Below are 114,232 nucleotides of genomic sequence, written 5' to 3'. Positions count from 1 at the left end.
GCGACCGTCACCCGCCGCCCCGCCAGCGCCGTGGCCTCGGCGAGGTCGCGCAGGACCTCCTGCGTCGCAAGCGTTTGCCCGTGCCCGCCGGACACCGGCCGGACCGCCACGCCGATCAGCTGCCGGCGTTCCAGCGGCACCCCCAGCGCCGCCGCCCGCGCGCCCAGGTCGGGTGCGGCGGGGGACTGGCCCAGCAGCTGCGCCAGCAACGTCCGGTGCGTCTGGCGTTCCAGCGACTCCCGGTCGCGTGCCACCAGGCGGTGCACGGCCAGCGCGGACGCCGCCCGCTCGGCCACCACGACGTGCCGGTGCGGCGGCGGTTCCGGTGACACCAGCACCAGCCGGCCCCAGTCCGCGCCGCGCGCGCCGACGATCGTCACGAGCCAGCCGGAGGCCGCGTGGTAGGCCGTCCGCTCGGCCACCGCCACCGCGCGCGAGCGCGCAGCCCAGTCGTCCAGCAGCAGCACCGGGTCGTGCCCGGCCGCGTCGTAGGCCAGCACGTCGTGGCCGAGCGTCTCCAGCACGACCGCGAGCCCCGACGTGCGCGCCACCTCGCGCAGCACCTCGGACGGCTCGGCACCCGCGACCGTCAGCGCCGTGAACGTCTCGTGCACCTGCTCCGCGGCCCGCAGCTCGGCCAGCTGGGCGTCCACGATCAACGCCACCACCGCCTCCGTCACGGCCACGTACCGCGTCTCGGCGGCGAGGGTGACCAGCGGCAACCCGTGCTGCTCCGCCGCGGTGACCAGGGCGGCGGGCACGTCGTCGCGCCACCGCCGCCCCAGCTCCACGACCAGGCCCGCGCACCCCACCGCGGCCAGCTCCCCGACGTAGCGGGCGAGGCCCGAGTCGGGCAGCATCACGCCGGTCGTCAGCACCAGCTCACCGCCGCGCAGCAACGGCGCGATGTCCGCGATCTCCGCCACGTGCACCCAGCGGACCCGCCGCGACAACCCCGCCGACCCGGCCACCAGGCGCGGCTTTCCCTGCCGGATCACCGGGAGGGCGACGACTTCGGCGACCGTCGGGTACATGGACACAACGTAATGCCAACCAGCCGATCCGGGTACAGGTTGTGCATGGCGGCGGACCCGTCACCCCAGCAGACTCGCGAGCAGGTGGAGACCCCTGGAGGACGTGATGGCCCACAAGGAGCTGCTGGCACGACACCGCGCGGTGATGCCGAAGTGGCTGGCCCTCTACTACGACGAGCCCATCGAGATCGCGAGCGCCGACGGGCGGCGGGTGACCGACAGCGAGGGCACGACCTACCTCGACTTCTTCGCGGGCATCCTGACCAACGCCATCGGCTACGACGTGGCCGAGATCAGCGACGCGATCCGCTCACAGCTCGACACCGGCGTGCTGCACAGCTCCACGCTCTACCTGATCAGGTCGCAGGTCGAGCTGGCGGAGAAGGTCGCGGAGCTGAGCGGCATCCCGGACGCCAAGGTGTTCTTCACGAACTCCGGCACCGAGGCCAACGAGACGGCGCTCATGCTCGCCACGCAGGCCCGCCGCAGCGAGCAGGTCCTGGCGCTGCGCAACAGCTACCACGGCCGCGCGTTCGCCACGACCGCGATCACCGGCAACCGCGGCTGGTCGGCCTCCGCGCTGTCGCCGATCAAGGTCAGCTGGGTGCACGGCGGCTACCGCTACCGCAGCCCGTTCAGGTCGCTGTCCGACGCCGACTACGTCAAGGCCTGCGTCGACGACCTGCGCGAGGTCATCGAGACCACCACGTCCGGTGACGTCGCGTGCATGATCGCCGAGCCGATCCAGGGCGTCGGCGGGTTCACCTCCCCGCCCGACGGCCTGTTCCGCGCGTTCAAGGACGTGCTGGACGAGTACGGGATCCTCTTCGTCTCCGACGAGGTGCAGACCGGCTGGGGCCGCACCGGCGAGCACTTCTGGGGCATCCAGGCGCACGACGTCGTGCCGGACGCGATGACGTTCGCCAAGGGTCTCGGCAACGGCCTCGCGATCGGCGGCGTGGTCGCCCGCGGCGACCTGATGGACACCATCACCGCCAACTCGATCTCCACCTTCGGCGGCAACCCGGTCTCCACCGCCGGCGCGCTGGCGACGCTGAACTACCTGCTCGACCACGACCTGCAGGCCAACGCGGCCAAGCTCGGCTCCCGGCTGATCGGCGGCCTGCGCGAGCTCGCGGAGCGGCACCCGGTGATCGGCGACGTGCGCGGCAAGGGCCTGATGGTCGGCGTCGAGCTGGTCGGTCCCGAGGGCGAGCCCAACCCCGGTGCGGCCACGACCGTGCTGAACGAGACCAGGGCGCTGGGCCTGCTCGTCGGCAAGGGCGGCCTCTACGGCAACGTCATCCGCCTCGCCCCGCCGATGACCCTCACCGAGGACGAGCTGGACGAGGCGCTGGGCATCCTCGCGCAGGCGGTGGCGCGCGCATGACCGGGCCCGGGATGATCAGGCACTGGATCGGCGGCAAGAGCTGGGCCGAGACGCCGGAGCGCACCGGCGACGTCTACGACCCGGCCACCGGCAAGGTGGCGAACCAGGTCGCGTTCGCGTCGGTGTCCGAAGTGGACACAGCGGCCGACACCGCCGCGAAAGCGTTTGCGCAGTGGCGCAACGCGTCGCTGGCGCAGCGTTCGACGGTGATGTTCAAGTTCCGCGAGCTGCTCAACGCGCGCAAGGGCGAACTGGCCGTGCTCGTCAGCTCCGAGCACGGCAAGGTGGTGTCCGACGCGGGCGGCGAGGTCCAGCGCGCCCTGGAGTCCGTCGAGTACGCGTGCGGCATCCCCACGTTGCTGCGGGGCGGTTTCAGCGAGAACGCCTCCACGAAGGTCGACGTCTACTCGATCCAGCAGCCGGTGGGCGTGGTCGGCGTGATCTCGCCGTTCAACTTCCCCGCGATGGTGCCGCTGTGGTTCGTGCCCACCGCAATCGCTTGCGGCAACACGGTGGTGCTCAAACCGTCCGAAAAGGACCCGAGTGCCTCGGTGTTCATCGCCGAGCTGTTCGCCGAGGCGGGGTTGCCCGACGGCGTGCTGAACGTCGTGCACGGCGACAAGGTGGCCGTTGATCGGCTGCTGGAACACCCGGTGGTCAGGGCGATCTCGTTCGTCGGCTCCACGCCGATCGCGAAGTACGTCTACGAGACCGGCACCGCGCACGGCAAGCGGGTGCAGGCGCTGGGCGGGGCCAAGAACCACATGGTGGTGCTGCCCGACGCCGACCTCGACCTGGCCGCCGACGCCGCGGTCTCGGCGGGCTTCGGCTCGGCGGGGGAGCGCTGCATGGCCGTCTCGGTGGTCGTGGCGGTCGGCCCGGTCGGCGACGAGCTGGTCGAGAAGATCAAGTCCAGGATCGCCGACGTCCAGGTCGGCTCCGGGCCGTCGTGCGAGATGGGACCGCTGGTCACCGGCGCCCACCGGGACAAGGTGACGTCCTACCTGGACGCCGGGGTCGAGGCGGGCGCGGTGCTCGCGGTCGACGGCCGCGACCACCCGATCGACGGCGACGCGAGCGGTTTCTGGCTCGGCCCGACCCTGTTCGACCACGTCGGCACGGACATGTCGGTCTACACCGACGAGATCTTCGGCCCGGTGCTGTCCGTCGTGCGCACCTCGACCTACGAGGAGGCGCTGGAGCTGGTGAACGCCAACCGGTACGGCAACGGCACCGCCATCTTCACCAACGACGGTGGCGCCGCGCGCCGGTTCCAGAACGAGGTGGAGGTCGGCATGGTCGGCGTGAACGTGCCGATCCCCGTGCCGGTCGCCTACTACTCCTTCGGCGGCTGGAAGGAGTCGCTGTTCGGGGACGCGCACGCCTACGGACCGCACGGCGTGCACTTCTTCACCCGCTCCAAGGTGGTCACCTCGCGCTGGCTGGACCCGTCGCACGGCGGGGTCAACCTCGGGTTCCCGCAGAACACCTAGCCCGGCGGGAAGCCGCGGGACGCGGCGGCGTCGGCGGAGGCGGGTCTCGTGCAGACGGCCCGCCTCCGCCGCGTGCCCGATCCGCGCGTCGGACACGCGGATCGACCGGGCCTACCGGCTCGTGCGCGCCGCCAGCGCCTCCGGGACCGGGTCGTAGCGGCAGAACCGGCGGGTGAACGTGCCGGTGCCCGAGGTCAGCGCGCGCAGCTCGACGGCGTAGCGCAGCAGCTCGCTCGACGGCACCTCCGCGCGGATCACCGTGCGGCCACCTTCGCCCGCCTCGGTGCCGAGCACCCGCCCGCGCCGCCCGGACAGGTCGCCCAGCACCGTGCCGAGGTGTTCGTCGGGCAAGCGGATCGCGAGCTCGTCCATCGGTTCGAGCAGCTGCGTGCGCCCGGTGGCGGCGGCCTCCTTCAACGCCAGCGCGCCGGCGGTCTGGAACGCCGCGTCCGACGAGTCGACCGAGTGCGCCTTGCCGTCGACGAGGGTCACCCGGACGTCCACCACCGGCGTGCCGTCGTGCAGGCCCTTCTCCAGCTGCGCGCGCACGCCCTTCTCGACGGAGGGGATGAACTGGTGGGGGACCGCGCCGCCGATGATCTTGTCGACGAACTCGAAGCCGGAGCCGCGCGGCAGCGGCTCGACGACGATGTCGCACACCGCGTACTGGCCGTGGCCCCCGGACTGCTTGACGTGCCGGCCGTGGCCCTTCGCCGGTCCCGCGAAGGTCTCCCGCAGCGGCACGCGCACCGGCTCGGTGTCGATCTCCGCGCCGCCCGCCCGCAGCCGTGCCAGCACGACGTCCGCGTGCGCCTCGCCCATGCACCACAGCACCAGCTGGTGCGTCTCGGCGTTGCGGTCCAGCCGCAGCGTGGGGTCGCCGGCGACGAGGCGGTTGAGGTTGCGCGCCAGGTTGTCCTCGTCGCTGCGGGTGCGCGGCACGACGGCAACGGGCAGCAACGGTTCCGGCATGTCCCACGGCGCCATGAGCAGCGGCTGCTCGGGCGCGGACACGGTGTCACCGGTCTCGGCGGTGGTCAGCTTGGTCAACGCGCACATGTCACCCGCCACGCAGTACGGCACCTCGCGCAGGTTCGACCCCAGCGGCGAGTAGATGTGCGCGACGCGTTCGTCGGTGTCGTGGTCCTCGTGCCCGCGGTCGGCCATGCCGTGCCCGGAGACGTGCACCGGCCGTTCGGGTCGCAGCGTGCCCGAGAAGACGCGGACCAGCGACACGCGGCCGACGTAGGAGTCCACGGCGGTGCGGACCACCTCGGCGACGAGTGGCCCGTCCGGGTCGGCGGCCATGCGGGGCTGCGGGATGCCGTCGACGGAGGTCACGTCGGGCACCGCGTGCTCCAGCGGTGACGGGAACGCCCGCGCGATGCCGTCGAGCAGCTCGGTCAGGCCCAGGCCGGTCGCGGCGCACACGGGCATCACGGGGTGGAACGACCCGCGCGAGACGGCGGTCTCCAGGTCGGCGATCAGCGTGTCCTGGTCGATGTCCTCCCCGGCCAGGTACCGGTCCATGAGGGTCTCGTCCTCGCTCTCGGCGATGATCCCCTCGATCAGCGCGGCCCGTTCCTCCGGGTAGTCGCCGCCCTGGGTCAGGAGCCCGACGAGCCGGTCGCCCTCCTGCACGTACAACGGCACCACGCCCGCGCCGAACGCCGCCTGGCACGCGAGCACCTCGGTGGTGAGATCGGCGCGATGGTGGTCCGTGCGCGTGACGACGACCGCACGCGGCATGCCCACCGACGCACACTCTTCCCACAACGCCACCGTTGCCGCGTCCACGCCCTCGAAGGCGTTGACGACGAAAAGGGCCGCGTCCGCGGCCCGCAGTCCTGCCCTGAGCTCCCCCACGAAGTCGACGTAGCCGGGGGTGTCGATCAGGTTGATCTTGATGTCCCCGTGCCGGACCGGTGCCACCGCGAGGCCGACCGACCGCTGTTGCCGCACCGCCGCCGGGTCGTGGTCGCAGACCGTCGTCCCCTCCGTGACCGATCCCGCGCGGCTGACCACGCCGGTGGCGGCGAGCAGGGCCTCGGTGAGCGTCGTCTTGCCAGAGCCGGACGGGCCGACGAGCACGACGTTGCGGACCTTGGCCGGGTCGTCCACAGCGACCGCGCCTGCCGAGGTGGTGTTGTCGGAGCCCTTGCTTCCCATGGCGACCTCCGTCAAGTCGTAGTGTCCGATCTCACACCCGTTCACCGGTGGTCACAAGCCCGGAAACCCGACCGGGTGCCGCCCGGTGCGCGAAGACAGTTCACAGCGGCGGTGGAGTGAGCAGCGTCACCACCTGCGGTTGACCGGAAAGTGGCCTTCTGTTTCGTGGCTCCAGTGGCTTGGGTCAGGGGGCCACGTCGGACGTAGCCTCTGGGGACCGACTTCCCCTCGTGAAAGGGTCCCCAGGGTGAGCACTGACCAGGTCACGGGCACTGCCCGCGTCAAGCGCGGCATGGCCGAGATGCTCAAGGGCGGCGTCATCATGGACGTGGTCGACGCCACCCAGGCGAAGATCGCGGAGGACGCCGGCGCCGTCGCCGTCATGGCGCTCGAACGCGTGCCCGCGGACATCCGCGCGCAGGGCGGCGTGGCCAGGATGAGCGACCCCGACCTGATCGACGGCATCATCAACGCCGTCTCGATCCCGGTGATGGCCAAGGCCCGCATCGGCCACTTCGTCGAGGCGCAGGTGCTCGCGTCGCTCGGTGTCGACTACATCGACGAGTCCGAGGTGCTCACGCCGGCCGACTACGCCAACCACATCGACAAGTGGGCGTTCACCGTCCCCTTCGTGTGCGGTGCGACGAACCTGGGCGAGGCGCTGCGCCGCATCACCGAGGGCGCGGCGATGATCCGCTCCAAGGGCGAGGCCGGCACGGGCGACGTCTCGAACGCCACCACGCACATGCGCAAGATCCGCCAGGAGATCCGCCGCCTGCAGAACCTGCCGGAGGACGAGCTGTACGTGGCCGCCAAGGAGCTCCAGGCGCCGTACGAGCTCGTGAAGGAGGTCGCGCAGAACGGCAAGCTGCCCGTGGTGCTGTTCACCGCCGGCGGCATCGCGACCCCGGCCGACGCCGCGATGATGATGCAGCTCGGCGCCGAGGGCGTGTTCGTCGGCTCCGGCATCTTCAAGTCCGGCAACCCGGCCCAGCGCGCCGAGGCCATCGTGAAGGCCACCACCTTCCACGACGACCCCGACGTCATCGCGAAGGTCTCGCGCGGCCTGGGCGAGGCCATGGTCGGCATCAACGTCGAGGACGTCCCGGAGCCGCACCGCCTGGCCGAGCGCGGCTGGTAACCGGTCCCGCGAGGAACGCCGAGGGGCCGCACCCACTCCGGGTGCGGCCCCTCCTCGCGTCCGTCAGCCCACCGGCCGCAACGAGCTCAACACCTCCGGCAACGGGCCGTGGTGCAGCACGCCGAGCCGTTGCGTGGCACGGGTCAGCGCCACGTACAGCTCCGCCGCCCCGCGCGGGCCGTCCGCGAGGATCCGCTCCGGCTCCACCACGAGCACCGAGTCGAACTCCAGGCCCTTCGTCTCCGCGGCGGGCACCGTGCCGGGCACGCCGGGCGGGCCGATCACGACGCTCGTGCCCTCCAGGGCCGCCTCCGCCGCGACGAACTCCTCGATCGCCGCCGGCAGCTCCGCGGTGCTCACCTGGCGGGCCCACGGCTGGACACCGTTGGCGCGCACCGACTCCGGGGCCTGCACGGCGGGTGCGAACTCGGCGAGCACGCGGGCGGCGACGGCCATGATCTCGGCCGGGGTGCGGTAGTTGACCGTCAGCGAGCGGTAGACCCAGCGGTCCTTCACGTACGGGTCGAGCATGTCGCCCCACGTCACGGCACCGGCGGCGGTGCGGCGCTGGGCCAGGTCACCGACGACGGTGAACGACCGGCCGGGGCAGCGCCGCATCAGCACCCGCCAGTCCATCTCGGACAGTTCCTGCGCCTCGTCGACGACGACGTGGCGGTAGGTCCAGTCGCGGTCGGCGGTGGCGCGTTCGGCGAGGGTGCGGGTGTCGTGCTCCACGAACCGGACGGCCAGGTCCTCCGCCCGCAGCAGGTCGGTGGCGAAGAGGTGGTCCTCGTCGTCCATGTGGTCCTGGCGGTTGGTCATGCTGTCCAGCACGGCCTCGGCGTAGGCGGTCTCGGCCTTGCGCTCCTCCAGCGCCGCCCGCTCGCGGGTCATCTCGGTGATCTTGTCGCGGCCCAGCAGGTCGTGCAGCTCGTCGAGCAGCGGCACGTCCGAGACCGTCCACGCGGCACCGTCGGCGCGCAGCAGCGCCGGGTCGCCGCCGGCCGCGGCCAGCAGGTCGGGTGAGGACAGCAGCGACGACAGCAGGGACTGCGGCGTCAGCACCGGCCACAGCTCGTCCACCGCGGCCAGGAACCGGTCGTCCTCCGCCAGGTCCTTCAGCAGGCCGGACCGCATGTCCTCCCAGCCCTGCTTGTCCTCGCGCGACAGCCAGCCCTTGCCGATGCGGGCGATCGCGCGCTCGGTCAGCACGTAGGTGACGATCTCCACGAACGTCGCGCGCGCCTCGTTGTGCGGCAGCCCGGTGTCGCGGGCCTCCTGGCGGGCCCACTCGGCGGTCTCGGCGTTGATGTGGACGGTGACGTCCTTCAGGCCGACGGGGATCGGCTCCTCCGGCAGGCGCTGGCGGCCGGCGATCGCGGCCGCGAGCACGTCGAGCATCTTCAGCGACCCCTTGAGCCGCGCGGCGTCCGCCGGGTCCTCCGCGGTGACCTTCAGGCCGGGCACGAAGTCGCCGGTGGTCATGAACACCACGTCGGACTCGCCCAGCGACGGCAGCACCCGCCCGATGTGGGTGAGGAACGCCGGGTTCGGGCCCACGACGAGCACGCCGTGGCGTTCCATCCGCTCCCGCTGCGTGTAGAGCAGGTACGCGACGCGGTGCAGCGCCACGACCGTCTTGCCGGTGCCGGGCCCGCCCTCGATCACCAGCACACCGGGGTGCTCGAGCCGGATGATCGCGTCCTGCTCGGCCTGGATCGTCGCCACGATGTCGCGCATGCCCTCGCCGCGCGGCGCGTTGACCGCCGCCAGCAGTGCCGCGTCCCCGCGCTCGCCGGCGTCGGGCCGGCCGAAGACCTCGTCGGTGAAGCCGACCAGCGCGCGCCGGTTCGTGTGGAACTGGCGCCGCCGCCGCATGCCCTCGGAGTTCGCGCCCGTGGCCGTGTAGAACGGCCGCGCGGACGGCGCCCGCCAGTCCAGCAGCACCGGCTCGAAGTCGCTCTCCTCGTCGAAGATGCCGATGCGGCCGATGTAGGACACCTCGCCGTCGAGGCTGTCGAGCCGCCCGAAGCACAGGCCGTCGTCGGCCACCTCCAGCCGCTTCATCTCCTTGTGCCGGGCGCGCACCTCCTGGTCGCGCTCCATGACCGTGCCGCCGGTGCCGCGCAACGCGCTGGTGAACGCCCCCTTCACGCGCGCACGGTCGGCATCCAGCCGTGCGTACAGATCAGCAACGTAGGCGCGCTCGGACTGCAGTTCTGCTTCGTACCCCTGGTTTGACACGTGTTCCCCAAGCGCCTGGTTGTGGCTTAGCGCGATGAGTTTGAGGGATGAACGGGGGCTTGTGGCAAGGGCCCCTGTCTGCTATATGGTTAAGTGGGCCGGGAGAAGCAGTAGGTCGTCCTGGTCTCCGGGTAGACCAGCGCCTGCCGGACGTCCGTCCCGCACGCGGCCCCGTCGGCGGTGTTCGCCAGCACCCTCACCCGCAAGCCCACCCCGGTGCACTCGACCGCCGCCAGGTCGGTCTTGAGCGTGAAGAACTCGTAGCACCGGCCGTCGGCGAACACCGGCACGAGGCACACGCCCAGCCGGCCGCTGTAGCGGTACCGCGCGTAGTTGTCCTTCTTCGAGCCGCTCGCCGCACCGCAGTCCTCGCCCTGGCGCTGCAGGCTGCCGACCACGTAGTTGTGGACGCCCGCCGCGCAGTCGACCGGCGTGTAGGTCGAGTCGAGCATGCCGCCCGCCACCCGCGCACAGTCGCCGAGGCGCGGCTCGTTCACGTCCTGCGGCGGCGTCCACGGCGTCGTGCTCGTCGGCGCGGCTTGGGTCTCGGGTGCCGGTTTCGTTGCCACGTAGTAGAAGGCGACGCCCAGCACGACGACGAGCGCGGCACCGGCGACCAGTGCGGCGCGGGCGATCCTGGCCGAACGCCGCTCCGGCGCCAGGTCGGGTTCCTCGGGCGAGAAGCTCGCGAACGGATCAGACATGTGTCCCCCCAGACGGTTTCCGGGGCGGAGTGTAGTTCGCGGACCGCGCCGCCACGGCGCTGCCGGGCTACGCGGTGTGCTCCATCACCATCACGGCCGTCGTGCCCGGCTCCAGCGCCTTGCAGATGTGCGGCAGGTCTCCCGGGTACACGATGTAGTCGCCCGGCCCGAGCTCGACCGGGTCGCTGGCGAGGCCCGCGAGGCAGCGGCCGGTCGCCACGATCATGTGCTCGACGCTGCCCGGCACGTGCGGCTCCGACTCGCGGGCGCCGCCCGGTTCGAGCGCCAGCCAGTAGAGGTCGTGCTTGGTGCCGGGGCGGCAGGCGGCGAGCAGCGTCGCGGAGTAGTGCGCGCGCTCGGAGTGGATGACCGGCCCTTGGCCCGCGCGGATCACCTGGACGCGGGGGACGCCGGGTTCGACGAGCTGGCTGAACGGCACGCCCAGCGCGACGCCGAGCGCCCACAGGGTCTCCACGCTGGGGTTGCCGGCGCCGGACTCCAGCTGCGACAGCGTCGACTTCGCGATGCCCGCCTTCTTGGCCAGCTCGCTCAGGGACATGCCGCTGCGGTCGCGCTCCCGCCGGAGGTTGGCCGCGATGAGGTCGAGTGGTGCGTTCGACACAGAAGTCCATCCGTTCGTCTTGACGAACACCGATCCCGGGTGTTCATCTTATCGGGTGGTCCGTTCGATTTGGCGAACTCTGGATGCAGTCCTCCTGCGCGACGTGACCGCGGTGGCCCTCGGCGCCGCGGTGACCGGCGCCAGCTTCGGTGCGATCTCGGTGGGCTCCGGCCTGGCGTGGTGGGTGCCGGTGCTGATGTCGCTGCTGGTCTTCGCGGGTGGCTCGCAGTTCATGGCGGTGGGCGTGGTCGCCGCCGGCGGCAGCCCCGCCGCCGCGGTGCTGGCCGGTCTCGTGCTGAACGCTCGGCACCTGCCATTCGGCCTCGCGGTCGGGGACGTGCTCGGCAAGAGCCCGCTCGCCCGCGTCGTCGGCAGCCACCTGCTGATCGACGAGTCCACCGCGTTCGCCATGGCGCAGAAGGACCCCGCACGCGCACGGGCTGCCTACTGGGCGTGCGGCGTGGCGTTGTTCTTCAGCTGGAACACCGGCGTGCTCATCGGCGCGCTCGTGGGGCAGGCGATCGGGGACACGGCGGCGTTCGGCCTGGACGCGGCCTTCCCGGCGGCGCTGCTCGCCCTCACGCTCCCGGCCCTGAAGGACGCGGCGACGCGCAACGCGGCACTCGCCGGCGCCGTCATCGCGCTGGCGACGACGCCGTTCCTGCCCGCCGGTGTGCCCGTGCTGCTCGCGCTGGCAGGGCTCTTCGCGTTCCGCGCCCCGAAGAAGAAGACACCGACGAAGGAGGAGCCGTGCCCGTCACCGCGATCCTGATCCTGGCCGCCGGCACCTTCGCCATCCGCTTCGCCGGGCCGGTGCTGCGCGACCGCGTGACGCTGCCGGAGCGGGTCCGCGAGCTGATGTCCGCCTCCGCCACCGTGCTGCTGGTCGCCTTGGTGGCGATCTCGGCGCTGACGAGCGGAAAGCAGTTCGGCGGCTGGGCGCTCGCCGCCGGAGTGGCGGTCGGCGGTCTCGCGGCGTGGCGGAAACTGCCTTTTGTCGCAGTAATCGTCCTGGCCGCCGCGACCACCGCGGGACTGCGGTGGCTCGGCGTGGCCTAATGCTTTCTGATGTGCGAGAAAAGCAGGTTCGTGTGCACTTCGGTCACCTCTCGCCGACTGGTGAACTTGTCGAGCACGAGCCGTTGCAGATGAGCGACGTCGGACACCGCGACGTGCACCAGGAAATCCTCCGGACCCGTCACGTGGGAGAGCGCGAGCGTTTCCGGCAGGCCCAGCACGTACGCCATGAACGGGTCGACGATCTCCTTCGTGTGCGGCCGGATCTTCACCGCGAGCATCGCCTGGACGTGCTGCCCGACCGCGCTCGGGTCGACCTCGGCGTGGTAGCCGGTGATCACGCCGCGCTCCCGCAGCGCCCGGTGCCGGACCACGGCCGTGGACTGCGCGACGTTCACGCGTTCGGCCAGGTCCTTGTTCTGCAGCCGCGCGTCCTTCCGCAGCTCCCGCACGATGGCCTCGTCGATCGAATCCAGCACGGCGAATCGCCCTTCTGCCGAAACGGGTGCGGTTCCGTGCCCGCTGTGCCGAGGAAGTCTCCACCATTCCGGCCATGACGCGCATGGAGACCATCGCAGTGCACGGCGGCCGCGACGACCTCGCCGAGCTGGGCGTGCACGCTCCTCCCATCGACCTGTCCACCACCTACCCCGTGCCCGACCAGGCGCTCGGCGGGGCGGCGCTGGGGGAGTGGGCCACCGGCGCGGCGCACGCCGCGTCACCGGTGTACGCCCGGTTGCACAACCCGACCGTGGCGCGGTTCGAACAGGCGCTGGCCGCTCTGGAGCACACCGAGGCCGCCGTGGCCTTCGGCAGTGGCATGGCCGCGGTGACCGCCGTCGTCCAGGCCGCCTGCGTGATGGCGGGAAAACCGCACGTCGTGGCCGTGCGTCCGCTCTACGGCGGCACCGACCACCTGCTGTCGTCGGGTCTGCTGGGCGTCACCACGACGTACGTGGAGGCGGGCCTGGTGGCGTCTGCGATCCGGCCGGACACCGGCCTCGTCGTTGTCGAGACGCCGGCCAACCCCAACCTCGACCTCGTCGACATCGAGCACGTCGTGCGGCAGGCCGGCGCCGTCCCGGTCATGGTCGACAACACCTTCGCCACGCCCGTGCTGCAGAACCCGGCGCTGCACGGGGCGTCGTACGTGCTGCACTCCGGCACCAAGTACCTGGGCGGGCACGGTGACGTGCTCGGTGGCGTCGTGGCCTGCTCCGAGGAGCGCGCGGCGGCGTTGCGGCAGGTCAGGATCATCACCGGCGCCGTGCTGCACCCGCTGGGCGGCTACCTGCTGCACCGCGGGCTCGCCACGCTGCCGCTGCGGGTCGAGGCGGCGTCGCGGTCGGCGGCCGTCCTCGCCGCACGGCTGGCCGAGCACGACGCGGTGGAGTTCGTGCGCTACCCCGGCAGGACGGCGCAGATGCGCGGGACCGGCGCGATGATCGCGTTCGGCGTGCACGGCGACCCGGTCGAGGTGGTGCGGCGGCTGAAGCTGGTCACGCCCGCCGTCTCGCTGGGATCGGTCGACACCCTGATCGAGCACCCCTCGGCATTGACGCACCGGCTCGTTCCGGGAGAAGAACTGCGTGCTTCTGGCGTTCCGGACAATTTGCTGCGCATTTCCGTGGGACTCGAACACGTCGAGGACATTTGGGAAGACCTCGACGCGGCGTTGTGTGACGTCGCTTACGTTAAGCCTTCCCCAACTGATTTCTTGGTGATGACCGCCACTCACTAAGGTCCGGACGCATCAGCGCGTCGGGGCGCGGGAGGTTCCGACGCGGGCATTTTCCGTTTTCGGAAGGAACCTCCTCGTGAGTTCTGTGGAAACTGATGCGGACGGCTACACCAAGGCGCTGACCAAGCGCCAGGTGCAGATGATCGCAATCGGTGGCGCGATCGGCGTCGGCCTCTTCCTGGGCGCGGGCGGACGCCTCGCCGCGGCGGGGCCGTCGCTGATCCTGTCCTATGCGGTGTGCGGCCTCGCGGCGTTCTTCGTCATGCGCGCGCTGGGCGAGCTCGTCCTGCACCGCCCGGTGGCCGGCAGCTTCGTGGAGTACGCCCGCGAGTTCATCGGCCCGTGGGCGGGCTTCACCTCCGGCTGGATGTACTGGGTCAACTGGGCGATGACCGGCATCGCCGAGATCACCGCCGTCGCGATCTACATGCACAAGTGGTTCCCGGACATGCCGCAGTGGATCACCGCGCTGGTGGCGCTGGTCGTCCTCGTCGCGATCAACATGCTGTCGGTGAAGCTGTTCGGTGAGCTGGAGTTCTGGTTCAGCGTCATCAAGGTGACGGCGATCCTCGTCTTCCTGGTCACCGGCATCGCCCTGGTGATCAGCGCCGCGGACATCGGCGGCACCACGGCGTCGGTCTCCAACACCCTGGGTCACGGCGGCCTGTTCCCCGCCGGGTTCGGCGTCGCGCTGATGACCCTGCAGGCCGTGATCTTCGCCTACTCGGCCATCGAGCTGGTCGGCATCGCGGCCGGCGAGACCAAGAACCCCGAGAAGATCATGCCGCGCGCCATCAACGGCGTGGTCTACCGCATCGCCATCTTCTACGTCGGTTCCGTGCTGCTGCTGACGATGCTGCTGCCGTGGGACCACTACACCGGCACCGAGTCGCCGTTCGTGACCGTGTTCTCGGCGCTGGGCATCCCCGCGGTCGGCGACATCATGAACGCCGTGGTGCTCACCGCCGCGCTGTCCTCGTGCAACTCCGGCCTCTACTCCACCGGCCGCATCCTGCGGTCGCTGGCGCAGAAGGGCGAGGCACCGGCGTTCACCGGCAAGATGAACTCCCGGCACGTGCCCTACGGCGGCATCCTGTTCACCGGCGCCGCCTACCTGTTCGGCGTGGTGCTCAACTACACCGTCCCGAAGGACGCGTTCGACATCGCGATCGCCGTCGCCTCGCTCGGTGTGGTGTCCACGTGGGCCACGCTGATCGTCTGCCAGATGAAGCTGCGGCAGAAGGCGCTGCGGGGTGAGGTCGAACGGCCCTCCTACCGGATGCCCGGCGCGCCGTACACGTCGTGGCTGACGCTCGGGTTCCTCGCGCTCGTCGTCGGGCAGATGGCGTTCTCGTCCGGGCACGCGGAGCGGATCGCGTTCTGGTCCATCCCCGTCCTGGCGCTGGTGCTGTTCCTCGGCTGGCGGTTCGTGAAGTCGCGGCAGGCGCAGCAGGAGCCCGTGCCCGTCGACTGACCCTCCTCGGCTCAGCTCCTGCTCGGCTCAGGGCACGCGGGGACCTTTCGTACTCTCTGAGAGTACGAAAGGTCCCCGCGTGCGTTCAGGGAACGGGCAGGTGGGCCGCTGTGATGGGGGAGACGGCGGTCCAGCCGAGGGTCAGGTAGAGGGCGCGACCGGCTTCGGAGGCGACGAGGACGGCGCGGGTCGCACCCCGGGTCACGGCGGTGCGGGTCAGCTCCGACATCACCACGCTGCCCAGGCCACGCCTGCGGTGCGCGGGGCCGGTCTCCACCACGTCGACCACGGCGGCGCGCCCGTGCACCGCGACCCGGCCCTTCGCCGCGACCTCGCTCCCGGCGAGCACCACGGCCTCGGCCACGTCACCGGTGCCGCGCACCTCCACGGTGTAGGGGGCCGGCGGGGTCACCGGCGGCCGCGTCCCCAGCTCGACGCTCATCAGGTGCTCCGGCGCGCTGACCACCCACGCCGGGCCGAGCTCGACCTGGTCGCGCGCACCGCAGACCTTCAGCCACGTGCCGGGCTCGGACAACCCGGCGGCACGCGGGCCGGCCGCGGCCGGGTCCGGCAGGACGTAGCGCACCCGGTGCCCCGGCAGCCCGACGTCGATGCGGTAGCCGTCGGGCTCCTCGACGGGCGCAGGGGTGCCGCGGGACAGCGCCCAGCCCCTGACCCAGTCCTCGACGACGGCGGTGAGGTGCGAACCGGTCATGCGCCGATCCTGCCCCACGCGGGCGGCGGACCGGCGAGGTGTGCGCTGACCACCTCGAATAAGCTGGCAGGCATGGTTGCTGCCCCTCCCGTCATCGGCGTGCTCGCCCTCCAGGGTGACGTCCAGGAACACCTCGTGTCGCTCGCGAAGTGCGATGTCACCGCACGGCCCGTGCGGCGCGCCGAGGAGCTGGACGAGCTGGACGGGATCGTGCTCCCCGGCGGCGAGTCGACGACCATGAGCAAGCTGCTCGACAACTTCGAGCTGCTGGAGCCGCTGCGGGCCAAGATCAAGGCGGGCTTCCCCGCGTACGGGTCGTGCGCGGGCATGATCCTGCTCGCCAACACCGTCCTGGACGGCCGCGAGGACCAGCACCAGCTCGGCGGCCTGGACGTCACGGTCCGGCGCAACGCCTTCGGCCGGCAGGCCGACTCGTTCGAGACCGATCTCGACCTGGAGGGCGAGACGGTTCACGCCGTGTTCATCCGGGCACCTTGGGTGGAGGCGGTGCACAGCGGTGTCGAGGTGCTCGCTACGGTGCCCGTCACGGCTGAGGCGGGTGACGCCGCCGGTAGGATCGTCGCGGTCAGGCAGGGCAACGTGCTAGCCACGGCGTTCCACCCGGAGCTCACGGGGGACGAGCGCGTTCACCGACTGTTCGTTGACATGGTCCGAAGTTCGACGGAGGAGAAATGAGCGGCCACTCCAAGTGGGCGACCACCAAGCACAAGAAGGCCGCTATTGACGCCAAGCGCGGCAAGCTGTTCGCGCGGCTGATCAAGAACATCGAGGTGGCCGCCCGCACCGGTGGTGGCGACCCCGACGGCAACCCGACGCTCTTCGACGCGATCCAGAAGGCCCGCAAGAACTCGGTGCCGCTGGACAACATCGAACGGGCCCGCAAGCGCGGCGGCGGCGAGGAGGCCGGCGGCGCCGACTGGCAGACCATCATGTACGAGGGCTACGGGCCCAACGGTGTCGCGGTGCTCATCGAGTGCCTCACCGACAACCGCAACCGCGCCGCCACCGAGGTCCGCACGGCCATGACCCGCAACGGCGGTTCGATGGCCGACCCCGGTTCGGTGTCGTACATGTTCAGCCGCAAGGGCGTCGTCATCGTGCCGAAGGCGGGCACGACCGAGGACGACGTGATGATGGCGGTGCTCGAAGCGGGTGCCGAGGAGGTCAACGACCTGGGGGAGGCCTTCGAGGTCGTCTCCGAGGCCGGCGACCTGATCCCGGTGCGCAAGGCGCTGCAGGACGCGGGCATCGACTACGAGTCGGCCGAGTCGAGCTTCCTGCCGTCGGTGTCCGTCGCGCTCGAGGCGGAGGGCGCCAAGAAGATCTTCAAGCTGATCGACGCGCTGGAGGACTGCGACGACGTGCAGAACGTCTTCGCGAACTTCGACGTGTCCGACGAGGTCATGGCCGAGGTCGGCTGACCTCTTCCGGCGGTGGGCGGGCGGGTGAGCCGGACGGCTCACCCGCCCGTTCCGTGTGCGTAGGGTGGGTTTCGTGCTTTCCGACGAGGACATCGAGTTGCGTGCCCGGCTGCTCTCCCTGGCCGACCGGCACGGTCACGCCACCATCGTCGTGCCACCGGACGCCGAGGGAGCGGGCTACGTCTTCTCGGTCGGCGCGTGGCGGCGGTTCGGGGTGGCCGAGGCGGTCGTGATCGGACTCGACCAGGGCATGGGCGAGACGCTCGTCAACGCGTACGTCAAGCGGGCGAGCGCCGGGGAGCGGTTCGTGCCGGGGCAGCTGTACTTCGACTTCTTCAACGGCGTGCCGATCACGTTCGAACGCGTCTACAAGGGCTTCTACCCGGAGTTCCTCGGCAGTGCCTACCTGCTCTACGACGGCTCCGAGTTCGCCGCCGTGCAGATCATCGTGCCGACACCGCAGGGCCACTGGCCGTGGCAGCCCGACGCGCCCGCCGGGTTCGGCGACCACCAGCTCGTCCTCACCGAGAGCGGTGTGCCGGAGAGCTGGACGCCGGGGGTCAACGGGCCGTGAGCATCCGGATCAGGGCACTCGACGCCGACCGGGCGGGTGAGGTCATGACCGTGCAGCGGGCCGCCTACCTGGTCGAGGCCCGCCGGTACGGCGCGTGGGACCTGCCGCCGCTGGTGGAGACGCTCGCGCAGGTGCGGGACCACATCTCCTCCGGGCAGCCCGCGCTCGGCGCGTTCGACGGGCACCGGCTCGTCGGCAGCGTGCGCGGCAACGTCGACGGGGACCGCATGGAGGTCGCCCGCCTGTTCGTGGCGCCCGACCAGCAGGGCAGGGGGATCGGCAGGAAGCTCCTCGACGCGGCCGCCGGTGCCGCGCCGAGCGGGGTCGACGTCCTGTGGCTGTTCACCGGTGCCCGCAGCGAGGAGAACATCCGGCTGTACGAGAGCGCCGGGTTCGTGAAGATCAGCGAGCGCGTCGACGGGCTGGGCATCACACTCGTCACGTTGGAGCGGAAGGTCATCTGAGGTTCAGGTGCCGGTCACGGGCGGCTGGCAGAGTCCTGGGCGGTCCACCCACGACCACACACCGGTGCGGACGTCGATCACACGTCGGCTGATCCGTCCGGCACCCCGCGCCCCCTGGCACATCCGGTGCCAGGGGGCGCGTCGCGTCGTGGCGGCGGGTTGTCCGGAGGTCGTTGTCCGGTGGTCGTGCGCCGACACCGGACAACGCCGCGGGCGGTAGAACTTGCGGTGCGGCCGGAACCGGGGGGTCACCGGCCGCGCAGTGGGGGATGAGCGCCCCGCCTCGCAGGAGGCGAGGGGGATGCGGGGCGGGGCGCTTGCACACCGGAAGGGCTACGGCTTGCGTCCCAGCAGTCCGATCAGGCGGGTCTGGTCGTCCGCGTCCCGAGCGACCGGGACGGCCGAGTCGAACATCGGCGTCGCACTCCACTCGTCGGCGTTGCGCTCCACGTACGCGAGCACCGTCGCGGCCAGGTCCGGGTCTATGCGCTCGTCGGCGCCGATCGAGCGCGCCAGGTCCCACGCGTGCACCGCGAGGTCCGTCGTCATCTGCCAGCAGTACTCGGCGGCGTCCAGCAGCCCGCTCGACACGTGCACCGGCCGCGACAGCGCGTCGGGCTCCAGCCACGCCTCGCGCGCCGCCGCCGCGGCCACCACCCAGGACACCAGCGGGTCGTCGCCGAGGTTGCCGTGGTCGAACCGGTCACCGACCTGCTCGGTGGTGCAGCCCGCCAGCAGCTCCGGCGCCCAGAGCTGCTCGTGGACCAGATGGCCCACCAGATCTCTGACCGACCACTCCCGGCAGGGGGTACCCAGCTCCCACTGGTCGGGGGCGATTTCCCGCACCCGACGGTCGAACTCCGTCATTGCGAGGCCGTGCGCCTGGATCAAGTCCACCCCAGCAGTGCATCAAACACCGCCCGACCCCGCACGACGGCCTGAGAGTTGGGCCACTTGGACGCAACCCCGATTGCAAACAGTACGAGCGTTCGGCGTAATGTGCACCGGATCCGCCGTGACATCGTTGACACGAGAGGACGATGACGTGAGCGCCCCTAGCGCCAGCATCCCCGGCAAGCAGGACACGGGCTTCTTCGGCCACCCCCGAGGCCTGTCCACGCTCTTCTTCACCGAACTGTGGGAGCGGTTCTCGTTCTACGGGATGAAGGCCATCCTCGGCCTCTACCTGTGGACGGCCGTGTCCGAGGGCGGTCTCGGCGTCGACAAGGCGCTGGCGTTGTCCGTCGTGGCCATCTACGGCACCGCGGTCTACATGTCCGGCGTCGCCGGCGGCTGGCTCGCCGACCGCGTGTGGGGTGGCCAGCGCGCCACCTTCTACGGCGGCGTCCTGATCATGTGCGGCCACATCGCACTGGCGCTGCCGATCGGCATCACCGGCGTGTACGTCGGCCTGATCTTCATCGTGTTCGGCACCGGCCTGCTCAAGCCGAACATCTCGACGGTCGTCGGCGGCCTGTACGACAAGACCGACACCCGCCGCGACGCCGGCTTCACGATCTTCTACATGGCGATCAACATCGGTGGCTTCGTGTCGCCGCTGATCACCGGCGCGCTCGCGGACGGCATCGGCTTCCACGCCGGGTTCGCCGTCGCCGCGGTCGGCATGGCGCTGGGCCTCGTCCAGTACCGCCTGGGCCGCAAGCACCTGCGCGGGTCCGCGGCCGTGGCGCCGAACCCGCTGCCGCACCAGGAGAAGGGCCGCGTCTACGGCCTCATCGCCGGTGTCGCCGTCGCCATCGCCGCGCTCGGTGTGGTCTCCTACCTCCTCGGTGACGTCGAGGGCGTCATCCTGATGATCAGCATCATGTCGATCGTCCTGCCGATCGCGTACTTCACCGTCATGCTGCGCAGCCCGAAGACGCTGCCGGAGGAGAAGCCGCGGGTCGTCGCCTACATCCCGCTGTTCGTCGCGGCCGCCATGTTCTGGCTGATCTTCGAGCAGAGCGCCTCGGTCATCGCCGAGTTCGCCGACTCCCGCGTCGACAACCACGTGTTCGGCTGGGAGTTCCCGGTCGCGTGGTTCCAGTCGATCAACCCGATCATGATCATCGCCCTGGCGCCGCTGTTCGCGCTGCTGTGGGTGAAGCTCGGCAAGCGGGCGCCGTCCACGCCCCGCAAGTTCGCCGGTGCGCTCGTGCTCGTCGGCCTGTCGTTCGTGCTCATGTACTTCGCGAGCAACTCGGCGGCCGACGGCAAGGTGACGCCGCTGTGGCTGGTGCTGATGTTCCTGATCATGACCGCCGGTGAGCTCATGCTGTCGCCGGTCGGCCTGTCGGTGACGACGAAGCTGGCGCCGCGCGCGTTCGCCTCGCAGACGATGAGCCTGTGGTTCCTCGCGACCTCGGCCGGCACCGGTGTGGCCGCGCAGCTCGTGAAGTTCTACACGACGAGCCCGTCGGCGTACTTCCTCACGCTGGGCGGTGCGGCCGTGGTCTTCGGCATCGCGCTGGCCGTGGCGGCCCCTGCCATCAGGAAGCTGATGTCGGGCGTCGAGTGAGGCGCACAAGGCGAGAGGGAGGCCCGTCGCGGCGGCGGTGCGGCGGGTCTCCCTCTCGCCTTCAAGCATGCACTACGGAGATGTGTCATTGGGGCACGAACATTGCTCCGGACAGGTGAAGTAGGGCACGTGCGCCCGCGAATTTCGCCCCACGTCAGGTCTGCTTCACCGCCAGTGATCGTTTGGGCTCGTTCGCACGAACCGGAAGTCGCAACGCGCCGCGGATGAGCTTCGACCTGCGCCGCGCCATCGGGCCGTCCTGCGCGAGGTTCGGGAAGCGCTTGAAGAGCTCGTGCAACGCGACCGCGCCCTCGATGCGCGACAGGCCCGCGCCGATGCAGTAGTGGATGCCCGCGGAGAACGCGAGGTGCTCACGCGCGTTGGACCGCGTCGGGTCGAACGTGAGCGGGTCGGAGAACACCCGCGGGTCGCGGTTGGCCGCCGCGAGCAGCAGCATCACCGGCATGCCCTTCGGCAGGGAGGCGCCGGCCAGCTCAAGGCGTTCCTTCGGCCAGCGGATCGTGTACTGCACCGGCGGGTCGAGCCGCAGCACCTCCTCGACGAACCCCTCCGCGTACTCCGGGCTCTGCGCGAGCGGCGCGACCGTGTGCGGGTTCTCGAACGCCTTCAGCACGCCGTTGCCGATCAGGTTGACCGTCGTCTCGAACCCGGCGAACAGCAGCAACCCGGTGGTGGCGACCAGGTCCTCGCGGCTGAGGTCCGCGTGCCGGGTCACCAGGTGGCTGACGATGTCGTCCTGCGGGTTGCGCCGCCGCTCGTCCATCAGCCCGTCGATGAAGTCGTTGTACTCGACGATCGTGGCGTGCAGGTCCCTGAGCTGCTTGTGCGACCAGACGCCGTCGAGCGTCTCGGCCAGCGACGAACCCCAGCGGGCGAACAGCGCCCTGTCGTCGTCCGGCACGCCCAGCAGGTCCGCGATCACCTGGATCGGCACCTGGGACGCGAACTCCGCCACCACGTCGAACCGGTCGTCCAGCCGGTCGAGGTGGTCCGTGACGATCTTCTGGATCGACGCGGTGCGGTCCTTCAGCGCACGAGGGGTGAAGAACGGCTGCACCAGCCTGCGCAGCCGGGTGTGGTCCGGCGGGTTCTTCATCAGGAACGAGTCCTGCACCGGGTTCACGACCTTGTGGCCGTCCTTGACCAGCGTGATCGGGATCATCGACGCCTCGTCGAACGTCGCCGTGACGAACCGCGGGTCACGCAGCACCGAGTCGCACAACGCACGCGACGGCGTGACGTAGGCGCCCATCTTGCTGCGCACCATGTCGCCCTTGGCGCGCACCTTCTCGTACATCGAGTACGGGTCGCGGTCCGGCGGTGATGCCATGACACCGGCGTACGGGTCACCGATCAGCGCATAGCCGCGCACGAGAGAGCGGAGCGCGAAGAACTGGACGGTGGTCTTCAGCGAGGACGGCATGCGTCCACAGTGGGGTTTACGTGAAAAACCTTCAAGAGCTGCGGCGGTGGCGGCGCACGGTTTCTTCGACGAGGTCGAGCACCGGCTCCATGTCGTCGGCCGGCAGCCCCATCGCCAGGTGCGACACCAGGCCCTCCAGCACCAGCTCCAGGAAGCTCGTCAGCACCGTCACGTCGACGTCGTCGCGCAGGTTGCCGGCCTCCCGCTGCCGGAGCAGGCGCTGCCGGGTCGCGGCCGTCAGCTGCTCGGACCGCTCGGCCCACCGCGCGCGGAAGTCGGGGTCGGTGCGCAGCCGCCGGGAGACCTCCAGGCGCGTGCCCAGCCAGTCCGCCGCGTGGCCCTCGTCGCGCTTCTCCGGCTCGTCGAGCAGGTCGCGCATGACCTGGACCAGGCCCTGCTCGGCCACGACGTCGGCCATCCGCAGCGCGTCGTCCTCCGCGAGGGCGAGGAAGAGCGACTCCTTGTCCCGGAAGTGGTGGAAGATCGCACCGCGGGACAGTCCCGTGGCCTCTTCGAGACGGCGTACCGTGGCACCCTCGTAGCCGTGGCGCGCAAAGCAAGCACGCGCACCGTCGAGGATCTGGCGACGGCGGGCGTCTAGGTGGTCCTGGCTGACCCTGGGCACCGGTAGATGGTCCCAGGACGGGGACCGGAAATCCAATCCGTACGTACGGATTGGACAGCTCCATCCGTGTGATCCTTTCGAGTGGATCTCCGGCCTGGCCTGTCCCGGTGGCGGCGTGAGCGCCAATATCCTCCTGCGCCATGGAGACGCACGAGTTCGTCAAGCTGTCGGCGCTCGCCGAGCGCCTCGGGTGGCGGCGGCGCGTCTCGACCGGCGTCCACGTGGTCGACCTCCTGCTCAGCCGCACGACCACCGACCTCATCGCGGCGCTCGCGGAGAACCGGGACCGGGAACGGTCCGGCTGACCTCGGCCGACCGCGGACGGCACCGCCACCTCGTCGACCAGCAGGTCTACGGCCGCCTGCGCACGGTGGAGGTCGACATCTGGCTGACTCCACCGCCAGTAGAAGCAGCGGGGGAGGCGCGGGGCGTGAACGTGAACGAAGCGGGCAACTCGACACATCCGCCATGCAAACCCCCTGGGCACACGCGTGTGCGCACGCCACGTCGTTGATCTGTAAGGATTTGCACGTCCGCGAGAGCGTGCGAGCCACAATGCCCGCGTGTAGCGTCGAATGCGCTTATCCGATCACGGGGAGTGTGTAGTGACGACTGCGCTGCGTGACCAACCGGCGCCGGTCAGGTTCGCTGACCGCGCCGAGGCCGAGGCTTACGTCGCCTCGGTCTGCTTCAAGCACGGGCCTCCGAGGTTGTTCGGCGTGGAACTGGAGTTCACCGTCCACCACGCAGAAGACCCCGCGTTACCCCTGGACCAGCGAAGGTTGGCCGCGGCGCTCGGAGACCACGCGCCGCCGACCCTCGTTCCGGACAGCCCGCAGAGGCCGCTTCCCAGCGGCACGCCGCTGACCGTCGAACCGGGCGGGCAGGTCGAGATCTCCACACCTCCCTGCACCTCCCTCCCCACGCTCTTCACCACCGTCGAAACGGACGTCGAGCAGCTCACCGCGTTGCTCGCGGACCAGGGCCTCGTCCTCGGCGACAGGGGTGCCGACGCGCACCGGACGCCGAGCCGGGTGCTGCGGGTGCCGCGCTACGCCGCGATGGAGCACGAGTTCGGCCGCCTCGGCCACGACGGCATCTCCATGATGTGCAGCACCGCCGGGCTGCAGGTGTGCCTCGACTTCGGCGAACAGCAGGACCTGCGGGCCAGGTGGGCCGCCGTGCACCAGCTCGGGCCGGTGATGGTCGCGTTGTTCGCGAACTCACCGGGGCTCGGCGGGCAGCGGCAGGACTGGGCCTCCGCGCGGATGCGGACGTTGTACGGCACGGATCCCGTGCGCACCAGGCCGAGTGCCGTGTGCGCCGATCCGGCCGCGGCCTACGCGCGGCGGGTGGTCGACACGCCCGTCATCGTCGTCAGGGGACCGGGTCCGAACTGGGTCCCGCCCAGGAGGCTCACGTTCGCCGACTGGATCGACGGGGCGCTCGACCGCAGCCCCACCAGCGACGACCTCGACTACCACATGTCGTTGATGTTCCCGCCGGTGCGGCCGCGCGGGTACATCGAGATCCGGTACCTGGACACGCCGCCGCCGGGCGGCTGGATCGCGCCGAGTGCGCTGCTCGTCGCGCTGTTCAGCGACCAGTCCGTTGTGGACGGTGTGCTGGCGGCGACGGAACGGGCGGCCGGGCGGTGGCTCGTCGCCGCACGGCACGGGATGGCGGACGACCGCATCGCGCGGGCGGCGAAGGACGTCGTCGCCCTCGGCATCGAGGCGTTGCCCCGCACCGGTCTCTCCGACGAGCAGATCAGCACCATCAGCCGGGAGCTGGAGGGGAAGCTGTGACCGAAGAACTCCGCGAGCGGGTGGCGGAGGAACTGTTGCGTTCTCGCGCGCGTTCCACCGCCCTGACCGATGCCGTCGACGAGCACGACCTCGTGCGGCAGCACTCCAAGCTCATGTCGCCGCTGGTCTGGGACCTCGCGCACATCGGCAACCAGGAGGAGCTCTGGCTCGTCCGCGACGTCGGCGGGCGTGAACCGGTGCGCAGCGACATCGACGAGTACTACGACGCGTTCAAGTACGGGCGCAGCGTGCGGCCGGAGCTGCCGCTGCTCAACCCCGCCGAGGCCCGCCGGTACGTCGGTGACGTGCGCGGCAAGGTGTTCGACGTGCTGGAGGAGGTCCCGCTGGAGGGCCGCAGGCTCGTCGAGAACGCCTTCGCGTTCGGCATGATCGTGCAGCACGAGCAGCAGCACGACGAGACGATGCTCGCCACCCACCAGCTGCGCACCGGCGAACCGGTGCTGCACGCGCCCCCTCCGCCGAAGGGGAACCTGGTCGCCGCGACGGAGGTGTTCATCCCGGGCGGACCGTTCGAGATGGGCACCTCGGACGAACCGTGGGCCCTGGACAACGAACGCCCCGCGCACACCGTCCACGTCGACCCGTTCTTCATCGACACCACCCCGGTCACCAACGGCGAGTACGCCGAGTTCGTCCTCGCCGGCGGGTACTCCGACCGTCGGCTGTGGACGGACGAGGGATGGGTGCACCGCACGCGCGCCAAGCTCACCGCACCCCGGTTCTGGCACCGCGAGGGCACGAGCTTCAGCCGCACCGCGTTCGGTGTGACGGAGCCGATCGTGCCGGACGAACCCGTTGTGCACGTGTGCTTCCACGAGGCCCAGGCCTACGCGACGTGGGCGGGCAAGCGGCTGCCGACCGAGGCCGAGTGGGAGAAGGCCGCACGGCACGACCCGGCGACCGGTACCAGCCGCCGCTACCCGTGGGGTGACGCGGCACCGGACGAACGGCACGCGAACCTCGGTCAGCGACACCTGCGCCCCGCACCGGCCGGCGCGTACCCGGACGGGGTCTCCGCGCACGGCGTGCACCAGCTGATCGGTGACGTCTGGGAGTGGACCTCGACGGACTTCCACGGCTACCCGGGCTTCGAGGTCTTCCCGTACCCCGAGTACTCGGAGGTCTTCTTCGGACCCGACTACAAGGTGCTGCGCGGCGGTTCGTTCGGCACCGACTCCTCCGCGGTCCGTGCGACGTTCCGCAACTGGGACTACCCGGTCCGGCGGCAGATCTTCGCCGGTTTCCGCTGCGCCAGGGACGCCTAGGCGATGTGCCGCCACCTGGCGTACCTGGGCCCCGCCGTGCCCTTGTCCGGCCTGCTGTACGACGCACCGCACTCGCTGGAGCACCAGTCGTACGCACCGGGGGACATGCGCGGCGGGGGCTCGGTCAACGTCGACGGCTACGGCGTCGGCTGGTTCCCCGGCCCGGTGCGCTACCGCCGTGCCGGCACGCTGTGGAGCGACGCGAACCTGCGCGCCCTCAGCGGCACCGAGTCCACCGCGGTCCTCGCCGCGGTCCGCAACGCCACGACCGGCATGCCGGTGGCGGACGCGGCGTGCGCGCCGTTCACCGACGGCACGTGGCTGTTCAGCCACAACGGGCGCGTCACGGGCTGGCCGCACAGCGTCGAGGACCTCGCGAGGACGCTGCCGGTGACCGACCTGCTCACCCTCGACGCGCCCACCGACTCGGCACTGCTGTGGGCGCTCGCCGCACGGGCGCTGGCCGCGGGGAAGAACCCCGCCGACGCCCTTGTTGAACTCAGCGACGAGGTCGAGGCCGTGGCCCCGGGGTCACGCCTCAACTTCCTGATGACCGACGGTTCGGTCGTCGTCGGCACCACCTGGACCCACTCGCTGTGGGTCCGCCACGACGGCGTGAGCGTCACGCTCGCCTCCGAACCGCTCGACGCCGACACGGCGTGGCGGGAGATCCCCGACCACCACGTCGTCCTCGCCGATCCATCCACTGTGGAGGTTCGACCCGCATGACCGAGCCGGTGCTGGACGTTCACCTCAAACCGGACGACGCCGTGCACGCCCTGCGCGCCGACGTGCGCGCCGGGCTGACCGCGGACCCGAAGTGGGTGTCGCCGAAGTACTTCTACGACGCGACCGGCAGCGCGTTGTTCGAGGACATCACCCGCCTGCCCGAGTACTACCCGACGCGAGCGGAACGGGAGGTGCTCGCCGCGCGGGCCGGTGAGATCGCGGCGACCACCGGCGCGCACTCGCTGGTCGAGCTGGGCTCCGGCTCGTCGGAGAAGACGCGGCTGCTGCTCAGCGCCCTGCGCGACCACGGCACGCTGACCGAGTTCGTGCCGCAGGACGTCTCGGTGTCCGCGCTCACCGAGGCCGCCCACGCGATCATCGCCGACTACCCCGGCCTGCGGGTGCACGGTGTGGTCGGCGACTTCACCCAGCACCTGGGCCTGCTGCCGGGCGTGTCACCGCGCCTGGTCGCGTTCCTGGGCGGCACGATCGGCAACCTCATCCCCGAGGAGCGGGAGAAGTTCCTGCACACCGTCCGCGACGTGCTGCGGCCGGGGGAGTGGCTGCTGCTCGGCACGGATCTGGTGAAGGACCGCGAGACGCTGGTGCGCGCCTACGACGACGCGCAGGGCGTGACGGCCGCGTTCAACCGCAACGTCCTGAACGTCCTCAACCGCGAGCTCGGCGGCGACTTCGACGTCGCGGCGTTCGAGCACGTGGCGTTGTGGAACAGCGAGCAGGAATGGATCGAGATGCGGCTGCGCGCCACGCGCGCCATGACGGTCACGCTCGCCGGTCTCGGCCTGGCGGTGGAGTTCCGCGAGGGCGAGGAGCTGCGCACCGAGGTGTCGGCGAAGTTCCGGCGGGACGGGGTGCGCGCGGAGCTGGAGGACGCCGGGTTCACCCTGCACCGGTGGTGGACCGACTCGCGGGACCGCTTCGCCGTCTCGCTGGCGCGGGCGATCTGAGCCGACAACCCTCCGATAGGCGGGTACAAACGGTGCGCCCGCAGTGATGGGCTGCACCGGTGACGTCTTCCCTTGCCACCCGTGCCGGCCGCGCGGCGCTCGCTTCGGCGCTCGCGCTCGGCACCATCGCCTCCGGTCTGGGCGCGAGCACCGCCTCCGCCCAGCCCGGCGCCGCAGCAGTCAGACCCGCCGCTTGGGGGCCGTGCGCGGCGGATGTGCTCGCTTCGATCCCTGCTGCCGAACGCACCAGGGTCAGCTGTGCCATCCAGGAAGTTCCCGTCGACCACTCGCGTCCGCGCGGTGACAAGACGGGCATCATCATGATGAAGCGGCCGGCGACCGACCCGGCGAAGAAGATCGGCTCGCTGTTCATCAACCCCGGCGGCCCCGGTGGCGCCGGTCTGATCTACGGCGCGTTCGGCGCGAGCTTCTTCAGCCAGGAGGTCCTCGAGAAGTTCGACCTCATCGGCTTCGACCCGCGCGGTGTCGGCCGCAGCGCCCCGCTGCGCTGCTTCCGCACCCAGGAGGAGGCCGACGCGGTCAACGAGGGCTGGTTCGCCCTGCCGACGACCAAGGCGGAGATCGAGAGCTCGATCCGCCAGTCGAAGGCCTACACGGACTACTGCGGGATCAACGCCGGTCCGCTGCTCGACCACATGTCGACCGAGGCCGTCGCCCGCGACCTCGACGTGCTGCGCGAGTCGGTCGGCGACCGGCAGCTGACCTACGTCGGCTTCTCCTACGGCACGCTGCTCGGCGCCACCTACGCGAACATCTTCCCGGAGCGGTCGCGTGCGCTCGTGCTCGACGGCAACGTCGACCCGAAGCTGCGCCTGACCAACGGCGCCGAGTACGACCGCCAGCGCGCCAAGGGCTTCGAGATCGCGCTCGACGCGTTCCTCAAGCGCTGCGACGCCGAGGGCACCGCCAAGTGCGCGTTCGCCGGTGACGCCCGCAAGAAGTTCGACGGCATCCGCGAGACCCTGCGCAAGGGCCCGACGACGCTGCCGGACGGCACGCAGGTGACGCTGACGGACGTCGTCGGCCGCACCGCGAGCAACCTGTACAACCCGGCCACGTTCAAGGCGCTCGCCACGTGGCTGCAGTCGATCCACGCGGCGCAGAACCCGGCCGCGGCGACGGCCACCGCGCAGACGATGAGCGTCCAGTCCGTTGTGGACGTTCCCGCGCTGAACAACAACGGTGGCCTGGCCGACGTGCGCGGCCTGCCGGAGACCCCGTACACGAGCGACGACTCGTACTACGCGGTCAACTGCATCGACAAGCCGTTCGCCAGGACGACCCGCACCTGGGCGTCCACCGCGGCCAAGTGGGAGAAGGAGTCGCCCACGTTCGGCCGCTACCAGGCCGCTTCGGACGCGCTGACCTGCCCGACGTGGCCGGCGCGCAACCCGGACCGCTGGATCGGCCCGTGGCACCGCAAGACCAAGAACCCGGTCGTCGTGGTCGGCAACTACTACGACCCGGCCACGCAGTACGAGTTCGCCCGCCGCATGTCCCAGCAGCTCGGCAACGCGCGGCTGATCAGCGTCGACGCGTTCGGCCACTGCATCCTGGGCGACTCCGCGGGTGCCGACGCGGCGGTGACCAGGTACCTGGTCGACCTCACGGCGCCGGTGAACGGTTCGGTGTACCAGCCCAACACGCAGCCCTTCTGAGCAAAGGCGTTGCGAGCAGCACTCCCGCGGTGAGGAACGGCGTCACCGGGGCCACCGCCAGCGCGACCACGGCGATGGCCCCGTCGGCGCCGTTCTTCCGCGCGCAGGACCAGAAGCCGAGCCCGAGGCCGGCCGTGATGGCGATGATCGTGACGGCCAGCGTCCACGGTTCCTGCCGGTCGGCCAGCGCGAGCGCCAGCACCCCGATGCCCGCCAGGTAGAACGGGTCCCGGCGCGGCCCGAGTGCCGCGGCCGCGGCGGCGAACACCGGGATGGCCGCGTGTTCGGGAGCGGCCTGCAGCACGGCGCCGAACGCCACGCCCGCGACGGCGACCCGCCAGCTGCGGCGCCTGATCGCCCAGACGAGCACCGCGGCCACGACGAACCACACGGGCGTGTAGGTCAGCATGTCGTCGCGGCCCAGGCTGCCGATCCCGGTGGCTCCGCTGGACACGACGACCTGTGCCGGGCGTTCGTCAGAGGAGTACCAGCCGGGCGCACTGCCGCACACGGCTCCGGGCAGGGTGCACGGGTTGGTGAGGAACATCGGGCTGAGCGTCACCGTGTACGCCGCCAGCGAGCCGAACCCGGCGATCGAGAGCGCCACCCAGGCGGGTCTCGGCGCCACGGCGACGAGCAGCAGGGCCACCCCGAACGCGATCCAGACCACCTCCGGCATGGCCTCGACCACCGGGCGGGCGGGGAGGACACCGAGGAAGGTCAGCCCGAGCGCGACCGCGAGGACCACGATCCCGCCGGAGTGCAGCGGCCTGCGCGGGGCCGCGGCGAGCGCGGCGGCGGTGAAGAGCAGCAGGACCGGGATGAACGCCCGGTCGGTGCAGAGCACGAGCGCGCCGAAAACGACGGCCGCGGCGCCCATCCGCCAGCTGCGGTGCCGGACCGCCCACGCGACGAGCCCGGCGGCGATCACCAGCCGCGGCGAGGCCAGGTCGGGGGCCAGCGCCCCGGAGGTCGCGCCGATCCAGCCGGGGCCGAAGGGCTGCACCGCGATCGTCGCGAGCCCGGCGAGGACGAACGTCACCCACGCGGGCCGGGCGAAGTAGAGGAAGACCGCCGTCGCGGCCGCGAACCAGATCACGACAGCACGCTCCGCACGATCAGCACGACCGAGCTCAGCCCGGCGACGAGGAGCATCGGCGTGCGGATCCCACCCGCGTCGACCCGCTCGCGCAGCGGCCCGGACAGCAGGAAGCCGGCGACGAGGAACGGGATGAGCGCGACCCCTGCCCGGAACTGGTGGGCGGTGACCTGCCCGGCGCCGGCCAGCGCGAGGACCGAGGCGCCGGAGCCGAGCACGAAGAACGCCGCGAGCGTCGCCCTGACCTGCGGACCCGCCTGGTTCTGGTAGAGCAGAGCCACCATCGGCCCGCCCACCGACGTGGCCGTGCCGAACGACCCGCTCGCGAACCCGGCCGTGACGAGCGACCCCGGCCTCGGCGCCGGCCGCCAGGTCGTGGTGGACAGCAGCACGCACGCCAGCACCGACCCGCCGACGACCAGCCCGAACCCCTTCGGGTCGAGCGCGTCGACGACCAGCACGCCCACGACCGTGCCGGGCAGCCGGCCGAGCATCGCCCAGCCCACACCGCGCCAGTCGACGTGGCCGAACTCGCGGGCGAGCGACATCGACGCGTGTGCGGCGGCGACCATCAGCACCGGCACCGGCAGCAGCGCCGGGTCCAGCAGCGCGATCAACGGCACCGCCACGAGCGCCAGCCCGAACCCGATCAACCCCTGTAACAGCCCGCCCACCGCGACGACCGCTCCTGCGACCACAATCCCCCAGCCCATGGGTCGCGATGCTAGCGAGTGGTCCGATCGGCGGAGGGCCCGGTTTCGCCCGGTGTTCTCCTGACGTCGGTCAAGCGCACCCGCGGTCCGCGCCACGACCTCGTCCCGCTGCGGCTTCCTGCTCGGACCTCATGCGGTCGAAGGCAGCCCGAACCGCGGGAACAGGCTGAGGTCGAAGAACGACGAGACGCGCGTGATCCGGTCGTGCCCGACCTCCAGCACCTGGAGGTTGAACGGCCGGTACCCGCCGTCCTCGCCCTCCAGGTACAGGCCGTAGGCGGGCTGGCCGTTCGCCTCCGTCGCGATCATGCGCGCCCTGCCGGGGACGGCCGGGCACTGGTGCACGAGGTGCCACGCGATCATGTCCGGGCCGCGGTACCACTGCGGGTACGGCGGCATCTCCCACACGACGTCCTCGCTGAACAGCGCGACGATCGCCGGGATGTCCTTGGCCACGAACGCCTCGACCCACCGGTCGAGCAGCTCCCGCGCCCCGCCCGGTTCGGTGACCTGGTCCTCGCTGAGGTCCTTGAGCCGGTCGTGGGCGCGTTGCAGGGCGCTGTTGACCGCGGCGACGGTCATGTCCAGCCGGTCGGCGGTCTCTGCGGCGCTGAGCCGCAGGACGTCGCGCAGGATCAGCACCGCGCGTTGCCGTGGTGACACGTGCTGCAGCGCCGCGACGAACGCGAGCCGCGTGCTCTCCCGTTCCGCGACGATCGCCGCCGGGTCGGTCGGGAACGGCTCCAGCCACGGCACCTCGTGGTCCTGGGTGAGCGGGTCGTCCTGCGTGGCGCCGCGGGTGCCGAGCCCGGACGGCAACGGCCGGCGGGCGCGGCTCTCCAGCGCGGTGAGGCAGGCGTTCGTGGCGATCCGGTACAGCCAGGTGCGCACCGACGACCGGCCCTCGAACCGGTCGTAGGACTTCCACGCCCGCAGGTACGTCTCCTGCACCAGGTCCTCGGCGTCGTGCAGCGAGCCGAGCATCCGGTAGCAGTGCGCGAGCAGCTCGCGGCGGTACGGGTCCACCGCGGTGGCGAAGTCGGTCGTGGCCGTCATCCCCGGACCCCGATCGCGGTGCGCATGCGGTCGATGAGCGTGCCGATGTGGTCCCTGAGCTCCGGCGGTTCGTGCACCTCGAAGTCGAAACCCAGGTACAGCAGGAAGAACACCATCCGGTCGAGCGACTCGGCGCCGGTGCGCACGAGGCACGTGTCGTCGTCGATCGCCTCCAGCGACACCGAGGTGGGCGTCGAACGTTCGGCGACCGCCCGCACGGGTGCGTGGACCGTGAGCACGGCCTGGTAGGTGTAGACGCTCGACGCGACCTGGCGCGACACGAACTCGCCGAGCTCGGGGGCAGGCGGTTCGCGCGGCGCGAACCGGGCCGCGAGCGCCGGCTGCTCGGTGATCCGGTCGACCCTGAACGTCCGCCAGTCCTCTTTGGACACATCCCACGCGACCAGGTACCAGCGGCGGCCGGTGTGCACGAGCCCCTGCGGCTCGACGAGCCGTTTCGCGGGCTCGCCGTGCGTGGCGGCGTAGGTGAACCGCAGCTGCTGGTGGTCCCGGCAGGCGGCGGCGATGACCGTGAGCGTCTCCGCGTCGACCACCGGCCCGCCCGCGACCAGGGGAGTGGTGTGGGCCTGCAACGCCTGGACGCGCCTGCGCAACCGGCTCGGCAGGACCTGCTCCAGCTTGGTGAGCGCGCGCACCGACGTCTCCTCGATGCCCGCGACCGTGCCGTTCGCCGCGGTCCTGAGTCCTACGGCGACGGCCACCGCCTCGTCATCGTCCAGCAGCAGCGGCGGCAGCTCGGCACCCGCCCCCAACCGGTACCCGCCCGTGGCGCCGGGAAGCGACGTGACGGGATAGCCGAGACTGCGCAGCTTGTCGACGTCGCGGCGGATCGTGCGCACGTCGACGCTGAGCCGGCCGGCGAGCTCCGGGCCCGTCCAGTCGCGCCGCACCTGCAGCAACGAGAGCAGCTTCAGCAGCCGTGCGGACGTCTCCAGCATGGGCGGAAGTCTAAGTTCCATTGCGGACAACCGCGGGAAGTGGCTAGTCTTCCCGGTATGACTGCCGGGTCGGCCCTGTGCCGTGAGCGGAACGGTTGCCCGGCCCTGACTTGATCAGGGCCCCTCCACCCCCGCGCTTCCTCCGTTCTCAAGGGGAACTGCGCACGGGAGAGGAGGTGATGCGCAATGCTTCCCAACGTTGGTGATGTCTTCTCCGGGAAGGTCGTCTCGACCGTCCCGTTCGGCTCGTTCGTCGAGCACCCCGCCGGGGCACACGGGCTGCTGCACGGTCAGCAGGCCGAGGTCGGTTCGACCGTGCAGGTGAAGGTGCTGGTGGTGGACGACGCGCAGCAGCGGTTCAGCCTCGAACTGGCCTGATCCGCCTGACCGCATGAGCGCGTGACCGGACAGAGGCGCCCTGTCCGGTCCTGTGCTCACGCCCTGCGGTACTCCGCGCACTCGCCGACCAGCCGGTCGTGCAAGGTCCTGCGGTGCCCCTGTTCCCGGGGTGCCGGGCCGAGCGCGTCCGCCGGGCTGTCGACGCCGTGCAACAGCCGGTACAGCACCACGTCCGTTGCCGTGCAGAGCCAGTCGTCCGCACACCCCGGTGGTGCGGCGGGTCCCAGCGCGTTCTCGAACCACGCCGGGAACAGCAGGTCGCGCGCGACCGCGTCCTCGATGCGCTCGCGGATCTGCCGGCGTGCCTCGGCGACCGCCTCGTTGCCCTGCGACCGTGCGGCGGCGTCCCCGGCGTGCGCCTCGTCGTCCGGTGCCGGCGGCCGCCGCCCGAGCTTCCCGAACGCCTGCCACCGCGCGTACTTGGCGCGCCACAACGACTCCGCGTTCGCCGGGAGGTTCGTGAGCCCCTCGGCGGCGTCGATCGCCTCGGCGAGCCGGGCGTCGTACCGCGCGATCAGCTTGCGCGTGTCCTGCGCCTCCTGCGGCGTGAACGTCTTGCGCGCGTAGGCGTCCTGCCCCGCGAGGATCGTGTCGACGAGCGTCTGGTCGATGCCGGGCCAGTCGTCGAAGTCGGCCCTTTCCGCCACCCCCGCCCGCACCTTGCGGTTGAGCGCGACGAGCAGGCGTTCGAGCCGGTGGACGCTCTCGGCGAGCTCGCTCACCCGGTCGTTGGTCCCGGTGAGTCTGCGGTTGTTGTCCCTGATCTGGTTGGTGGCGCTGAGCTGCTGCTGCGCTCCCGCGGTCTCGACGTCGTCGAGGCGCGCGGTGAGGGTGCCGAGGTCCTTCCTGAGCCGTTCGACCTTGTCGCCGAGCGCCTTGACCGGGTCGATGTTCACCGCAGCGTCCTCCACGCCCACCACACGCCACCCGCGACCACGGCCAGTGCCGCCCACCCGCGCAGGACCGGGGTGAGCAGCACCCCCGCGAGCGCGGCGGAGATGGCGGCGGTGCGGGCCCGCGGCTCCCACAGCCGCGTGCCGGTGGGGTCCACGAGCACCGCGGCCGCGACCGCCAGCGCGAGGACGACCGACACCAGCGACCAGGGGTCGAACCACCCGATGACCACGGTCAGCGCCGCGACCGCCGTGACGGCCGCGACGACCCGGTTCGGGACGGTGAGCCTCGCCGACTCGACGTCCCTGCGCGCCTGCACGACGGCCTGGACCTCCCGGTCGGTGTCGGCGAGCAGGGCGGGGAGCTCGGGGCTGCCGGGGTGGGTCGCCTGGAGTGCGCGCAGTGCTGTTCGCAGGGAGTGCTGGCGGTCGGCCAAGCGGGCGAACGGATCGGCTGCCATGTCCCGGAAGCGTGATCAACGGGGGCGGGGTGTGGGTAGGGCTGCGCGACGAGTTGGTCCGGTTGCCGACGAACTTCGCTCAGGTGGCGTAGCGCAACCCCGGGCACGGCCCCACCCCCGTGCTCACGACTTCCTGCGCGCCTCCGGCGGCCACACGACCTCGATCGGCACTCCGGACGCCCGTGCCTGCTCGACCACGTCCGCCGTGCCGCCCCTGCCCTGCGCCGGCACCCCGTCCCACACCGCCACGAGCAGCTCGACCGAGGCCAGCACGCGTTCGTTCGCGGCGACGTAGGCAAGCCGGCCCGACGTCATGTGCGGCAGCACGCTGACGACCGTCGCGGCCGACCGCAGCTCGTCGTACTCGGCGACCTGGTGCGGTTTGAGCCGGTCGCGGTAGTCGAGCGCCGGGAGCACCACCTCCACCTGCCCGCCCAGGTCCAGCACCGCGCGCGCGAACACCTGGTCGGCGCCCGGCGCGAGGCACGTGACGCCGACCAGCGGCCGGCCCAAGCCGGCTAAGACCGCCGACAGCGCGGCGCGGACGGCCGGGACGCACTCGGGGACCAGGTTGCTGTGACCGGTGACACCGACGCGCATCAGGCGGTCCGAATCGCCCTGATCGCGTCGCGCGTGTCCTGCACGGCGGGGATGTGGCGGTGCCGTGCCGCCTCCTTCGCGAAGTCCTCCAGCTTGCGCAGCACCCGGCCCGAGGAGAGCTTCGCCGCCGTCGGCAGGACCTCGTTGATCAACCCGCACGCCGCCTCCGGGTCTCCCGCGACCATCTTGGTGCGCGCCAGTCCGATCACGTCGAAGGCGCGGTTGCGCACCTTCGAGGGGTCCCTCAGCTCCAACGCACGCCGAATGTGCTGCTCGGCGTACACGGCCTGAGAGGGGTCATGCATCGCGAGGTCGCGGCAGCGGGCGCCGATGACGCCCTCCAGCTCGGCCTCGTCGAAGCTGTGCAGGTAGTCCGGCTCGTGCGACGAGTCGCGCTGCGCGAAGCTGTCCTGCGCCATGCCGACGGCCTGGTGGAACTCGCGGACCTTGCCCAGCTGCGCGTAGGCCCAGGCCTCGCGCGTGAGCAACAGGGCCTTCAACGTCGGCGTGCCGGTGCGGCGGGTGCCGTACTGGCCGAGCTGCACGAGCTCCAGACCGTCCTCCGGGCGGCCCAGGTCGAACATCTGCCGGGCCATCGCGGCCAGGCACAACGCGGCGAAACCGTCGTTCTGACCGGCCTTCGCCATCCGGATGGCGAGCACGTAGTAGCGCTGGGCCGCGTTGTGCAGGCCCGCGTCGAACGACATGCTCGCGGCCACCTTCGACAGCTCGGCGCCGATGAAGAACGCCCGTTCCGTCAACGGGCCCGCGGGGGCGCGCTGGAGCCGTTCGGCCAGCTCGTCGAGCTGACCCAGCACGGCCTTGCGGGCCAGCCCGAAACCACCGCGGCCGCCCCAGCCGCGCAGGCCGTCCGCGACCTGCTGCAACGCCGCCAGCTCCTCCTCGCTGATCGCCGAGTGCGACGACCACCGCGACAGGTTCTGCAACGGGTGCAGCCAGCGCTGCAACGGCTCGACCAGTGCGGACCCCACCGTCACCGCGGCCGCTCCCGTGAGCGCCGCTCGTCTGCTGATCGCCAAGTCGCTCCTCGCCGTCTCCTCGACCGAACGGGCAATGCTCGTCGCCTCCCACGGGGCGGCGAGCACATCCGGTGGGCCCGAACCGGGGGAACCCACCTGAGCTGGGGTGACGACCCGGTCGAACCACAGCCGCTCGCCCGGCACGCCGAGCACCAGCGCGAAGTGGCGCAACCGGTCGAGGCGGTCGATCGGGTTCTCACCCGACTCGTAGCGCGAGAGCTGGGCCTGGCTGATGCCGAGCCACGCCGCCATGCGGTCCTGGGACACCCGGCTGAGGTGGTGCGGGTGGTGGCGGTACGCGGAGATCAACGCGCCCATGTCGCGGTCGGTGCAGGCGGCCGCGACCGAGGGGTGGTCCCAGAAGTCGTCGGGGACCGCGGGAGGGCCGTGCACGCCGGAACGGGCGTTGCGGCGGCACCGGTGGCACAACCGGTCGGTGTTGTCGGCGGCGATGAACGCCCCACACGGGCAGGCGCGCCTGGACTTGGGTCTCGCGGCATCCATCGGCATCGCTCCCGTCACTGAGCGATTACCAAGTGTACGGAGCCGTGATCGTCAGTCCATCCATCTCATGCATAAGACGTAATGGGTACGCGTGTCGCACCCCCGGTACCCCCGCCCGGCGGATGAGCTTCATGCGTCCGCTGCATGAAGCCCATGCACCGGGCGAGTGGTGCTGACGCGAAGTGCGAAGCACCCTGCACATCGTCGGGTCGCGGGTCGATCCCCGTGACCGAGTGCCTGACCCACCCGAAGGGGAGGACGACCGCCGATGAGCCTCACGACCGCGGAGACCGGCAAAGCCGGTGTCCCACAGAACAGGGCACACGACCGGGCGATCGGGGAGGCCGTCGCCGGCTACCGGTTGCTCGGCTGGCAGGTGCAGGTCACCGAACAGGGCGTGTTCCTGCCCCTCGGGCCCGCCACCACCGCGCTCGCCATGCCGGCCCGCATCGGGTCGCGCGTGCTGGCCGACCTGAAGTCGCGCATGCTCGCCGGACCGGTCACCGTCATCCCCGGCCCCCGCGAGCACTGGATCTTCCTCGCCGAGCTGGTCGCGTTGCTCCCGACGCACCTCAAGGCCCCGGCCGAGGTCCAGTTCGTGCGCTCGCCCCACCGGATCGCGCTGCCACCCACGATGACCAGGTACGGCTCCCTGCGGTGGGCGAACCCGCCGTCGCACTCGCGGCACTGGTTCCCGCCGTTCACCGCAGTGCTCGCCCTGGCCCGGACGGCCGTCGCGGAGGACCAGCGCCGATAATCGGCACCCGTGGACCGTCGTTCAGTGTTGTTGTGCGGGCTCGTCGCGGCTTTGAGTGCGTGTGGCGAGCCTGCGCCGCGCAAGACGGGCGGTGTCGGAACCGCCCGTGCGGGGGACCGGGTCACCCCCGCGTCGTCCGTGCCCGAGGGCAGCGGCGTGCTGGTGGACATGCCCGGCAACGCCCAGCTCCTCGTCGTGCAGCCCCGGCCGGGTGAGTACCGGGCGTTCAACCCCTCGTGCCCGCACGTGGGCTCCCTGGTGAACCCGCCCGCCGCCGGCGTGATCACCTGCCCGCTGCACGGGAGCACCTTCGACCCGGCCACCGGCGCCGTCCGCAGAGGACCCGCGACGTCCGGCCTGACCGAGGTCGGCATCACCCTGTCCGGTGATGACCTGCTGCTCGCCTGAGACCTGTGGAATTGCTGTGCATCCGGCCCGTCGCTGAACTCCCGCCGCCCGGATCGCGTACTGCTGTGGTGTGACCCCGAACACCACCCACCACGGAGGATCGGTCGTGACCACCGAAAGCCCAGTCAGCAGGCGGGCTGCCCTGTGCGGAATCGCGGTTGCCCTCGCCGTGCCCAGCGGCCTCGTGGCCTGCAGCTCACCCGGCACGTCGTCTGGCACCGCACCGACCCAGCAGGGGAGCGGCAACACCGGCTCCACCGGCTCCACCGGCTCCACCGGCTCCACCGGCTCCACCGGCTCGACCGGTGCGGCGGGAGGTGCGCTGGTCGCGCTGGCCGACGTGCCCGAGGGCGGCGGCGCCGTCGTGGACGCACCCGGCGGCAAGAAGATCGTCGTCGCCCGCATCTCGGCCACCGAGGTCAAGGCCTACGACGCCACCTGCCCGCACCAGGGCTCGATGGTCGCGGAACCGTCCGCCGGCACCATCACCTGCCCCTCCCACGGCAGCCAGTTCGCCGCTGCGGACGGCAAGGTCAAGAAGGGCCCCGCCACCTCCGGCCTGCGCGCCGTGCAGGTCCGCGTCGACGGCGACCAGGTGGTCCTGGCCTGACCCTTTCCACTTTTGTCAGACCCCGTCGTTAGGCTGGGTCACGTGGCAGATCCTTCGACGTACCGCCCTTCTCCGGGCTCGATCCCCGAGGCCCCCGGCGTCTACAGGTTCCGCGACGCCGGTGGCCGGGTCGTGTACGTCGGCAAGGCGAAGAGCTTGCGCAGCAGGCTGAACTCCTACTTCGCGGACCTGTCCGGGCTGCACCCGCGCACGCGGCAGATGGTGACCACGGCCGCGTCGGTCGAGTGGACCGTCGTGACCACCGAGGTCGAGGCGCTGCAGCTGGAGTACAACTGGATCAAGGAGTACGACCCCCGGTTCAACGTCCGGTACCGCGACGACAAGTCGTACCCGGTGCTGGCCGTCACGCTGTTCGAGGACTACCCGCGGCTGCACGTCTACCGCGGCCCGCGCAAGAAGGGCGTGCGCTACTTCGGCCCGTTCGCCCACGCGTGGGCGATCCGCGAGACGCTGGACCTGCTGCTGCGCGTGTTCCCCGCGCGCACCTGCTCGGCCGGTGTGTTCAAGCGCCACAACCAGATCGGCCGCCCGTGCCTGCTCGGGTACATCGACAAGTGCTCCGCGCCGTGCGTGGGCAAGGTGTCCGCGGACGAGCACCGCGACATCGTCGACGACTTCTGCGACTTCCTGGCCGGCAAGACCGACCACATGGTCCGCCGCCTCGAACGCGAGATGCTGCAGGCGTCGGAGGAGCTGGAGTTCGAGCGCGCGGCCCGGCTGCGCGACGACCTGGGAGCACTCCGCCGCGCGATGGAGAAGCAGGCCGTGGTCCTCGGCGACGGCACGGACGCCGACGTGATGGCGTTCGCCCAGGACGAGCTCGAGGTCTCCGTCCAGGTGTTCCACGTGCGCGGCGGCCGGGTCCGCGGCCAGCGCGGCTGGGTGCTCGACAAGGTCGAGGCCGTCGACGACGGCGCCATCGTCGACCAGTTCATCATGCAGTTCTACGGCGACAACACGGAGAGCACACCGCGCGAGGTCCTCGTGCCGGTGCTGCCCGACGACGCCTCCGCCCTGGAGGACCTGCTCTCCGAACAGCGCGGCTCCCGCGTCGCCCTGCGCGTCCCGCAACGCGGCGACAAACGCGCACTGCTGGAAACCGTGGCGCGCAACGCCTCCGAGGCGTTCGCCCAGCACAAGCTCCGCCGCGCCGGCGACCTCACCGCGCGCTCGGCCGCGTTGCAGGAGCTGCAGGACGCCCTGGCCCTCGACACCGCGCCGCTGCGCATCGAGTGCATCGACATCAGCCACGTCCAGGGCACCGACGTGGTCGCGTCGCTGGTGGTGTTCGAGGACGGCCTGGCCCGCAAGTCCGAGTACCGCCGCTTCGCCCTGCGCGAAGCCGCCACCGAGGGCGACGTCGCCTCCATCGCCGAGGTCGTCCGCCGCCGCTTCCAGGCCATGCTCCGCGAAACCGCCTCCGGCGGCCCCAACCCCGGCATCGACCCGGACACCGGCAAACCCCGCAAGTTCGCCTACCCGCCCAACCTCCTGGTCGTCGACGGCGCCGCCCCCCAAGCCGCCGCAGCCGCCGACGTCCTCGCCGAGCTCGGCATCACCGACGTGGCCGTGGTCGGCCTCGCCAAACGCCTGGAGGAGGTCTGGGTCCCCGGCGAACCCGACCCGGTGATCCTCCCGCGCACCAGCGACGCCCTCTACCTCCTGCAACGCATCCGCGACGAGGCCCACCGCTTCGCCATCGCCTACCACCGCCAAAAGCGCTCCAAGCGCATGATCGCCTCCGAGCTCGACAACGTCCCCGGCCTGGGCGAAACCCGCAAAGCCGCCCTGCTCCGCCACTTCGGCTCGGTCCGCAAACTCAAACAGGCCACAGTGGACGAAATCAGCGACCTCCCCGGCTTCGGCCGCCGCACCGCCGAGGCCGTGGTCGTGGCCCTGTCCGCCCCCGCCCCCTCCACCCCGGCACCCCACCCCGACCCAGCCCCATGACCCCCGCTCCCACCGACCCACCCCAGCCACCCACACCGGCGGCTTGCTCACACACCCCGACTCCGCCGGACGCTCCGGCTCCGTCAGCTGCTTCGGCTCCGCCGGGCACTCCGGTTCCGGAGCAGCCGCTCGCACCAGTTCAGCCGCCTGGTCCGGCTGCTGCACCCGCCGCGGCCCAGCCACCCGCCGACGCGGAGCCATCCACGCCGGTCGTGCCGTCCACCCCAGGTGCGCCGCGCACTCCAGCCGCGTCGCGCGCCTTGGCAGTGCCGCGCATCCCAGCCGCGTCACCTGCCCTGGCCGCGTCGCGCACCTCGGCGGTGCCGCGCATCCCGGCCGCGTCGTCGCCCGCCCTGGCCGGATCGCTGGCCCCAGCCACATCGCGCACCTCGGTCGTGCCACACACCTTGGCCGCGACGCCCGCCCCAGTCGTGCCGCGCACCCCAGCCGCATCGCCGGCCACAGCCACATCACGCACCTTGACCGGTCCGCACACCCTGGCCGCGTCGTCCGCCCCAACCGCGCCGCGTACCCCGGCCGAGTCACGTGTCCCGTCTCCGTCGCCCACGCCCTCACCGCGACTGCCGACACCCTCGCCCCCGCCACTCACCGCAGCGATGACCCGCGCCCTGACCGAAGCCGACTGGCTCTCCCCGTTGCCCGCCCAGGCCGCCGACCTCCTGATCACCCTGCAGGCTCCACCCCGGTTGATCGCCCACCTGCGCGCGGTGCACGACGTGGCCCGCCAACTGTCCGACTGGGTCGCCCAACACCACCCCGAAGTGCCGTTCGACCGTGAGGCGGTCCTGTTCGGCGCCGCCACCCACGACATCGGCAAGGTCGAACACCCCGCAGAACTCTCCGCTCCGGGCTCCTCCCACGAGCCGGCGGGCCACGCCCTCCTCCTCCGCCACGGCGTGCCGGACCACCTGGCCCGCTTCGCCAGCACCCACGGCTCCTGGACCGCCCCCGGCACGACCTTCGAGGACCACCTGGTGAGCCTCGCCGACAAGGCCTGGAAGGCCAAACGCGTCGAAGACCTCGAACAACTGGTGACCACCCACCTCGCCACGGCCAGCGCCCGCGAGCCCTGGGACGTCTTCCTCGCCCTCGACGACGAGCTCGACCGCATCGCCTCCACCGCGGACGCCCGCCTGGCCTTCCAGTCGAGCCACCCCATCGCAGGCTGACCCCGATGCTCGCCACACACCCGCCCGTCACGCACACTCGGCTGGCCACGCACACTCGGCTGGCCACGCACACCCGGCTGGCCACGCATGCCCGCCCGCCATGCACACCTGCCCGTCACGGGCACCCGGTCGGCCACGCACGCCCGCCTGCCACGCATGCCCGGCCAGCCATGCACACCCACCTGCCATGCACACCGGCCCGCCACGTACGTCCGGTCGCCACGCACCCGCCCGCCGTTCCGACTCAGCCACCGCTCTGGCTCAGCCACCGTTGCTCCCGCCCAACTGCCACTGCTCCCGCCCGGCGGCCCACCACTCCGCCCCCCGCCCCCTTCCTTCTCGGCGCGGCGAAGACGACCATGGTGTTGAGACATCTGAAAGACGGCGCCAGGCGCAGATCCGGACAAGCTTCACCCGTCCGAGTGACGGCCACCGCAGTCGGGAGCACAACCAGCCCCGAAGCGCCCAACCAAGTGGGCCAAGCGCGCACCCTCACCGTGACGCGCGCGTCACCGTGGCCCGAACCTGCCGCGCGCGGAGGGCCTCGCAGTGGAGACTGCACCCGGCGCGGTGGAAGAACGGAAGGCGCGCCGAACTGGCACACCTGTCCAGAACCGGCAGACCTGCCCGAACCGCAGAGCTGCCCACAACCGGCAGACCTGCCCCAACCGCAGAGCTGCCCACCAACCCCAGAACCGCCCAGAACTGCCCGAACCCCAGAACCGCCCACAGCACAGCCCACCGAGAAGCGGAAGCTGACGCTCCCGCTCATGAACAGGTAACGGAGTCGTAGTCGTGAACGCGGAGAAGTCCGGCATCGAAGTCGCCGTGGTGACCGGGCTGTCCGGTGCGGGTCGCAGCACCGCGGCCAAGTGCCTGGAGGACCTCGGCTGGTTCGTCGTGGACAACCTGCCCCCGGAGCTCATCGCCACGATGGTCGAGCTCGGCGCGCAGGCGCGAGGGGCGATCACCAGGGTCGCCGTCGTCATGGACGTGCGCAGTCGTGCGTTCACCGAGGACCTCGCGTCGATCATCAAGGACCTGGACGCGCGCGGGTACAAGCCCCGCGTCCTCTTCCTCGAAGCCACCGACGCCGTGCTGATCCGGCGGTTCGAGGCGGTGCGGCGCGGTCACCCGATGCAGGGGGACGGGCGGTTGCAGGACGGCATCGAGGCGGAGCGGGTCCTGCTCACGCCGCTCAAGCAGGAGGCCGACCTGGTGCTGGACACGTCAGCGCTCAGCGTCCACCAGCTGCGGGCCAAGATCGAGGACACGTTCGGCACGGAGGCCGCCACCAGGACGCGGGTCACGGTGCTGAGCTTCGGTTACAAGTACGGGCTGCCGATGGACGCCGACCTCGTCATGGACGTGCGGTTCCTGCCGAACCCGTTCTGGATCCCGGAGCTGCGCGAGCAGACGGGACTGGACGGCGAGGTGCGCAACTACGTGCTGTCGCAGGAGGGGGCCGAGGAATTTCTGGACCGGTACCACGAGTTGCTCAGGCTGGTCGGCGCCGGATACCGGCGTGAGGGCAAGCGGTACCTGACGCTCGCGATCGGGTGCACGGGTGGCAAGCACCGCAGTGTCGCCCTGTCCGAGGAGCTGTCGGCGCGGCTGGCGAGTGAGGACGGCATGGCGGTCAAGGTTGTGCACAGGGATCTGGGACGCGAGTGACGGAGTTGAAGGCAGTTGCTCTGGGCGGCGGGCGCGGGCTGCACGCGACGCTGTCGGCGTTGCGGCGGGTGACCGGGGACGTGACGGCCGTGGTGACCGTCGCGGACGACGGGGGCTCGTCGGGGCGGTTGCGGCGTGAGCTGTCCGACCTGCTGCCGCCCGGTGACCTGCGCAAGGCGCTGGCGGCGCTGGCGGGGGAGGACGAGCACAGCGTGCTGTGGACCTCGCTCTTCAAGCACCGCTTCGGTGGCACGGGTGCGCTGGCCGGTCACGCGATCGGCAACCTGGTGCTCGCCGGGCTGCTCGAACAGCTCGGCGACCCGGTGGCGGTGCTCGACGTGGCCGGGCGGCTGCTGGGCGTGCGGGGGCGGGTGCTGCCCATGTCGAACGACCCGCTCGACATCGAGGCCGACGTCACCGGGCTCGACGAGGACGAGACCGACGTGCGCCGGATTCGCGGGCAGGTCGCCATCGCCACCACGCCCGGACTGGTGCGGCGCATCCGGCTGACTGCCCCGAACGGGCGACCTGCCGGCTGCCCCCAGGCGGTGGAGGCTGTACTTGCCGCCGATCTCGTGCTACTCGGCCCGGGATCGTGGTTCACCAGCGTGTTGCCGCACCTGCTGGTCCCCGAGCTGCACGACGCGCTGGTGCGGACGGGTGCCAAGAAGGTCCTCGTGCTCAACCTCGTCCCCCAACCGGGCGAAACCGCCGGTTTCTCACCGGAGCGGCATCTGGACGTAGTCTGCGAGCACGCACCCGAGCTGAAGGTGGACGCGGTCATCGCCGACGTCGACTCGGTCCCGACGCCGGACCGGTTGACGCGAGCCGCCTCGGCACTGGGTGCGCGAACGCACCTGGCCAGGATCGCCGCACCGGACGCCGCCGACCGGCACGATCCGGAGGCACTGGCAGGCTGCCTGAGGCAAGTGGTCGAGGAGACCGGAGTGGGAGGGACAGACCCGTGGCGATGACGTCGGCGGTCAAGGACGAGCTGAGCAGGCTCGCGGTATCCAAGACCTGTTGCCGCCGCGCGGAGGTCTCGTCCCTGCTGCGGTTCGCCGGTGGCCTGCACATCGTGTCCGGCCGGGTGGTCGTCGAGGCCGAGCTCGACCTCGGCTCCGCGGCCCGCAGGCTCCTCAAGGAGATCCAGGCGCTCTACGGCCACCACGCCGAGGTGTTCACGATCCAGTCGAACGGCCTGCGCAAGGGCACCCGCTACGTCGTCCGCGTGGTCAAGGACGGCGAGGGCCTCGCCCGCCAGACCGGTCTGCTCGACCCGCGCGGCCGACCCGTGCGCGGCCTGCCGGCCCCCGTGGTGTCCGGTGGCGTGTGCGACGCCGAGGCGGCGTGGCGCGGCGCGTTCCTGGCGCACGGCTCGCTGACCGAACCCGGCCGCAGCTCCTCCCTGGAGATCACCTGCCCTGGCCCGGAGGCGGCGCTGGCCCTGGTCGGCGCGGCCCGCAGGATGGGCATCGCCTCCAAGCAGCGCGAGGTCCGCGGCGCCGAACGCGTGGTCATCCGCGACGGCGACGCCATCGGCGCCATGCTCACCCGCCTCGGCGCCCACGACAGCGTGCTGGCCTGGGAGGAACGCCGCATGCGCCGCGAGGTCCGCGCCACCGCCAACCGGCTGGCGAACTTCGACGACGCCAACCTGCGCCGCTCGGCCCGCGCCGCGGTCGCCGCGGCCGCACGGGTCGCCCGCGCGCTGGAGATCCTCGGCCCGGAGGCCCCCGACCACCTCGCCGCCGCGGGCCAGCTCCGGCTGGCGCACCGGCAGGCGTCGCTGGAGGAGCTCGGCCAGCTGTCCGAGCCGCAGATGACGAAGGATGCCGTCGCCGGGCGCATAAGGCGTCTGCTGGCGATGGCCGACAAGCGCGCGAAGGACCTGGGCCTGCCAGACACCGAGTCGGCGGTCACGGCGGAGATGCTTGAAGCAGAGGTCTGACCATGGGCCGAACGGCCTAGTCAGGGCCTGTTTTTCTGGCTCGATCCAGAGATACTCACTATCCCTGTGACCAGCGACGCAGTTCGGCAGATAGGGTGGGCTTGTTCCTAGTCAGCTGAACGCAAGGAGTCCGTCGTGACGGTTCGTGTAGGTGTCAACGGGTTCGGTCGCATCGGCCGAAACTTCTTCCGCGCGGTGCGTGCCGGCGGCCACGACATCGAGATCGTCGCGTTCAACGACCTCGGTGACGTCGCCACCATGGCCCACCTGCTGAAGTACGACAGCATCCTCGGTCGCCTGGACGCCGACGTGCAGGTCACCGACGAGGGCATCTCCGTCGACGGCAAGGTCATCAAGGCCCTCGCCGAGCGCGAGCCGGGCAAGCTGCCCTGGAAGGACCTCGGCGTCGACGTCGTGGTCGAGTCGACCGGCTTCTTCACCGACGCCACCAAGGCCCGCTCGCACGTCGACGAGGGTGGCGCCAAGAAGGTCATCATCTCCGCGCCGGCCAAGAACGAGGACCTGACGGTCGTCATCGGCGCGAACGAGGAGAAGCTCGACGGGTCGCAGACGATCATCTCGAACGCGTCCTGCACCACGAACTGCCTCGCGCCGCTCGCCAAGGTCCTCAACGACAGCTTCGGCATCGAGCAGGGCCTGATGACCACGATCCACGCGTACACGCAGGACCAGAACCTGCAGGACGCGCCGCACAAGGACCTGCGCCGCGCCCGCGCCGCCGCGCTGAACATCGTGCCGACCTCCACGGGTGCCGCGAAGGCCATCGGCCTGGTGCTGCCGGAGCTGCAGGGCAAGCTCGACGGCTACGCGCTGCGCGTGCCGATCCCCACCGGCTCGGCCACCGACCTGACCGTCACGCTCAAGCGCGAGGTCACCGTCGACGAGGTCAACGCCGCGTACAAGGCCGCCGCCGAGGGCCCCCTGGCCGGCATCCTCAAGTACTCGACGGACCCGATCGTGTCGGCCGACATCGTCACCGACCCGCACTCGTGCATCTACGACGCGCCGCTCACCAAGGTCATCGGCAACCAGGTCAAGGTCGTCGGCTGGTACGACAACGAGTGGGGCTACTCCAACCGCCTCGCGGACCTGGTCAAGCTCGTCGCCTCCAAGATCTGAGCAGCGGGAACGGACAGTCAGTGAAGACTCTCAGCGACCTGCTCGCGGAGGGTGTCGCAGGTCGGCGCGTGCTCGTGCGCGCCGACCTGAACGTCCCCCTCGACGGCGACAAGATCACCGACGACGGCCGCGTCCGCGCGTCGGTGCCGACGATCAAGGCACTGGCCGGCGCCGGTGCCCGCGTGGTCGTCACCGCCCACCTCGGCCGCCCCAAGGGCGAGCCGGACCCCAAGTTCTCCCTGGCACCGGCCGCCGCTCGCCTCGGTGAGCTGCTCGGCACCGAGGTGGTGCTCGCGGAGGACCTGGTCGGCCCGTCCGCGACCGCCGCGGTCGGCGCGCTGACCGACGGTGGCGTCGTGATGCTGGAGAACGTCCGCTTCGACGCCCGCGAGACCTCGAAGGACGACGCGGAGCGCGCGGCACTGGCCGACGAGCTCGCCGCGTTCGCCGACGCGTTCGTGTCCGACGGCTTCGGTGTCGTGCACCGCAAGCAGGCCTCGGTCTACGACGTCGCGCAGAAGCTGCCCGCCTACGTCGGCGGTCTCGTCGAGGCCGAGCTGGGTGTGCTCAAGAAGCTCACCGACGACCTGGAGCGCCCGTACGTCGTGGTCCTCGGCGGCGCGAAGGTCTCCGACAAGCTCGGCGTCATCGCGAACCTGCTGAGCAAGGTCGACCGGCTGCTCATCGGCGGCGGCATGGCGTACACGTTCCTCAAGGCCCAGGGCCACGAGGTCGGCACGTCGCTGCTGCAGGAAGACCAGCTCGACCAGGTCAAGGGCTTCCTCGCCGAGGCGGAGAAGCGCGGCGTCGAGCTCGTGCTGCCGGTCGACGTGCTGGTCACCGCCGAGTTCGGCAGCACGGAGCACGACGTCGTCGGCACCGACTCGATCCCCGCCGACCGGATGGGCCTCGACATCGGCCCGAAGTCGCGCGAGCTGTTCGCGTCGAAGCTCGCCGACGCCAAGACCGTGTTCTGGAACGGCCCGATGGGCGTCTTCGAGATCGAGACCTACGCCGGCGGCACCCGTGCCGTGGCCGAGGCGCTCGTGGCCTCCGGCGCGTTCACCGTCGTCGGCGGTGGCGACTCCGCGGCGGCCGTCCGCGCACTGGGTCTGCCCGAGGACGGGTTCTCGCACATCTCCACCGGTGGTGGTGCGTCCCTGGAGTTCCTCGAAGGCAAGGAACTCCCCGGCATCAGCGTCCTGGAGGACTGAGGTGGCAGCGCGCACCCCGCTCATCGCGGGCAACTGGAAGATGAACCTGAACCACCTCGAAGCGATCGGCCTCGTGCAGAAGATCGCCTTCGCCCTGCCGGAGAAGTACTTCGCCAAGGTCGAGGTGGCCGTCCTCCCGCCGTTCGTCGACATCCGCAGCATCCAGACGCTGGTCGACGGCGACAAGCTGCTGCTCAAGTACGGCGCGCAGGACATCTCGCAGCACGACTCCGGCGCCTACACCGGCGAGGTGTCGGGCCTGATGCTCAAGAAGCTCGGCTGCCACTACGTCGTGGTCGGGCACTCCGAGCGCCGCGAGTACCACGGCGAGACCGACGCACTGGTCAACGCCAAGATCGCCGCCGCCCTCAAGCACGAGGTCACGCCGATCTTCTGCTTCGGCGAGAAGCTCGACGTCCGCGAGGCGAAGGGCCACCTGGAGCTCGTCCGCCGGCAGCTGGAGGCCGGTCTCAAGGGCTTCACCGCCGAGCAGGTCGCGAAGATCGTGTTCGCCTACGAACCGGTCTGGGCGATCGGCACCGGCAAGACCGCGTCCTCGGCCGACGCGCAGGAGGTGTGCTCGCTGGTCCGCTCGTTCGTGGCGGAGTCCTACGGCGAGGAGACCGCCGCGGTCGTCCGCGTGCTCTACGGCGGCTCGGTGAAGTCGTCCAACATCGGTGAGCTCATCGGGCAGAAGGACGTCGACGGCGCCCTGGTCGGCGGCGCGAGCCTCCAGGCCGACGAGTTCACCAAGCTCTGCGCTCTGGCTGCCGGCGGGCCTCTACCCTAGGTTGATCTGGACAAACCCTTAATCCCACTGGTTGCACACGTTCGGCAGTCGAACAGGTACTCTATGGCGTCGGCTGCCTGACAGCGAGGAAGAAATGATCCTGTTCCTGCAGATCCTGTTGATCGTCTCCAGCGTGCTGCTGGTGCTGCTCGTGCTTCTGCACCGCGGCCGTGGTGGCGGCCTTTCTTCGCTGTTCGGCGGCGGTATGCAGTCGAGTCTGTCCGGTTCCTCCGTTGTCGAGAAGAACCTCGACCGCCTGACGCTGTTCGTCGGCGCGGTCTGGATCATCGCGATCGTGGGCATCGGACTGCTGATCAAGCTGCCCGGCGCGGGCAGCTGATCAACCGTTCAGCGGCAGAAGCCCTCCGGGGCTTGGGGTAACCACTTGGTGGGGGTGTAACGGTCGATGTCCGGTGGTAACGCGATTCGCGGTACCCGCGTCGGCGCAGGACCGATGGGTGAGTCGGAGCGCGGCGAGTCCGCGCCCCGCCGTCGGGTGTCGTACTGGTGCGCGAACGGTCACGAGTCCCGGCCGTCTTTCGCGGTCGACGCGGAGATTCCGGAGAACTGGGACTGCCCGCGCTGCGGCCTGCCGGCAGGTCGTGACGAGCAGACGCCACCCGCGCCTCCGCGCAACGAGCCGTACAAGACGCACCTCGCGTACGTGAAGGAGCGGCGCTCCGACGCGGACGGTGAGGCGATCCTCGAAGAGGCTCTCGCCAAGCTGCGCCGTCAGCGCGAGGAGCCGTAGGGCTCACGGAGTTCCCGATCAACGCGAAAGGCCCCCTCATCTGCGGAGAGGGGGCCTTTCGCGTGTTCAGGCACTACCTGGGGGTGCCGGAGGGTCACCGCCGCAGGCCGGAGAACTGGCGGCGCAGCATCGCGGCACCGACCAGCAGGAAGAACACCAGCACCACGAGCGTGCTGCTGCTCCCGCCGGACGAGCTGGACAGCGTCACGTCGACGTTGCCGACGAGCGTGATGCCGCACTCGGCGCGCACCTTGTGCCGGCCGGGTTCGATGTTCGTGAACCGCACCGGGGCGGTGAAGCCGCCGTTGTCGTCGGCGGTGGCCTTGCCGACGTCCTGGCCGAGCGACTTCAGCGTCACGCCGGCGCCCTTCGGACAGCCGGTGCCGGTCGCGGTCAGGTCCTCACCGGGCTGGATGTTCTCCTTGTCCAGCACCAGGACGCCGTCACCGGAGGAGCCGAACGGGTCGGTGGACGACGACGTGCCCGACGACGACGGTGTGGTGGTCGTCGTCGTGGTGGTGGTCGTCGTGACCGGGGGAGTGGTCGTGGTGGTCGTGGTGACCGGCGGGCGTGTGACGGGCGGGTCGGTGGCCGGCGGGTTCGTCACCGGGGGGATGGTGACCGGCGGCTGCGTCGTCGTCGTGGCCGGCCGCGGGGTGACGACGAAGGTGTTGCGGGCCATCCGGTTGCACTCGTCGGTCGCGGTGAAGACGTACTGACCGGCCTTGGCGCCGGCCGGGATGGTCGCGGTGACCGAACCGTTAGCCACCCACGGCGCGGTGGCCAGTACGCTTCCGCCCGGCCAGTTGATGCGCATCGTGCCCTTGCACCTGTAGAAGCCCGTCCAGGTGAAGGTCGCGCTCGACCCCGCGGGTCCGGTGCCGGGGTTCGCGGACACGGTCAGCTGCTGCTGGGCGGCTGCCGGTGTGGCGACCAGCACCGTAACACCGGCCGTCAAGGCCGCGAGTAAGACTGAAGACCGCATTCCCTCTCCCCGGATCAGAACCGAAGGTGCGCTAGTGAGACGTCGTACGACCGGTGCAGGTTTACTGCTGTGGTGCGGAATTATGCTGCTGCCGTCAACCGCGTCCGCACAGGGCGGGTCGGTGACGCTCGAAGCCACAGTGGACAGCACCCCGGTGGGCGCGACGGTCATGGTGCTCGACCCGGACCGCACCGCCAGGGTCTCGGTCACGGTCCGCAACGACACGGACACGGTGCAGCACGTGAAGACGGTGCGGATCAGCGGGTCCGTGCTGGCGCTGACCTTCTTCGCCTACGACACAACGGTTCCGTTCGACGTGCCGGCGGGGGAGACCGAGACGCGGTCGTTCCCGCTGGAGCCCGCTGACCTGGGGGCGCAGGCCATCGGGTTGCTGCCGGTGTCGGTGGAGGCGATCGGCCCGCAGCGCGAGGTGCTCGCCTCGATCGACGCCACCGGTGACATCCGGGGCTCGCTGTGGTCGGTCTACGGCGCGTTCGGGCTGGGCGTGCTGGCGCTGACGGCGTTGTCGTGGCTGGGCGCGCTGATCGCGCTGGCGCGGCGGCGGCTGCCCGCGAACCGGTGGCAGCGGGCGATGCGGTTCCTGCCGGCCGGCATCGGGACCGGGCTGATCGCGGTGTTCACGCTGTCGGTGCTGCGCCTCGTGGCACCGTCACCCTCCGCCGAGATCCCGTTCGTCGTCGGCGCGGCCGCGGTGGCACTGCTCCTCGGCTACGTGACGCCGCATCCGGGCGAACAGCAACAGCAACAGCAACTGTCCGAAGTGGATACCGTGAGGATCCCGAGACCGTGAGGACTGCCCGGTGACATTGTCCAGTGTGGTCGCCGCGCTCCCGCAGTACGCCGTCGGCGAGCAGATCGGCGAGGGCGGGATGGGCGTCGTGTACGGCGGCGTGCACCGGCAGCTCGGCCGTCCCGTGGCGATCAAGCGGTTGCCGGCCGCGGTCGCGGAGGACCCGCGGATGAGCGAGCGGTTCGAGCACGAGGCACGGCTGCTCGCCCGGCTCGACCACCCGCACATCGTGCCCGTGTACGACTACGTCCGGCAGCACGGCGAGCACCTGCTCGTCATGGAACGCCTCGACGGCGGCACGGTCTGGTCCCGGTTCGCCTCCGCCGGTCTCACCGCCCAGCAGTCCTGCGGCATCGTGCTGGCGGCGCTCTCCGGGCTGCACGCCGCGCACGAGGCCGGGGTGCTGCACCTCGACGTGAAGCCGAAGAACCTGCTGTTCACCTCGAACGGCCTGGTCAAGGTCGCGGACTTCGGCATCTCGCAGGTGGTGTCCGAGGGCGCCACGCTCGTCACGCACGCCGGCGCGGTGCTCGGCACACCCGCCTACATCGCGCCGGAGCAGGCGCTGGGCAACGCGCTCACACCCGCCGCGGACGTCTACGCCACGGGCACGGTGCTGTACGAGCTGCTGAGCGGCGACCTGCCGTTCGAGCGCGGCGGCGGAGCGCTCGCCATGATCCAGAAGCGGGTCCACCAGGACCCGCGGCCGTTGACGAACGTTCCCGGTCCACTGGCCGGCGTGGTCATGCGCAGCCTGGCCCGCGACCCGTCGGCCCGCTACCGCAACGCGGAGACGTTCGCCGTGGACCTCGCCGGTGCGGCGGGCCACCTGTTCGGCCCGGACTGGCTGATGCGCCTCGGCATGCCCGTGCACCTGGCGCCACAGGTGTCCGCCGCACGGCCGTCCGCGCGGCCCACCCAGCCGCGCGACACGATCTCGATCACCCAGCAGCCGGTCCGCGCCACGCTCACCGACCCGGTGCCCGCCGCCCGGCTGAGCGGCAGCGGCACCCTGGTGCCCGCCGCGCAGGTGATCACGCCGGCGGCCCGTCCGTGGTGGCTGTGGCTGGTGGCCGCGGCTGCGTTGATCGCGCTGGTGGCGGTGCCGTTCGCGGTGTCCGGGCGGGACCTGCCGTCGTACCCGGCGAACCTGTCCGAGCCGGTGGCGGTCGAGGGGCAGCGGCTGACGGTGTCGCTGGCGGGTCTCCCGCTCGCGGACGTGGTGAGTGGACAGGAGGGGTTCGAGCTGCCCGGTGCGGCGCGGTGGGTCGTCGGCGGCGCGGTCACGGCGGCGGTGGACGGGCGCGAGTTCCTGCTCGTGTCGAACCAGACGCCGTGGCTGAGCATCATGGGCACGGGGTCCGCGCTGCTGCTGCTGTTCACGCTGGCGTACCTGGAGTCGAACTTGCGGGCGTTGCGGCGCCGGCAGACCGGGGTGGGCGCGGTGGTCGCGTCGGTGCCCCTCGGGTTCGGCCTGGGGCTCGCGGTGTGGCTGCTCGTGTCGGTGCTGCTGGACAGGGAACCGGTGCTGCCGATCGCGATCACCTGCGGCGTGCTGGGCGCGGCAGCCGGCCTCTCCGCGGCGCTGGCCTCCAAGCGCTGACCGCACTCGAACAGTTCCGCGATCTCCCGCGCCTGCCTCTCAAGGCGTCTGCAAGTACTACCACCTCAACATCAAACGGCTAGTTGTCGGCGGCGGTGCGCTGGGTCGGGAACGACGCCGTCACCAGGTAGCCGCCCTCCTCGGTGGGGCCCGCGGAGAACTCGCCGCCGAGCAGCGTGGCGCGCTCCCGCAGGCCGACCAGGCCGTGACCGCCGCTGGGCAGCGACTGGCCGGGCTCGGGTGACGCCGCGTTGCGCACCTCCACGCGCACGGCCTCGTCGCCCGCGTCCACCACCACCTGCGCCGTGGCACCGGGTGCGTGCTTGCGGACATTGGTCAGCGCCTCCTGCACGGTCCGGTAGACCGCGCCGGACACCGGGGCCGCCACGTCGTTCACCGGCCCGTTGACCTGCAGCTCCACCTCGAAACCGGCGTCGGCGGCGAGCTCGGGCAGCTCACCGACACCGGGCTGGGTCACGTCGTCGCCGTCGGCGGTGCGCAGCACGGACACGAGCTGGCGCAGCTCGTCCAGGGTCCTGGTCGACAACGTGCGGATCGTCGCGGCCACCTGCTTGTGCTCGGCGTTCGCCACGGCCATCCGCAGCGCGCCCGCCTGCATGGCGATCAAGCTGACCTGGTGCGACACGACGTCGTGCATCTCACGGGCCAAGCGCGCGCGTTCGTCGGCACGGACGGCGTGCGCGTTCAGGACCCGTTCGCGTTCACGGGACTCGGCGAGCTCGGCGATGCGGTCGGCGAGCTGCTGGCGGGCGTGGGCGAGCAGGGCCAGCGCGATCGGCAGGCCCGCGATCATCACGCCGCGGATCGCCGAGTGCAGGTGGGCGTACCAGGGGAACTTGAGGAAGTCCTCCGGCGGCCACAGCGCCGAGCGGCTGAGCCACACCAGCACACCCGCGGCCAGCGTCTGCCAGCCCCACACGTACCGGCGCGCGACCGCGTACAGGGCGATCATCGCGGCCATCTGCGCCCAGCCGAAGAAGAAACCGGGGATGGTCAGCAGCGCCACCACGAACGGGAACCGGCGGCGCAGCAGCAGCACCGCGGCCGCGATCCAGGACAGCCACAGCGAGTAGGCCGGCGGGTGCTCGTCGGCCAGCCACGACATGCCGAGCCACACGTCGAGCACCCCGACGAGCACGAGCCCCAGGTCGGCCGCGACCTGCCGGACGCCACCGGTCAGCGGCCAGAGCGACCCGGCCCCGGTCGCCGTCGACCGCCGGGCCGGAAGCAGCGTCGTGGTCAGGATCCGACCTCCCCTGTGAGCGGTGCGATCCTCACCGTACTGCGCGTATGCGGCGGTTGGCATGGCTGCCCCTTCACCCCGACCTGCTCCGTCACGAGTTAAGGACGGCCCCGCTCGCGGATCGGTACGCCGCTGTCCCCACTAATGTGCTACCGCACACGCACGGGGCGTGTGCGGCAGCTCCGGGGGAGGTCAGCCGCCCGCGGGCAGCGCTTCCACGAGAACCGACGTGGCGGCGGCAACCGCGTTGAGCACGGGACACCTTTCCGGCGCAGCTCGCGAGGCGGACCGGCGGCGAATTGTCAGAAAATCGTCAGGTTCAGTCGCAGCGCTTCCACGAGAACTGGAACAACGTGCGCACCTCGCCCCGCGAGTAGTCCATCGTCATGAAACTGTTCGCATTCGGGTCGGCGGAACCTTTGTCGACGCGCAACGAGCTGTTGACGTTGAGATTGCGCTTCTCACCGCACGGCGCGTAGACGATGTCCGCGAACTCGGTGCGGTGGGTGACCCGCCAGTTGTCGTCGACCGGCCCGGTGAACGAGTGCTTCTTCACGGTGCCGGCCGGCTGGCCCTGGAAGTAGTAGTTCACCCACTGGTGGCCCGTCGCGCCCCGTTCGAGGTGCGCGAAACCGCCGTAGGTGGCTTCCGCGATGCCGTAGGTGAAGCCCTGCGGAATGTTGATCTGCAGGTTGAGCTGGCAGTTCTTCCTGAAGTCGGTGGCGCCCGCGCCCTTGCCCGCCTGGGCCAGGTAGTCGCTGTAGAGCACCCAGAACGACGTGTTGTCCGGCGCCACGACCACGTCCGCGGTGCCCTGTTCGCACCCGGACCCGTTGATCGTGACCACGTCGATCGTCACCCGCTCCGCAGGAGTCACAGCGGCTTGCGCGGGCGTGGACGACAATGTGAACAGCACGGCCAGACAGGCTGCTGCCGTCGCTTTGCGCATGGAGGTCGCCTTTCCTGGAGCCTCTTTCTCAGCGTGGAGCGGCAGCGGTGCACGGAGGCTAGCGCAGAAACAGATCCGACGATGTAGCCCGAACGGCCGTGGTCACACCGGTGGGGCAGCAGGTGGACAATTTTCGGTGATAGTCGCGCACCTGGTGCTGAGGACACGAATGGTTTCCGGCATAATGACGCGCATGCAGCAAGCCGGTCTGGTGCTCGTGGTCGAGGACGAGGACCCCGTGCGGAGGTACACCGTCAGCCTGCTCGAGGAGCTGGGCTACCGCGTCCTGCAGGCGGCGGACGGCGCGGAGGCGATCGCGGTCCTGCGCGCGCGCCATGCGGAGATCAGCGCGATGCTGCTCGACCACAGCATGCCCGGCCTGTCCGGCGGCGAGGTGCTGGCCGAGCTGGAGCGCGAGGGGCTGTCCGTGCCCGTCGTGCTGACCAGCGGCCACGACCGCACGGTCCTGGAACACCGGTTCGCGGGCCACGCCGTGGCGGGCTACCTGCAGAAACCGTTCCGGATCGAAGCGCTCGACGAGACCGTGCGGCTCGCGGTCGCCCAGCGCGCTCAGACGTCCTGATCGAGGACCTGGCGGACCGCCTCCAGCAGCTCCGACTCCACGTACGGCTTGCTGATCAGCACCTCGGAGGTCATCGGCTCGTCGGTGGTGTAGCCGGACATGTAGATCACGGCCGGCGCCGCCCCCGCTGACCGCAGCAGCGCCACGAGCTCCGGTCCGCCCATCTTCGGCATGACGACGTCGGTGAGCACCAGGTCGATCGTGCTGCGGTGCTCGGTCGCGAGCTGCAGCGCCTCCTGGCCGTCACCCGCCTCGACCACCACGTACCCGGCGGCCTCCAGCGAACGGCGGGTCATGGCCCGCACCTGGGCGTCGTCCTCCACCAGCAGCACCGTGCCCGCGCCCAGCTGGGTGGTGACACGACGCGTGAACGGCGCCGTGGGCGTGCCCTCTCTCTCGTACGGCACCGGTAGGTACACCTCGATGGTCGTGCCCTCGCCGGGGGCGCTGATCACCTCGATCTGGCCGCCGCTCTGCTGCACGATGCCGAACACCGTGGACAGTCCCAGCCCGGTGCCCTTGCCGACCGGTTTCGTCGTGAAGTACGGCTCGAACACCTGCGCCAGCACGGACTTGTCCATGCCCGCACCGGTGTCGCGCACCCGCATCACCACGTACGCGCCCGGCCGCACGCCCACGATCCGGCCGGTGTCACCGGGCCCGAGCGTGGCGTCGCCGATCTGCACGGTCAGCCTGCCGCCCTGGGGCATCGCGTCGCGCGAGTTCACCGCGAGGTTGAACAGGATCTGCTCGATCTGGCCCGCGTCCGCCCACACCCGCGAGACGCCGCCGGGCAGGTCGAGCTCCAGCTCGATCCCCTCGCCCACGAGCGTGCGCAGCATCGAGCCGACCTTCGTGAGGTTCTCCCTGAGGTCGAGCGACTCGGGGTGCAGCACCTGCTGGCGGGTGAACGCGAGCAGCTGCCGGGTCAGGTTCGCCGCCCGCTCACCGGCGTGGCGGATGTCCTCGATCGCCGCGCGCCGCGGGTCGTCGGGCAGGGTGCGCCGCAGCAGCATCTCGCTGTTGCCGTTCACCACGGTCAGGATGTTGTTGAAGTCGTGCGCGATGCCACCGGTCAACCGGCCGATGGCCTCCATCTTCTGCGCGTGCCGCAGCTGCGCCTCGGTCTCGCCGACGCGTTCCTCGAGCCGGGCGCGCGCGTCCTTCAGCTCCTGCATCAGCCGGATGCCGCGCAGGGCGCTGCTGAGCTGCTGCTGCACGGCCTCGTAGATCCAGCCCTGCTCCGGGCCCTCCTCGAAGATCACGTACCCGAGCTGCTCGTCGTCGGCGTGGAGCGGGGCGACCAGCGCGCTGAACGGCTCATCGCGGCGGAACGGGTACGGCGTCAGCGCGATGGCGGGGAACGGCCTGGCCGGAGCGGTCCGCACCGCGCCCCGCTCGTAGCGGACGAGCACACGGGCTATGCCGGGCGCCTCGTACGCCATGACGTGGCAACCGGGGATGCCCAGCCGCGGCAGCTCCTCGACCAGCGCGTCGGTGAGCTCGCTGACCGTCCTCGACGCGATGAGCCGTTGCCCGGCTTCGCGCACCGTCTGGTCGTGGCGCTCGTGCGACAGGTACGCGAACTTCGCGTCTGTGCGGAACGCGTCGCCCACCAGCAGCTGCACGCGCAACCACAGCTCCTGGAACACGGCGGCGTCGGTGACCCGTGCGGTGACGAACCGGTAGAGGTCGAACAGCGGCGCCCACCAGCTCTCCGGCGAACACCCGGCGCGCGCGCTCGCCCGGATGTACTCGGCGAGCAGCTTGAGGAACTCCGCCCCCTCGACCTCCCCGCGTCCGGCGGCCATCAGCTCGACGACGAGCTGTTCGGCCCAGCCCTCCGGCAGCGCCTCCGCCGACGGGCCGAGCGAGGACCGCAGGTGCCCGGCCACGGTGTGCGCGCTCGCCGACTCGGCGAGGTTCAGCCGGCCGTGCGCGGGCGCGTGCTCGCCCAGCCCGGTGGGCAGGCAGCCGCACGACCGGCGCACCACCAGCTCGGTGCGCATCGTCTGCACCGGCGGCGTGGGCCGCTTGCGCGCCAGCGCCAGCGCCAGCTCCGCCGCCCGGACCCCCATCTGGTGGAAGGGGGCGCGGACCGTGGTGAACGCGGGCATCGCCGCGTCGATGTCGACCTTGCGGTGCACCCGGACCTGGTGACCGGAACCGGACGTCGTGGCGTACCCGAGGTCGTGGGTGCGGACGTTGGTGTGGTTGTCGTAGCCGACGACCGCGATGTCCTCCGGGATGCGGAACCCCAGGGCCTCCAGCGCGGACACGACACCGATCGCGTAGTCGTCGTTGGCGGCGGCGACCGCGTCCGGCGGCCGGTCCACCGACGCGAGCACGGCGCGCACCGCGTCCGCAGCGGTGCTCGGCTCCCAGACGAACGAACCGGGCACCGTCACCAGCCGCGGGTCGAGCGGAATCCCGTGCTTGCGCAACGAGTCCGCGTACCCCTGGTACCGCTCCTGCGCCCCGGCGTGCGACCGCGGCCCGCGCACGAACGCGATGCGCCTGCGGCCGTGCACCTCGATGAGGTGGTCGACGGCCTGTTCCATGCCTTTGCGGTTGTCCATCAAGATGGCCGGCCACTGCGCGAGGGAGGTCTCCACACTCACGATCGGCGTCGGTGCGTACCGCTTCACGTACTCCTGCATGCCCTCGGAGCCGATGAGCTGCCCCACGCGCGTGGTCCACACGACGAGCGCGTCGACCCGGTCCGGTGACACGAGCTCGTACACGGAGTTGGCCTGGCGCTTGTGCGGGTCCGGGTGGCCGAGCTCGGTGCCCACGAAGCACACCAGGTCGCACCCGAGCCGCTGCGCACCCTCGCTGACACCGCGCCACTGCTCGCCCGCGAGCTCGATCAGCGGGCCAGCGGTGATCATCCCGATGGTGGGCCGCCGCTCCGCACTGCCGTTCGCCACAAAACCCCCGCTGCCTCAACGCGATTCGAAATGATACGCGCAGCCGGGGGAATGCCCGGACTGTTGCGAGGGGGAACTCTTCGGTGGATTTGGCCGTACTGCACGGAGTTCACGGTCTGGCGGCCCGATCTGCCCACGCGCTGTACGACCATGTTCCCCCCCGACGAAAAAGGCCCCCGGTGCGAACCGGGGGCCCTCGTCATGCCAGCGGGGGTGTGAACAAGGCGGGCACCTTCGAGGCCGCCGCCGTGTCCAGCAGCCACAGCGTGCGGCGGCGTCCGGTGGCACCGGCGGCCGGCAGCTGCACCTCGCCCGCACCGGTCAGGCTCATCGCGACCGCGGCGGCCTTGGCCTCCCCGGTGGTCATCAGCCAGACCTCCTGCGAGTTCCGCACGGCCCCCAGCGTCAGCGACACGCGGGTCGGCGGCGGCTTGGGGCAGTTGCGGACGGCCACGACCGACCGCTCCTCCTCGTACACCGCAGGGGAAGCGGGGAAGACCGACGCCACGTGGCCCTCCTCGCCGACGCCCAGCATGCAGACGTCGAACGACGGCACGTCGCCGTGGTCCTCCGGGCGGGCCAGCGCGGCCAGCACCGCCGCGTACGCCTCGGCGGCGGCCTCCGGGTCGTCGCCGAACTCGCCGTCGGAGGGCGCCATGACGTGCACGCGCGCCGGGTCGACCGGCACGTGGTCGAGCAGGGCCGCGCGGGCCTGCGTCTCGTTGCGCTCCGGGTGACCGGACGGCAGGAAGCGCTCGTCGCCCCAGAACAGGTCCACGCGGGACCAGTCCACGGCGTCACGGGCGCCGTTGCGGTTGAGGTGCTCCAGGACCGCGGTGCCGGTGCGGCCGCCGGTGAGCACGACCGACGCGGAGCCGCGGGCGGCCTGAGCGTCGACCACGCGGGTCACCAGGCGGGCCGCCGCGGCGGCGGCCAGGAGGTCGCCGTCGCGGTGGACCACTACTTGCGGACTGCTCACGAACCCGCCTTCGCCTTGGGCTTCTTCGCGGCCGCCTTGCCGTTGGGCGCGGGCAGGTCCGCTGCGGCCTCCGGTTCACCGGCCGCCGCCGCGGCCGCGGCCGACTCGGGCTTCGCCGCCGGCGTGCGACCCCGGGAGATCTTCGACAGCGACTTCAGCGCCGCCGCGTAGACCTCGTCCGGGTCGAGCCTGCGCAGCTCCTCCGCGAGGCAGTCGCGCACCGAACGCCGCTGCAGCGCCACCCGCCGCGACGGCTGGCCGGGCTGGGTCAGCGTGCCCACCTTGCCGTCCGGGCGGTGCAGGTCGACGTGACCGGACGCCCGGTTCAGCGTGACCTGGACGATGCCCTCGCCCGAGGTCGCCTTGAAGCGCTTCGCGGGCACCTTCAGCCGGTCGGTCAGCCACGCGGCCAGCAGGTCGGTGGACGGCGAGTCGGCCTCACCGGTCACCTCGGCGTCGACGACCTTCTCGTACGGCGGCAGGTCGAGCGACGAGGCGAGCATGGCGCGCCACAACGTGAGCCGCGTCCACGCCAGGTCCGTGTCGCCGGGCGCGTAGTGCGCCCGCCGGGTCTCCAGGGCCTTGATCGGGTTCTTCTCGGCGGCGGCGTCGGTGATGCGCCGCTGCGCGAGCTGGCCGATCGGGTCCTTCGACGGCGAGATCGGCGCGTCGAACGGCCACCACGCCACGACCGGGGTGTCCGGCAGCAGCAGCGGCATCACGCAGGACGCGCCCTCCTTGGCCAGCTCGCCGTACAGGCGCAGCACCACGACCTCGGACGCGCCCGCGTCACCGCCGACGCGGATCTGGGCGTCCAGCCGGGGAGCCGCCTGCCGGGCACCGCGCGCCACGACGATCACGCGGCAGGGGTGCTCGCGCGAGGCGTCGTTCGCCGCGTCGATCGCGGCGTCGGTGCGCTGGCCGTCCTCGGTCACGATGACCAGGGTCAGCACGCGGCCCAGCGTCGTCGCACCGCCCTCGTCGCGCAGCCGGACGAGCCGGGAGTTGATCTGCGAGGTGGTGGTCGAGGGAAGGTCGATGATCACGGACGCCTCCAGTGCCTTCCGGTCCTGGCGGTCATCGCGTCCGCCGACGGCGGTCCCCAGGTGCCGGCCTTGTACTTCTCGAGAGCCGGTTCGTCCTTGCGGGCCCAGAACTCGAGGATCGGGTCGAGGATCTCCCAGGAGAGCTCGACCTCGTCGTTCTTCGGGAACAGCGACGGCTCGCCGAGCAGCACGTCGAGCAGCAGCCGCTCGTAGGCCTCCGGCGACGACTCGGTGAACGAGTGGCCGTAGCCGAAGTCCATCGTGACGTCGCGGACCTCCATCGTGTTGCCCGGCACCTTCGAGCCGAACCGGATGGTCACGCCCTCGTCCGGCTGCACCCGCACGACGAGCGCGTTCTGGCCGAGCTCCTCGGTCGCGGTGTCGTCGAACGGCAGGTGCGGCGCCCGCTTGAACACGACGGCCACCTCGGTGACGCGGCGGCCCAGGCGCTTGCCGGTACGCAGGTAGAACGGTACCCCGGCCCACCGGCGGGTGTTGACCTCGCAGGTGATCGCGCCGAACGTCTCGGTCTTCGACTCGGGCGAGAAACCGCCCTCCTCCAGCAGACCGGGCACCTTCTGGCCGCCCTGCCAGCCACCGGTGTACTGGCCGCGCGCGGTGGTCTCCTCGAACGGCTCCGCCGGACGCGTCGCCGAGAGGATCTTCACCTTCTCCGCCCGCAGGTCCGACGGCTTGAAGGAGACGGGCTCCTCCATCGCGATCAGCGCGAGCAGCTGCAGCAGGTGGTTCTGGATGACGTCACGCGTGGCGCCGATGCCGTCGTAGTACCCGGCGCGGCCACCGAGACCGATGTCCTCGGCCATGGTGATCTGCACGTGGTCGACGTAGTTCGAGTTCCAGATGGGTTCGTACAGCTGGTTCGCGAACCGCAGCGCCAGGATGTTCTGCACGGTCTCCTTGCCGAGGTAGTGGTCGATGCGGAACACCGACTCCTCGGGGAAGACCTCGTTGACCGTGCGGTTGAGCTCCTTGGCCGAGGCCAGGTCGTGGCCGAACGGCTTCTCGATGACGACGCGGCGCCACTGGTCGTTCTGCGCCTGCGCCAGACCCGCGCGCTTGAGCTGGTTGATCACCGTCGGGAACGCGCCCGGCGGGATCGACAGGTAGAACGCGTGGTTGCCGCCCGTGCCGCGCTCGGTGTCGAGCGCCGCGAGGCAGGAGGCCAGGTTGTCGAACGCCTCGTTGTCGTCGAACGTGCCCTGCACGAACCGGATGCCCTCGGCGAGCTGCTGCCACACGGCCTCGTTGAACGGCGTGCGCGCGTGCTCCTTCACCGCGTCGTGGACGACCTTCATGAAGTCCTGGTCGGCCCAGTCGCGGCGGGCGAAGCCGACGAGACCGAAGCCCGGCGGCAGCAGACCCCGGTTCGCGAGGTCGTAGATCGCGGGCATGAGCTTCTTGCGCGACAGGTCACCGGTGACACCGAAGATGACCAGCGCGCTCGGCCCCGCGATGCGCGGCATGCGCTTGTCGCGCGCGTCCCGCAGCGGGTTGCGCCACTTGGCGGCGGATGTGGTCACGAACCGTCCTCCTGGACTGCCTCGACGAGCTGGGCCAGACCTGCGATGCGGTCCTGCAGGTGCAGCCGCAGCACCGGGCGGCCGTGTTCGACGAGGACCTGCCCGTCACCGGCCGCCTGCGCGAGCTGCAGCTGCGCCAGCGTGTAGGGACGGCCGGGCACCTCCAGGTCGTCACCGGACTCGCCGGTGATCTGGATGAACACGCCGTTCTGGTGACCGCCCTTGTGGTACTGGCCGGTCGAGTGCAGGAACCGCGGACCCCAGCCGAACGTGGTCTGCAGGTGCGTCCTCTTCGCGATCTCCGCGCGGAGCAGCTCGAAGGACGCGTCGTCGATCCTGTCCAGGTACGCCTGAACGGAGATGTAGCCGTGCTCGGGCGCCACCTCGACCAGGGCGGCGAGCGCCTCGGCGACGGTGTGGACCTCCCGCGGGGCCCAGTCGGTGCCGTGGCCCTCGACCGGACCGTCCACGAAGGACGGAGCGGTGGCCGAGACCGCCGGCGCGTCGAGCAGCGCCCGCGCGGCCTTTTTCGCGGCCTCGACGTCGGGCTGGTCGAACGGGTTGATGCCGAGCACCCGGCCGACGAGCGCGGTCGCGTACTCCCACAGCAGGAACTGCGCGCCGAGCGGGCCCTCCACGGCCACGTGCGCCGACCCGGTGGCCGGTCCGATCGCGACGGTGGTGGCGTCGGAGCGGGCGTCGACGAAGCCGGGGGCACCGGGGCCCTCGACGACGACGGGCAGCAGGCCGGTGCCGTTCTTGCCGGTGGACTCGGCGATCAGCTGCTCGGCCCAGTCGCCGAAGCCCTTGATGCCCGAGCCGGTGTCGGCGAACACGACCTTCTCCGCGCCGTTGGCGTGCGCGGCACCGAAGATCGCGGCCAGCCGCACCGCGGGGTTGTCGACCGAGTCCTGGGAGAGGACCTTCGCCTCGGCGGCGGCGTCGTCGAGCAGGGACTCGACGTCGGCGCCCGCGAGGTAGGACGGCACCAGGCCGAACGCGGTCAGCGCGGAGTAGCGGCCACCCACGTGCGGGTCGGCCAGGAACACCTTGCGGTAGCCCGCCTCCTCGGACGCCTTCTGCAGCGGCGAGCCGGGGTCGGTGACCACCACGATGCGCGACGCGGCGTCGATGCCCGCGTCCGCGAAGGCCTTCTCGAAGATCCGCCGGTGGCTGTCGGTCTCGACGGTGCCACCGGACTTGGACGACACCACGATCACCGTGCGCTCGAGGTCACCGGCGAGCGCGTCGGCGACCTGGGCGGGATCGGTGGTGTCCAGCACGACCAGCGGGACGCCCGCGGTGCGCGTGATCACCTCGGGGGCCAGCGACGAGCCGCCCATCCCGGCGAGCACGACGCGGTCGACGCCTTCGGCGTGCAGTGCGGAGCGCAGGGCCACGAGGTCGGGGAGCAGCGCACGGGACGACTCGTGCAGCGTGGTCCAGGAGAGGCGGATGCCCGCCTCGGACTCGGCTTCCGGCCCCCACAGGGTCGGGTCCTGCGCGGTCAGCTTGCTCGGCACCGAATCCGCGACCAGGTCAGCAGCGATCGTGCTGACCTGGTCGGCGTTCGGTGACCTCACGATGTCGACGGAGGTCACTTGATGATCAGCCCTTCAGCTTCGCCAGTTGGTTCGTCACCGTCTCGAGCAACTCTTCCCAGGACTTCTCGAACTTCTCGACGCCCTCGGTCTCCAGCGCGACGAACACGTCCTGGAGGTCGATGCCGACGGCGCTGAGCCGGTCGAACACCTCCTGGCCCTCCGCGGCGCGCCCGGTGACCGTGTCACCGGTGATCTCGCCCGCGTCGGCGACGGCCTGCAGCGTCTTCTCCGGCATCGTGTTCACGACGTCGTTCACGACGAGCTGGTCGACGTAGAGGGTGGGGGAGTAGCTCGGGTCCTTCACACCGGTCGAGGCCCACAGCGGGCGCTGCGCGTTCGCGCCGTCCGCCTTGAGGGCCTCCCAGCGCTCGCCCTGGAAGGTCTGCTCGAACGCGCCGTAGGCGATCCACGCGTTGGCCAGCGCGGCCTTGCCCAGCAGCGCGGTGGCCTCGTCCGTGCCGATCGCCTTCAGCCGCTTGTCGATCTCGGTGTCCACCCGGGACACGAAGAACGACGCGACCGAGTGGATCGAGCGCAGGTCGTGGCCGTTCGCCTTGGCCTGCTCCAGGCCGGCGATGTACGCCTCCATGACCTTCTCGTACCGCTCGACCGAGAAGATCAGCGTGACGTTGACGGAGATGCCCTCGGCGATCACCTTCGTGATCGCGGGGATGCCCGCCTCGGTGGCCGGGATCTTCACCAGCAGGTTCGGCCGGTCCACGGTCTTCCACAGGTCCTGCGCCTCGGCGACGGTCTTGTCCGTCTCGAACGCCAGGCGCGGGTCGACCTCGATGGAGACGCGGCCGTCCACACCGTTCGTGCTGTTGTAGACGTCGCGGAACTTGTCGCACGCGTTGCGCACGTCGGTCGTGGTGACCTCGCGGATGGTCGCCTCGGTGTCGGCGCCCCGGTTCGCGAGCTCGCGGACCTGCTCGTCGTAGGACTCGCCCTTCGACAGGGCGCCCGCGAAGATCGTCGGGTTCGTCGTGACACCGACGACGTTCCAGTCGCGGATCAGCTCGTCCAGGTTGCCGCTGGTCAGGCGCTCGCGGGACAGGTCGTCCAGCCAGATGGAGACACCGGCGCCGGACAGTGCGTCGAGATGCGGCTTGCTCACTTGTTACCCCTCACGTTGTCAAGGGAACGGCGGGCGGCGGCGACGACGTCTTCCGTCGTGAAGCCGAACTCCTTGAACAGGACCTGGTAGTCGGCCGAGGCACCGAAGTGCTCGATCGAGACGATCTCGCCGGCGTCGCCGACGTAGCGGTACCACGGCTGTGCGATACCGGCTTCCACCGCGACGCGCGCCTTGACCGCCTTCGGCAGGACCGACTCGCGGTACTCGGCGTCCTGCTTCTCGAACCACTCGACGGACGGCATGGAGACCACGCGCACCGCAACGCCCTCGCCCTGCAGGACCTTTCCGGCCTCCAGGGCGACCTGCAGCTCGGAGCCGGTGCCGATGATCACGACCTCCGGGTTGTCGTCACCGAGGAGCACGTAACCGCCGCGCTTGACGCCCTCCGCGGAGGTGCCTTCGAGGATCGGGAGGTTCTGCCGGCTCAGCGCGAGGCCCACCGGGCCGAGCTGCTCGACGACGGCCTTCCACGCGTACGCGGTCTCGTTGGCGTCGCCGGGGCGCACGACCGCGAAGTCCGGGATCGCGCGCAGGGCCGCGAGGTGCTCGATCGGCTGGTGCGTCGGGCCGTCCTCACCCAGGCCGATGGAGTCGTGCGTCCAGACGTAGGTGACGGCGGCCTGCATGATCGCGGCCAGGCGCACCGCGGGGCGCATGTAGTCGGAGAACACGAGGAACGTGCCACCGAACGGGCGCGTCGGGCCGTGCAGCGCGATGCCGTTGAGGATCATGCCCATGGCGTTCTCGCGGACACCGAAGTGCAGCACGCGGCCGTACGGGTCGGCGCTCCACATCTCGGTCGAGATCGAGGCCGGGCCGAAGGACTTGGCGTCCTTGATCGTGGTCAGGTTCGACTCGGCGAGGTCGGCGGAACCGCCCCACAGCTCGGGCAGGTGCTTCGCCAGCCCGTTGATCGCCTCACCGGAGGCCTTGCGGGTCGAGATCTCCTTGCCGCCCGGCTCGTAGGAGGGCAGGTCGGCGTCCCAGCCCTGCGGCAGCTCGCGGGCGACGAGCCGGTCGAGCAGCGCCTTGTTCTCGCCGTTGGCCGAGGCCCACGCGTCGAAGGACTTCTGCCACTCGGCCTTGGCGTGCTCGCCGCGCTTGACGACCTCGCGGGCGTGCGCGAGCACCTCGTCGGCGACCTCGAAGGTCTGCTCGGGGTCGAACCCGAGGATCTCTTTCGTGGCCTTGACCTCGTCGACGCCCAGCGCGGCACCGTGCGCGGCACCGGTGTTCTGCTTGTTCGGCGCCGGGTAGCCGATGATCGTGCGCAGCAGGATGAACGACGGCTTGTCGGTGACGGCCTTGGCCTTCTCGACGGCCTCGAGGATGCCCTTGACGTTCTCGCCGGACTCCACGACCTGGACGTGCCAGCCGTAGGCCTCGTAGCGCTTCGCGGTGTCCTCGGACAGCGCGATCGTCGTGTCGTCCTCGATGGAGATCTTGTTGTCGTCGTAGAAGACGACCAGGTTGCCCAGCTGCTGCGTGCCCGCGAGCGACGAGGCCTCGGAGGTGACGCCCTCCTCGATGTCACCGTCGGAGGCGATCACGTAGACGTGGTGGTCGAACGGGCTCTCGCCCGGCGCGGCCGACGGGTCGAAGAGACCACGCTCGCGGCGGGCGGCCATGGCCATGCCGACGGCGGCGGCCAGACCGGAGCCCAGCGGGCCGGTCGTGATCTCGACACCGCGGGTGTGGCCGTGCTCGGGGTGGCCCGGCGTCTTCGAGCCCCACTTGCGCAGGTGCTTGAGGTCGTCGAGCTCCAGGCCGTAGCCCGACAGGAACAGCTGGACGTACAGCGTCAGGCTGGAGTGGCCCGCAGACAGCACGAACCGGTCGCGGCCGATCCAGTCCGGGTCGGCGGGGTCGTGCCGCAGCACCCGCTGGAACAGCGTGTAAGCGAGGGGCGCGAGGCTCATCGCGGTGCCGGGATGACCGTTGCCGACGTTCTGCACGGCGTCCGCCGCGAGCACCCGAGCGGTGTCGACGGCGCGCTTGTCGAGCTCCGTCCAGTCATCAGGCAGATCGGCCTTGGTGAGCCGGGTGATGTCGTCGGTGACGCTCACGGACTTACAGCTCCACTCTGTCGGTTGGGCGGGTCCCGACCTGTCTGCAGACGACCTTGGTGGATCGATCCCGAAAGGCCTGACCCGCGTGTGTCCCTCGTCCTGCGGCCAGCCTAGTCCTGACACTTGCCGAAGGTGCTCTGAAAGGTCCCGGGCCGGTGTGTGCCCAGGCACACCAGCACCCGAACGGGCTGTGAATCCTGCGCGCGGTTACCATCAGTTGCTGGATTTCCCCCCACTCGCGACATGAGGAGCGTTCCCGCGATGAGTGCCGACAGTCTCGTTGCCGAGGCCCCGGGCAGGTCGCCTCGCCAGGTTGTCGGCGCCTACGTGGCGCTCACCAAGCCGCGGGTCATCGAGCTCCTGCTGATCACCACGATCCCCGCGATGCTGCTGGCCCAGCACGGTCTGCCACCGCTGTGGCTGATCGCCTGCACCCTCACCGGCGGTACCCTCGCCGCGGGGTCGGCAAACGCCCTCAACTGCTTCGTGGACGCCGACATCGACTCGGTCATGAAGCGGACCGCGGGCCGGCCCCTCGCGCACAACGCCATCCCGCCGCGCAACGCCCTGATCTTCGGCATCGTGCTCGGGGTCGTCTCGTTCGCGTTCCTGTGGATCTTCGTCAACCTCATGTCGGCCGCGTTCGCGGTGGCGACGATCCTCTTCTACATCTTCGTGTACACGCTCGTGCTCAAGCGCCGCACCTCCCAGAACATCATCTGGGGCGGCATGGCGGGCTGCATGCCGGTGATCATCGGCTGGAGCGCGGTGACGGGCACGGTCGAGTGGCCCGCCCTCGTGATGTTCGGCGTCATCTTCTTCTGGACCCCGCCGCACACCTGGGCCCTCGCGATGAAGTTCAAGGACGACTACGCCAGGGCAGGCGTGCCGATGCTGCCGGTGGTGGCCACAGCCGCGCAGGTGACGCGGCAGATCGTCATCTACAGCTGGATCACCGTGGTCTGCACGCTCGCACTCGCCCCGGTCACCTCGTGGATCTACGTCGCCGTGGCGGCGCTGTCGGGCGTGTGGTTCGCCGTGTTCGCCCACAAGCTGCACAACGTCGTGCGCCGCGGTGGTTCCACGAACACCATGAAGTTCTTCCACATGTCGAACCTCTACCTGATGCTGGTGTTCTGCGGGCTCGCCGTGGACGCCGTGGTCGGGTTGCCGGTGCTGGGCTGGCCGTTCTAGCTGCACCTCCAGGCGTACGGCTGTGGCGCCCGTCGAGTTCACCGTCTCCGGCGGCGAAGGCTCGCCGCTGGAGCACGTCGCCGCGCTCGCGGACCGGGTGTCGCTGTTCGTCGTGACCGATCCGGGCGGGTGGGCGCAGGTCAGCCGGGGGCTGGCGGTCGGTCGGGCCGGCTCGGCCGCCGTGCGGACCCGCCTGCGGACGCTGCGGTTCGCGGTGCTCGACCTCCGGCACTTCGCCTCGGCCGACGGCCTGCCTCCGATCTCGGACGTGCCCGGCGACGTGGTCGCGCTGCACGACACCCGGACGTGGGACTCGGCGCCGGTCGTCGCCGCGCTGCGCGGGCTCGGGCGGCCGGTCGTGCTGTTCACCGCCGTGCACGCGTGGGTGTCCGGAGTGGATCCGGCGACCGTGGTCCTGGGCTGGAGCACGCCGCACGTGGTGCTGGCCGCGCCGGTGCGGGCGGGCGAGGTGCGGGTCGAGGACGTCCTGTGGCAGTTCCGCGAGCTGGAACGGCGGGGGCGGGCCGGGTTCGTCCCGCTGCCGCAGCCACCTGTGCCCGACGACCGCGCGGTCACCGTCGTGGTCGCGCTGCCCGGTGCGACCGAGGGCGTCGCGGGAACGTTGCGGCCGGGTGCCGACTACGAGGTGTGGGTGCACGTCGGGGCGCACGCCACGCCGTTGCCCGGTGACCTGGAGCTGCGGGCGGTGCTCGCCATGTCCGGGCGCGCGGTGCGGACCGAGACGTTCGTGCTGCCCGCCGACGGGGCGGGCCCGTGGGTGAGCTTCCCGGTGACCACGCCGTACGCCGCGGCGCGGTGGACCGGGGAGCTGGTCCTCTACCGCGGTGCGGTGCCGGTGCACGTCCAGCAGGTCGTGCTGCCGGTCGGTGGTGGTGAGTGGCGTGCGGTGCCGCGGTACCGGCTGTCGCGGACGTTCGCCGACGTGGCACCGCTGGCGTCGCGGGTGGCGTCGATCCTGGTGGTGGGGGAGCGGGCGCTGGTCGCGGCCGGTGACGGGGCGCCCTCGTGGGTCGGCCTGGCCGGCTGCGGGCACCCGGTGCTGCCCGTGGCGGGGCTGGACCCCTGGTACGGCAAGGACTTCCCGGCGTACTGCGCGGACCTGGCGGCGTTGGCGCGCGAGGGTGCGGCGTTGTACGCGCGGCTGTTCGCCGGGTCCGCGTTGCCGGAGCTGCTCCGGCGGTCGGCGCGTGCCTCCGGTCGCCCGGCCGGGGTGCTGGTGGCCGAGGTGACCGAGTCGCCGGTGCCGTGGTCGCTGGTCTACGACCTGCCGTTCGCCGATGGGCCCTATCGGCTGTGCGCGTCGGTGGGGCGGTTCGGCCCGTTCGGGCCCGGCGGTGAGGTGCCCGCGCACTGCCCGGTGTCCGACCACAGCGGGAACGTGCTGTGCCCCTTCGGTTTCTGGGGCCTGTCCACTGTGCTGGAACAGCCGGTCGGACCGCTCGTGCGGCAGGTGTCGCAGACCCCGCGGCCGTTCGAGGTGATGATGGCGGTCGACCCCGGGATGGACCGGGCGCTGACCGAACGGCACGCCGCCGAGCTGATGTCGATGCTTCCGCCGGAGGCCGTGTCGTCGGCGTACGTCAGCCCGTCGGAGCTGGGGCACGCGCTGGCCGATGAGTCGGCGGACATCGTGCACCTGCACTTCCGCGAGGGGTCCCTCGACGCGGAGGAGGTCGAACGGTGGAGCCACGACGGTGTGTGGCCGCAGCCGCACTGGCCCACCCGCAAGCCCTTGGTGGTGGCCACCTCCCCGCTGAGCGCGCTGGTCCGGCCGCTCGTCCGGCACGGCGCGTCCGGCGTCATCAGCCCCGCGGTGGCGGTGCCGCAGGACATGGCCGGGTGGGTGACCGGCATGGTGCTGGCCCGGCTCGCGGCCGGGTTCGGCGCGGGCGAGGCGCTGCGGCTGACCCGGTGGGAGATGCTCGGCCGGGGCAACGTGCTGGGCCTCGCCCACGCCCTGAACGCGTCAGCCGACCTGCGGCTGCGGGCCGGCGGCTGAGGTCACGAAGCCACCTTCGCGAGCAGGTCCTCGACGCACGGGTCGTCGAGCGACTCCACGATGCACCGCCATAGCGACAGGTTCGCCTCGGCCCACCGGGTGTAGGTCGCGGCGGCCTCCTCGTCGTAGAAGTAGTAGCCCTCGTCGGCCTTGCCCACCTGCTCGCCGACGATCTTGTGCGCGAGCTCCCGCAGCGTGATGCCGTTCTCCTGCAGGTACTTGTGGGCGAGGACGACCGGTGTGACCGGCAGCGCCTTGAACAGGGTGTCCGCGTCGGACAGCGCCTGCGCCTCCGGTGAGATGTCGCGGTGGCGGGTCCGCATCTCCGCCTCGACCACGATCCGCTCGATCCAGTCGATGTCGCCGACGCACACCCCCGCGACGAACAGCGTCTTGCGGCGCAGCGCCGCGCCGTCGGTCGGCAGCGAGTTGCGCCGGACCATGTAGTTGAGGTCGTGCACCAGCGCGGCCACCTCGACGACGTCGGCGGCGGCGCCGTTGCGGCCGGCGAAGTGCACGGCCTTGTCGCGGACGAAGCTCACGTGGTGCCAGCCGTGGAACTGCAGCTTGGCGGCCAGGTCCTCGCACAGCCGCCGCACCCGTTGCTCCACGTCCGCTATGACAGATCTCGGAATCATCGTGCGCGTACGCATCATCAGCCCTCCTGGCAGGTGGGCTGATGGTAGGCGCGCGCCGAACCCGGCCGCAGAGGCTTCAGAGGTTGTTCGTCAGATCCTCCAGCCGCTCCTCGACCGGCACGTGCCGGTGGCTGACGCCGGTGTCCGGGTCGTAGCTGAGGCTCCACGGCGTGACGGCCCGCGACTTGACGAGGAACGTCATCGTGCCGTCCGCCGCGCGGGGGATCCGGTGGAACTCGTGCGCGAGCAGCGTGCCCGTGGTGCCCGCGGCGCACTGCGTGCGCTTGGTCAGCTCGGTGCTGATGATCGAACGTCCGCCGACGCCCAGCCGTGCGTCGAAGCGTTCGTGCAGGTAGGCGCCGCTGAGGATGGTCGTGCAGAAGTGGTAGCGGTGGTTGTGCACCGAGTCCGCGTAGCCCGTGCGCCAGTCGGCGAGCGGTTTGTACTCGTGCAGCCAGAACGTGAACGGCTCACCCGGCTCGTCGCGCAGGCACCACGCGAAGTGCGTCGTCGTCTCCCGCGAGTGCGCGATCACCCACGTCGCCTGCTGCGGTGTGAGCCCGTCGATGTGCGCGCGCAGCTCCTTGCGCAGCTCCGGCCGTGCCGCCCACTCGCGGAACCACCCGCCGACCTCGGCCCAGTGCTCGACCACGGGAGGGTCGGCGCGCTTGACCCGAGCGGTGAGCTCGTCGAGCGCGGACACCCCGGTGAACTCGGCTAGCAAGATCGATCAGCTCCTCAACTGAGCGGAAGCGGAGAATTCGCGGCGAAATGCGTGGAACTTCTCTTCGAGCTCGGTGAACCCGTCGTCGCCGAGGGGTGTTCCGGTGATCTTCTCGAACAACGCCAGGAAGTCGGCGCGGGAGGTGCCCGGCGTGATGACGAAGTGGTATCCGGCCCTGGAGTTGCTGATCCGCAGGAACTCCGCGCGTTCCATTGCGTACAGGAACGAACTCTCCGTGAACCGCAGCGTCCGCGGATATGGCCTGAGCACTCCGGCCGTGTTGCTGTACAACGTGAGCCAGGCGCTGTCGTCGAACAGTTCGAGCCGGTCGAGCGGTGGATCGGAAACGATGGTGACGTCGATTCTGCTGCACCTGCTCCTGGCCGCGTACAGCCCGACGAGACCGATTCTGATCTGTTCCTTGAGCCGGCGCTGGATCTCCTCGTAGTCGCCGTCGGCGCCCTCGTTGCGCAACAGGTACCGCGCCCGACCGCTGAGGGCGTTGTCGTCGCGCGGGTCCGCCAGCACCGCCCTGAGCTCGCACTCCGTCTGCGACAGCAGCACCCGGCCCGCCGCGTACCGCCCCGCGAACCCGCGGAAGCAGTACAGCCGCGTCCGCTCCAGGTCCTGCATCATGAGCTGGTTGAACACCGGGTCCGGCGTGGCCGTCGGCTCGAACACGTGGCTGGGGAAGAACTCCCGGTCGAGCGCCCGGTACTCCTCGCTCAGCTCCTTCAGCGCCTTGCGGCTTTCCTCGACCACGGGTGTGAGCAGCGCCGTGTGCGCCGCCCTGGACGTGATCAGCGTCTGCGTGAAGCTCACGACAGCGGAAATGAGCGTTCCGGTGCCGACCGACGTCAAGAAGTTCCGCGCCGTCCCCACGTCCATTTGACTGGAAATGGCGAGCGACACCCCGGACGTGACGACGAGTACGAGGAGTAGCAACCCGGTCCGGGTCCAGAACAACTCCTGGATCAGGTTGCTGCGGATGCCTCCGGCCTCCGCGGACACAAGTCCCACCTCCTGGATCACCTCAATGGTCGCTACCCGATCGGACGAATGCTCTCAGTGTCCGATCAAGTGCGCGGAGTTACTGTACGCGTCGGTCAAAAGATAAGGAAGCTGCTGATCGTGCGATATTCCCGGCCGGAATAGTCATCTTCCGGCGCACCCGCTCGTTCGCACCCGTGCGCTCCGGTGACGCGGCGTCGCGAAGTTCCGCCCTCGTGTCGGATGAGGGTGACCCACCCACCCGAACGCACCCGTGGCCTGTGTTCGCCCGGATTGGACCCGCTCCAAGTGGCGGACTCCTTTCACCCGCTCGGCACGTAATTCCGAGTCAGGTGGAATCGGGGTGGCGGCGTCCCGCGACCGGCCTGCTACACCCCGCTCACACCGCCGCCCATAAGCTGCCCGGTCATGCGCACCGTCCTGCTCATCGCTTCTCTCGCCCTGGCCACCACCGCACTCGCGGCGTGCGGCACCGAGGAGAAGCCCGCCGCCGACGCCTCCGCCCCCTGCAAGGCGGAGGACTTCAAGGTCACCGGGGACTTCGGCAAGGCGCCGAAGGTCGAGATCCCGGCCTGCAAGCCCACCGGCGAGCTCATCGTCAAGGACCTCGTGACCGGCACCGGTGCCGAGGTGAAGCCGGGTACGACGGCGTCGGTGAACTACCAGCTCACGACGTTCAGCGACAAGAAGGTGCTGGACAGCTCGTTCGAGCGCGGCGAGCCGTTCGACGTGGAGAACGTCGGGCAGGCGCAGGTCATCGACGGCTGGAACGAGGGCATCGTCGGCCTGAAGGAGAAGGGGCGCCGGCTGCTGGTCGTGCCGCCCGCCAAGGGCTACGGGCAGGGTGGCGGCGGCATCAAGCCGAACGAGACGCTCGTCTTCGTGATCGACGGCGTGAAGGTCACCGCCGCGCAGTAGCCGTTGACCGCACGCGGGGACCTTCCGTGCACTCCAAGTGCACGAAAGCTCCCCGCGTGCACTTGTGGTGCACGAAGGTCCCCGCGTGCGCCACAAGTGCACGAAAGCTCCCCGCGTGCACTGCAAGTGCACGGAAGGTCCCCGCGTGCACCTCGGTCAGGGCCAGGGCAGGAGCAGCAGCTTGCCGGTCGTGCGGCGCGACTGCAGGTCCGTGTGCGCCTGCGCGGCCTCGGCCAGCCGGTAGCGGCCACCGACGCGCACCGACAGCGTGCCCGAGGAGATCGCCGAGAACAGGTCCGCCGCGCGCCACTCGAACTCGGCGCGGTCCAGCAGGTACGCGCCGGTCGACGGCCGGGTCAGGAACACCGAGCCGGCGGCGTTGAGCCGCTGCGGGTCCACCGGCGGCACCGGGCCCGACGACGCGCCGAACAGGGCCAGCAGGCCCCGCGGCTTGAGCGAGGCCAGTGACTGGTCGAACGTGTCCGCGCCGACGCCGTCGTAGACCACGTCGACCTTGTCGATCTGCGCGGCGAAGTCCCCGTAGCGCAGCACCTCGTCCGCGCCGGCCTCGCGGGCCAGCGCCTCCTTCTCGTCGGTCGACACGGTGCCGATCACGTGCGCGCCGTACGACTTGGCCCACTGGGTCAGCAGCAGGCCGACACCCCCGGCCGCCGCGTGCACGAGCACCCGGTCACCGGCCTTCACCCGGTACGTCGAGTGCACGAGGTAGTGCGCGGTGATGCCCTGCAGCAGCGCGGCGGCCGCGAGCTCCACGTCCAGCCCGTCGGGCACCTTCACGGCGGCCGCGGCCGGCACCACGACCTCGGTCGCGTAGCTGCCCAGCACCGACATCCACGCCACCCGGTCGCCCACCGCGAAGTCCGGCGAGCGGGACTCGACGACCTCGCCCGCGCCCTCCAGGCCCAGTGCGGTCGGCAGCGGCACGGGGTAGAGCCCGCTGCGCTGGTAGGTGTCGATGTAGTTCACGCCCGCGGCGCTCACCCGCACCAGCAGCTCGCCGTCACCGGGTGTGCGCGCGTCCACGTCCGCGTGCTCCAGCACCTCCGGACCACCGGCCGCGCGCACCACCACTGCCTTGGGCATCTGTCCTCCTAGATCGGCTCACCCCGGACAACTGCGGCCCGCCACCCGATGTTCCCGGTCCCACCACGCGGGAGCACGGGGCGGTCCACCCCGTGGCCGCTACTCCTCGCCGAGCGCCACGCGCCGCGCGAGCCCCAGCGGCAGGGCACCCGACCCGGCGATGCGGTCGTGGAAGTCGCGCAGCGACCCCAGCCCCGCGGCCAGGTAGTCCTCGCGGATCAGGTCGATCTCCAGCGCACCGGTCAGGTAGGACGGTGCCTGCGTCGGCCACGAGCAGTACCGGCGCACCTCACCCGCCGCCGTGCCGGGCGTCAGCGCCGTGCGCTCCACCATGAACGACTCGGCCTCGTCCGGGGTCATGTCGCCGCAGTGCAACGCCGTGTCGACGACCATCCGCGCCGCGCGGAACAGCCGCGCCTCGACGTGACCCATCACCGCGCCCGGTGTCGTGTAGTGGCCGACCGAGCGCAGCAGCTTCTCCGCGTACAGCGCCCAGCCCTCGGAGAAGTACGGCGTCCGGAACACCCAGCGCAGCGGGTGCGCGTCCCCCTGCGCCGCGACCCACGACGCGTGCCAGTGGTGGCCGGGGTAGGCCTCGTGCACGGAGATCGTCGGGAGCTGCGAACGGGCGTTGGTGCGCAGCCGCTGGGTGACGTCGACGTCGGAGGCGCCGTCCGGGGTGAACGGCACGAAGAAGTGCCCGAGCCGGCCCGCGGTCATCGGCGGCGGGCCGACGTAGCTCGCCACGGCCATCACCGCGCGGTGGAACGGCGGCGACGGCATGACCCGGCACTCCTCGCCCTCCGGCAGCGTCACCAGCCGGTGCTCGACCAGCGCCGCCCGCGCCCGCGCCGTCTCGGCCTCGTACTCCGCGCGCATCGCCGCCAGCGTCGGCGGGTGGTCGTCCTGCAGCGAGCTCATCACCGCGCGCCAGTCCGGTGTGCCCGCGAGCTCGACCAGCTCGGCCTCCAGCCCCGCGTACGCGTCCTGCCCGCGGCGGTGCAGCTCCGGCGCCCCGTACCCGAGCATCTCCTTGTCCTGCAAGAGGGTCGAGTACAGCTTCTCGCCCATCCGCCAGTCGCCGGTGGCGCGCAGGGCCAGGTCCTCCAGGAACACCGCGAACCGGTCGAACGCCTCCGCGGCGGGCAGCGCGGCCTCCACGAGCTCCGCGCGCAGCTCCGGTGCGGACACCTCCAGCGGCAGCGTGTCGAGGACGAACGACCGCCCGGTGCGCACCTGGCCGAGGGCGCGCCGCACGACCAGCGGCGCCGCGAGCGCCGGGTCGAGGTTGTGCTGGGCCGCCGCCAGCACCGACGGCACCTCCCGCAGCTTCGCGGCGATGGCGGTGACGAGCTCCGCCTCGGGCAGCAGGCGGTGCAGGAACGGTGCGAGCAGCCCGAAGAACAACATGCCCGTGTACGCGTGCGGGTCGCGCCGCCACGCGGGCCACGTCTCCGCGGCCAGCTCACCGCGCAGCACCGACAGCACGAGGTCGCGGTCCACCGACGCCGGCTCCGCCTCCAGCTTCGCGAGCCACGCCGCGTTCTCCCTCGCCCGGTTCTCGAAGGCAGAGGAGGAGAAGTCGCCGAACGTCGCGTAGTGCGGGAGGGAACCGACCTGCGCCGCGTGCGCGGGGTGCTGGTCGAAGTACCAGGCGAGGTAGGACGTGAGCGTGTCGGTGGTCACCCGTCCGAAGTTACCTGCTGGTTTTAGAGTGTGGGACGTGTCTGATCAAACCGCGCAGAAGCGCATCGCCGAGTTCGTGAAGGCCCACGGCAAGCCGGACCAGGCCGTTCGCGCGGTCGTCGAGCCGATCGGCCGGGCCGGTGCCCGGATCGTGCTCGTCGGTGCGGACGGTGCCATGGGCGACGTGATGATCGAGGACGTGGAGTCCGCGACCGCCGCCGTCGAGGCCGCCCCCGGCGTCGAGCCGGCCGAGTGGGACCGCGAGACCACCGCCGCGACCAAGATCGGTGCCGAGCACCGCCGCAAGATGGCCAAGATGCAGTCGTGAGGGTCGTCCTGATCTCCTGCGCGGAGCTGCCCAAGGGCGACGGTGACGACGACGCGCTGTTCGACGCGCTGGCCCGCGACGGCGTGGACGTCACGTGGCAGGTGTGGGGCGGTCCGGTCGACGCCGACCTCGCGGTGCTGCGGGCGCCGTGGGACTACCCCGAGCGGTTCGACGAGTTCCTGGCGTGGTGCGACACGGTGCCGGTGCTCGCGAACCCGGCCGCGGTGGTCCGCTGGAACACCGACAAGTCCTACCTGGTCGAGCTGGCCGGCCGCGGGGTGCCGGTGGTGCCGACGTTCGTCGTGCGGCCCGATGAGACGCCCGAGTGGCCGTCCGGCGAGTTCGTGGTGAAGCCGGCGGTCGGCGCGGGCTCGCGCGGCGCGGGCCGGTTCACCGACCACGACCTGGCGCTGGCACACCTGCGCTCGCTGGGGAAGACGGCGCTCGTGCAGCCCTACCAGTCCAGTGTGGACGCCAACGGGGAGACGGCGCTGGTGTACTTCGCCGGCGAGTACTCGCACTCGTTCCACAAGGGACCGATGCTCGCCAGGGGCGGTGCCGGGTCCGACAACGGCCTGTACCTGGAGGAGAAGCTGGCGGGCGTCGAACCGTCGGCGGCGCAGCGCGCACTCGGTGACGCGGTGCTGGACGCGACCGCGGACCTGCTCGCGGTGCCGCGCGAGGAGCTGCTGTACGCCCGCGTCGACGTCGTCGAGGACGCGGACGGGGCACCGCTGCTGCTGGAGCTGGAGCTGACCGAGCCGACGCTCGGGTTCCGGTACACCGGTGAGGAGGCGGCTGCCCGGATGAGCGCGGCGATCAGGGCGGCGGCCACCCGGTAGTCGTTCCACACCACCTCGGGGGGATTCGGTGAAGGCGGACGTCAACGGCATCACGATCGGCTACGACGACGAGGGCGTGAGCGACCACGTGCTCGTCCTGGTGCACGGCCACCCGTTCGACCGCACGATGTGGCGCCCGCAGGTCGAGCACTTCGGCCGGCGGGGCTGGCGGGTGGTCGCGGCCGACCTGCGCGGCTACGGCGAGACGACCGTCGTGCCCGGTGTCACGCCGCTGTCGGCGTTCGCCCAGGACGTCGCGGGCCTGCTCGACCACCTCGGCGTCGACCGGTTCGTGCTCGGCGGCCTGTCCATGGGCGGCCAGGTCGTCCTGGAGTGCCAGCGGCTGTTCGGCGAGCGCATCCGCGGTCTCGTGCTCGCGGACACCTTCGCCCAGGCGGAGACGCCGGAGGGCAAGGTCCACCGCAACGCCATGGCCGACCGGCTGCTGCGCGAGGGCATGTCCGGCTACGCCGGCGAGGTGCTCACGAAGATGGTGGCGCCGCACAACGCCGAGGCGCTGCCCGAGGTCGCGGCCCACGTCAGCCGGATGATGCACGACGCGCCGCCGGAGGGTGCCGCGGCGGCGTTGCGCGGCAGGGCCGAACGCCCCGACTACACCGACCTGCTGGGCACGATCGAGGTGCCGACCCTGGTGGTGGTCGGCAGCGACGACGAGTACACGCCGGTGCGCGACGCGGAGTACATGCACGAACGCGTCCCCGGCTCGACCCTCGTCGTCGTGCACGGGGCCGCGCACATGCCCAACCTCGAACGCCCCGAGGTCTTCAACGAGGCGCTCGGCTCCCTGCTAGCGGAGGTCTGACCCGATCCCGGTCAGCCCGCGGACCTCCATCTCCGCCTGCTTCTCCCGGTCGGCCGGCTCGCCGCCGAACACCGTGCCCAGGTACCCGGCCAGGAACGACAGCGGGATCGACACGATGCCGGGGTTGCTGAGCGGGAAGAAGGCGAAGTCGACGTCGGGGAACACCGACGACGGCGAACCGGAGATGGCGGGGGAGAACACGATGAGCAGCACGCACGACGTGAGGCCGCCGTACATGCTCCACAGCGTGCCGCGGGTGTTGAACCGCTTCCAGAACATGGAGTAGAGCAGCGTCGGCAGGTTCGCCGAGGCCGCCAGCGCGAACGCGAGCGCGACCAGGAAGGCGACGTTCTGGCCGTTCGCCGCGATGCCACCGGCGATCGCGAGCACGCCGACGCCGACCGCGGTGTAGCGGGCGACCCTGACCTCGTCGCGCGGGTCGGCCTCACCGCGCTTGATCACGTTGGCGTACACGTCGTGCGCGAAGGAGGCCGACGCGGTCAGCGTCAGACCGGCGACCACCGCGAGGATCGTCGCGAACGCCACCGCGCACACGACGCCGAGCAGCACCGCCCCGCCGATCTGGAACGCCAGCAGCGGGGCCGCCGAGTTCTCGCCGCCGGGAGCGCTGGTGATCTTGTCCGAGCCCACCAGCGCCATCGCGCCGAAGCCGATGACCAGGGTGCACGAGTAGAAGATCGCCATCATCCACGTCGCCCACACGACCGAACGACGCGCCTCGCGCGCGTTGGGCACCGTGTAGAAGCGCATCAGCACGTGGGGGAGTGCCGCCGTGCCGAGCACGAGGGCCAGCGCCAGCGACAGGAAGTCGATCTTGGACAGGTCGGTGGCGCCGTACTTCACGCCCGGCGACAGCACGGCCTCACCGCGCGGCGACCGCTGGGTGGCGCGGTCGAGCATCGAGGACAGGTCGAAGCCGAACTTGCCGATCAGGAAGATGGTCAGCAGCGACACGGTCAGCAGGAGCAGGACGGCCTTGATGATCTGCACCCACGTGGTGCCCTTCATGCCGCCGACCAGCACGTACAGCACCATGACGATGCCCACGACGGCGATGATGACGGCCTGGCCGACCTTGCTGTGCACGTCGAGCAGCAGCGCCATGAGACCGCCGGCGCCCGCCATCTGGGCGATCATGTAGAAGATCGAGATGACCAGCGTCGAGTTGGCGGCCGCGGCGCGCACCGGGCGCTGGCGCATCCGGAACGCCATGACGTCGCCCATGGTGTAGCGGCCGGTGTTGCGCAGGCGCTCGGCGATCAGCATCAGGCCGATCAGCCAGGCGACGACCCACCCGATCGAGTACAGGAACCCGTCGTAGCCGTTGACGGCGATGGCACCGGAGATGCCCAGGAACGACGCGGCGGACAGGAAGTCACCCGACAGTGCGATGCCGTTCTGCGTCCCGGTGAAGCTGCTGCCCGCGGCGTAGTAGTCCGACGCGCTCACGTTCCTGGTCGACGCCCGGTAGACGACGTAGAGCGTGAGCAGGACGAAGATGCCGAAGACGGACAGGTTGATCGCGGTGTTCGCCCCGGTCACGCGAGCTCCTCATCAGCGCCGGCGAGCGCACGGACCCGGTCGACCTGGGGGTCGAGCCGCTTCTTGGAGTAGCGCGCGTACGCCATTGTGATGACGACGGTCGTGACGATCTGGAGGAATCCGAGCGTCAGGCCGACGTTCACCGTTCCGAACAGCGGAGTGCGCATGAAATCGGCGGCGTAAGCCGAAAGCAACACGAACGTGACGTACCACGTGAGGAACAAACCGGTTGCGGGAAGAATGAAACGTGTCACCCGGCGCTTCAGGACGAGGAAATCCTCACTCGTTTGGATGGCACTGAAATCCGGCTCACCGTCACCGTCTATGAGCAATGAGTGACGGGAGTCGTCAAAGGTCGCGAAACCGGGCGTCGCCGGGCGTGACACGGAGGGCAGCGCCTTCGTCATCAACCGCTCGTTTCGTTACGGGGAGTACCCGGCGGGCGCGTGCGCGGACGCCGCTGCCGTGCCGGAGGTGGAGGGCGCCAGCGTAACCACGCGTGGCGGCGAGTCAATCCCTTGCGCGTGCAACACCACCCCAAGAGGTTGCTCGTGACAGCCGGTGATCAATCGTGCACGCCTGAGGTCGTTGTAGCCGCACGCTCTCTGGCCTACTATCCGCACACACCCGATGCGGCGGATCTCGATATCGAACCCCCGGGTGACTCAACTCGTGGGGATTCACCGGCCAGGAGGTAGCCGATAGTGGGGCACTTCGAGCGCGCCGTGGGGATCATTTCGTGAATGTCGAGTGGAGAAAGATCAGCGACTGGCGCAACTGGAGGCTGCCGGTCAAGCTCGGCGTCGTGCTGCTGGTCCCCGTGGCCGTGGCCGTCGGTGCGGGCGCACTGCAGATCAACGGGTACGTCGACCGGTCGAACTCGTACGTGCGGATGCAGGGCCTGGTCAAGCTGAGGGCCGACCTCGCGCCGCTGATCTCCAGCGTCCAGCAGGAACGCACGCTCGCCGCGCAGAGCGCCACGAGCGGCTCCGGCGTGGGCGCCTACCAGAACCAGATCAGCGCCACGGACAACGCCGCCGCGACCGTGCGCCGCCGCGTCGAGCGCACCGCCGGCCTGAGCGACGTCGCCCGCAGCCGCTTCACGGAGATGGGCGACCAGATCGGTCAGCTCAAGACCTTCCGCGAGAAGGTGACCACCGGCAACGGCGACTCGGCGGAGGCCACCGCCGGCTACACCGGTGTCGTGAAGTCGCTGCTGGACTTCGAGCAGGCGCTGATCAGCCAGTTCGGCGACCAGGCCATCTCCGGCACCGCCATCGGCCTGCACAACATGGTCATCGCGCAGGAACAGGTCTCGCAGCAGCACGCGATCGTGCTCGCGGGCATCGGCCGCGGCAAGCTGCTCGGCACCGAGGTCCGCTCGCTGGAGCAGTCCGACATCCGCCTGCAGGACCGCCTCGGCGACTTCCAGGCCGTCGCCACCGGCGGCCAGCGCCGCGACTACGACCAGACCGTCACCGGCGCCGAGGTCGCCGCCCGCGGCAAGCTCGTCGAGCGCGCGCTCACCCAGCCCGACGGCACCCCGATCCCGGTCAGGCCCGGTCAGCCCCGGCCCGACCCCGCCTCGACGCTCGGCATCGCCGTCGACGAGTGGAACAAGGCCTCCGGCACCACCGCGCGGCTCATGGAGCAGGTCACCCGCGGCCTGCAGGACGAGCTCGCGAGCTCGTCGGCCGCGCTGCAGGACGACACGTCCGACAAGGCCGGTGCCGCCGCGGTGGTCCTGCTGGCGATGCTGCTCGTCGCCGTGACGCTCGGCTTCGTCATCGGCCGCTACCTGCTGCGCTCGCTGTCGGAGCTGCGGCACTCCGCGCTCGACGTGGCGCACCACCACCTGCCCCAGGTCGTCGCCGCGATCCGCGCCGACCGCCAGCCGGACACCACGATCGAACCGGTGCCCGTGCACACCAGCGAGGAGTTCGGCCAGCTCGCCCGCGCGTTCGACGCGGTGCACGAGCAGGCCATCCGCTCCGCCGTCGAGCAGTCGTCGATGCGGTCGGGCATGAAGAACATCTTCGTCAACCTGTCGCGCCGCTCGCAGGGCCTCGTCGAACGCCAGCTCAAGCTCATGGAGGAGCTGGAGCGCCACGAGGAGAACCCCGAGCAGCTCGCGAACCTGTTCAAGCTCGACCACCTCGCGACGCGCATGCGCCGCAACAACGAGAACCTGATGGTCCTCTCCGGCACCGACGTCGCACGCCGCTTCCACCAGCCCGTCGCGCTGGCCGACGTGCTGCGCGCCGCCGCGTCGGAGATCGAGCACTACCAGCGCGTCGTCGTGAAGTCGACGCCGTCGGTCGAGATCGTCGGCTACGCGGCGAGCGACCTCGTCCGGCTCGTGGCCGAGCTGCTGGACAACGCCACCGCGTTCTCCGCGCCCAGCACCCAGGTCGTCATCGGCTCCCGGCTCGACCAGCAGGGAGCGGTCCTCGTCGAGGTCGCCGACCAGGGCATCGGCATGGGCCCCGCCGAGCTGGCCGAGGCCAACGACCGGTTGTCCTCCGGCACCGAGGAGGACGTGCCGGTCTCCCGCCAGATGGGTCTCTTCGTCGTCGGCCGCCTCGCCGGACGGCACGGCATCACCGTGCGCCTGCGTTCGGCGGGAGAGGGCGGGGAGGGGCTGCGGGCGTTCGTGCTCGTGCCCGCCGAGCTCGTGCGCTCCCACCAGGAGGCCGAGGTCCCCGCCGCACCGCGCCACGCCGCGCTGCCCCAGCCCAAGCAGGTCCCCAAGCAGGCCCAGAAGCCACCGCACGTGGTCGTGAAGACGCCGAACCTGGCCCCGGCCCCGGTCGCCCCCGCGATCGAGGAGCAGCGCCAGTCACCGGAGTGGACCTCGTTCCGCGGCGCGGCGATCGACGAGACGCCGCTGCCGAGCCGGCCGACCGCCAACGGCACCGCCCACGGCGCCCGCAACGGCAACGGCGGCTCGAACGGGCACGGCACCGGCGCCCGCCCGGCGGTGCCGCCGGCCGCACCGGCCGAGACGACGTCCTCGTGGTTCGCCGGGGGCAGCTCGGGCGGCCCGGCCGGCGACGACAGCTCCCCGCAGGTGCCCGGCCCGGCTTCGTCACCGTCCGTGACGGGTTCGTGGTTCGGCAAGAAGGCCCCCGGCACGGTGTGGGAGCAGCCGGGCGACCCCGCGGCCGACGCGGGGGAGACGAATGCCGGGTTGCCGAAACGCGCGCCGCGTAAGAACCTGCTCCCCGACCTCGTGGAACGTCCCGAGAACGGGGTGCGGCCGGCCGGTGGGCCCAAGCGCGATCCGGAACGCGCGCGGGGCTTCCTGGCCAGCTACCAGACAGGCCTTCGCCAGGCCCCGCTGGGGGACAAGGGCAACGGGAACGGCCAGTGGAACGGGCAGGAGAAGGCATGAGCACGCCTCAGTCGCGGCAGGTGGACCAGTTCGGTTGGCTGATCACGAACTTCACCGACCGCGTGCCCGGTGTCGCGCACGCGATCGTCATCTCGGTGGACGGGCTGCTCCTGACGAAGTCGTCAGGTCTGCCGCCGGACCGAGGGGAGCAGCTGGCCGCGATCGCGTCGGGCGTGACGGCGCTGACGATGAGCGCCTCCCGCTGTTTCGAGGGCGGCGGAGTGTTGCGCACCGTGATCGAGATGGACTACGGGATCATGCTCCTCATGTCCATTCGAGACGGGTCCTGTCTGGCGGTGCTCGCCGCGCCCGACAGCGACGTCGGCCAGGTCGCCTACGAGATGACCGTGGTCGTCGACCAGGTGGGCCAGATCCTCACCCCCGAACTGCGAGCTCAGCTGCACAGCGTGAGGTGATCATGAGTTCGGCCGCTGACGCGCCCCGGCGGCGCAGGCGGGCGGAGACGCCCGCGGAGCAGACCTTCGCCGACCTGATGAACGGGTTCACGCTGAACTCGTCGCGGCGGCGGTCGCGCTCGGCCTCCGACGGGCCCGAGCGGGACGCCCCCGCGTCCGGCGCCGCTGTTCCCCTTGCGCCACAGGAGGAACAGCCCGCCTTCGAGGTGCCCGCGGTGGAGCCGCAGGACGCCTTGATCGTGCGCGCGTACGCCTGGACGGGCGGGCGCACCCGGTCCGCCGTGCACCTCGAGATCGAGACACTCGTCTCCGCGAATGATCAGAGCCGGCAGTCTGCGGGTATCTTGCAGGCTGAGCACCAACACGTCGTCGAGCTGTGCCGCTCACCGCGATCCGTCGCGGAGGTGGCCGCACTGATGCGGCTCCCGCTGGGAGTCGCGAAGGTGTTGCTCGGCGACCTGGCGGAACGAGGTCTGGTGGACGTGCACCAGACTGTTTCCGCGGGCGGTGACACGCCGGACCTCGGGTTGATGGAGAGAGTGCTGAGTGGACTACGTCGGCTCTAGATTTCCCGACCTCGGGCCCCCTGGGCCTCCCGGTCGGGAGCTGACTTCGGCCAAGGTTGTGGTCGCCGGTGGCTTCGGCGTCGGCAAGAGCACCTTCATCCGGTCGATCCTCGAACACGACCTGCTGACGATGACCGCGCTGCCGCCGGAGCGGGGCCTGGTCACGGAGCTGGTGCGCATCCAGTTCGGCAAGGTGTGGCTCGACCCCGGGCTGGCGCTGCACCTGTTCGTGGCCCCGCAGTGGCAGAACCCGCGCGCGGGCTGGTCCGACGTGGTGCGCGGTGCCGTCGGCGCGGTCGTGCTCTTCGACGTGATGCGCCCGGCCGACTCGGTCGACGCCATGCGCTACTTCGAGGACCACAAGATCCCGTACGTGATCGCGTTGAACAACGTGCACGTGTCCGTCCGCTCGGACGTGCAGGCCGTCATCCGCGGCATGGGCATCGCGCCCCAGGTGCCGGTGGTGGACTGCGACCCGCGCCTGCGCGTCTCGGTGCGGGAGACGCTGATCTCGCTGGCCGAGCACGCGAAGCTGGACCGGTGGCGCCGCCGTCCCGGCCCGGACGAGACGACGCCGCTCGCGCCCGTCTGCTGACGAACCACGCGGGGGCCTTCGCACGACACGTGCGAAGGCCCCCGCGTGGCGTTTCACCGGCCGGAAGGCGTGCTCAGGCGGCGCCGGCGGCCACCACGTACGGCGAGCCCCACACGGCCTTGCCGGAGCGGCACTGCGCCTTGTCGACCGTGGCGACGGACGACCTCAGGGTCAGCGCGAACACGTTCGGCGGCAGGTCGGCCTTGAGCGGCTTCGCCTCACCGGGGTTGACCACGACCTCGGCGACCGGCTTGACCAGGTCGCTGTTGACGAACACCTGGAACTTCACCACCAGCTGCGGGTCGGACGTCGCGTCGGTGCCGACCGCCGCGACCTCCAGCCGCGTGAAGTTCTTCAGCCTGACCTGCTGGTCGCTGCTGGTCGTGTAGCACGAGTCGAGGCTCGTGAACGCGGAGTTCTGGTGCTGCGTCAGCTGCACGTCGTGGTCGCCGCGGGTGAAGGACCAGCTGTTGCCCGGCACCGGCAGCTCGACGAGCCACACCGGCGCGTCCGCGGACAGCGAGCTGCCGTCACCGGGCACCGCCGAGGCCGGCAGCGACCCGGTCGGCAGCGCGTTCGACGAGGACGGCCTGGCCGTGGTGGTGCTCGTCGTCGCGGTCGTGGTGGTCACCGCCGCGGTCGTCGTGGCCGGCAGTGCCGTCGGCGGGGCGGGCTGACCGGACGAGAACGCCTTCGCGGCGATGAACCCGAGCAGCAGCAGCACGACCGCCGCCGCCGCACCCGCCGCGATCTTCCACCGCCCGCGCTTCGGTGCCGTCACGACCCTGCCTCCCAGGTCTGCGTAGAGCCGGCGGCCGAAGCCGGGGTCCTGGCGCAGCTCGCGCGCCAGGTGCAGGCGCAGCGTCTCCACCTCGACCGGGTCGGCCGGGTTCGCGAGGAAGCGCGCCAGGATCTCCTGCGGATACGGGCCGGACAGCTTCGCCTCCAGGTGCCCGAGCAGGCCTTCCAGTCGCGCGTCGTACGCGGCCGGGCCCACCTCGTTCTTGCGGATGACGTACTGCGACAAGGCGTGTACGGCGGAGCTGGCGAGAACGTCGTCATCCATCCTGCTGGTCCCCCTTCTCCCGCTGCTGTGCTGTGTAGAGGTCGCGCAGCACCCCCATCACCTGCGGCGGCAGGAGCGGTTTGCCGTCCGGACCCCGCGGGGCGCGGCCGGACCCCGGGTCGACGAACGACACCGCGAAGTCCTCCGCGAGCTTCGTGAGGCCGGTGAGGATGCGGCCGAGCGGTTCCGGCGGTGGCGCGACGGGCGTTCCGCTGTGCGACCGAATCTGGTCGGTGAACCCGTTCCACGCCTTGAGCAGCGCCTCCATCGCGGCGCCGCGCAACGGGTCGTGCGCGGTGCCGCCGGTGGACACGTTCTGCAGCAACGACATGACGTCCTGCATCGACCAGTCGAGCTTGCCCATCTCGTTCGCGATGGCGCGGGCGAACGGCTCCGGTTCGTCGAGCCGGGTGAGCGCGACGCTCACCAGCGGTTCGAGCCGGCGCGGTGCGGCGTGGAACAGCGCCGTGACCGCGTCCAGCAGCCCGGGGTGCCGCGGCAGCGCCCGGCCGAGGACGGTGAGCGCCGTGGTCAGCCACTCGTCCGGGAACGCCACGGCCACGGTCGTGACCAGTGCCGGGTGCTCGGCCAGGGTCGCGGCGACGAGGTGCTCGCCGAGCGCGTCCGGGCGCAGCGCGGTGAGCGGGTAGGGGCCGGGGTGCAGGCGCGACCACGCCGCCACCTGCGTGCGCACGGCGTCCGGGTCCTGGCCGAGGAAGTCGGGCAGGCGGACGACCAGCGCCTCGGCCTCCTCCGCCGACGCCGGGGCGCACAGCGTCGCCAGGGTCCCGATGATCGCGAGCGAGGGGGAACCGGCACGCAGCGCGGCGTCGTGGCGATGCAGCGCCGCGAGGGGGTCGGGGCCGGTCTCGCCGAGCACGGCGGTGAGCGCGCGTGCCTGGAGGTCCAGGACCGTTCCCGGCGGGGCGGCGACGGCGACCGGCTCCACGCCGAGGGCACCGGCGAACGCGGTCACGGCGGTGGTGATCGACAGACCGGGCGGGCAGGGCTGCAACGTCACCGTGCCGGACCGGCCCGCGGTGCGGAACAACGCGGCCACCCGGTCGTCGCGGTGCTCCCGCAGCGCGGTCAGCCAGCTGCCGTCGGACCGGCCGAGCAGCAGCAGGCGGGTCGGGGCGTCGTGCACCGCCGACCGCGCCGCGACCGCCTCCGCCAGCGCCACCAGCTGCTCGGAGCGCTGCTCGGCGTCGTCCACGACGGCGAGCAGCGGCCGGTCGACCGCGCTGGTGCGCCGGATCTGGGCGGCGGGCGCCTGCCCGGCGAGCAGACCGGCGAGCCACCCGTCGGCCGTCATCCGCCGGCACAGCTCGACCGCGAGCCGGGTCCGGCCGCAGCCGGCCGGGCCGACGACCAGCCTGGCCGCGTTGGGAGCGGAGGCGTGCGCCCATGCGACCAGGTCGGCCAGCTCGCGGTCCCGGCCGTGGAACGGCACCACGGCGCGCTCGGGCAGCAACAGGGTGCTGGGAGCGGCACCGGGCTCGAACGGCTGCGGCGGCTGGGCGAACAGGCTCGGCACCACGAGCGACGGGACCAGGCCGACCAGCCTCGCCACGAGCTCGGCCATGTCCTGGTGGAACCGTCGGTGGCTGAGCGCCTGCGCCTGGATGCTCGCGAACCCGCGGATGCCCGCCGGGAGGTCCCCGTGCTTCGGTCGCGGCGCGTCCTCCAGCAGGACGGGCACGATCGGGATGCCGTTCGCCAGCGCGTGGGCGATCTCGTCGTGCACCCAGTCGCCCGGTGACTCGAGGCGCGGGCGACCGGTGCCGGGGTCGGGCACGAGCCAGTGCGGCCCGACGACGGCGACCAGGACGTCGGCCTCGTGCAACGCCCTGCGGATCTCGCTGGGGTAGTGGGTGCCCGGCTCCATCGACACGGCGTCGCGGAAGACCAGGTCGGCGCCGAAGTGGTCGCGCAGCACCTGCGTGATCGACGCCGCGCCGTAGGGGTTGTCCTTCACGCGGTAGTTGACGAACACACCGGCCATGCGACGAGAAAAGCACGCGGCACCGCCGAACGGAGCACCCCGCCGCGCATTGACCTTGAAGTGTCCAGCGGATGTCCAGTTCGCGGGGCCCACCTGTGTCCACAATGGTCCATGGGTGTCGTCTTCATCAACTTCCGCGGTGGTGACGGCCAGGACAGCGCCGTCCTGATCGACCAGAAGCTCAGCCGGGTGCTCGGCCGCGACCGGGTGTTCCGCTCCAGCGCGAGCATCGAGCCGGGTGTCCCGTTCGACCCGGAGCTCGTCCGCGCGGCCTCCTCGTGCGCGGTGCTGCTGGCGGTGATCGGCCCGCGCTGGCTCACCGTCGCCGACGGGGGCGTGCCGCGGATCGCCGCGCCGGGCGACTGGGTGCGCTTCGAGATCGAGCTGGCGCTGCGGGCGGGCGCGCGGGTCGTACCGGTCCTGGTGGGGGACACGGCGATGCCGTCGGCCGCGGACCTGCCGCCGACGATCGCGGCGATCGCAGGGCACCAGTACCTGCGCCTGCACCACCGGTCCGCCGACTACGACCTGATGCAGATCCTCGACGCCGTGCGGCCGTTCGCGGGCTCCGACGGCAGCGTTCCGCCCCCTCCGCCGGCCGACACCACCCGCCTCACGTCGTTGCCGGTGGCCGCCCGTTCGCCGGACGTGGTGCTGGGCGGCGCGAACCTCAACGGCCGACACTACGGCGAGAGCGTCGTCTACCGCTGCTCGGGCTTCTGCCACGAGCCGAAGGGGCAGGTCGAGTTCAACCTGGGCCGCCGGTTCCGCCGCTTCGAGGCCACGGTCGGCGTCCTCGACGACGCCGTGGACGCGGGCCAGACCGGTGTGTTCGAGGTGGTCGTCGACGGGGTGCCGCGCGAGCAGCGCTCGGCGGGCCAGGGCGGGCCGCGCCTGCTGAGCCTCGACGTCACCGACGCGCTGCGGCTGCGGCTGGTCGCCTACCGGCCGGGCACGACGGTGCACCCGCTGCTGGCCGGCGCGAACATCGCCGGCGGGCGGTCGAACCACCTGCCCGAGCTCGCCTGGGGCAACCCCACCCTGTACGCCTGAACCACACCGCCACCCCCTGGGTCGTTGACAAGATCGCTACGATGATTTCAGTGTCGACCGAAGGGGAACATCGATGAGCGTCGGCAGGGAAACCCGCCTGTCCGCCTGGATCGAGCGGTTCGCGGCCCACTTCGCCGAGGAGGGCATCCCGCTGATCGGCGGGCGCATCCTCGGCTACCTGCTGGTCTGCCAGCCCGTGGAGCGCACCGCCGCCGAGCTGTCGCAGGAGCTGGAGGCGAGCAGCGGCTCGATCAGCACGAACCTCAAGTTCCTGGTCAACTCGGGGCTCGTGACCAAGCGGACCCGGCGGGGTCGGCAGGCCGCGGAGTACCGGATCAACGAGAAGGCCTGGTCGGACTTCGTGCAGCGCAAGCTCCACGCCATCGCGAGCGTGCAGACGCTGACCGACGACGGCATGCGGCTGCTCAGCGGCGATCCGGAGCGGGCGATGCGGCTGAAGACCGTCGACCACCTCTACGGTTGGCTCTCAGCGGAAATCCCGGCCCTGTGGGAGCGCAGGCCCGCGTCGCCCAAGTAGCTTGGGTGCATGTGGCACCCGTTCCGCGACGACATCGAGTACTACGAGGAACGGGCGCGCGGACTGCTCGCCTCCGCGTGGGACGGCGTGCCGGGTGCGCTGGAGGTCTTCGACGGTGTGCCGCTGACGGACGAGGGCGCGCACATCGTGCTCGCGCAGGCACACGGGTGCGAGGACTGGAAGACGCTCAAGGCGCACATCCGCAACCCGCGCCCGTTCGCCCGCGCCTACCAGGCGGTCGAGCTGCAGCACCCGGCCGAGCTGGCGGCGCTGCTCGCGCGTGACCCGTGGCTGGTGAAGGCCAGCGGCACCAACGGGAACGACCTGCTCGGCATGGCCACCGCCAAACACGACGAACGCCTCGTGCGGGTGCTGCTCGACGACGGCGCCGACGTGAACCACCGCAACGTCCACGGCTGGACCGCGTTGCACCAGGCGGCGTACGCCAACCAGCCGCACCTGGCCGAGGTGCTGCTCGCCGCGGGCGCCCGCACCGACCTCGAAGCGCGCGGGGCGGGCGGCACCCCGTTGACGGTCGCGTTGTTCTGGGGCCACCGGGAGACCGCGGAACTGCTGGCACGGCACGGGATCCACCCACCGAACCTGCGCACCGCCGCCGGACTGGGCGACCTGGACCTGGCGGTGGAACCCGAGGCGGGCCGCGGCTACTACCGGCCGCACAGCGGTTTCCCGCGCTGGTGGCCGACGGCCGACCCGCAGGAGGTGCTGGACGAAGCGCTCGCGTGGGCGGCGCGCAACGACCGCACCGAGGTGTTCGGCGAGCTGCTCCAGCGCGGTGCCCGCGTCGACGCGGACGTCTACCGCGGCACGGCGCTGGCGTGGGCGGCGTGGTGCGGTCTGGAGAACGCCACCCGCACGTTGCTCGACCTGGGCGCGAACCCGGACCAGCGCACCGGTTTCGGCGGTCCGATGCACGGCGAGGGCGTCACCGCGCTGCACCTGGCGGCCGAACGCGGGCACCTCGGCGTCATCCGGGTCCTGCTCGGCGCGGGCGCCGACCGGACCGCCACCGACGCGAACTTCGAGGCGACCCCCGCCCACTGGGCGAGGCACAACGGGCAGACCGAGGCTCAGGCCTTGCTGAGCGCCTGATCGGTGGCCGCGGGCACCTCGACCTCGACGGTGCGTTCACGTGAGGACGTCCACAGCATCGCCGTGGCGACGACGACGGCACCGGCGCCCAGGACGTGGATCGACACGAGCACCTCGGGCACCCCGGTCCAGTACTGGACCATGCCCAGCGCGCCCTGGGCGAGCACGACGCCCACCAGGACCCAGTAGGAGCGGTTGCGGACGAAGAAGCCCATCGCGATCAGCATGCCCAGGAACAGGAACAGCAGGTCGGCGTGGATCTGCGCGAGCGTCGGCACCGGCACGTCCAGGCGCGGCGTCTTCGAGTCGCCCGCGTGCGGGCCGGCGGCGGTGACGAAGGTGCCCGCGATCAGCAGCAGGTACATCACGACGGCCATCACGACCTGCAGCCCCCGCGCGCCGGCGGGGACCAGCCAGCGGGCGGGTCCGTCGCCCTCGCTCAGCGACCGCAGGAGCAGCACGGCGAACCACACCAGCACCATCGAGACCATGAAGTGGACGGAGACGCTCCACCACACCAGTCCGAGCCGGACGGTCAGGCCGCCGATCACGGCCTGGGCGAGCACGCCACCGACCTGGACCGCGGCGAGCACGATCACGCGGCGGCGGCGCGGCTTGTTCAGCACCGCGGCGACCAGGCACAGGCCCGTGATGATGCCGATGACGCCGAACAGGGTGCGGTTGCCGAACTCGACCCACTGGTGCAGGGCGGCGACGTCGGGGTGCTCGACCGGGACGATGCTGCCGGGCACGCACTCCGGCCACGTCGGGCAGCCGAGCCCGGAGCCGGTGACGCGCACGATCGACCCGGTGACCGCGATGCCGCCCTGCGCGATGATGGCGGCGATCGCGAGGGCGCGTTGCAACGGAACGATGAAAGCGGTCAATCGAGACACGGACCGATGGTATGCCGGGTCAGGTGAGCCGCGTCGTCCGGGTCGCCAGTGCCCCGGCGGCAACGCCCCAGGCCACGAGCACCGCGACGGGGCCCGCACCCGGTGCCGTGCCGTGCACCACAGCGGCTTCGAGCGCCTCGGCGAGCGCGGCGGACGGCAGCAGGTGCACGAACCCGACCGGCACCGACAGCGCGACGCCGCCGGCCATCAGCAGCACGAACCAGATGATGTTCGCGAGCGCCAGCACGACCTCCGCGCGCAGCGACCCGCCGAGCAGGACGCCCAGCGCGCCGAACGTCAGCGTGCCCAGGACGACCATCAGCACCAGCCACGGCAGCCCGGCGGGCTGCACGTCCCAGCCGAGGAACAGCGCCGTCACGGCGAGCAGCGCGATCTGCAGCGCCACCACGACGAGCGCGCCGCAGACCCGTCCGGCGACGAGCAGCCAGCGGGGCAGTGCGGAGGCCGACAGCCGCTTCAGCACGCCGTAGCGGCGGTCGAACCCGAGTGCGATGGCCTGGCCGGTGAACGCCGACGAGATGATCGCCAGCGCGAAGATCCGGGCGGTGGCCGACCCGACGCGCGGCTCGGGCATCGGGATGACCGACATGAGGCTGAGGGCGACGAGCAGCGCCAGCGGGATGAGCACCGTGAGCAGGATCTGCTCGCCGTTGCGCAACGTCAGCATCGCCTCGGTGCGGGCGTGCGTGAACAGCATGCGGCCGAGCGAGCCGCGGCCGGGCTTGGGCGTGAAGGTGCCGGGAGCGAAGGTGGTCATGAGCGCAGCTCCCTGCCGGTCAGCTCCAGGAACACGTCTTCGAGGCTGCGCCTGGCCACGGTCAGCTCCTCGGCCAGCACGCCCTGCTGGGCGCACCACGACGTGACCGTGGACACGACCTGCGGGTCGATCAGGCCTTCGACGACGTAGCCGCCGCGGGTGGCCTCGCGCACCTTCAGGCCCTCGGGCAGCGCGGCCGACAGCAGCGACGTGTCGAGGCCGGGCCGTGCGCGGAACCGCAGCCGCTGGTCGTCGGCCCGGTTCGCGGTCAGCTCGGCGGGCGTGCCCTGCGCGACGACACGGCCCTGGTCGATGATGACGACCTGGTCGGCCAACGCCTCGGCCTCGTCCATGAGGTGCGTCGTCAGCAGCACGGACACGCCGTCGTCGCGGAGGGCGCCCACGAGGTCCCACACCAGACGGCGGGCCTGCGGGTCCATGCCCGCGGTCGGTTCGTCGAGGAACACCAGCTCGGGGCGCCCGATCAACGCGCACGCGAGCGACAGCCGTTGCTGCTGGCCGCCCGACAGCCTCTTGTAGGGGGTCTTCACCGCGCCGGACAGCCCGAGCACCTCGATCAGCCACCGGGGGTCGAGCGGGTGCGCCGCGCAGGCCGCCACGAGGTTCAGCATCTCCTCGGCGCGGATGCCGGGGTAACCGCCGCCGCCCTGCGGCATCACGCCGATGCGCGGGCGCAGCGCCTCACTGCCGGGCTCCAGCCCGAGAACGCGCACGGACCCGCCGTCCGCGGAACGGAAGCCCTCGCAGACCTCGACGGTCGTCGTCTTGCCGGCGCCGTTGGGCCCGAGCAGGGCGAGAACGGTGCCGGTCGGCTGCACGAGGTCCAGGCCGTCGACGGCGGTCTTCGAGCCGTACCTCTTGACCAGCCCCGACACTTCCACCGCAGGCTGGGGATTCGGGCTCACGAGCGCTCACCCTATTCGGTCGCCCCCGCTCCTGGTGCACGCGGGGCGCCCGCGTGCACCAGGAGCGCACGAAAGCTCCCCGCGTGCACTCCGCACACGTGCACGCGGGGGCCCCGAGTGCCGCTGAGGGGAACGCGGGGCCCCCGCGTGACCTCCGCAGGGGTGGCGCAAACGTTCGCGGGGCGCCCTTGGCGAAGGCGGACGAGAAAGGTGGGGCTGGCCCTACCCCGGGAAGTCAGGGACACCTCAGGGTCCGCTCGGGGGAGTTCCCCATTGGTTGACCACCGCCGTCACAAGAGACTTTTCACGTGATCGAGGTGGGGGACAGAAGACGGGGACTGGTGCTCGGGGGACTGGTGTTCTCACTGGTTCCGATTTTTTACCTGCACGTGGTGTCGGCGGGGCAGCTCGACCCGGTCAGCGACGTCGTCAGCGACTACGTGTTCGTCCGCAACGGCACCGAATGGCTGGCGGCGACGTCCCTCAGCCTCGCGGCCGTGTCGGCGTTGCTGGCCATCAGCCTGCGGGGTGCGGGCAGGTCAGCGCAGTGGCTGATCGGTGTCTGGTCGGCCGGTCTGACCGTCTCGACGATCTTCCCGACCGATCCGACGGGGGCACCGACGTCGCTGTCGGGCTACGTCCACCGCTACGCCGGCGCCGTCATGTTCGCCGCGTTGCCGGTCGCCGGACTGCTCATCGCGCGCAAATTTCCGGCTCTGCTCGGTATCGCAATAACGGCCACGGTGTCCAGTGCGGCATTCATGGTCAGCCACGTTTCCTTCGCCGGTTTCGAGGCGCGCGGGCTCACCGAACGCGTTTTGTTCGCCGCCCTTTACGGACTTCTCTTCGCAATCGCGGCCACCCAGCTCAGGCGGACGACATGACCCTGCTCGCCATCACCCTCGCCGTGCTCGGCGCCGTGTGCTTCGCCCTCGCGGCACGCCTGCAGCACGACGCGGTCGCCGAGACCGGTGCCCGCGCGAGCGTGCTGCGGCAACCCCGCTGGCTGGGCGGGCTCGCCCTGCTCGTCGCCGGTGCCGGGGTGCACGCGGCGGCGCTCGGCATGGCGCCGCTCACGGTCGTGCAGCCGATCGGCGTGGTCGCGATCGGCCTGACCGCGCTGCTGGACCGGCGGCTGAGCGAGCTGCCCGCGATCCTGCTCACCACGGTGGGCGTGGGCGCGTTCGTGTTCCTCGCGTCCGGCAGCGCGACCGCCACCGAGGTCGTGCCCGACGCCGAGCTCACGGCCGGACTGGTGTGCCTCGGCCTGATCGCCATCCCCGGTGTGACAGCCGCGCTCACGACGAACGCGCGCGTTCGCGCCGTGGCGTTCGCATCAGCCGGTGGTGTCGCCTACGGCTACGTGTCAGTGCTCATGCGCGCCGTCTCCCAGTCGGTGCAGCAGGGCGGTTTCGGCCTTTCGCACGTGGCGTCCGTGCTCGGCATCGCCCTTTCGCTCGCGGTCGGCGGCTGGCTCGTCCAGCACGCCTACGCGGGAGGACCCCCTCATCTCGCCGTCGCCTGCCTGACCGTGGTGGACCCGCTGGTCGCCGTGGGCATCGGCGCCTTCCTCCTCGGCGAAGCCGCGCACCTGTCCGCGTGGACCGGTGCCCTGCTGCTCGCCTGCGCGCTCGCCGCAGCCAGTGGTGTGTTCGCCCTCGCCCGTCACCCTCGTGTCCCTCTTCGAACGGAGCTTCCCGTGAACACCTCCAGCGCGCTGCGCGTCGTCATCGCCGCCGACACGTTCCCGCCGGACGTCAACGGAGCCGCGCGGTTCGCCCAGCGCCTCGCCGTCGGTCTCGCCTCCCGCGGGCACGACGTCCACGTCATCGCACCCGACTCGCCCAAGGCCACCGAGATCGAGGGCGTGACCGTGCACCGCCTGCGTTCGCACCGGCTGCCGTTCTACCCGGACTTCCGCTTCTGCCTGCCGTGGCAGGCGAAGGAGGAGGCCGACGCGCTCGTCCAGGCGCTCAAGCCGGACGTCGTGCACGTCCAGGCGCACTTCGTGGTCGGCCGGTACGTCCTCGGCTCCGCCGCCGCGCAGGGCATCCCGACGCTCGCCACGAACCACTTCATGCCGGAGAACCTGTTCAGCCACGCGCACGTGCCGGCGTTCCTGCAGGGCCTGTCCCGCAGATGGGCCTACCGCGACCTCGCACGGGTCTTCGGCCGCGCCGACATCGTCACCGCACCGACACCGCGCGCCGTGCAGCTGCTGCACGACAGCGGGTTCCCCGAACGCGCCATGCCCGTGTCGTGCGGCATCGACATCGCCCGCTACCAGCGCGAGGTCACCCGCAACGACCGGCCCACCGCGTTGTTCGTCGGCCGGCTCGACGAGGAGAAGCGCGTCGACGAGTTCCTGCGCGCCCTCGCACGCGTGCCCGGCGCGCTCGGTGAGGTCGTCGGCGACGGCACGTGCCGCGCGGAGTGGGAGCTGCTGGCCCGCGACCTCGGCATCACCGACCGGGTGCGGTTCCACGGGTTCGTGTCCGAGGACGAGCTGCTCGACGCCTACGCCCGCGCCGACCTGTTCGTGATGCCCGGTGTCGCCGAGCTGCAGAGCCTCGCCACCATGGAGGCGATGGCCGCGGGCAAGCCGGTGATCGCCGCGAACGCCATGGCGCTGCCGCACCTCGTGCACCCCGGCCGCAACGGCTGGCTGTTCGAACCCGGTGACGTGACCGCACTGGCCCAGCGCCTGCACGCGCTCGTGCACGACGCGCCCACGCGGGCCCGCATGGGCGCCGCCAGCAGCGAGATCATCTCGCACCACGCGCTGGCGGCGACCCTGGAGCGGTTCGAAGGTCTCTACGCACGGGCGATGGGCCGCCCGGCGCCGGTCATCGCGCTGGCGGCCTGAGCTTCCGCTCGATCCGCTGCGCGACGACCTGCCCGGTGCGGGAGAGGGTGAGCCCTGCGGGGTGCTCACCCTCCCCGTCGATCAGGAACCGGTACAGCGAGGCGTGGCCCTCCAGCCGCTCCCGCAGCACCGCCGCGACGTCGCAGCCGCCGGGGTAGATCGCCGGGATCGCCTCGGTGACCAGTTGCTCGCGGATGCGCCGCCGTTCCGCCCTCGGCACGTACCAGGACGTGATCAGCAGCAACGTCAGCCCGAACACCAGCGCCGTGCCGATCACCGCCCGCCAGCCCCAGCCGCCCGGCCGCACCAGCAGCAGCACGTCCGCGGCCGCGAGGTAGGCGATGCCGTAGACCACCGCCCAGCCCGCGGTCGCCGCAGCGGGCGGTTCGGCGCGTTCGGTGCCCCACACGCCCTCCACCCGGCGCCACCGCTGCAACGACTTGCCGCCCGACAGCGCCATCCACACCCCGAACGCTCCACACAGGACGGACGTCGGGATCACCAGCCACGGCCGGGTGTGCAGCTCGAACTGCCACACCGACCACACCAGCCCGGCCGCCACGGCCACGACGGCGGCCTGCTTCCAGCGCCGCCGCAGCACCTCCAGCGGCCGGAAGTCGGCGAGCACCGCCAGCGGGGTGCGGATCGGCGCCGGCAGCGACCCCAGCAACAGCAGTGCCGCCACCACCACGACCACACCGCCGACGGTGACCGTGCCGGTGGTGAGCTGCGAGCGGTCGTTCGGCACCCGGTCGACCGCGACCGCCACCAGCGGGATCACCGGCGACAGCAGCACCAGCCCGTGCAGCAGCGTGCCGGACCGCAGCGCGGCGTACCCGAAAGCGGCCAGCAGCGACGCGGCACCGACCGCCGCGCCGGGCCCGGCCGCCCACGACGGCAGCAACCCGAACAACGCCATCACGACCAGCGCCCCGCCGACCGCGAGCCCGAGCAGACCGAGGAACTGCGCGAGGTTCCCGCCCCTGGTCAGCCCGGTGATCGTCCAGTACGGCAACAGCGCGCCGCCGCGCATGACCCTGGTGACCGGCCGCACCGCCCTGAGCCCGGCGCGTTCCGAGTCGGCCACCGTGACCGCCACCGCCGCCGCGGTCGCCGCCGTGCGGATCATCTGGTCCGACGCCGCCTCCTGGGTGAGCGGCTCGCGGCCGATACCCGCGCGGTCGAACGCCGTCAGCGCCGCCATGCCCAGGGTGACCGTGTGCTCCTGCGGGAACTCCAGGCGCCGCAACAGGTCCGCGTGCTCCTCCAGGAACAGCTCGCCACGCGACCGCGCGTCCGCCCCGTCCCCGCGGTCGGCGATGATCGCCGCCCGCAGCCGGGGCAGCTCCTCGCAGATGATCCGCCAGTGCAGGCCCCACGCGGCCAGCTCGGCGAGCTTCAGCGACGACGGCGACAGCTCACCCTCCGCCTCGTAGATGCCCTGCAGCTCCTTCGCGGCCTCGTTCGCGCACGCCGCGACCCGCACCGGCAGCTCGGGACCGAACATGTGCCCGATCACGTTCTGCACCACCGCTTCCGCGCGTTGCGCGGCGGTGCGGGTGTCACCCTCGGGACGGCCGAGGAGGTCCATCCGCCGCAGCCGGCGCGGGTCGAACAGCACCCGGCACAGCATCGTGGCACCGTCGAGCCGCCCCCAGATCCAGTCGTTGACCCGCCAGGACCTCTTGAGGAACCCGGAGAACCGCGACAGCGACGCCCCGCCCGCCTTGTCGTCGGCGGTGAGCGACTGCTGCGCGAACGCGTTGCGCGTCTGCAGCGACACCTGCACCAGCTCGACCGGCGTGTCCAGCCCCGTCGACGCGTCGTCGGACAGGCACGTGCCCGCGACCTCCAGCGCCAGCAACCGGCTCAGCCACCGCTCCGCCTCCGACAGCCCCGCCTCCTGCGCGGTGGCCGCCGTGCCGAGCAACGCGTGCCACGCGCTCAGCCCACCCAGCTTGAGCCGGTGCTCGTCGAGGTCGCGCACGACCTCCTGCGCCGCCCCGACGACCCGCCCGATCTCGGCGACCTGCGCCTTGACCTCCAGCCCGAGGTGCCCGTCGACCATGAGCTCGTGGTAGCTCGCCAGCCGCCCGGTCCAGTACTCCTCGCCCAGCGAGTCCGACGGCTGCCAGGCGAACAGCTCCTCGCGCAGCCGCCGCAGCTCCGCCCTCACCTGGTGCAGCTCCCCGCGGGCCCGCGCGATCCGTTCCGCCTGCCCGTCCGGCGCCACCCACACGAGCCGCTTGAGCAGGTCGAGCGCCGAGGCCCCGAGCCGCTCGGCCATCGTGATGCCCCACTCCCAGCCCAGGTCCGCGCGGCACACCGTGCTCGGCAACCGCACCCCCGGCACGTACGGCAGCACACCGTGCTTCCTCTTCCACGCCCGCTGCGCGTTCTCCGCGGCCCGCCGCGCCCGCTCGAACGACCAGTTCGCCGGGTTCCCCTTGGGCAACGCGAACTGCTGCGCGGCCACCTGCCGCGCCGCGAGCCGGATCTCCACGTCCTCGTAGTGCCCGAACAGCTTGTCCGCCAGCGAGTACACCTCGCCGACCACGTCCTGCCCCCCGGCGTGCAACCGTTCGAGCAACGCCATCCGCCCGCCCCTGCTGCCCGCCGCGCGCCGGTTGTGCTCCTCGATCTTCTCGACGTAGGTCCGGTTCGCCTGGCTCGACATGGCGCTCAGCAACCGCGCCCCGGCCGCCACCGTCGTCGGCCCCGCCCCTGCCACGTCCGCCCGCGGCTCCGACCCGAGCGGCTCGGCGTGCGGGAACACCAGCAACATCACCCGCCGCACCGGCCCGTCCGCCGGCATCCGGTCGATCGCCTCCAGCGCCTCCCTGGTCGGCGTGTTGACGAGCACCCCGCCGTCCACGGCGAACCGGCTCCGGTCCCCGCCGTTCGCCCAGCTCGCCACGTCCGCCATGTCCGGCCGGCCCGGCGAGGGCTGCCCGCCGACGGGGATGAAGCTCGGCTCGAACGCGAACGGGAAACTCGCACTGCTGCGCGCGGCCAACGCCAACTGCAGCACCCGCTCGTCGATCCCCCCGGCCGCGAAGTCGTCCCTGGTGACCTCGCTGACCCACGAGTAGGGATCACGCCGGAACGAGAAGCTGCCCTGGTGCACCGACTGCGTCAACGGCTGCCCGAGGTCGTCGTAGCTCGTGGTCGGCACACCCCCGAGCAGGGTGGTCGTGATCCGCAGGTCGATCGGCCGCTCGTCCGGCGCGGTGGGCTCGAAGTCGCTGGTGAGCCGCGCCAACGCCTCCTGCAACCTCGGCAGGAAGAACTCGTCCCCCTGCAACAGCGACGCCGGCGCCCCCTTGAACGGCGTCCTGAGCAGCTGCTCCATCCGCCCCTGCTCCGCCCACAGGTCCCGCAGCCTGCTCAGGTCCGCGTTCTTGTTGACCTGCGACAACGCGAGCGCGGCCCCGTTGATCCCCCCGGCGGACGTGCCGGCGATGACATCGGCCCTGGCCGTGCACCCCACCAGGTCGAGCAGCGGCTGGTAGACCGACCCCGGCCTGGTCAGCCGGTCCAGTTCGAGCACCGTGCCGCCCATCCAGACGGCGAGACTGACGCCGCCGTTGAGGACGACGGCGAAGCGGACCTCCTCGCGGAACATGGGCTGTCCGGCGTGGGCGGGCTGTCCGGGCTTTTCTGGCTTTTCGGGCTGTTCCGGCTTTTCGGGCTGTTCGGCTGGCGCGGCCTGCGTTGGCTGCGCGGCTTGCTCGGTCTGTTCGGCTCGTGCGGTCTCCTCGGACATGCCGCACCACCCCCTCCAGCTTCGATCTTCCCCTCTGCCGGGTAGTCGTCCGCTGGAGTTGTGTGGTTACTGCTGCTTTCGCCGCAGCCGACAGTCCACGGCGCCACCCGGACGGGTGAATCGTGTCCGGATCCACGGCCGGCTGCGTCTTGTGGATGTCCGGAACCACCCCCTTGCCGCGCCCCGGAGGAAAGGAGGAACGCGGGCCCGGCCCGGCCTGACCCCGCCGTCAGCCCGCCGAGTCGACACCGTCCCAGCACACCCTGACCAGACCCCGGCACACCCGGTCAGGCCCGCCAGATCGGTCAGGTCCGCGGTCGAACGCACCGGCCCGCCGCCCGCCCTGCGCGAGCACGCGCGCCGGGTGTGAGCCCCGGATGCGAGCGGCAGCCCCGCCAAGGCGGCATCGAACAGGCCGCTTCGGCCCCACGCCCACCCGCGCCGCCCTCACCCCCGAGCTAGCCGCACCCCCACCTCACACCGCATCAGACTTCAAAAACGGCCCAACCCGCTTCCGCGCGATCAACACACAAACCGCGAACGTGATCACGGCCCCCGCCACCGCCTGCGGCACCGTGTACGCCCGCCCGTCGAACGCAGACCCGGTCGGCGGCAGGATCACCGCGATCACCGCGCTGGTCACCATCGCGAACCCGCGGAACCGCGGCCCGATCACGGCCGTCGCCATCGGCAGCACCGCCCACAGCACGTACCAGGGTTGCAGCACCGGCCCGAGCACCAGGATCGCTCCCAGGGCCGCTCCCAGGGCGTTCATCGCCTTCAGCCGGCCCTTGAACGTCCGCCACAGCAGCACCACGGTGATCACGATCGAGATGCCCTGGCTGAGCAGGCGGGCGAGCGCGATCATCGAGTCGGTGTGGTTGCCGAGGCTCAGCAGGATGCCCAGGCCGCCGCCCATGAAGCCGAGCGCGGTCGGCGGTGACATCCACGACTTCACGACCGAGGCGACGTTCAGCGTCTCGATCCACCCGAACCCGAAGCCGGTGCCGAGGCAGATCGCGACCACCCCCACGCCGGCTATCGCGGCCATGACCGCGGCCACCACCAGCAGGTGTTTGAAGCTGCCGCCGAGCTTGCGCGCCACCAGCACGCCCACGAAACCAAGGGCGGCCATCGCGGGGATCTTCACCATGGCCGCGCACACGATCGTGGCCGCGCCGAACGTGATCCACCACCACCGCAGCGGTTCCAGACCGCGCAGCGCGAACTCGATGCCGACCAGCATCATGCCCAGTGCCAGGCCGTCGTTGTGCACGCCGATGACGATGTGGAACAGCACCAGCGGGTTCAGCGCGCCCAGCCACAGCGCCCCGACCGGCGACACGCCGAAGCGGGCGGCCAGCCGCGGCAGCGCCCACACGATCATCACCAGGCCGCACAGCACGAGCAGCCGGTGCACGAACACGCCCGACACGACGTGGTCGCCGGTGACCATCGCCAGCAGCCGGCCGACCGCGAGGAACAGCGGCCCGTACGGCGCCGGGGTCTCCCGCCAGATGTTCGGCACACCGCGGGTCAGCACGTGGTCCACGCCCAGCGCCGAGGCCGGGCCGAGCTCGTACGGGTCCAGGCCGCGGGCCGCGATCTCGCTCTGCGCCAGGTAGGAGTACACGTCGCGGGAGAACATCGGCACGCAGAACACCAGCGGCACGGTCCACATCAGCAGCGTGCGGTCCATCTGGCTGCGCGACACGATCCGCACCCGCCCCGGCCGCACGAACCGGCCCAGCGCGAGCCACGCCGACACGATCATGAAGATGCCGGTCCAGACGACCCCCATCGCGACCGAGGGCATCCTCGAGAAGAGCCCGAGGACGGGCACGCCGTACAGCGGCGAGTAGATGGGGGCGGCGCCACCGCCCAGGGACCCGACGGTGAGCAGCAGCGCGCCGATGGTCCCCCAACGGCGGACGATGTCCAGCTGACGACGCTCTCGACCGTTCAAGAGGTCGCTCTCCGGAGTCACGGCTCCGCCGGAAGTGGGCATGCCAGCAGCGTATCCAGCCCCGCTCAGCCGTGAGTCAGGTCACCCTGTGACCGCGATCTTTGCGACCTCCGGCGAAATACGCAACACTGGTGTTGTGAAAAACGCCGAGACCCACCTTGACGCCGTGTCGCAGCACGACGGCAAGACTCGGCGCGCTGTCGCCAGGCTCCTGCTGGAGCAGGGTCCGGTCACCGCGGCCGCTGTTGCCGAGGAACTGGGCATCAGCCCCACGGCCGTGCGCCGTCACATCGACGCACTGCTCGCGGACGGCGAGGCGACGACGAGGGACGCACCCCGCCAGACCCAGCGGGGCCGGGGCCGTCCGGCGAAGCTCTTCCTGCTGACCGACACCGGGCGCGCCCGGTTCGGCCACGCCTACGACGACCTCGCGGTCGCCGCGATCCGGTTCCTCGCCCAAACGGGTGGCGAAGAGGCGGTCAGGGCGTTCGCGCAAAGTCGGGTCGACGCGCTCGTGGACCGGCACCGGACGGCGATCGTGGCGCAGGCCACACCCGCCGAACGGGCGAAGGCCCTCGCTGCCGCGTTGACCAGGGAGGGTTACGCTGCGGCGACCCGCACCGCGGGGGCGGGTGAGCAGTTGTGCCAGCACCACTGCCCGGTCGCCCACGTGGCTGCCGAGTTCCCCCAGCTGTGCGAGACCGAGACGGAGACGTTCGCGAACCTCCTCGGAACCCACGTGCAGCGCCTCGCGACGATCGCCCGCGGCCACGCCGTGTGCACGACGCACATCCCGAACATTTCACGGATCCCAGATGATGGAGGGGAGCCCGCATGACTGCCGCTGCCGAGCAGCGCACGCCCACCACGGTGCAGTCTCCGCTCACGCAGGAAGAGACCATCGCGTCTCTCGGCAACTACGAGTTCGGCTGGGCCGACTCGGACGTTGCCGGCGCGAGCGCCCGCCGAGGCCTCAGCGAGGACGTCGTCCGCGACATCTCGGCCAAGAAGGACGAGCCCGAGTGGATGCTCGAGTACCGGTTGAAGGCGCTCAAGCTCTTCGACCTCAAGCCGATGCCGAACTGGGGCGCTGACCTCTCTGGGATCGACTTCGACTCGATCAAGTACTTCGTGCGGTCCACGGAGAAGCAGGCCACCTCCTGGGAGGACCTGCCCGAGGAGATCAAGAACACCTACGACCGCCTGGGCATCCCCGAGGCCGAGAAGCAGCGCCTCGTCGCCGGCGTCGCGGCCCAGTACGAGTCCGAGGTCGTGTACCACCAGATCCGCGAGGACCTGGAGCAGCAGGGTGTCCTCTTCCTCGACACCGACACCGCCCTCAAGGAGCAGCCGGAGCTCTTCAAGGAGTACTTCGGCTCCGTCATCCCCGCGGGTGACAACAAGTTCTCGGCGCTCAACGCCGCGACGTGGTCCGGCGGCTCGTTCATCTACGTGCCGAAGGGTGTCCACGTGGACATCCCGCTGCAGGCCTACTTCCGGATCAACACCGAGAACATGGGCCAGTTCGAGCGCACGCTGATCATCGTCGACGAGGGTGCGTACGTGCACTACGTCGAGGGCTGCACGGCGCCGATCTACTCCTCGGACTCGCTGCACTCGGCCGTCGTCGAGATCATCGTGAAGAAGGGCGGCCGCTGCCGCTACACGACGATCCAGAACTGGTCGAACAACGTCTACAACCTGGTCACCAAGCGCGCCAAGGCCGAAGAGGGCGCGACCATGGAGTGGGTCGACGGCAACATCGGCTCCAAGGTGACCATGAAGTACCCGGCCGTCTTCCTGATGGGCGAGCACGCCAAGGGCGAGGTCCTCTCGATCGCGTTCGCGGGCGAGGGCCAGCACCAGGACGCCGGCGCCAAGATGGTCCACATGGCCCCGCACACCTCCTCGACCATCGTGTCGAAGTCGGTGGCGCGCGGCGGTGGCCGCACGTCCTACCGCGGCCTGGTCCAGGTCAACAAGCGGGCGCACCACTCGAAGTCCACGGTGAAGTGCGACGCGCTGCTGGTCGACACCATCAGCCGCTCGGACACCTACCCGTACGTCGACGTCCGCGAGGACGACGTCGCGATGGGCCACGAGGCCACGGTCTCGAAGGTCTCCGAGGACCAGCTGTTCTACCTGATGTCGCGCGGCCTCAACGAGGACGAGGCCATGGCCATGATCGTGCGCGGGTTCGTCGAGCCCATCGCGCGCGAGCTGCCCATGGAGTACGCCCTCGAACTGAACCGCCTGATCGAACTGCAGATGGAAGGGGCCGTCGGCTGACATGGCCGCCCTGTCGACTCAACCTCACTCCCACGGCGCCGTCGTCCCGGTCGCCTCGCGCGCGGAGCACTTCACGTCCTACGACGTGGACGCGTTCGAGGTCCCGGGCGGCCGTGAGGAGATCTGGCGCTTCACGCCTCTCAAGCGTCTTGCCGGTCTGCACTCCGGCGCTGCGGCAACGGGTTCCGCTGCCGTCGAGGTGAACGCCGCCGCCGGTGTCACCGTCGAGACGGTCGGTCGTGACGACGACCGCCTCGGCGGGGCCGGTGTCCCCGGTGACCGCATCGCGGCCCAGGCGTACACGTCCTTCGAGAACGCCACCGTCGTGACGCTGCCCGGCGACGCGAAGTCCGAGCCCACGACCGTCACCGTCACCGGTGCCGGCGAGGGCCAGGTCGCCTACGGCCACCTGCTGGTCAAGGCGTCGCAGTTCGCCGAGGGCACCGTCGTCCTCGACTACCGGGGTTCCGGCGCGTACGCCGAGAACGTCGAGTTCCTCGTCGCGGACGGCGCGCACCTCCAGGTGATCGCGATCCACGACTGGGCCGACGACGCGGTGCACGTCTCGCAGCACCACGTGAAGCTCGGCCGCGACGCGTCGATCAAGCACACCGTGGTGACGCTGGGCGGCGACGCCGTCCGCATCACGCCGGTCGTGCAGTACGCGGGCAAGGGCGGCGACGCGGACCTGGCCGGTCTGTACTTCGCCGACGCGGGCCAGCACCAGGAGCACCGCCCGTTCATCGACCACTCGCAGCCCAACTGCCGCAGCAACGTCGTCTACAAGGGCGCGCTGCAGGGCGAGGGCGCGCACACCGTGTGGATCGGCGACGTGCTGATCCGCGCGGCGGCCGAGGGCACCGAGACCTACGAGCTCAACCGCAACCTGGTGCTCACCGACGGCGCACGCGCCGACTCGGTGCCGAACCTGGAGATCGAGACCGGTGAGATCGAGGGTGCGGGCCACGCCAGCGCCACCGGCCGGTTCGACGACGAGCAGCTGTTCTACCTGCAGGCGCGCGGCATCCCGGAGCACCAGGCGCGGCGGCTCGTCGTGCGCGGCTTCTTCCAGGAGCTGATCGCGAAGATCTCGGTCCCCGAGGTGCGCGAGCGCCTCGAGGCCGCCATCGAGGCAGAGCTCGAGGCGGTCGGGGCGTGATCAAGGTGTGTGCACTGTCCGACCTGGACGACCGCAAGCCCTTCGCCGCCACCGTGGACGACGTCGACGTCGTCCTGGTGCGCGAGGGCGAGCGGGTGCACGCCCTCGCGGACCTGTGCTCGCACGCCGCGGTGTCGCTGAGCGAGGGCGAGGTCTCCCGCAAGGGGATCGAGTGCTGGCTGCACGGGTCGTGCTTCGACCTGCAGACCGGCAAGCCCTCGTCGCCGCCCGCCAGCGAACCGGTCGACGTCTACGCCGTCGACATCCGTGACGGCGACGTCTTCGTCGACGTCACCGCCACCACGAACTGACTTCTAGCTACACCACCAGGAGAACGGCAAGTCATGGCCACCCTTGAGATCAAGGACCTGCACGTCTCGGTCGTCAGCGAGGACGCTCCCAAGGAGATCCTCAAGGGCGTCGACCTGACGATCAAGGCCGGCGAGACGCACGCCATCATGGGCCCCAACGGCTCCGGCAAGTCCACGCTGTCCTACGCGATCGCCGGGCACCCGAAGTACACGATCACCTCGGGCACCGTCACGCTCGACGGTGAGGACGTCCTGGAGATGTCCGTCGACGAGCGCGCCCGCGCGGGCCTCTTCCTCGCCATGCAGTACCCGGTCGAGGTCCCCGGCGTCTCGATGTCGAACTTCCTGCGCACCGCCGCCACCGCCGTCCGCGGCGAGGCCCCGAACCTCCGCCACTGGGTCAAGGAGGTCAAGGGCGCGATGGCCGACCTCGACATCGACCCGGCGTTCGCAGAGCGCTCGGTGAACGAGGGCTTCTCCGGCGGTGAGAAGAAGCGCCACGAGATCCTGCAGCTGGGCCTGCTCCAGCCGAAGGTCGCGATCCTCGACGAGACCGACTCCGGCCTCGACGTCGACGCGCTGCGCGTCGTGTCCGAGGGCGTCAACCGGTACAAGGCCTCCGGTGAGGTCGGCGTCATGCTGATCACGCACTACACCCGGATCCTCAAGTACATCCAGCCCGACTTCGTGCACGTCTTCGCGAACGGCCGCATCGTCGAGTCCGGTGGCCGCGAGCTGGCCGACGTCCTCGAGTCCGAGGGTTACGTGAAGTACACCGGGAAGACGGAAGCAGCAGCCCTTTCCTGACGTTGTAGCGGTTGAGAGGAGGCGCTGTGACCACCACCGCAGCACCACTGGACGTCACCGCCCTCAGGGCGGACTTCCCGATCCTGTCTCGCACCGTTCGTGACGGGAAGCGCCTGGTCTACCTGGACTCCGGCGCCACCTCGCAACGCCCGACGCAGGTTCTGGACGCGGAACGCGCGTTCCTGGAGCGGCACAACGCCGCCGTGCACAGGGGCGCGCACCAGCTGGCCGAGGAAGCGACCGATGAGTACGAGGGTGCGCGTCAGCGCATCGCGGACTTCGTCGGCGCCGACTTCGGCGAGCTGGTGTTCACCAAGAACGCCACCGAGGGCTTCAACCTCGTGGCGTACGCGATGGGCAACGCCGTGACCTCGGGTCCCGAGGCCGCGCGGTTCCGCATCGGCCCCGGCGACGAGATCGTCGTGACCGAGATGGAGCACCACGCGAACCTCGTCCCGTGGCAGCAGCTCGCTGCCCGGACCGGCGCCACGCTCAAGTGGTTCGGACTCGACGCGGACGGCAGGCTCGACCTGTCCGACGTGGACAGCGTGATCACGCCCAGGGCGAAGGTCGTGGCGTTCACGCACCAGTCCAACGTCACCGGCGTGATCAACCCGGTCGACGTGCTCGTCGCGGCCGCGCGGAAGGCCGGCGCGCTGACCGTGCTGGACGCGTGCCAGTCCGTGCCGCACGGACCGGTGAACTTCCACGAGCTCGGCGTCGACTTCGCGTCGTTCTCCGGCCACAAGATGCTCGGCCCGTCCGGCATCGGTGTCCTCTACGGACGCCGTGAGCTGCTGGAGGCACTGCCCCCCTTCATCACCGGCGGCTCGATGATCGAGCTGGTGAAGATGGAGGGCTCGACGTTCGCCCCGCCGCCGCAGCGCTTCGAGGCGGGCTCGCCGATGACGTCCCAGGCCGTCGGTCTGGGTGCCGCCGTCGACTACCTGAGCGTCGTGGGCGTGGAACGCGTCCACGCGCACGAGCACCTGCTGACCGTGGCGGCGCTGGAAGGCCTGTCGGCCGTCAAGGGCGTCCGCCTGATCGGCCCGCGCGACGCGGTCAACCGCGGCGGTGCCGTGCCGTTCGAGATCGAGGGCGTCCACCCGCACGACGCCGGCCAGGTGCTCGACAGCCTGGGCATCGCCGTGCGCGTCGGGCACCACTGCGCGTGGCCGCTGCACCGCTGCCTGAACGCGCAGTCCTCGGTGCGGGCGACGTTCTACCTGTACAACACGCTGGACGAGGTCGACGCGCTCGTCGACGGCGTCCGCGAGGCGCAGAAGTTCTTCGGGGTGGCCTGAGATGCAGCTCCAGCAGATGTACCAGGAGATCATCCTGGACCACTACAAGAACCCGCACGGCCGCGGCCTGCGCGACCCCTACGACGCCGAGTCGTTCCAGGTCAACCCGACCTGCGGCGACGAGGTGACGTTGCGCGTGCACGTCGTGGACGACGTGGTGAAGGACGTGTCCTACGACGGCCAGGGCTGCTCGATCAGCCAGGCCTCGACGTCGGTGCTGACCGACCTCGTCGTGGGCAAGCCGGTGAGCGAGGCGTTCGGGAAGATGGACGCGTTCGTCGAGCTCATGCAGGGCCGCGGCCAGGTCGAGCCCGACGAGGACGTCCTGGAGGACGGCATCGCCTTCGCCGGCGTCGCGAAGTACCCGGCGCGCGTGAAGTGCGCGCTGCTGGGCTGGATGGCGTTCAAGGACGCAGTCGCACGAAGCCAGGGAGCAGCATGAGCACCGAAGAAGTGGTCCGGGGAGCCGAAGGCATGCCGGTCTTCGAGCCCAAGGCTGACGTCGCCGCCCTCGACGACGTGGAAGAGGCCATGCGCGACGTCGTCGACCCGGAGCTCGGCATCAACGTCGTCGACCTCGGTCTCGTCTACGACATCCACGTCGACGACAAGAACGTGGCCACCATCGACATGACGCTCACGTCCGCGGCCTGCCCGCTGACCGACGTCATCGAGGACCAGACCCGCGCCGCCCTCACCGGCGGCGGCCTCGTGTCGGACTTCCGCATCAACTGGGTGTGGATGCCGCCGTGGGGCCCGGAGAAGATCACCGACGACGGCCGCGAACAGCTGCGCGCGCTGGGCTTCACCGTCTGACCTCACCAGCAGTGGAACGGCGCGCACCCACCCGGTGCGCGCCGTTTTCCGTTGGTTCAACAAATGCGTTGCACGGCTTCACCACCGTCGCTTAACTTGGTCCCGACAACGAACAAGAGATCAACCGGAGGAAGACATGATTGCCAGCTTCGAGCTCGCGGGGTGGCGGATTCTCGCTGCGATCGCCGGGGGTCTCCTGGCGCTGGCGTGGGGCTCCACGCCATGACCTGACACACCAGGTCATGACCTCGGAGCCGCCCACGGGAAACCATGGGCGGTTTTCTTTTCGCTAATTCCCGCCGGCGAGCTTCGGAAGCGGAACGGATTCCAAACCCGTTTCCCGGGGGTTCGACTCCTTCCGCCGGTGCTGCCCGGAAGAACAACCGCACGACAACCGAACAACGGGGGACGCGCCGGCGCGCAGGTGATCCTTGCACGATCGCCCCGGTGGGTTCGACACCCACGTCTTCCACCCGTCCCGTAGCTCAGTCCGGTGAGAGCGTCCGTCTGATACGCGGTAGGTCCCAGGTTCAAGTCCTGGCGGGACGACCAACCCACCCCGAGCGGCCCGCCGGATACCCGGCGGGCCGCTCACCCGCACCCGGCGCCCGTGCTCCGAACGGCCTAGTGTTGCGCTCCCGGGGTGCCGCGACGGCGCCGCTGACCCGATGGTGGCCACGTGACGGCGTTGACGCACCTGCACCGCCTCGACACCCCGTCCGGGGTCCTCGCCGCGTGCTGCGCCGCCTGGGGTGCCTGCTACGCGACCGGGCCGGACCTCGGTGTCGTGGTCGCGGTCCTCGCGAACTTCACGGCGACCCTCTCCGGCACCCTGCTCGACTCCTCCCGCACGCAACCGGTCGCGGTGCGCGAGGTGGGGACCGGTCAGGTCCGTGCCCTGGTGGTCGCCGAGATGGTCGTCGCACTGGCACTGGCGACCGCCGTGTCGTGGCGGGTCGCCGCCGGCGTCGCACTGGCCCTGCTGCTCCACCTGGCCCGGACCCGGTTGCCACGCCACGGGTTCGCCGGTCCGGTGGCGCTGGCGACGGCCACGGTCCTGCTGCCCGCCGTCACCGCCTACTCCGCCGCCGGGGGACAGGCCGACCCCGCCGTGTGGCTCGTGTTCTCCGGCGCCACCGCGCTCGCGACCGGCCGTGCGCTGCGGTGGCCGGCCGACGACCAGCCGCGTGACACGACCGTGCGCACCCGGTCCGCGGTCGGCGCCGCCCTCCAGCTGACCGCGGGTGGCCTGCTGATGACCGGCGCCGGCCTGTGGTTCCGCTTCGGCTGGTCCTGGGCGGTCGCCGGGGTCGTCGCGTGCTCGGCGTTCCTGCTCGCGGTCCGCGACAGGCCGGACCACGGCGAGTCCGCGGCAGCCGCGTCGACCGTCGTGCTGGCCGTGATCCCGTTGCTGGCCAAGATCCCGCCATCGGTCTGAGGGTCAGGCCGGCGCGGTCTGGTCCACGAGGAACCCCACCACGTCGTCGAGCCGCCCCCTCCGCGCGAACGCCCGCCGCTGCCGCACCGCACCCGTCCCGTCGAGCAGCACCCGGTCGATGCCGTCGCTCACCAGCTCGTAGTCGCCCGTGAGCTCCAGCGCCGGGCGCACCCAGCGCACCAGCGACGCCACGAGCGTGGCCGCCGGCGTCAGCGCCCCCGTCACGGGGTCGATCCCGAACCCCTCCAGCCCGTCCCTGGCCGCACGCCACAACGCCACCCTCAACAGGTGCGGCGGAACCGGCGCCGGCGCCGCACCCGACGTCAGCGCGGTCGCGGCGATCCCGCGCACCAGGGCCGCCATCAGCACGGCCTCCTCGACCGTCGGCGCCACGTCGCTCACCCGCAGCTCCAGCGTCGGGTGCCGGGCCGACAGCCGCACGTCCCAGTAGAGCATCCCCGCGTCCAGCGCCGCCCCGCTCGCGACGATGTCCTCCCGTGCCGCGAAGTACTGCGCCGCCGACTCGAAGTGCGGCGGCGCACCCGAGGTGGGCCACCGGTTCCACACCACGTACCGCCAGCTCGCGTAACCGGTGTCGTCGTCCAGCCAGTACGGCGAGTTCGCGCCCAGCGCCAGCAACGTCGGCAGCCACGGCCGCAGGTGGTTGCTCACGAACACCTTCGACTCGTCGTCGGGCAGCCCGACGTGCACGTGCAGGCCGCAGATCGCGAGGTCGTTGGTCAGCGCGCCCATCTCCTGCGCCATCCGGTGGTAGCGCGGGGCGTTCGTCAACGGCGTCGGCATCGTCAGCCCCAGCACCGGCGTCCCGGTCGCGGCCAGCCGGGCGTCGTGGCGCGCGGCCCGCTCCATCAACGCACGGCGCGCCACGGCCAGCTCCTCGCGCAGCACGGCCATGTCCGTGCAGATGCCCGTGGCCGACTCGACCTGGTACTGCGCGATCTCCGGCTGGAGGTCCACCTCGTAGCGGTCGGCACCGGCCAGCACCTCGGCGGCGCGGTTGGCCAGATGCCCCGTCGACGCCTCGACGAGCACGAACTCCTCTTCCACCCCAACAGTGAGGAGACCGTCCACGGCCGTGCGCTGCGCTGGTACAGATTGCGTTCCGCTGCCGACCTGCACGACGAACCTCCGATGCGCTGAGTAGCGACCTCGATGCTATGAGTGATCAGGTCGTCGCACAGGAGGCGTTCGGTTGTACTTGTCAACTCACCGCGCGTTGCCCGACACCACGCAGCACATCGCGCCGTTCGGTACCCGGCCGGCCCATGACCCAGCTCGACCCGGCGAGCGACTTCGCGTGCTCCTTGACCGGTGCCAGCAACCGCGACACCTCGCGATACGACCCCACTGACCCCGCGGCACAGATAAGGGTCGCAAGAGAGACGGTGACGTGTCGTCCTTCTGCCGTGTACGCCTTGTCCAGCAAACGGGCGGACAACGGCACCGTTTCGTCGAGACCGGCCATGATGAGGAAGTCGTCGCCGCCCACGTGCCCCACCTGCACACCGGGGAACGTCGTCGCGAGGTCTGCCAGGTCGTGCCCGATCTCGCGGATCAGGTCGTCCCCCGCCGCGAACCCGACCGTGTCGTTGACCAGCTTGAAACCGTCGACGTCCAGCCACGACACCGCGAAGATCTCCCCGCCCCCGATCCGCCGGTCGACCTCCCGCGCGATCGCGTCGCTGCCCGGCAGCCGGGTCAGCGGGCTCAGCGCGGCCGCCTGCTCCACCTTGAGCTCGGCGACACCGCGGACCACGTCCGCGACCCGCACCACGCCCATGCACCTCTCGTTGTGGTCGACCACGATCAGGTCGTCGTTCGTGCGCTCACGGTTGGCATGCGCCACCACGTCCAGCAGGTCGAGCGCCGACGCATCAGTACCGATGACGTGCGGCCTGTCCGCCAGCCGAGCCGCCTCCCGCTTCGCGTGCAGCGCGTGCCCGTACGGACCGGTCACCGCCAGCAGGAACCGGTTGCGGTCCACCGACCACCGCGGCCGGCCCTCGACGTCGACCAGCACCACACCGGTGACCGTCGGCTGCGTTGCCAGCACCTCGCGCACCTCCTCCGAGGTCGCGCTCTCCGGCAACGTCGTGGCCGGGTGCAGGAAGTCGGTCACCCGCGGACCACTGCTGCGCCGGATCTCCCCGGTCTGCGTCACGGCCTCGGGCGCAATGCGCGCGTTGACCACCGGTCGGCGCTGAGGGGGAGCAAGGAGATGCCCTTGTGCGTGCGCCACACCGAGCTTGCGCACGACCGCGAGCTGTTCCTCGGTCTCGATACCCTCCGCCACGACCTGACCACCGGTGTACTCACCGAGGTGCACCAACGACCGCACGAGCGAACAACGCGCCGCATCGTCCGGAAGGGTGCGCACGATCTCACGGTCGAGCTTGATGTAGTCCGGCGCCGAGCTCGTCAACAGCCCCAGCGGGACGTCACCCTCGCCCACGCAGTCCAGCGCGATGCGGAAACCGTGGTCCCGCAACGTCTGCAACCCGCGCGCCAGCCGCACGCGGTTCGCCCGCGAGTACGGCTCGCCCACCTCGATGACGACACCGTCCGGGCTCCGCCCGGTCTCCCGCAACGCGCCGTACAGCGGCGAGAGCGTCTCCGGCCGGTCCGCCACCGTGAGCGCCAGCAGGTTCACGTGCAACGGGAGCAGCAGCTCGAAGTCGGCCGCGGCGCGGAGGGCGCGGCACGCGAGTCCGACGTCGGCGTTCGTCAGGAGCCGCGCCTGATGAGCCGCCTGCAGCAGGTCCTGCACGGTGCCGTCGTGGGGCCGCGCGAGCGCCTCCACCGCGACGACGCCGCCGGTGTTGAGGTTGAACAGCGGCTGGAAGGCGAACCTGACGTCATCCAGCAATGCGGGCACGCACCCGATCGTGCCGGTGCGAACGACCCCCACCAAGGGGGTTCACCAGGAGTTCACGGAGTTGGCGGCGACTCGCCACGGTACCGCTGCGCACCGTGACCCGCCCCTCACACGGGGAGCACCAGCTTGAGCTTGAACCGCGCCGGAGCCGTGCCGAACAGCCGCACCATCGCGGCCGAGACCCCCGCCAGGTCCTCGCGACCGGACAGGTACGCCCGCTGCGACTCGGCCGGGAGCCGGAAGAACAGCTCGAAGAAGTCCCGCGTCTCGTCGGCGTCCATGCGCAGCAGGGTCTCCAGCCCGAACCGCCGCAGGGCGTGAACCGCACGGGCCTTCTTCGACCAGATCACCTGATGCGGGTCTTCACCGGCCTTGACGGCCGCCGCCACCCTTGGAGCGAGCGCGAGAGAGGTGGCCACGCTGTAGCCCGTCGCAGGATGGATGAACCCCGCCGCCGCACCGAACGCGCCCTTGTGCCGTGGAGCGTCCAACGGGAAACGGACGCGCTCCTCTCTCACACCCGGCAACTGGCGAGCATCAAGCCGTCGGCGCAACTCGTTCAACGGCATGCCCGGCCGGCGCGCGAGGCAGGTCTCCTCCACGAGCACCTGGTTGTCGCCGAGCGGCACCGTGTAGAGGAACGTGTCGCCGCCCCGCCAGTCCATCAACGTCGTGTCGGTGTCGTCCGACTCGATGACCACACCGACCGCTGTCTGCTCCGCACGACCCTTACGCGCACCCGTTGCGTTGAACGTGTGCCTGGCCGGTGCCGGCCGATCGAGCACCGTGACGTCGCCAGGCAGCTCGTGCAGACGCACGTTGTCGAGCACCACATAGGTGCGGTCGATCTTGTGCTCCTCACGCGCGAAGGCACGCACCGTCGTACTCGTCGCCGTAACCGGTGTGTCTGGTGGGAGCTCATCCGCCCACGCGCCATAAGTCGCCGTCCACACGCGATGCGGGTGCCTGTCGACGATGGCCGTGTGCAGGCCCTCCCGTGCACACGCGCGCGCAAGGGCACGTCCGGCCGGTCCGCCACCGATCACGAGCACGTCGTACATGCGTCCATGATTGACGTTATGCGCCCGGAGCACCTGATGGCGACGCAGGTCACTTCAAGTCGTTTCGCGCCGCTGCGCGCTCCGTCCCGGGTCGTCGCCGGAGAACCCGCAGGTCAGGGCGCTGCCGATGGCGGGTGACCCCCCGATTTGGAGATCGAAACACCCCCGTGTAATGTTCTCCATGTCAGAGCGAAGCGGGCCGGAAATCAAAACCGGAACGGGCCTGGCAAAAGCCGGATAAGAAGGGCCTCTGAGAGGCGGATTTGACACCGGCGGGCAAGACCAAATAAGCTTCAGCAACACAAGCCCCGAGAGAAACTCTCCGGAAACGGAGATGGACCCGGTGAGCGCGTGTTCTTTGAGAACTCAACAGCGTGCCGATAACACAGCCAG

Annotated in this window: 105 protein-coding genes and 1 tRNA gene (1 of these 106 cut by a window edge); 60 read left to right on the top strand and 46 right to left on the bottom strand. The window is 71.1% G+C overall.

Annotated features, from left to right (window positions below; all coding sequences use genetic code 11):
- Positions 1-1,034, bottom strand: the 5' portion of a protein-coding gene (locus tag ACZ7CH_RS19680; protein ID WP_470374491.1) for a PucR family transcriptional regulator. It extends 559 nt beyond the left edge of the window; the window shows 1,034 of its 1,593 coding nt (coding positions 1-1,034); its start codon is at positions 1,032-1,034; the stop codon falls past the left edge of the window.
- A 106-nt stretch (positions 1,035-1,140) separates the two neighbouring features.
- On the opposite strand from ACZ7CH_RS19680, the gene ACZ7CH_RS19675 reads away from it, so the two are divergent.
- Together ACZ7CH_RS19675 and ACZ7CH_RS19670 are read left to right on the top strand one after the other, a co-directional pair.
- Entirely contained in the window at positions 1,141-2,424 is a 1,284-nt protein-coding gene (locus ACZ7CH_RS19675; protein WP_360391563.1) for an aspartate aminotransferase family protein, read from the top strand.
- Positions 2,421-3,917 (top strand): CoA-acylating methylmalonate-semialdehyde dehydrogenase, encoded by a 1,497-nt coding sequence (locus tag ACZ7CH_RS19670; protein ID WP_470374490.1) that lies wholly within the window; start codon positions 2,421-2,423, stop codon positions 3,915-3,917. The genes ACZ7CH_RS19675 and ACZ7CH_RS19670 overlap by 4 nt, the downstream gene beginning before the upstream one ends.
- A gap of 111 nt (positions 3,918-4,028) precedes the next feature.
- Here the strand turns inward: ACZ7CH_RS19670 and ACZ7CH_RS19665 are convergent, their stop codons facing one another.
- Entirely contained in the window at positions 4,029-6,086 is a 2,058-nt protein-coding gene (locus ACZ7CH_RS19665) for an elongation factor G-like protein EF-G2 (protein WP_470374489.1), read from the bottom strand.
- Between the two features lie 247 nt (positions 6,087-6,333).
- Here ACZ7CH_RS19665 and pdxS point away from each other — a divergent pair, with 247 nt between their 5' ends.
- The gene (gene pdxS / locus ACZ7CH_RS19660; RefSeq protein WP_179953702.1) at positions 6,334-7,227 is read left to right on the top strand and encodes a pyridoxal 5'-phosphate synthase lyase subunit PdxS; all 894 of its coding nucleotides are present in this window, start codon (positions 6,334-6,336) and stop codon (positions 7,225-7,227) included.
- Between the two features lie 63 nt (positions 7,228-7,290).
- Here the strand turns inward: pdxS and helR are convergent, their stop codons facing one another.
- The 3 genes from helR to ACZ7CH_RS19645 form a co-directional block, all read right to left on the bottom strand.
- Positions 7,291-9,471, bottom strand: coding sequence for an RNA polymerase recycling motor ATPase HelR (helR, locus tag ACZ7CH_RS19655; RefSeq protein ID WP_470374488.1), 2,181 nt, complete (start codon positions 9,469-9,471; stop codon positions 7,291-7,293).
- 89 nt (positions 9,472-9,560) lie between these two features.
- Complete coding sequence (locus tag ACZ7CH_RS19650) at positions 9,561-10,175, bottom strand: hypothetical protein (protein WP_470374487.1); 615 nt, start codon at positions 10,173-10,175, stop codon at positions 9,561-9,563.
- Positions 10,176-10,242: 67 nt separating this feature from the next.
- Entirely contained in the window at positions 10,243-10,797 is a 555-nt protein-coding gene (locus ACZ7CH_RS19645) for a helix-turn-helix domain-containing protein (RefSeq protein ID WP_360391546.1), read from the bottom strand.
- A 103-nt stretch (positions 10,798-10,900) separates the two neighbouring features.
- On the opposite strand from ACZ7CH_RS19645, the gene ACZ7CH_RS19640 reads away from it, so the two are divergent.
- Complete coding sequence (locus ACZ7CH_RS19640) at positions 10,901-11,569, top strand: AzlC family ABC transporter permease (RefSeq protein WP_458431181.1); 669 nt, start codon at positions 10,901-10,903, stop codon at positions 11,567-11,569.
- Positions 11,548-11,856, top strand: coding sequence for an AzlD domain-containing protein (locus ACZ7CH_RS19635; RefSeq protein ID WP_360391540.1), 309 nt, complete (start codon positions 11,548-11,550; stop codon positions 11,854-11,856). Before ACZ7CH_RS19640 ends, ACZ7CH_RS19635 begins: the two co-directional genes overlap by 22 nt.
- Here the strand turns inward: ACZ7CH_RS19635 and ACZ7CH_RS19630 are convergent.
- Positions 11,853-12,293, bottom strand: coding sequence for an Lrp/AsnC family transcriptional regulator (locus ACZ7CH_RS19630; protein WP_360391538.1), 441 nt, complete (start codon positions 12,291-12,293; stop codon positions 11,853-11,855). The genes ACZ7CH_RS19635 and ACZ7CH_RS19630 overlap by 4 nt on opposite strands.
- Before the next feature lie 74 nt (positions 12,294-12,367).
- On the opposite strand from ACZ7CH_RS19630, the gene ACZ7CH_RS19625 reads away from it, so the two are divergent.
- Positions 12,368-13,555: a trans-sulfuration enzyme family protein gene (locus ACZ7CH_RS19625; RefSeq protein WP_360391535.1), complete on the top strand. Its 1,188-nt coding sequence runs from the start codon at positions 12,368-12,370 to the stop codon at positions 13,553-13,555.
- 139 nt (positions 13,556-13,694) lie between these two features.
- Entirely contained in the window at positions 13,695-15,029 is a 1,335-nt protein-coding gene (locus tag ACZ7CH_RS19620) for an amino acid permease (protein WP_360392666.1), read from the top strand.
- Positions 15,030-15,114: 85 nt separating this feature from the next.
- On the opposite strand, the gene ACZ7CH_RS19615 is transcribed toward ACZ7CH_RS19620, so the two are convergent.
- Positions 15,115-15,744, bottom strand: a complete 630-nt coding sequence (locus tag ACZ7CH_RS19615) for a GNAT family N-acetyltransferase (protein WP_470374486.1) — start codon at positions 15,742-15,744, stop codon at positions 15,115-15,117.
- A gap of 72 nt (positions 15,745-15,816) precedes the next feature.
- Here ACZ7CH_RS19615 and pdxT point away from each other — a divergent pair, with 72 nt between their 5' ends.
- From pdxT to ACZ7CH_RS19595, 4 genes are all read left to right on the top strand, one after another.
- Positions 15,817-16,440: a pyridoxal 5'-phosphate synthase glutaminase subunit PdxT gene (pdxT, locus tag ACZ7CH_RS19610; protein WP_458431183.1), complete on the top strand. Its 624-nt coding sequence runs from the start codon at positions 15,817-15,819 to the stop codon at positions 16,438-16,440.
- Complete coding sequence (locus ACZ7CH_RS19605; protein ID WP_360391528.1) at positions 16,437-17,186, top strand: YebC/PmpR family DNA-binding transcriptional regulator; 750 nt, start codon at positions 16,437-16,439, stop codon at positions 17,184-17,186. Before pdxT ends, ACZ7CH_RS19605 begins: the two co-directional genes overlap by 4 nt.
- A gap of 73 nt (positions 17,187-17,259) precedes the next feature.
- On the top strand, positions 17,260-17,760 hold the full coding sequence (locus ACZ7CH_RS19600; RefSeq protein ID WP_470371029.1) for a DUF4262 domain-containing protein: 501 nt from the start codon (positions 17,260-17,262) through the stop codon (positions 17,758-17,760).
- On the top strand, positions 17,757-18,224 hold the full coding sequence (locus ACZ7CH_RS19595) for a GNAT family N-acetyltransferase (RefSeq protein ID WP_360400094.1): 468 nt from the start codon (positions 17,757-17,759) through the stop codon (positions 18,222-18,224). Before ACZ7CH_RS19600 ends, ACZ7CH_RS19595 begins: the two co-directional genes overlap by 4 nt.
- A 333-nt stretch (positions 18,225-18,557) precedes the next feature.
- On the opposite strand, the gene ACZ7CH_RS19590 is transcribed toward ACZ7CH_RS19595, so the two are convergent.
- Positions 18,558-19,091: a TIGR03086 family metal-binding protein gene (locus tag ACZ7CH_RS19590; protein ID WP_470374485.1), complete on the bottom strand. Its 534-nt coding sequence runs from the start codon at positions 19,089-19,091 to the stop codon at positions 18,558-18,560.
- Positions 19,092-19,269: 178 nt separating this feature from the next.
- Between ACZ7CH_RS19590 and ACZ7CH_RS19585 the strand changes: the two genes are divergently transcribed.
- Complete coding sequence (locus ACZ7CH_RS19585; RefSeq protein WP_360400100.1) at positions 19,270-20,742, top strand: peptide MFS transporter; 1,473 nt, start codon at positions 19,270-19,272, stop codon at positions 20,740-20,742.
- Between the two features lie 154 nt (positions 20,743-20,896).
- On the opposite strand, the gene ACZ7CH_RS19580 is transcribed toward ACZ7CH_RS19585, so the two are convergent.
- Positions 20,897-22,186 carry a cytochrome P450 gene (locus ACZ7CH_RS19580; protein WP_470374484.1) on the bottom strand — a complete coding sequence of 430 codons (1,290 nt, stop codon included), beginning with the start codon at positions 22,184-22,186 and terminating at the stop codon, positions 20,897-20,899.
- Between the two features lie 31 nt (positions 22,187-22,217).
- Positions 22,218-22,811 carry a TetR/AcrR family transcriptional regulator gene (locus ACZ7CH_RS19575; protein WP_360400106.1) on the bottom strand — a complete coding sequence of 198 codons (594 nt, stop codon included), beginning with the start codon at positions 22,809-22,811 and terminating at the stop codon, positions 22,218-22,220.
- Between the two features lie 140 nt (positions 22,812-22,951).
- On the opposite strand from ACZ7CH_RS19575, the gene ACZ7CH_RS19570 reads away from it, so the two are divergent.
- The 6 genes from ACZ7CH_RS19570 (at position 22,952) to ACZ7CH_RS19545 (ending at position 29,281) form a co-directional block, all read left to right on the top strand.
- Positions 22,952-23,116 (top strand): hypothetical protein, encoded by a 165-nt coding sequence (locus ACZ7CH_RS19570; protein ID WP_360400109.1) that lies wholly within the window; start codon positions 22,952-22,954, stop codon positions 23,114-23,116.
- A gap of 300 nt (positions 23,117-23,416) precedes the next feature.
- A complete protein-coding gene (locus ACZ7CH_RS19565) occupies positions 23,417-24,619 on the top strand; it encodes a glutamate-cysteine ligase family protein (RefSeq protein WP_360400112.1) in 1,203 nt (400 codons plus the stop codon).
- A complete protein-coding gene (gene egtB / locus ACZ7CH_RS19560) occupies positions 24,616-25,905 on the top strand; it encodes an ergothioneine biosynthesis protein EgtB (RefSeq protein WP_470374483.1) in 1,290 nt (429 codons plus the stop codon). Before ACZ7CH_RS19565 ends, egtB begins: the two co-directional genes overlap by 4 nt.
- Before the next feature lie 3 nt (positions 25,906-25,908).
- The gene (egtC, locus tag ACZ7CH_RS19555) at positions 25,909-26,634 is read left to right on the top strand and encodes an ergothioneine biosynthesis protein EgtC (protein ID WP_470374482.1); all 726 of its coding nucleotides are present in this window, start codon (positions 25,909-25,911) and stop codon (positions 26,632-26,634) included.
- Entirely contained in the window at positions 26,631-27,602 is a 972-nt protein-coding gene (gene egtD / locus ACZ7CH_RS19550; RefSeq protein ID WP_458431189.1) for an L-histidine N(alpha)-methyltransferase, read from the top strand. The genes egtC and egtD overlap by 4 nt, the downstream gene beginning before the upstream one ends.
- Positions 27,603-27,661: 59 nt before the next feature.
- A complete protein-coding gene (locus ACZ7CH_RS19545) occupies positions 27,662-29,281 on the top strand; it encodes an alpha/beta hydrolase (protein WP_470374481.1) in 1,620 nt (539 codons plus the stop codon).
- Here ACZ7CH_RS19545 and ACZ7CH_RS19540 read toward each other — a convergent pair.
- The 4 genes from ACZ7CH_RS19540 to ACZ7CH_RS19525 form a co-directional block, all read right to left on the bottom strand.
- Positions 29,229-30,380, bottom strand: coding sequence for a hypothetical protein (locus ACZ7CH_RS19540; protein ID WP_470374480.1), 1,152 nt, complete (start codon positions 30,378-30,380; stop codon positions 29,229-29,231). The genes ACZ7CH_RS19545 and ACZ7CH_RS19540 overlap by 53 nt on opposite strands.
- Positions 30,377-31,093 carry a sulfite exporter TauE/SafE family protein gene (locus tag ACZ7CH_RS19535; RefSeq protein WP_458431193.1) on the bottom strand — a complete coding sequence of 239 codons (717 nt, stop codon included), beginning with the start codon at positions 31,091-31,093 and terminating at the stop codon, positions 30,377-30,379. The genes ACZ7CH_RS19540 and ACZ7CH_RS19535 overlap by 4 nt, the downstream gene beginning before the upstream one ends.
- A gap of 129 nt (positions 31,094-31,222) precedes the next feature.
- Positions 31,223-32,149 carry a sigma-70 family RNA polymerase sigma factor gene (locus ACZ7CH_RS19530; protein ID WP_458431194.1) on the bottom strand — a complete coding sequence of 309 codons (927 nt, stop codon included), beginning with the start codon at positions 32,147-32,149 and terminating at the stop codon, positions 31,223-31,225.
- Complete coding sequence (locus ACZ7CH_RS19525; RefSeq protein WP_458431195.1) at positions 32,146-33,108, bottom strand: helix-turn-helix transcriptional regulator; 963 nt, start codon at positions 33,106-33,108, stop codon at positions 32,146-32,148. Before ACZ7CH_RS19525 ends, ACZ7CH_RS19530 begins: the two co-directional genes overlap by 4 nt.
- Before the next feature lie 186 nt (positions 33,109-33,294).
- Between ACZ7CH_RS19525 and ACZ7CH_RS19520 the strand changes: the two genes are divergently transcribed.
- Complete coding sequence (locus ACZ7CH_RS19520; protein WP_360400137.1) at positions 33,295-33,486, top strand: S1 RNA-binding domain-containing protein; 192 nt, start codon at positions 33,295-33,297, stop codon at positions 33,484-33,486.
- A 56-nt stretch (positions 33,487-33,542) separates the two neighbouring features.
- On the opposite strand, the gene ACZ7CH_RS19515 is transcribed toward ACZ7CH_RS19520, so the two are convergent.
- From ACZ7CH_RS19515 to ACZ7CH_RS19500, 4 genes are all read right to left on the bottom strand, one after another.
- Positions 33,543-34,403 (bottom strand): hypothetical protein, encoded by an 861-nt coding sequence (locus tag ACZ7CH_RS19515; RefSeq protein WP_458431196.1) that lies wholly within the window; start codon positions 34,401-34,403, stop codon positions 33,543-33,545.
- A complete protein-coding gene (locus ACZ7CH_RS19510; protein WP_360400143.1) occupies positions 34,400-34,861 on the bottom strand; it encodes a hypothetical protein in 462 nt (153 codons plus the stop codon). The genes ACZ7CH_RS19515 and ACZ7CH_RS19510 overlap by 4 nt, the downstream gene beginning before the upstream one ends.
- Positions 34,862-34,984: 123 nt before the next feature.
- Positions 34,985-35,461: a hypothetical protein gene (locus tag ACZ7CH_RS19505; RefSeq protein ID WP_360400146.1), complete on the bottom strand. Its 477-nt coding sequence runs from the start codon at positions 35,459-35,461 to the stop codon at positions 34,985-34,987.
- On the bottom strand, positions 35,461-37,005 hold the full coding sequence (locus ACZ7CH_RS19500) for a helix-turn-helix domain-containing protein (RefSeq protein WP_470374479.1): 1,545 nt from the start codon (positions 37,003-37,005) through the stop codon (positions 35,461-35,463). The genes ACZ7CH_RS19505 and ACZ7CH_RS19500 overlap by 1 nt, the downstream gene beginning before the upstream one ends.
- Positions 37,006-37,273: 268 nt before the next feature.
- Between ACZ7CH_RS19500 and ACZ7CH_RS19495 the strand changes: the two genes are divergently transcribed.
- The 4 genes from ACZ7CH_RS19495 (at position 37,274) to uvrC (ending at position 40,751) form a co-directional block, all read left to right on the top strand.
- Positions 37,274-37,762, top strand: coding sequence for a hypothetical protein (locus ACZ7CH_RS19495; protein ID WP_360400152.1), 489 nt, complete (start codon positions 37,274-37,276; stop codon positions 37,760-37,762).
- Between the two features lie 9 nt (positions 37,763-37,771).
- Positions 37,772-38,170: a Rieske (2Fe-2S) protein gene (locus ACZ7CH_RS19490; RefSeq protein WP_470374478.1), complete on the top strand. Its 399-nt coding sequence runs from the start codon at positions 37,772-37,774 to the stop codon at positions 38,168-38,170.
- Between the two features lie 106 nt (positions 38,171-38,276).
- Positions 38,277-38,780, top strand: a complete 504-nt coding sequence (locus ACZ7CH_RS19485; RefSeq protein WP_470374477.1) for a Rieske (2Fe-2S) protein — start codon at positions 38,277-38,279, stop codon at positions 38,778-38,780.
- Between the two features lie 42 nt (positions 38,781-38,822).
- Positions 38,823-40,751 carry an excinuclease ABC subunit UvrC gene (uvrC, locus tag ACZ7CH_RS19480; protein ID WP_470374476.1) on the top strand — a complete coding sequence of 643 codons (1,929 nt, stop codon included), beginning with the start codon at positions 38,823-38,825 and terminating at the stop codon, positions 40,749-40,751.
- Between the two features lie 139 nt (positions 40,752-40,890).
- Here uvrC and ACZ7CH_RS19475 read toward each other — a convergent pair whose 3' ends face one another.
- The gene (locus tag ACZ7CH_RS19475) at positions 40,891-41,130 is read right to left on the bottom strand and encodes a hypothetical protein (protein ID WP_470374475.1); all 240 of its coding nucleotides are present in this window, start codon (positions 41,128-41,130) and stop codon (positions 40,891-40,893) included.
- Between the two features lie 238 nt (positions 41,131-41,368).
- On the opposite strand from ACZ7CH_RS19475, the gene ACZ7CH_RS19470 reads away from it, so the two are divergent.
- From ACZ7CH_RS19470 to ACZ7CH_RS19430, 9 genes are all read left to right on the top strand, one after another.
- The gene (locus ACZ7CH_RS19470; protein ID WP_470374474.1) at positions 41,369-41,941 is read left to right on the top strand and encodes an HD domain-containing protein; all 573 of its coding nucleotides are present in this window, start codon (positions 41,369-41,371) and stop codon (positions 41,939-41,941) included.
- Between the two features lie 816 nt (positions 41,942-42,757).
- Entirely contained in the window at positions 42,758-43,615 is an 858-nt protein-coding gene (gene rapZ / locus ACZ7CH_RS19465; protein WP_053738354.1) for an RNase adapter RapZ, read from the top strand.
- 5 nt (positions 43,616-43,620) lie between these two features.
- Complete coding sequence (locus ACZ7CH_RS19460) at positions 43,621-44,589, top strand: gluconeogenesis factor YvcK family protein (protein WP_470374727.1); 969 nt, start codon at positions 43,621-43,623, stop codon at positions 44,587-44,589.
- On the top strand, positions 44,580-45,566 hold the full coding sequence (gene whiA, locus ACZ7CH_RS19455; RefSeq protein WP_360400170.1) for a DNA-binding protein WhiA: 987 nt from the start codon (positions 44,580-44,582) through the stop codon (positions 45,564-45,566). Before ACZ7CH_RS19460 ends, whiA begins: the two co-directional genes overlap by 10 nt.
- Positions 45,567-45,701: 135 nt before the next feature.
- Positions 45,702-46,706 carry a type I glyceraldehyde-3-phosphate dehydrogenase gene (gap, locus tag ACZ7CH_RS19450; RefSeq protein WP_053738345.1) on the top strand — a complete coding sequence of 335 codons (1,005 nt, stop codon included), beginning with the start codon at positions 45,702-45,704 and terminating at the stop codon, positions 46,704-46,706.
- 20 nt (positions 46,707-46,726) lie between these two features.
- Positions 46,727-47,920 (top strand): phosphoglycerate kinase, encoded by a 1,194-nt coding sequence (locus ACZ7CH_RS19445; RefSeq protein ID WP_470371037.1) that lies wholly within the window; start codon positions 46,727-46,729, stop codon positions 47,918-47,920.
- Between the two features lies 1 nt (position 47,921).
- Positions 47,922-48,710, top strand: a complete 789-nt coding sequence (gene tpiA, locus ACZ7CH_RS19440; protein WP_360400177.1) for a triose-phosphate isomerase — start codon at positions 47,922-47,924, stop codon at positions 48,708-48,710.
- Between the two features lie 94 nt (positions 48,711-48,804).
- Positions 48,805-49,050 carry a preprotein translocase subunit SecG gene (secG, locus tag ACZ7CH_RS19435; protein WP_030470276.1) on the top strand — a complete coding sequence of 82 codons (246 nt, stop codon included), beginning with the start codon at positions 48,805-48,807 and terminating at the stop codon, positions 49,048-49,050.
- Between the two features lie 66 nt (positions 49,051-49,116).
- Positions 49,117-49,461 (top strand): RNA polymerase-binding protein RbpA, encoded by a 345-nt coding sequence (locus ACZ7CH_RS19430; RefSeq protein ID WP_053738343.1) that lies wholly within the window; start codon positions 49,117-49,119, stop codon positions 49,459-49,461.
- A gap of 94 nt (positions 49,462-49,555) precedes the next feature.
- On the opposite strand, the gene ACZ7CH_RS19425 is transcribed toward ACZ7CH_RS19430, so the two are convergent.
- Positions 49,556-50,419 carry a hypothetical protein gene (locus tag ACZ7CH_RS19425; protein WP_458431200.1) on the bottom strand — a complete coding sequence of 288 codons (864 nt, stop codon included), beginning with the start codon at positions 50,417-50,419 and terminating at the stop codon, positions 49,556-49,558.
- Positions 50,420-50,528: 109 nt separating this feature from the next.
- Here ACZ7CH_RS19425 and ACZ7CH_RS19420 point away from each other — a divergent pair, with 109 nt between their 5' ends.
- Positions 50,529-51,257, top strand: coding sequence for a hypothetical protein (locus ACZ7CH_RS19420; protein WP_458431201.1), 729 nt, complete (start codon positions 50,529-50,531; stop codon positions 51,255-51,257).
- A 10-nt stretch (positions 51,258-51,267) separates the two neighbouring features.
- On the top strand, positions 51,268-52,860 hold the full coding sequence (locus tag ACZ7CH_RS19415; protein ID WP_458431202.1) for a serine/threonine-protein kinase: 1,593 nt from the start codon (positions 51,268-51,270) through the stop codon (positions 52,858-52,860).
- A gap of 79 nt (positions 52,861-52,939) precedes the next feature.
- Here the strand turns inward: ACZ7CH_RS19415 and ACZ7CH_RS19410 are convergent, their stop codons facing one another.
- Positions 52,940-54,187 carry a sensor histidine kinase gene (locus ACZ7CH_RS19410; RefSeq protein WP_360400190.1) on the bottom strand — a complete coding sequence of 416 codons (1,248 nt, stop codon included), beginning with the start codon at positions 54,185-54,187 and terminating at the stop codon, positions 52,940-52,942.
- A 256-nt stretch (positions 54,188-54,443) separates the two neighbouring features.
- The gene (locus ACZ7CH_RS19405) at positions 54,444-55,040 is read right to left on the bottom strand and encodes a DUF4360 domain-containing protein (protein ID WP_360400193.1); all 597 of its coding nucleotides are present in this window, start codon (positions 55,038-55,040) and stop codon (positions 54,444-54,446) included.
- A 226-nt stretch (positions 55,041-55,266) separates the two neighbouring features.
- Here ACZ7CH_RS19405 and ACZ7CH_RS19400 point away from each other — a divergent pair, with 226 nt between their 5' ends.
- Complete coding sequence (locus tag ACZ7CH_RS19400) at positions 55,267-55,656, top strand: response regulator (protein WP_360400196.1); 390 nt, start codon at positions 55,267-55,269, stop codon at positions 55,654-55,656.
- Here the strand turns inward: ACZ7CH_RS19400 and ACZ7CH_RS19395 are convergent.
- From ACZ7CH_RS19395 to tkt, 7 genes are all read right to left on the bottom strand, one after another.
- Positions 55,644-58,547, bottom strand: a complete 2,904-nt coding sequence (locus ACZ7CH_RS19395) for a substrate-binding domain-containing protein (RefSeq protein WP_470374473.1) — start codon at positions 58,545-58,547, stop codon at positions 55,644-55,646. The two genes, ACZ7CH_RS19400 and ACZ7CH_RS19395, sit on opposite strands and share 13 nt — an antisense overlap.
- Positions 58,548-58,785: 238 nt before the next feature.
- On the bottom strand, positions 58,786-59,565 hold the full coding sequence (pgl, locus tag ACZ7CH_RS19390; RefSeq protein ID WP_470374472.1) for a 6-phosphogluconolactonase: 780 nt from the start codon (positions 59,563-59,565) through the stop codon (positions 58,786-58,788).
- Positions 59,562-60,611 (bottom strand): glucose-6-phosphate dehydrogenase assembly protein OpcA, encoded by a 1,050-nt coding sequence (gene opcA / locus ACZ7CH_RS19385; protein ID WP_360400205.1) that lies wholly within the window; start codon positions 60,609-60,611, stop codon positions 59,562-59,564. The genes pgl and opcA overlap by 4 nt, the downstream gene beginning before the upstream one ends.
- Positions 60,608-62,095 carry a glucose-6-phosphate dehydrogenase gene (gene zwf / locus ACZ7CH_RS19380; protein WP_360400332.1) on the bottom strand — a complete coding sequence of 496 codons (1,488 nt, stop codon included), beginning with the start codon at positions 62,093-62,095 and terminating at the stop codon, positions 60,608-60,610. The genes opcA and zwf overlap by 4 nt, the downstream gene beginning before the upstream one ends.
- A gap of 53 nt (positions 62,096-62,148) precedes the next feature.
- Positions 62,149-63,735 (bottom strand): glucose-6-phosphate isomerase, encoded by a 1,587-nt coding sequence (locus ACZ7CH_RS19375; RefSeq protein ID WP_458431205.1) that lies wholly within the window; start codon positions 63,733-63,735, stop codon positions 62,149-62,151.
- Positions 63,736-63,760: 25 nt separating this feature from the next.
- Positions 63,761-64,873 carry a transaldolase gene (tal, locus tag ACZ7CH_RS19370; protein WP_360400211.1) on the bottom strand — a complete coding sequence of 371 codons (1,113 nt, stop codon included), beginning with the start codon at positions 64,871-64,873 and terminating at the stop codon, positions 63,761-63,763.
- Positions 64,870-66,960: a transketolase gene (tkt, locus tag ACZ7CH_RS19365; protein ID WP_470374471.1), complete on the bottom strand. Its 2,091-nt coding sequence runs from the start codon at positions 66,958-66,960 to the stop codon at positions 64,870-64,872. Before tkt ends, tal begins: the two co-directional genes overlap by 4 nt.
- Before the next feature lie 264 nt (positions 66,961-67,224).
- On the opposite strand from tkt, the gene ACZ7CH_RS19360 reads away from it, so the two are divergent.
- On the top strand, positions 67,225-68,157 hold the full coding sequence (locus ACZ7CH_RS19360; RefSeq protein ID WP_360400217.1) for a heme o synthase: 933 nt from the start codon (positions 67,225-67,227) through the stop codon (positions 68,155-68,157).
- 22 nt (positions 68,158-68,179) lie between these two features.
- Positions 68,180-70,177, top strand: a complete 1,998-nt coding sequence (locus ACZ7CH_RS19355; protein ID WP_470374470.1) for a hypothetical protein — start codon at positions 68,180-68,182, stop codon at positions 70,175-70,177.
- A gap of 2 nt (positions 70,178-70,179) precedes the next feature.
- Here ACZ7CH_RS19355 and ACZ7CH_RS19350 read toward each other — a convergent pair whose 3' ends face one another.
- The 3 genes from ACZ7CH_RS19350 to ACZ7CH_RS19340 form a co-directional block, all read right to left on the bottom strand.
- Positions 70,180-70,830 (bottom strand): HD family phosphohydrolase, encoded by a 651-nt coding sequence (locus ACZ7CH_RS19350; protein ID WP_470371063.1) that lies wholly within the window; start codon positions 70,828-70,830, stop codon positions 70,180-70,182.
- A 61-nt stretch (positions 70,831-70,891) separates the two neighbouring features.
- Positions 70,892-71,539: a hypothetical protein gene (locus tag ACZ7CH_RS19345; RefSeq protein WP_360400225.1), complete on the bottom strand. Its 648-nt coding sequence runs from the start codon at positions 71,537-71,539 to the stop codon at positions 70,892-70,894.
- 6 nt (positions 71,540-71,545) lie between these two features.
- Positions 71,546-72,550: a hypothetical protein gene (locus ACZ7CH_RS19340; RefSeq protein WP_360400335.1), complete on the bottom strand. Its 1,005-nt coding sequence runs from the start codon at positions 72,548-72,550 to the stop codon at positions 71,546-71,548.
- A 408-nt stretch (positions 72,551-72,958) separates the two neighbouring features.
- Between ACZ7CH_RS19340 and ACZ7CH_RS19335 the strand changes: the two genes are divergently transcribed.
- Positions 72,959-73,468 carry an FKBP-type peptidyl-prolyl cis-trans isomerase gene (locus tag ACZ7CH_RS19335; RefSeq protein WP_360400228.1) on the top strand — a complete coding sequence of 170 codons (510 nt, stop codon included), beginning with the start codon at positions 72,959-72,961 and terminating at the stop codon, positions 73,466-73,468.
- A 156-nt stretch (positions 73,469-73,624) separates the two neighbouring features.
- Here the strand turns inward: ACZ7CH_RS19335 and ACZ7CH_RS19330 are convergent, their stop codons facing one another.
- Entirely contained in the window at positions 73,625-74,572 is a 948-nt protein-coding gene (locus ACZ7CH_RS19330) for a quinone oxidoreductase family protein (protein WP_470374469.1), read from the bottom strand.
- Positions 74,573-74,671: 99 nt separating this feature from the next.
- Complete coding sequence (locus ACZ7CH_RS19325; RefSeq protein ID WP_470374468.1) at positions 74,672-76,258, bottom strand: DUF885 domain-containing protein; 1,587 nt, start codon at positions 76,256-76,258, stop codon at positions 74,672-74,674.
- Positions 76,259-76,295: 37 nt separating this feature from the next.
- Here ACZ7CH_RS19325 and ACZ7CH_RS19320 point away from each other — a divergent pair, with 37 nt between their 5' ends.
- Genes ACZ7CH_RS19320 through ACZ7CH_RS19310 form a run of 3 tightly spaced genes read left to right on the top strand, consistent with a single transcriptional unit; the run spans position 76,296 to position 78,251 of the window.
- Positions 76,296-76,586, top strand: coding sequence for a hypothetical protein (locus tag ACZ7CH_RS19320; RefSeq protein WP_470374467.1), 291 nt, complete (start codon positions 76,296-76,298; stop codon positions 76,584-76,586).
- Positions 76,583-77,428, top strand: coding sequence for an ATP-grasp domain-containing protein (locus tag ACZ7CH_RS19315; protein WP_470374466.1), 846 nt, complete (start codon positions 76,583-76,585; stop codon positions 77,426-77,428). The genes ACZ7CH_RS19320 and ACZ7CH_RS19315 overlap by 4 nt, the downstream gene beginning before the upstream one ends.
- A gap of 28 nt (positions 77,429-77,456) precedes the next feature.
- A complete protein-coding gene (locus ACZ7CH_RS19310; protein ID WP_360400243.1) occupies positions 77,457-78,251 on the top strand; it encodes an alpha/beta fold hydrolase in 795 nt (264 codons plus the stop codon).
- On the opposite strand, the gene ACZ7CH_RS19305 is transcribed toward ACZ7CH_RS19310, so the two are convergent.
- A complete protein-coding gene (locus ACZ7CH_RS19305) occupies positions 78,237-79,814 on the bottom strand; it encodes a solute symporter family protein (RefSeq protein WP_360400246.1) in 1,578 nt (525 codons plus the stop codon). The two genes, ACZ7CH_RS19310 and ACZ7CH_RS19305, sit on opposite strands and share 15 nt — an antisense overlap.
- Positions 79,811-80,221 carry a DUF485 domain-containing protein gene (locus tag ACZ7CH_RS19300; RefSeq protein WP_360400249.1) on the bottom strand — a complete coding sequence of 137 codons (411 nt, stop codon included), beginning with the start codon at positions 80,219-80,221 and terminating at the stop codon, positions 79,811-79,813. Before ACZ7CH_RS19300 ends, ACZ7CH_RS19305 begins: the two co-directional genes overlap by 4 nt.
- 332 nt (positions 80,222-80,553) lie before the next feature.
- On the opposite strand from ACZ7CH_RS19300, the gene ACZ7CH_RS19295 reads away from it, so the two are divergent.
- From ACZ7CH_RS19295 to ACZ7CH_RS19280, 4 genes are read left to right on the top strand one after another with little or no spacing between them, the layout of a single operon-like run.
- Entirely contained in the window at positions 80,554-83,208 is a 2,655-nt protein-coding gene (locus tag ACZ7CH_RS19295) for a nitrate- and nitrite sensing domain-containing protein (RefSeq protein ID WP_470374465.1), read from the top strand.
- Positions 83,205-83,624 (top strand): roadblock/LC7 domain-containing protein, encoded by a 420-nt coding sequence (locus ACZ7CH_RS19290; protein ID WP_053738309.1) that lies wholly within the window; start codon positions 83,205-83,207, stop codon positions 83,622-83,624. The genes ACZ7CH_RS19295 and ACZ7CH_RS19290 overlap by 4 nt, the downstream gene beginning before the upstream one ends.
- A 2-nt stretch (positions 83,625-83,626) precedes the next feature.
- Positions 83,627-84,190 (top strand): DUF742 domain-containing protein, encoded by a 564-nt coding sequence (locus tag ACZ7CH_RS19285; protein WP_470374464.1) that lies wholly within the window; start codon positions 83,627-83,629, stop codon positions 84,188-84,190.
- Positions 84,191-84,248: 58 nt separating this feature from the next.
- The gene (locus ACZ7CH_RS19280; RefSeq protein WP_360400258.1) at positions 84,249-84,785 is read left to right on the top strand and encodes a GTP-binding protein; all 537 of its coding nucleotides are present in this window, start codon (positions 84,249-84,251) and stop codon (positions 84,783-84,785) included.
- Positions 84,786-84,858: 73 nt separating this feature from the next.
- Here the strand turns inward: ACZ7CH_RS19280 and ACZ7CH_RS19275 are convergent, their stop codons facing one another.
- Together ACZ7CH_RS19275 and ACZ7CH_RS19270 are read right to left on the bottom strand one after the other, a co-directional pair.
- Entirely contained in the window at positions 84,859-85,851 is a 993-nt protein-coding gene (locus ACZ7CH_RS19275) for a hypothetical protein (protein WP_470374463.1), read from the bottom strand.
- Positions 85,844-87,856, bottom strand: a complete 2,013-nt coding sequence (locus ACZ7CH_RS19270; RefSeq protein WP_360400264.1) for a toll/interleukin-1 receptor domain-containing protein — start codon at positions 87,854-87,856, stop codon at positions 85,844-85,846. Before ACZ7CH_RS19270 ends, ACZ7CH_RS19275 begins: the two co-directional genes overlap by 8 nt.
- Before the next feature lie 111 nt (positions 87,857-87,967).
- On the opposite strand from ACZ7CH_RS19270, the gene ACZ7CH_RS19265 reads away from it, so the two are divergent.
- The 3 genes from ACZ7CH_RS19265 (at position 87,968) to ACZ7CH_RS19255 (ending at position 90,560) form a co-directional block, all read left to right on the top strand.
- Positions 87,968-88,909: an NPCBM/NEW2 domain-containing protein gene (locus tag ACZ7CH_RS19265; protein WP_360400267.1), complete on the top strand. Its 942-nt coding sequence runs from the start codon at positions 87,968-87,970 to the stop codon at positions 88,907-88,909.
- 73 nt (positions 88,910-88,982) lie between these two features.
- Positions 88,983-89,447 carry a GbsR/MarR family transcriptional regulator gene (locus ACZ7CH_RS19260; protein WP_360400270.1) on the top strand — a complete coding sequence of 155 codons (465 nt, stop codon included), beginning with the start codon at positions 88,983-88,985 and terminating at the stop codon, positions 89,445-89,447.
- 9 nt (positions 89,448-89,456) lie between these two features.
- The gene (locus ACZ7CH_RS19255; protein ID WP_470371050.1) at positions 89,457-90,560 is read left to right on the top strand and encodes an ankyrin repeat domain-containing protein; all 1,104 of its coding nucleotides are present in this window, start codon (positions 89,457-89,459) and stop codon (positions 90,558-90,560) included.
- On the opposite strand, the gene ACZ7CH_RS19250 is transcribed toward ACZ7CH_RS19255, so the two are convergent.
- The 3 genes from ACZ7CH_RS19250 to ACZ7CH_RS19240 are packed head-to-tail and all read right to left on the bottom strand — an operon-like array spanning position 90,539 to position 93,160.
- Positions 90,539-91,456 carry a COX15/CtaA family protein gene (locus ACZ7CH_RS19250; RefSeq protein WP_470374462.1) on the bottom strand — a complete coding sequence of 306 codons (918 nt, stop codon included), beginning with the start codon at positions 91,454-91,456 and terminating at the stop codon, positions 90,539-90,541. The two genes, ACZ7CH_RS19255 and ACZ7CH_RS19250, sit on opposite strands and share 22 nt — an antisense overlap.
- Before the next feature lie 19 nt (positions 91,457-91,475).
- Positions 91,476-92,234, bottom strand: a complete 759-nt coding sequence (locus tag ACZ7CH_RS19245; RefSeq protein WP_470371051.1) for an ABC transporter permease — start codon at positions 92,232-92,234, stop codon at positions 91,476-91,478.
- Positions 92,231-93,160, bottom strand: coding sequence for an ABC transporter ATP-binding protein (locus ACZ7CH_RS19240; RefSeq protein WP_360400282.1), 930 nt, complete (start codon positions 93,158-93,160; stop codon positions 92,231-92,233). The genes ACZ7CH_RS19245 and ACZ7CH_RS19240 overlap by 4 nt, the downstream gene beginning before the upstream one ends.
- Positions 93,161-93,468: 308 nt before the next feature.
- Here ACZ7CH_RS19240 and ACZ7CH_RS19235 point away from each other — a divergent pair, with 308 nt between their 5' ends.
- A complete protein-coding gene (locus ACZ7CH_RS19235) occupies positions 93,469-94,044 on the top strand; it encodes a DUF998 domain-containing protein (protein WP_458431222.1) in 576 nt (191 codons plus the stop codon).
- A complete protein-coding gene (locus ACZ7CH_RS19230) occupies positions 94,041-96,026 on the top strand; it encodes a glycosyltransferase (protein ID WP_470374461.1) in 1,986 nt (661 codons plus the stop codon). Before ACZ7CH_RS19235 ends, ACZ7CH_RS19230 begins: the two co-directional genes overlap by 4 nt.
- Here the strand turns inward: ACZ7CH_RS19230 and ACZ7CH_RS19225 are convergent.
- Positions 96,007-99,651, bottom strand: coding sequence for a patatin-like protein (locus ACZ7CH_RS19225; protein ID WP_470374460.1), 3,645 nt, complete (start codon positions 99,649-99,651; stop codon positions 96,007-96,009). The genes ACZ7CH_RS19230 and ACZ7CH_RS19225 overlap by 20 nt on opposite strands.
- 616 nt (positions 99,652-100,267) lie before the next feature.
- Positions 100,268-101,800, bottom strand: a complete 1,533-nt coding sequence (gene mptB / locus ACZ7CH_RS19220) for a polyprenol phosphomannose-dependent alpha 1,6 mannosyltransferase MptB (protein WP_360400294.1) — start codon at positions 101,798-101,800, stop codon at positions 100,268-100,270.
- Positions 101,801-101,924: 124 nt separating this feature from the next.
- Between mptB and ACZ7CH_RS19215 the strand changes: the two genes are divergently transcribed.
- The 10 genes from ACZ7CH_RS19215 (at position 101,925) to ACZ7CH_RS19170 (ending at position 109,882) form a co-directional block, all read left to right on the top strand.
- Positions 101,925-102,596: a helix-turn-helix transcriptional regulator gene (locus ACZ7CH_RS19215; RefSeq protein WP_458431226.1), complete on the top strand. Its 672-nt coding sequence runs from the start codon at positions 101,925-101,927 to the stop codon at positions 102,594-102,596.
- On the top strand, positions 102,593-104,047 hold the full coding sequence (gene sufB / locus ACZ7CH_RS19210; RefSeq protein WP_360400300.1) for a Fe-S cluster assembly protein SufB: 1,455 nt from the start codon (positions 102,593-102,595) through the stop codon (positions 104,045-104,047). The genes ACZ7CH_RS19215 and sufB overlap by 4 nt, the downstream gene beginning before the upstream one ends.
- Position 104,048: 1 nt before the next feature.
- Positions 104,049-105,206, top strand: a complete 1,158-nt coding sequence (sufD, locus tag ACZ7CH_RS19205; protein WP_470374459.1) for a Fe-S cluster assembly protein SufD — start codon at positions 104,049-104,051, stop codon at positions 105,204-105,206.
- Positions 105,203-105,517, top strand: coding sequence for a non-heme iron oxygenase ferredoxin subunit (locus tag ACZ7CH_RS19200; RefSeq protein WP_360400305.1), 315 nt, complete (start codon positions 105,203-105,205; stop codon positions 105,515-105,517). Before sufD ends, ACZ7CH_RS19200 begins: the two co-directional genes overlap by 4 nt.
- A 33-nt stretch (positions 105,518-105,550) precedes the next feature.
- Positions 105,551-106,324 (top strand): Fe-S cluster assembly ATPase SufC, encoded by a 774-nt coding sequence (gene sufC, locus ACZ7CH_RS19195; RefSeq protein ID WP_266041288.1) that lies wholly within the window; start codon positions 105,551-105,553, stop codon positions 106,322-106,324.
- Between the two features lie 26 nt (positions 106,325-106,350).
- Positions 106,351-107,628 (top strand): cysteine desulfurase, encoded by a 1,278-nt coding sequence (locus tag ACZ7CH_RS19190; protein WP_360400308.1) that lies wholly within the window; start codon positions 106,351-106,353, stop codon positions 107,626-107,628.
- Position 107,629: 1 nt separating this feature from the next.
- Positions 107,630-108,070: a Fe-S cluster assembly sulfur transfer protein SufU gene (gene sufU / locus ACZ7CH_RS19185; protein WP_360400311.1), complete on the top strand. Its 441-nt coding sequence runs from the start codon at positions 107,630-107,632 to the stop codon at positions 108,068-108,070.
- Positions 108,067-108,444: a metal-sulfur cluster assembly factor gene (locus ACZ7CH_RS19180; protein ID WP_360400314.1), complete on the top strand. Its 378-nt coding sequence runs from the start codon at positions 108,067-108,069 to the stop codon at positions 108,442-108,444. Before sufU ends, ACZ7CH_RS19180 begins: the two co-directional genes overlap by 4 nt.
- 474 nt (positions 108,445-108,918) lie before the next feature.
- Positions 108,919-108,996: transfer RNA gene (locus ACZ7CH_RS19175), tRNA-Ile, on the top strand.
- A 127-nt stretch (positions 108,997-109,123) separates the two neighbouring features.
- The gene (locus tag ACZ7CH_RS19170; protein WP_470374458.1) at positions 109,124-109,882 is read left to right on the top strand and encodes a hypothetical protein; all 759 of its coding nucleotides are present in this window, start codon (positions 109,124-109,126) and stop codon (positions 109,880-109,882) included.
- Between the two features lie 3 nt (positions 109,883-109,885).
- Here ACZ7CH_RS19170 and ACZ7CH_RS19165 read toward each other — a convergent pair whose 3' ends face one another.
- The 3 genes from ACZ7CH_RS19165 to ACZ7CH_RS19155 form a co-directional block, all read right to left on the bottom strand.
- Positions 109,886-110,950, bottom strand: a complete 1,065-nt coding sequence (locus ACZ7CH_RS19165; RefSeq protein WP_470374457.1) for a carboxylate-amine ligase — start codon at positions 110,948-110,950, stop codon at positions 109,886-109,888.
- Positions 110,951-111,104: 154 nt separating this feature from the next.
- Positions 111,105-112,778, bottom strand: a complete 1,674-nt coding sequence (locus ACZ7CH_RS19160; RefSeq protein WP_470374456.1) for an EAL domain-containing protein — start codon at positions 112,776-112,778, stop codon at positions 111,105-111,107.
- Positions 112,779-112,885: 107 nt separating this feature from the next.
- Positions 112,886-113,839, bottom strand: a complete 954-nt coding sequence (locus ACZ7CH_RS19155) for a lycopene cyclase family protein (RefSeq protein WP_470374455.1) — start codon at positions 113,837-113,839, stop codon at positions 112,886-112,888.
- Positions 113,840-114,232 lie beyond the last annotated feature (393 nt).

It is taken from the genome of Lentzea sp. NPDC037011, from assembly GCF_055607425.1.
This window is presented reverse-complemented; position numbering and strand designations above follow the sequence as displayed.

Coding starts and splice junctions, on each gene's coding strand:
- ACZ7CH_RS19255 (WP_470371050.1), top strand. CDS start 89,457: ATGTGGCACCCGTTCCGCGACGACATCGAGTACTACGAGGAACGGGCG.
- ACZ7CH_RS19670 (WP_470374490.1), top strand. CDS start 2,421: ATGACCGGGCCCGGGATGATCAGGCACTGGATCGGCGGCAAGAGCTGG.
- ACZ7CH_RS19260 (WP_360400270.1), top strand. CDS start 88,983: ATGAGCGTCGGCAGGGAAACCCGCCTGTCCGCCTGGATCGAGCGGTTC.
- sufC (WP_266041288.1), top strand. CDS start 105,551: ATGGCCACCCTTGAGATCAAGGACCTGCACGTCTCGGTCGTCAGCGAG.
- secG (WP_030470276.1), top strand. CDS start 48,805: ATGATCCTGTTCCTGCAGATCCTGTTGATCGTCTCCAGCGTGCTGCTG.
- ACZ7CH_RS19495 (WP_360400152.1), top strand. CDS start 37,274: ATGAGCCTCACGACCGCGGAGACCGGCAAAGCCGGTGTCCCACAGAAC.
- egtD (WP_458431189.1), top strand. CDS start 26,631: ATGACCGAGCCGGTGCTGGACGTTCACCTCAAACCGGACGACGCCGTG.
- ACZ7CH_RS19535 (WP_458431193.1), bottom strand. CDS start 31,093: ATGGGCTGGGGGATTGTGGTCGCAGGAGCGGTCGTCGCGGTGGGCGGG.
- ACZ7CH_RS19270 (WP_360400264.1), bottom strand. CDS start 87,856: ATGGCCGGTGTGTTCGTCAACTACCGCGTGAAGGACAACCCCTACGGC.
- ACZ7CH_RS19605 (WP_360391528.1), top strand. CDS start 16,437: ATGAGCGGCCACTCCAAGTGGGCGACCACCAAGCACAAGAAGGCCGCT.
- ACZ7CH_RS19510 (WP_360400143.1), bottom strand. CDS start 34,861: ATGGCAGCCGATCCGTTCGCCCGCTTGGCCGACCGCCAGCACTCCCTG.
- egtC (WP_470374482.1), top strand. CDS start 25,909: ATGTGCCGCCACCTGGCGTACCTGGGCCCCGCCGTGCCCTTGTCCGGC.
- ACZ7CH_RS19580 (WP_470374484.1), bottom strand. CDS start 22,186: ATGCCGTCCTCGCTGAAGACCACCGTCCAGTTCTTCGCGCTCCGCTCT.
- ACZ7CH_RS19590 (WP_470374485.1), bottom strand. CDS start 19,091: ATGACGGAGTTCGACCGTCGGGTGCGGGAAATCGCCCCCGACCAGTGG.
- ACZ7CH_RS19500 (WP_470374479.1), bottom strand. CDS start 37,005: ATGGATGCCGCGAGACCCAAGTCCAGGCGCGCCTGCCCGTGTGGGGCG.
- ACZ7CH_RS19360 (WP_360400217.1), top strand. CDS start 67,225: ATGAGTGCCGACAGTCTCGTTGCCGAGGCCCCGGGCAGGTCGCCTCGC.
- ACZ7CH_RS19675 (WP_360391563.1), top strand. CDS start 1,141: ATGGCCCACAAGGAGCTGCTGGCACGACACCGCGCGGTGATGCCGAAG.
- ACZ7CH_RS19300 (WP_360400249.1), bottom strand. CDS start 80,221: ATGACGAAGGCGCTGCCCTCCGTGTCACGCCCGGCGACGCCCGGTTTC.
- ACZ7CH_RS19400 (WP_360400196.1), top strand. CDS start 55,267: ATGCAGCAAGCCGGTCTGGTGCTCGTGGTCGAGGACGAGGACCCCGTG.
- ACZ7CH_RS19180 (WP_360400314.1), top strand. CDS start 108,067: ATGAGCACCGAAGAAGTGGTCCGGGGAGCCGAAGGCATGCCGGTCTTC.
- ACZ7CH_RS19650 (WP_470374487.1), bottom strand. CDS start 10,175: ATGTCTGATCCGTTCGCGAGCTTCTCGCCCGAGGAACCCGACCTGGCG.
- ACZ7CH_RS19665 (WP_470374489.1), bottom strand. CDS start 6,086: ATGGGAAGCAAGGGCTCCGACAACACCACCTCGGCAGGCGCGGTCGCT.
- ACZ7CH_RS19520 (WP_360400137.1), top strand. CDS start 33,295: ATGCTTCCCAACGTTGGTGATGTCTTCTCCGGGAAGGTCGTCTCGACC.
- ACZ7CH_RS19505 (WP_360400146.1), bottom strand. CDS start 35,461: ATGCGCGTCGGTGTCACCGGTCACAGCAACCTGGTCCCCGAGTGCGTC.
- ACZ7CH_RS19330 (WP_470374469.1), bottom strand. CDS start 74,572: ATGCCCAAGGCAGTGGTGGTGCGCGCGGCCGGTGGTCCGGAGGTGCTG.
- ACZ7CH_RS19620 (WP_360392666.1), top strand. CDS start 13,695: ATGATCGCAATCGGTGGCGCGATCGGCGTCGGCCTCTTCCTGGGCGCG.
- mptB (WP_360400294.1), bottom strand. CDS start 101,800: ATGCCCACTTCCGGCGGAGCCGTGACTCCGGAGAGCGACCTCTTGAAC.
- ACZ7CH_RS19230 (WP_470374461.1), top strand. CDS start 94,041: ATGACCCTGCTCGCCATCACCCTCGCCGTGCTCGGCGCCGTGTGCTTC.
- ACZ7CH_RS19225 (WP_470374460.1), bottom strand. CDS start 99,651: ATGTTCCGCGAGGAGGTCCGCTTCGCCGTCGTCCTCAACGGCGGCGTC.
- ACZ7CH_RS19275 (WP_470374463.1), bottom strand. CDS start 85,851: ATGGATGACGACGTTCTCGCCAGCTCCGCCGTACACGCCTTGTCGCAG.
- ACZ7CH_RS19265 (WP_360400267.1), top strand. CDS start 87,968: ATGGGTGTCGTCTTCATCAACTTCCGCGGTGGTGACGGCCAGGACAGC.
- ACZ7CH_RS19525 (WP_458431195.1), bottom strand. CDS start 33,108: ATGCTGGAGACGTCCGCACGGCTGCTGAAGCTGCTCTCGTTGCTGCAG.
- ACZ7CH_RS19335 (WP_360400228.1), top strand. CDS start 72,959: ATGCGCACCGTCCTGCTCATCGCTTCTCTCGCCCTGGCCACCACCGCA.
- ACZ7CH_RS19615 (WP_470374486.1), bottom strand. CDS start 15,744: ATGACCGGTTCGCACCTCACCGCCGTCGTCGAGGACTGGGTCAGGGGC.
- ACZ7CH_RS19530 (WP_458431194.1), bottom strand. CDS start 32,149: ATGACGGCCACGACCGACTTCGCCACCGCGGTGGACCCGTACCGCCGC.
- ACZ7CH_RS19290 (WP_053738309.1), top strand. CDS start 83,205: ATGAGCACGCCTCAGTCGCGGCAGGTGGACCAGTTCGGTTGGCTGATC.
- sufU (WP_360400311.1), top strand. CDS start 107,630: ATGCAGCTCCAGCAGATGTACCAGGAGATCATCCTGGACCACTACAAG.
- pdxT (WP_458431183.1), top strand. CDS start 15,817: ATGGTTGCTGCCCCTCCCGTCATCGGCGTGCTCGCCCTCCAGGGTGAC.
- ACZ7CH_RS19245 (WP_470371051.1), bottom strand. CDS start 92,234: ATGACCACCTTCGCTCCCGGCACCTTCACGCCCAAGCCCGGCCGCGGC.
- ACZ7CH_RS19570 (WP_360400109.1), top strand. CDS start 22,952: ATGGAGACGCACGAGTTCGTCAAGCTGTCGGCGCTCGCCGAGCGCCTC.
- ACZ7CH_RS19285 (WP_470374464.1), top strand. CDS start 83,627: ATGAGTTCGGCCGCTGACGCGCCCCGGCGGCGCAGGCGGGCGGAGACG.
- sufD (WP_470374459.1), top strand. CDS start 104,049: ATGGCCGCCCTGTCGACTCAACCTCACTCCCACGGCGCCGTCGTCCCG.
- sufB (WP_360400300.1), top strand. CDS start 102,593: ATGACTGCCGCTGCCGAGCAGCGCACGCCCACCACGGTGCAGTCTCCG.
- ACZ7CH_RS19395 (WP_470374473.1), bottom strand. CDS start 58,547: ATGATCACCGCTGGCCCGCTGATCGAGCTCGCGGGCGAGCAGTGGCGC.
- ACZ7CH_RS19430 (WP_053738343.1), top strand. CDS start 49,117: ATGTCCGGTGGTAACGCGATTCGCGGTACCCGCGTCGGCGCAGGACCG.
- ACZ7CH_RS19625 (WP_360391535.1), top strand. CDS start 12,368: ATGACGCGCATGGAGACCATCGCAGTGCACGGCGGCCGCGACGACCTC.
- ACZ7CH_RS19420 (WP_458431201.1), top strand. CDS start 50,529: ATGCTGCTGCCGTCAACCGCGTCCGCACAGGGCGGGTCGGTGACGCTC.
- ACZ7CH_RS19470 (WP_470374474.1), top strand. CDS start 41,369: ATGACCCGCGCCCTGACCGAAGCCGACTGGCTCTCCCCGTTGCCCGCC.
- ACZ7CH_RS19155 (WP_470374455.1), bottom strand. CDS start 113,839: ATGTACGACGTGCTCGTGATCGGTGGCGGACCGGCCGGACGTGCCCTT.
- ACZ7CH_RS19410 (WP_360400190.1), bottom strand. CDS start 54,187: ATGCCAACCGCCGCATACGCGCAGTACGGTGAGGATCGCACCGCTCAC.
- ACZ7CH_RS19350 (WP_470371063.1), bottom strand. CDS start 70,830: ATGCGTACGCGCACGATGATTCCGAGATCTGTCATAGCGGACGTGGAG.
- zwf (WP_360400332.1), bottom strand. CDS start 62,095: ATGCCGCGCATCGCGGGGCCGAGCGCGCTGGTCATCTTCGGTGTCACC.